The following is a 111,110-nucleotide window of genomic DNA, read 5'->3' on the forward strand; positions in this document are numbered from 1 at the left end:
AGCCGCCGTGGAAGCTCATCCCGCCGGTCCACAGCTGGAACAGCTCCAGCCGCTCGCCCCAGCCGTGGCCGGTAAACAGCTGGCCGTACATGACCGGCTTGTAGAAGAGGGCGTAGCCCAGTCGCCCGCCCAGGATGATGCCCAGCACGATCCACAGCACCAGGTCGTCCAGCTGGTTCGACGTAATCGGCGCCTTGCCCGGCGCCCACAGCCGCTGCGTCCTGGCCAGACGCGCCGCATACCACCAGCCCAGCACGATGCCAGCGACATAGGCCAGGGCGTACCATCGGATCGGCAGCGGTCCCAGATGGATCAGGACCGGATCGAATTCGGGAAAGGGCAAGGGGCGTTCCTCATCAATACGCCCCCGCTTTAGCAAGCTAGGTGTGTGCCGTCGCTGATTTTACCACTGACCATTGAGCGCCTCAGATATGCGTCCGGGATTGACGTTTAGACGCCCAGCAATTTCAGCGGACGAGAGCGTCGATGTCGCCGCGATCAATCTTGCGCGATTTCCAAGTCGCGGCGTCATCTTCACAGACTTTTTTTGAACCCGGCGAGCGGGGCGAGCGCGAAACATCTGGGGAATAACAACATCCTCAATTGCATCCGCTGCGTCTCCTGGGGCGATCGCTCCAGTTCGAAGGTCGTGGGCGAGAAGGGTTAGGATACGGCGGGCTGTAGCAATATCGCTCATGTGAAATCCAAAGTTCGTCGAACAATGTTTCAAATGGGGTGCTCGCTCTAGCTTTCAAGATCGCCTTGATGGCTTCCGCGAAGCAGCAGAAAGAAAGGTTTCGTTCACCATAGTCGGTGAACCTTCGTTAACGCCGTCGAGGTCGGAGGCCGCCATGCAGACCCGCAATCCCATCCTGGACGAGTTCGCCAAACTGACGACCGGCGCCATGGGGCTGGCCCAGGCGGCGGGCGAAGAGGCCAAGACCGCCTGGCGCGCCCAGGCTGACCGGATCGCCGCCGAAATGGACCTGGTCCGGCGCGACGAGTTCGATGTGCTGAAGGACGAGATCGCCGCCCTGCGCGCCGAGATCGCGGCGCTGAAAGCCGTCGGCAAGCCTGTCGAGGGAACGTCCACAGATGGAACTCAACCCGGGGACGCAGCCGGTTGAGCCGAATCTGCGAACAGGCTTACCGTTCTGTTAACGCCCGCGACTCGCGCGGACGCAGCTCGAATCGAGACTATTGATGGATATCGCCCGGCCAGAGGAAATGGACGTGCCGTTCGACCCGCTTGAGGTCGTCGAGCATGTCCTGACGGCCGAGAACCTGCCTTTCGACCGCACCGACGACGGCGACCTGGCCTTCGCCCTGGCCGGCGACTGGAAGGATTACGAGTTGTGGTTCGCCTGGCGGCCCGAGGGCGACTGCCTTCAACTGTGCTGCGCCCTGGACCTGAAGGTGGCCAAGAGCCGCAAGACGGCGGCCTATGAACTGGTCGGCCTGATCAACCAGCGCACCTGGATGGGCCATTTCGAGGTCTGGGCCGAGGACGGCGAGATCGTCTTCCGCCATTCGCTGGCCCTGCCGATGGGCGAACGCCCGACGCTGGCCCAGGCGGCCTCGATGATCGACGCGGCCATCGAGGCGTCCGATCGCTACTATCCGGCGTTCGACTTCATGGTGCGCGGCAACAAGAAGCCGCAGGAGGCCATCGACGCCTGCCTGTTCGAGACCGTCGGCACCGCCTGATGCGCGTTCCGGGGCCTGTCGTTCTGGTCGGGTGCGGTCGGCTGGGGTCCGCCATTCTGGAAGGCTGGCTGCTGACCGATACGGTCGCGGCGCAAGACCTGATCGTGCTGAGCCCGTCGGAGAAACCGGCCGCCGAGGCGGCGCGGGCCAGGGGCGCGCGGATCAATCCGCCGCTGGAAGCCCTGATGCAGGCGGCGGTGATCGTGCTGGCGGTCAAGCCGGCGAAGTGGCGCGAGGTCATGGCCCCGCTGGCCCCCTTCCTGAACGATCAGGCGGTGATCCTGTCGGTGATGGCGGGCGTCACGGCGCCCAGTCTGGCCGAGGAGATCGGCGGATGGCCCATCGTGCGGGTCATGCCGACGACCGGCGTGTCGCGCGGACGCGGCGTGGCCTCGGTCTGGTCGGCCGATCCGAAGGCGGAGGCGCTGGGACGCGATCTGTTCGCCGCGATGGCCGAGACGGTCGTCCTGAAGGACGAGGCCCTGATGGACGCGGCGACCGCGGTGGCCGGATCGGGCGCGGCCTATTTCTACGCCTTCACCGAGGCGCTGGCGCGGGCGGGAGAGGCGGCCGGGCTGGACGCGGCGACCGCCGACGTCCTGGCGCGCGCCACCCTGCGTTCCGCGGCGGATTCGATGGGCGAGGACGCGCTGGACGCCCTGATCGGCCGCATCGCCTCGCCCGGCGGTTCGACCCGCGCAGGTCTGGACGCCCTGGATCTGGACGGTCGGCTGCAGACGATGCTGGACGACACGGTCTCGGCGGCGGTGCGCCGCAACCGTGAAATGGGCGCCTAGGCCAGAGACCTCAAAAGCGGCCGCGCTCGATCTGGTCGCCGAACCGTTCGAAGGCGCGGTCGGCGTCGCGCCAGACGCTGTAGCCCCAGACGTCGCGCAGATCGGGCGTGAAATAGGAATAGTCAACCGGCCGGGTCTGACCGTCCGCCAGCACGATCTCGCCCTTGATCGCGGCGCCGCCGATGGAGACGCTGCGGATCGGATCGAGGCCGGGGCTGCGGCGAACCTGTTCGATGGTCGGGCGGTTGGGCTTCAGATCGACCAGCACCAAGTTGGCAGTCGCGCCGGGATAGCGCTGGGCCAGGGCCTTGCCGACCTGGGACTGCAGACCGGCGATCTGTTCGTTGACGTCGCGGTCGCCCAGCTTGTCGACTTCGCGCCGAAGCTCGGGGCCGACCGTGACGTTGACGGTCGGGGCGGGGACTTGCGCCTGGGCGATGGTGGCGACGGCGAGGGTGGCCGCCAGCGGCGCGAAGAAGGCGAGTTTACGCATCACTTATGATCTCCTTGCCCTGTCGCGCCTAAGATGATCCCGAACGCGCGGTTTCGCTAGGGGCGGGCGCAGCAAATCCGCGCGGCTCAGACGCTTTCGACGATGGAGACGGCGCCGGGCACGCGCACGATGGCCTTCAGCCCCCCCAGTTCGCTGCGGTCCAGGGTGACGTCGCCGCCGTGAGCGCGGGCCACGTCGCGGGCGATAGCCAGCCCCAGACCGACGCCCTTGCGGTTCTGATTGCGGGATTCGTCCAGTCGCGAGAAGGGCCGGAAGGCCTCGTCGTACAAGGCCTCGGGGATGCCGGGCCCATCGTCCTCGACTACGACCTCCAGCCCGCCCGAGGCCAGGGCGCGCGCCGACAGCCGCACATGCTCGCCATGCGAGGCGGCGTTGCCGGCCAGGTTCACCACGGCGCGCTTGAACGCCAGGGGGCGCAGGGAGGCGGTCATGCCCTCGGGCGCCGCCACATCGACCACGGCCCCGGCGCGCCGGGCGTCCTCGGCCGCCGCCTTCAAGAGGTCGGAGATGGAGACGGGCTTGGGCGGCTCGCCCGCCTCGCCGCGCGCGAAGTCGAGATATTCGTCGATCATATGCTCCATCTCGTCCAGATCGCCGCGCATGGCGGCCTGACGCTTGAACGGGGGGGCCAGGGCCAGTTCGAGACGCAGACGGGTCAGGGGGGTCCTCAGATCGTGGCTGACGGAGGCGAGCAGGGCGGTGCGCTGGTCGATGTGGCGCTGGATGCGGTCGCGCATGGCCATGAAGGCGACGGCGGCGGCGCGGACCTCGCGCGCGCCGTGCGGCTTGAACCGGGGCACGGTTTCACCGCGCCCGAAGGCCTCGGCGGCGTCGGCCAGCCGCTCGATGGCGCGGACCTGATTGCGGATGAACAGGATGGCCACGCCCATCAGCAGCACCGTCGCGATGGTCAGCCAAAGCACGAAGATGTGGGCCTGGGTCGCCACCGCCCGCTCGCGCGGGGCGATGATGCGAAGCACGCCCTGCGGCTCCTGCACCTGAATGTCGACATAGGCGGGGTAGCGGGTGGTGTCGAACCAGTAAGGGCGGTCCAGACGCGCATCCAGCGCCCGGTCCAGCACCCGGTCCACCACGCCGATGGCCCCCCGCCGCGTCTCGGTCGGCAGTGTGCGGCCTTCCTGAAGCACGATGGACAGGGACATCGACCTTTCGGCCCGGTCGGCCAGCTTCTCCAGATTGGCCTGGGACGGATCGTCCTCGTAGCTCTGCACCGCCCAGGCGATGTCGCCCGCCAGGCCCTCGGACAGGCGCGCGGTCACGGTCTGCCAGTGAGCGTCGAAGAAGACCCACGTCACCGCCATCTGCATGACCAGCACCGGCAGGACGATGATCAGCAGCGAACGGCCCCAAAGCGAGGTCGGCAGGCGCCGCTTCAGGAAGCGCGGCCACAGAGAGGCAGGCAGAAGCCGCATGGCGTCGGTCGGGCCTCAGTCGGGGGCCAGCATATAGCCGACGCCGCGCACGGTCTGCAGATAGCGCGGGTTCTTGGGATCGACCTCCAGCTTGCGGCGCAGGCGCGTGACCTGCACGTCCACGGCGCGGCCGGTGATGTCGGCGGTGTCGGGCGAAAGGCTCATCCGCTCGACCGGGGCGTGGGCGTGAAGCGCCAGCGTCTTGAGCAACTGCGCCTCGGCCTCGGTCAGGCGCTGGGGCGCGCCGTCGCGCGTCAGCTCCAGCCGTTCCATGTCGAAGACGGCGGCGCCCAGCTTGATCTCCCTGGGGCCGATGGGCTTGCCGCCCGTGCGGCGCAGGATGGCGTCGATCCGCAGCACCAGTTCGCGCGGTTCGAACGGCTTGGACATATAGTCGTCGGCGCCGCGCGACAGGCCCTCGATCCGATCCTCGGCGTCGCCACGGGCCGTCAGCAGCAGCACCGGCGTCTTGGACAGTTCGGCCTTGTTGCGGACCCAACTGGTCAGGTCCAGGCCGCTCTCGCCCGGCATCATGACATCCAGCACGACCAGATCGAACTCGATCAGCTCCATCATCCGCTTGGCGGCGGCGGCGTGGGCGGCCCCGGTCACGCGATAGCCTTCGCGCGCCAGGAATTCCTTCAACAGCTCACGGATGCGGTCGTCGTCATCGACGATCAGCAGGTGACGGCCCACGCCGGGACCGGCGATGGGGCCCGAGCGGCCGTGCGGACGCGATTCCGTCATGCTCATGCGACGTTTCCCCCGCTCCGGGCGTTGACCTGAACGATTCGTGAGGCTCTAAGACCGTCAGTTTCGCGGGAGACGTATTTCAATGGCCTTCGTTCCTTTCGACGATCGTGACGGCTGGATTTGGGTGAATGGCGATTTCGTTCCTTGGAGGGAAGCGAAAACGCACGTTCTGACCCACGCTCTGCACTATGGCTCGTCGGTATTCGAGGGAGAGCGTATGTATGGCGGCGAAATCTTCAAGCTCACCCAGCATTCGGAGCGCCTGAAGCGGTCCGCCAACCTGCTCGATTTCGAGATACCCTACACCGTCGCCGAAATCGACGCCCTGTGTAACGAAACCTGCGCCAAGAACGGCCTGACCGACTGCTACGTGCGTCCCGTCGCCTATCTGGGGCCGGAGCAGACCAGCGTTTCGGCCCTGAACAACAAGGTCCACCTGGCCATCGCCGTGTGGGACTGGCCCAGCTATTTCGACCCCGAGGTCAAGGCGCGCGGCCTGAAGCTGGAGTGGTCCAAGTGGCGTCGCCCCGATCCGGCGACGGCGCCGACGACGGCCAAGGCGGCGGGTCTGTACATGATCTGCACCATGTCCAAGAACTCGGCCGAGCGACGCGGTTTCGCCGACGCCCTGATGCTGGACTGGCGCGGCTATGTCGCCGAGGCGACCGGCGCCAACGTCTTCTTCGTCAAGGACGGCGTCATCCACACGCCCAAGGTCGACCACATCCTGGACGGCATCACCCGCCAGACCGTGATCGAGATCGCCCAGTCCAAGGGGATCGAGGTCGTGGTGCGCGACATCCTTCCGGAAGAACTGTCGGGCTTCTCGGAATGCTTCCTGACCGGCACGGCCGTCGAGGTGACGCCGGTCGCCGAGGTGGGCGACTATCGCTTCACCCCCGGCGCCCTGTCGCTGGACCTGATGGATCACTACGGCAAGCTGGTGCGCGGCCAGCTGTAAGATCAGGCGCCGATCAAGGACTTTCGACCTTGATCGGCGCAAGCGCTTCGGCGGCCTTCGCCAGACGGCGGTCGAACGTGAGAAAGACCTCGCACCCCGTCGTCTTGGACAGGTGCAGGGCGTCGGCGAAATCCATGCCCGCCTCGTGCCAGTCCAAGGCCCGCGCCAGAACCATCGGCTCCTCCACCGTCACGCCGGCCAGGCCGGCCAGGGCGCGCATGGCCGCGCCGATCCGTGACGCCTCGAAGCCATAGCCGCTACGCAACACCCATTCGGTCTCCAGCAGGACCGTGGTGGCGATGAAGATGTCGCCCGCCGCGATGACCGCCCGCGAGGCCTGCGCCTGGACCGGATCGTCGCCGGTCAGGAAGCGGACGACCACATTGGTGTCAATCGCGCGCACGGCGCTTCGCCTCGGCGGCAAGGGCCGCGTCCATGTCCTCGATCGTCAAGGCGGGTCCGTCATGCGCCAGAATGCCGAAAACCGCGCCCATCGTCGTGGCGGGGAAGGTCGGGGCGGGCTTTAACAACACCCCCTCGGCGGTGTCCTCGACCGTCAGCCGCGTTCCGGCGGCCCACCGAAGATGGTCCCGCAACGGCTTGGGCAGGATGACCTGGCCCTTGGTGGAGACGATGGTGGTCAGAATTTCCCTAGCGGCCGCCATGACGATCCTCGTCGTAAGAACGATGTAAGATAGGCTTTGGGGGCGACAAAGCAAGGCGACCCCTTGCGGGATGCGACATATTGGCTTTCAAGCGAGGTCAATTCCGCGCGCCGGATACGGGGACCGTCTTTCATGTTCAGCCTTCTGAACCTCCAGAGCCTGTTGGGTCTGGTCGTCATCGTCGCGGTCTGCTGGGCGATCTCGGAGAACCGGCGCGCGTTTCCGTGGCGACTGACCATCGGGGCCATCGCGGTTCAGGCCGGGCTGGTGCTGGCGCTGTTCGCCATTCCCGGTTCGCAGGGCGTGCTGGCGGCGGTGACGGGGGCGGTGGACGGTCTGGCGGTCGCGACGACCGAGGGCACCAAGTTCGTGTTCGGCTATCTGGCCGGCGGGGACCAGCCCTACGCCGTGCAGAACAAGGGCGCCCTGTTCACCTTCGCCTTTCAGGTCCTGCCGCTGATCCTGGTCATCTCGGCCCTGTCGGCCCTGCTGTGGCACTGGAAGATCCTGAAATGGATCACCCTGGGCTTCGGCTTCCTGTTCCAGAAGACGATGGGCCTGGGCGGGGCGTCTGCCCTGGCGGTCGCGGCCAACATCTTCCTGGGCATGATCGAAAGCCCGATCGTCATCCGCGCCTATCTGGACAAGCTGACCCGGTCGGAAATCTTCCTGATGATGGTGGTCGGCCTGGCCACCGTCGCCGGTTCGACCATGGTGGCCTATGCGACCATACTGGCGCCGGTGCTGCCCAATGCGGCGGGCCACGTTCTGGTCGCGTCAATCGTATCGGCGCCGGCCGGGGTGCTGCTGGCCCGGATCATCATTCCCGAGAAGGAAGGCATGGGCGGCGCGGTCGCCGACTATGACTCGGCGCTGAAATACGACAGCGCCATCGACGCCATCGTCAAGGGCACGTCGGACGGCTTGATGGTCGTGCTGAACATCTCGGCGGTGCTGATCGTGTTCGTGGCCTTCGTGGCCCTGGTCAACGTCATGCTGGGCGGTTTCGTGGTGTTCGACGCCCCGCTGACGGTCGAGCGGATGCTGGGCTGGATCTTCGCCCCCGTCGCCTGGCTGATCGGGGTGGAGTGGAAGGACGCCGACGTCGCCGGCTGGCTGCTGGGGGTCAAGCTGACCCTGACCGAGTTCGTCGCCTTCATCGACCTGGGCAAGGTTCCGGCCGGCGAGATGACCGAGCGGACGCGGATGCTGATGACCTATGCCCTGTGCGGCTTCGCCAACATCGGCTCGGTCGGCATTACGGTCACGGGCCTGTCGGTCCTGATGCCCGAGCGGCGCGAGGAGGTTCTGGGCATGATCTGGAAGGGGCTGTTCGCCGGCTTCCTGGCCACGCTGATGACCGCCGCCATCGTGGGCGCCTTGCCTGCGGCGGTGTTCGGGCTCTGAGCCGGGCGGGCCGAGACCGATGCGCGCCCTGGCCCCGCTGGATCGCGGCATGGCCCTGCTGCTGACGGGCCTGGCGGGCTATGTCGACAGTCTGGGCTTCCTGCATCTGGGCGGAGTGTTCGTCTCCTTCATGAGCGGCAATTCCACGCGCCTGGCCGCCAGTCTGGCGTCGGGCCATTGGCCGGCGGCGGGGCGGCTGATGGCCATTCTGGCGGTCTTCGTCCTGGGCTCCTTCCTGGGGGCGCTGATCGCGGGCGGGGAGGGGGCGCGGTCGCGCAGCCGGGTTCTGCTGTTCGAAGGACTGCTGCTGGCCTGCGCGGCCCTGGCGGCGGGGTTCGGCCTGACGCCCCTGGCCGTCCTGCTGATGGTCACGGCCATGGGCGCCGAGAACTCCGTCTTCCTGAGAAACGGCGAGGTGGGCGTCAGCCTGACCTATATGACCGGCACCCTGGTCAAGCTGGGTCAGGCGCTGGCGGCCCGCGCGACGGGGCGCGACCGCACGGCCTATCGCCCCTATCTGGCCTTGTGGGCCGGTTTGACGGCCGGCGCCGTGCTGGGCGCCTTGACCTATGGGGTGCTGGGGCTTGCGGCGTTGTGGCCCGCCGCCGTTCTGGCCCTGAGCCTGTCGCTGGTCGCGCGGTTCAGCCGCGCGGCGTGAACTTTCGGATGACGCCCGAGAAGGTCATCAGCAGCCGCTCGCCGGTGTTGATCTGGCCCCGCACGAAGATCAGGCTCTTGCCCGCCTTCGTCACCTGGCCCGTGGCCTCGATCAGTTCGCCGACATAGCCGCCGTCGATGAAGGTCGAGTCCAGTTGCACGGTGACGCCCGAGGCGCCCTCCATCTCCTGATAGGCGATTTGGAACATGGCGATGTCGGCGAAGGTCATCAGACAGCCGCCGTGCATCCGGCCGCCGGCGTTCATATGCTTTTGCTCGGCGCGGAAGGCGCAGCGCATATGACCGTCCGGGTCGGGCCGACCGTAAAAAGGGCCGACGACGGTGTCGAAGGTGTCGTGCAGATCATAGGTCTGCCACCCGGCGAACTCGCCTTCGGTGATGGTGATTTTCTTCGGCATGCAGACTTGGCCTTACTTCTGGGCGTACGGTGCAGCATATAGGCGCAATGAGCGATCCGATCGAAACCGCAATCCTGAATAAAATCGCCTCCCTGGAGCCGGGCAAGAGCATCGAGCCCGCCGAAGTGGCCAAGGCGCTACAGCCCGAACAGTGGCAGCGGATGCTGCCCAAGGTGCGGGCCGCCGCCCTTGGCCTGATGCGTCAGGGCAAGCTGACCATCACCAAGAAGGGCAAGGCCGTCGATCCCGACGATTTCAAGGGCGTCACGCGCCTGCGTCAGGCCACGCCGGAAGAGGCCGCCCTGGCGCTGAGCCGCCGTCCGCCGGTCGTCGACCAGGACGATGACGACTGATCTCGACGAGATCCTGAACGACATCCGCGCCTGTCGCGCCTGCGCCGGCGTGTTGCCGCATACGCCGCGTCCGGTGGTGCGGGTGTTTCCCCAGACGCGGCTGCTGATCTGCGGCCAGGCGCCGGGCCGGCGTGTGCATGAGAGCGGCCTGCCGTTCACCGATCCGTCCGGCGACCGGCTGCGCGACTGGATGGGCGTGGATTACGAGACCTTCTACGCCGATCACCGCATCGGGGTGGCGGCCCAGGCCTTCTGCTATCCCGGAACGGCGCCGAAGGGCGGCGACTATCCGCCGCCGCCGCGATGCGCGGATCTGTGGCGGCCGCAGTTGATGCAGGCCCTGCCGCGCATGGAACTGACCCTGCTGGTCGGAGGCTATGCCCAGGCCTGGGCGCTGGGCGACCGCGCCAAACGCAACATGACCGAGACGGTGCGGGCGTGGCGCGACTATGCGCCCGACTTGCTGGCCCTGCCTCATCCGTCATGGCGCAATACGGCCTGGCTGAGGAAGAACCCGTGGTTCGAGGCCGAGGTCGTGCCCTATCTGCGGGAACGGGTGCGCGGGATTCTGACTTTCGTTGATCCCGCCGAGCGCGGCGATCAGGGTCTTTCGTGAGGCGAGGCGTGGGTCGAATGGCGTCGAGGGTTTCTAGGTTGATCCTGCTGGCGGCCGCCCCAGTCCTGGCTCTGGCCCTGTCCGCCTGCGCCACGCCCTATGTCCAGCCGACGCTGACGCCGCCGCCGGGGTTCGTTGGGCCGCACGTCGAGGACAAGGCCCTGGTCATGTCCGACGGCGCCAGTCTGCCGCTGCTGCAATGGGGACCGAAGGATCGGGCGCCGTGGGCGGTGATCGTCGCCCTGCACGGCATGAACGATCACGGCTCCAGCTTCCGCCTGGCAGGGCCGTGGTGGGCCGAGCAGGGGATCGAGACCTGGGCCTACGACCAGCGCGGCTTCGGCGGCGCGCCGGGGCGGGGCGTCTGGGCGGGCCAGCAGCGGATGACCGACGACGTGCGCGAGGCCGTGGCCATGGCGCGCGCCCGCTATCCCGGCGCCGTCGTCGCCGTGGTCGGCGAAAGCATGGGCGGTTCGGTCGCCGCCGCCGCCTTCGCCTCGAACGATCCGCCCGCCGCTGATCGGGTCGTGCTGCTGTCGCCCGGCGTCTGGGGCTGGTCGTCACAGGGGCCGTTCAACAGCGTTGCGATCAATCTGGCCGCGCGGACGCTGGGCGGCGTGGCGCTGGAACCGCCGTCCTTCATCACCCGGGGCATCCACGCCTCGTCCAATACGCTGGAGCTGGTGCGAAACGGACGCGACCCCCGCAGCATCCTGGCGACGCGGTTCGACACCATCTACGGCCTGGTCGATCTGATGGAGACCACTGTGAAAGGGCTGGGCCGCATCCGCGCCGACGCCATCCTGATGTATGGGGCCAACGACGAGGTGGTGAAGCGCGATCAGATGCGCACGGCCCTGCGGCGCGCTCAGGCCGAGGGCGGCGCGCTTCAAACCGCCTGGTATCCGCACAGCTGGCATCTGCTGGACCGCGATCTGGATGCGGAGATCGTCTATCGTGACATCGCTGCCTGGCTGCGCGATCCCAAGGCGCCGCTGCCGTCCGGCGCGCCGGCGGTCCTGCCTCAGCTGGAGGCGCAGCCCGACCGCGCCCACCCCCACCCCCACTCTTAACGCGACGTTTACCATCCAGGCGGCATTTTCTGCCTAGCGGGGCGTAGGCATCTCCCGCGAGTATGGGGCGGGATCGCGTGGGCGGCTTTACGGCGGCGTTGCAGAAGTTCGGGATCGGCCGTCTGGCGGCGGTCCTCGGCGTCGCCGCCGGTGTGGCCGCCGTGTTGGTCGCCGTCATGCTGCGCATGGGCCAGGCGCCCGACGCCCTGCTCTATTCCAACCTGGATCTGCGCGAGGCCGGCGAGATCACGGCCGCCCTGGATCAGGCCAATATCAAATATTCGTCCAAGGGCGACGGCTCGACCATCATGGTCAACCGCGACGAGGTGGGCACGGCCCGGATGCTGGTCGCCGGCAAGGGATTGGTGACGTCGGGTTCGGTCGGTTACGAGTTGTTCGACAACCAGTCGGTCCTGGGTCAGACCGAATTCCAGCAGCAGCTGAACGAACAGCGCGCCCTGCAGGGCGAACTGTCGCGCACCATCATGTCGATGCGCGGCATCACCGCCGCCCGCGTCCACATCACCATGCCGCGCCGCGAGATGTTCACCTCGGCCGCCGGAGAGCCGACCGCCGCCGTTCTGGTCGGCGTTGGCGGACGTGATCTGAGCGGCGACCAGGTGCGGGCGATCCGCAATCTGGTGGCCTCGTCCGTGCCGAACCTGAAGCCCGACCGCGTCACCGTGGCGGACCAGAACAACCGCACCCTGGCGGCGGGCGGCGAGGACGGCTTTACCTCCGCCTCGGCCGAGGAGGCCAAGGGCAACACCGAGGCCCAGCTTCAGTCGCGCATCAAGGACATCGTCGAGGGCGTGGTCGGCGTGGGCGCCGCTCGCGTCCAGGTGACGGCCGACATCGACCACAGCCGCTCCACCACCCAGGAGCAGAAGTTCGATCCCGACGGCCAGGTGGTGCGTTCGACCACCACCCACGGCTCGCAGTCCAGCGACACGACGGCCCAGCCTGACGGCGGGGTGACGGCGACCAACAACATCCCCGGCGGCGCAGCGCCCGCTGCGACCCCGGCCGGTTCGACCAACGCCCAGAACGCCGAAACCACCAACTACGAAATCTCCAACACCACCACGACCACGACCAAGGAACCGGGCGAGGTCAGGAAGCTGGCCGTCGCCGTCGCCGTGGACGGCAAGTGGACGCCCGCCAAGGACGGCAAGGGCGAGGCGACCTATGCACCGCGTTCGGCCGAGGAGATCAACCAGATCAAGTCCCTGGTCGCCGCCGCCGCCGGCATCGACCCGAGCCGGGGCGACAAGATCGAGGTGATCAACGTCCGCTTCAACCACGACACCGGCATCGCCGGCGGCCTGGACGGCGCCTCTTCGATGTTCGACTTCTCCAAGAACGACATCATGCGCGGCGTCGAGCTGCTGGTGCTGCTGATCACCGGCGTCCTGCTGATCTTCTTCGTCCTGCGCCCGCTGCTGAAGACGGCGGCGGGCGGAACGAACCTGCCGGCCATGACGGCCCAGGCCGGCGTGCCGGTGACGGCGGTGACGACCACGATCATCGGCCCGGACGGTCAGCCGCAGATCGCCCAGCTGCCCTCGCCCAGCGAGATGGAGCAGAAGATCGACATCGCCCGCATCGAGGGCCAGGTGAAGGCGTCTTCGGTCAAGAAGGTCGCCGACTTCGTCCAGACGCATCCCGATGACGCCGCCGGCATCCTGCGAACCTGGGTGGCCGAAGGCTGATGGCCAAGCTGATCAACAAGAAGGCGTCGATCGAGGACCCCAACAAACTGTCGGGGCCTGAAAAGGCGGCCGTCATCCTGCTGGCGCTGGGCGAGGAGCATACCGCCCTGTGGGAGCGGCTGGATGACGACGAGATCAAGGAAATCTCCCAAGCCATGGCGACCCTGGGCAATGTCACGGCCGAGGCGGTCGAGGCCCTGCTGATCGAATTCGTGTCCGGCCTGTCCGGCTCCGGCTCGGTCATGGGCAGCTACGAACAGACGCAGCGCCTGCTCAGCGCCTTCCTGCCCAAGGAGCGTGTCGATGGGCTGATGGAGGAAATCCGGGGTCCGGCCGGTCGCACCATGTGGGACAAGCTGGGCAATGTGAACGAGGCGGTCCTCGCCAACTATCTGAAGAACGAATACCCCCAGACCGTGGCGGTGATCCTGTCCAAGGTCCGCACCGACCACGCCGCCCGCGTCCTGACCAGCCTGCCCGAGGATTTCGCCCTGGAATGCGTGCAGCGGATGCTGCGCATGGAGCCGGTGCAGCGCGAGATCCTGGACAAGATCGAGGCTACGCTGCGCACCGAATTCATGTCGAACCTGGCCCGCACCTCCAAGCGCGACAGCCACGAGATGATGGCCGACATCTTCAACAGCTTCGATCGCCAGACCGAGGCGCGCTTCATCGGCGCGCTGGAAGAACGCAATCGCGAGTCGGCCGAACGCATCCGCGCCCTGATGTTTGTGTTCGAGGATCTGTCGAAACTGGACCCCGGCGGTGTGCAGACCCTGCTGCGCGGCGTGGACAAGGATTCGCTGGGCCTGGCGCTGAAGGGCGCCTCGGAAGGCCTGCGCGAGATGTTCTTCTCCAACATGTCCGAGCGCGCCTCCAAGATCATGCGCGAGGACATGGAATCCATGGGGCCGGTGCGTCTGAAGGACGTGGACGCCGCCCAGATGGCCATGGTCCAGGTCGCCAAGGACCTGGCCGCCAAGGGCGACATCATGCTGGCCGGTCAGGGCACCGACGACGAGTTGATCTACTGACATGACCGCGCCCGCCCAGGATCGTCGCCCCTTCGTCTTCGACACCGAGTTCGCCGCTGACGGCGCCGTCGTGCGTCCCAGCGCCTGGACGCCGCCTAAGCGCGCCTATCTGCCCGCCGAGGTGGACGCCCTGGTGGCGCAGGGGCGGCTGGAGGCGCGTCAGCAGGCCCTGGCCGAGATCGAGAACATCCGCGCCCTGGCCCTGACCAATATCGCCCAGGCGGTCGCGGCGGCCATGCCGACCCTGCGGGCGGCGGCTCAGGCGCATCGCGAGCAATCGGCCGACCTGGCCCTGGCCGCCGCCCGCGCCATCGCCGGCGCCGCCCTGGATCGGTTTGCCCAGGCCCCGCTGAAGGCCGCGCTGGAGATGCTGGCGCAGGAGATCGACGCCTCGCCCCGCCTGGTGGTCCGCGCCTCGGGTCTGGATGACGCCGCGCGCGGCCTGATCGAACAGGCCTGCGCCGACAGCGGCTTCACCGGCGCGGTCGCCTTCCGCGACGAACCGGGCCTGCACCCCGCCGCCTTCCAGCTGGAATGGGCGGACGGCCGCGCCGACCACGACCCGCAAACGTCGGCCCAGCGCGTGGCCGAGGCCCTGACGGCGGCCCTGGCGGCCGAGGCCGGGCACGCCGAAACCCTTCCCGTCGACAGGAGCATGTTCTGATGGCGTCCGACGACCTGGCCCTGGAGGAGTTCTCCGCCCAATCCGACCTGCCGCCGGTGGACGACACGGGCGACAAGACCGCCGCCGATCTGGCCACCGTCTTCGACGTGCCGGTCAATATCTCGGCCGTGCTGGGCAAGTCGCACATGTCGGTGGCTCAGCTGCTGAAACTGAACAAGGGGTCGGTGCTGGAGCTGGACCGCAAGGTCGGCGAGGCCATCGACATCTTCGTCAACAACCGCCTGATCGCGCGCGGCGAGGTCGTCGTCGTCGACGACCGGCTGGGCGTGACCATGACGGAAATCATCAAGACCGAGGACAGCGGCGCCTGAAGCCATGCCGCGCAGGCATTGCGCAGCAGGAATGACGGCGACCGGCTTTAGAGATTAGAGGAGAAGAACGATGCGTCTTCTGGTGGTAGGCAGGCTGAGCGGCCAACTGGCGTCGGCGGTCAAGATGGCGATGGCGCACGGCGCCAAGGTCAATCACGTCGAGCGCGCCGATCAGGCGACCGAACAGCTGCGGCGGGGGCAGGGCGCGGACCTGCTGATGGTCGACTATCAGCTGGACATCGCCGCCCTGATCGCCGCCAACGAGGCCGAGCGGATCACCATTCCGGTGGTGGCCTTCGGCGTGGATGCGGATGCGCGCGAGGCCGCCGCCGCGATCAAGGCCGGCGCGAAGGAGTTCATCCCGCTTCCGCCCGACGCCGAACTGATCGCCGCCGTCCTGTCGGCCGTCGCCGACGACGAAAAGCCGATGATCTCGGCCGATCCGTCGATGAAGGCGGTGCTGCAGCTGGCCGACCAGGTCGCGCGTTCGGAAGCCTCCATCCTGATCACCGGCGAAAGCGGCGTCGGCAAGGAGGTGATGGCCCGCTATCTGCACGAGCATTCGCGCCGGTCGGAAAAGCCGTTCATCAGCGTCAACTGCGCCGCCATTCCCGACAACCTGCTGGAATCCGAACTGTTCGGTCACGAGAAGGGCGCCTTCACCGGAGCGGTCGCGCGCCGCATCGGCAAGTTCGAGGAGGCCGACGGCGGCACCCTGCTGCTGGACGAAATCTCGGAGATGGACGCCCGGCTTCAGGCCAAGCTGCTGCGCGCCATCCAGGAACGGGTCATCGACCGCGTGGGCGGCTCCAAGCCCGTCTCGGTCAATATCCGCATCATCGCCACCTCGAACCGCGATCTGGCCCGCGCCGTGTCGGAAGGCACGTTCCGCGAGGACCTGCTGTACCGGCTGAACGTGGTGAACCTGCGCCTGCCGTCCTTGCGCGAACGGCCCGGCGACATCGGGGTTCTGGCCGATCACTTCATCAAGAAATACGCCGCCGCCAACGGCGTGCCGGTGCGCCCCATGTCGGCCGCCGCGCGCCAGGCGATTGTCGCTCACCGCTGGCCCGGCAACGTGCGCGAGTTGGAGAACGCCATGCACCGCGCGGTGTTGCTGGCGGTCGGGCCCGAGATCGACGTGGACGCTATCCGCCTGCCCGACGGTCAGCCGCTGGGCGGCATGGGCGCCGCGATGATGTCTGGCCAGACCTATGAGGCGCCGCAAGCCGGCGTCGCCGCCCGCGCGGCCCAGGCCGCCGACGCCGTGACCCGCAGCTTCGTCGGGCAAACGGTGGCGGCGATGGAGAAGACCCTGATCCTGGACACCCTGACCCACTGTCTGGGCAACCGCACCCATGCGGCCAACATCCTGGGCATCTCCATCCGCACCCTGCGGAACAAGCTGAACGAATACGCCGACGAGGGCGCGGCCATTCCGGCGCCCCAGAGCGGGGTGTCCGCCTCGGGCTATGCGGCCTGACGCATGGGGTCGGGCTTTGATCGCAGGACGGTGATCGGCGGCGCGGGCGCGCTGGCGCTCGCCGGCTGCTATCCGAAGCGCGAAGAGGCCAAGACCGAGGACGACCAGCCCGAGTTTCTGCTGACCGATCTGGAAGCGCGCCACGGCGGGCGACTGGGCGTGGCGGCGTTCGACGTCGGCAGCCATCACCGGGTGTCCTGGCGGGGGCAGGAACGGTTCGCCTTCTGCTCGACCTTCAAGGCCTTTCTCGCCGTCGCCGTTGTGGAGCGGGTGCAGCGGGACGAGGAACGGCTGGACCGCGCCGTGCCGGTGGTTCGGGCCGACATGATCCCCCATGCGCCGGTGACGGAAAAGGCCATCGGCCGCACCCTGACCATCCGCGAACTGATGCAGGCCGCCGTGGAGGTCAGCGACAATCCGGCCGCCAACATCCTGATCCGCGAAATGGGCGGAATCGCCGTATGGCGTGAATGGTGGCCGACCTTCGGGGACACCACCACCGTGATCTCGCGCCTGGAGCCGGACCTGAACACCGCCCTGCCCAACGACCCGCGCGACACCTGTCTGCCGGATCAGACCCTGGCCAATATCCGCGAGCTGGCCTTCGGCGACCGGCTGACGCCGCCGCACGACCAGATGCTCCAGGGCTGGCTGATGGCCTCGCCGACCGGCCCCGGCCGCATCAAGGCGGGCGCGCCGCAGGGCTGGACCGTGGCCCACAAGACCGGCACGGGCGCGAACGGGACCGCCAACGACATCGGCGTGGCCTTTCCAACCTCGGGATCGCCCGTCGTTCTGGCGACCTATTTCACCGGCGCGACCCAGGCCAGCGACGACCAGCGCGACGCCGTGATCGCCGAGGCGACCCGTCGCGTGTTCAAGGCGCTGGGTCGTGACTGATACGCCCGTCATGATGAAGGATGGCATGGCGCGCCCCACCGGGCGCGACGTCCTGGGCTGGGTCAACCGCGGCGAAGTGCTGATGGCGGTCGGCGTGATCGGCGTGATCATGCTGCTGATTCTGCCGGTCCCCAAGATGCTGCTGGACCTGCTGCTGGCGATCTCGCTGGTGTCGTCCGTGCTGATCCTGATGACGGCCGTGATGATGAAGCGGCCGCTGGACTTCGCCATCTTCCCGACGGTGTTGCTGGTCTCGACCCTGTTCCGGCTGGGCCTGAACCTGGCCTCCACGCGCCTGATCCTGACCCACGGGCAGGAGGGGCACGACGCGGCGGGTCAGGTGATCAACGCCTTCGGCCAGCTGATGATGGGGGGCAATTTCATCATCGGGGTGATCATCTTCGCCATCATCCTGGTGGTGAACTTCGTGGTCATCACCAAGGGTTCGACCCGGATCGCGGAAGTGTCCGCTCGCTTCACCCTGGACTCCATGCCCGGCAAGCAGATGGCCATCGACGCCGATCTGTCGTCGGGCCTGATCACCGAGGACCAGGCCAAGCTCCGCCGCAAGGAACTGGAGCAGGAATCGACCTTCTTCGGCGCCATGGACGGCGCGTCCAAATTCGTGCGCGGCGACGCCGTGGCGGGCCTGATCATCACCTTCATCAATGTGATCGGCGGCATCCTGATCGGGACGCTGCAGCACAAGATGGCCCTGCCGGACGCGGCCAACACCTATGTCCAGCTGACCATCGGAGACGGTCTGGTGACGCAGGTGCCGGCCATCATCATCTCCATCGCGGCCGGCTTCCTGGTGTCCAAGGCGGGCGTCGAGGGCACGGCGGACAAGGCCCTGGTCACGCAACTGGCCACCAATCCGGTGTCGCTGGGCGTGGTGTCCGGCGCGGCGGGCCTGATCGGCCTGATCCCCGGAATGCCGCTGATCCCCTTCGCCGCCCTGGCCATCGGTTCGGGCTTCATGGCCTGGCGGCTGGGTCGCAACCGGCTGAAGCCCCAACCGACCGAGGCCGAGCGCGCCGCCGCTGAGGCCGCCGCCAAGCCCAAGGAGGATGTGGAGGAGCCGATCGCCAACGTCCTGACCATCGACGAGGTCAAGATCGAGCTGGGCTATTCGCTGCTCAGCCTGATCAACGATCTGGAGGGGCGCCGGCTGACCGACCAGATCCGCGCCCTGCGCCGCTCGCTGGCCCAGGAATACGGCTTCGTCATCCCTCAGGTCCGCATTCTGGACAATATGCGCCTGCCGACCCAGGGCTACGCCATCCGCATCAAGGAGATGGAGAGCGGGGCGGGCGAGGTGCGGCTGGGCCATCTGATGGCGATGGACCCGTCGGGGCGTCAGGTCGAACTGCCGGGCGAACATATGCGCGAACCCGCTTTCGGCCTGCCCGCCACCTGGATCGAGGAAGGGCTGCGCGAAGAGGCGACCTTCCGGGGCTATACGCTGGTCGATCCGTCCACCGTCCTGACCACCCACCTGACCGAAATCCTGAAGGAGAATATGGCGGACCTGCTGTCCTATGCGGAGGTGCAGAAGCTGCTGAAGGACCTGGGCGCCGAAGAGAAGAAGCTGGTCGAGGAACTGGTCCCCAGCGTCGTCACCGTCACCACCCTGCAACGGGTGCTTCAGGCCCTGTTGCGCGAGAAGGTGTCGATCCGCGACCTGCCCGCCATTCTGGAAGGCCTGGCCGAGGCCGCGCCGCACAGCTCGTCCGTCACCACCCTGGTCGAACACGTCCGCGCGCGCCTGGGCCGCCAGCTGTGCTGGCAGAACAAGGACGGGGAGGGGGCGCTGCCCATCGTCACCCTGTCGCCCGAATGGGAGGCCGCCTTCGCCGAAAGCCTGATCGGAAACGGCGAGGACAAGCAACTGGCCATGGCCCCGTCGCGGCTGCAGGACTTCATCCGCGCCGTGCGCGACACCTTCGAACGCATCGCCATGACGGGCGAGAACCCGGTCCTGCTGACCGGCCCGATGACCCGTCCCTATGTCCGCTCCATCATCGAACGGTTCCGGGGGCAGACCGTGGTGATGAGCCAGAACGAAATCCATCCGAAAGCCCGCCTGCGGACCTTGGGCCAGGTGTGACGGCGGACGCATCCGCCGCCCGGCCAGAATGAAATTTGACCCCGTGGCCTGCGGGGCTAAAGCTGGGCCATGATCCCGACTTCGCGCCGCAGCCTGTTACGATTCAGAGATTTCGCGCGCACGCCGTCACTGGCGCGCTCGATCCTGGCCATGATGTTCCTGGCCTTCGCCCTGTTGATCGTCGTCAATGTGACGACCTTCGTAATGATCCAGCGCACGGCGGCGGTGAACGACACCATCGAACATGCGCAGAAGATGCGTCGGGCCTCGCGCACCACGCTGATCGCCATGCTGAACGCGGAAACGGCTCAGCGAGGCTTTCTGCTGACCGGCCGAAGCGACTTTCTGGAACCCTATCGCCGGGCGCAGTCCGAGATCGCGCCCGCCGTCGCCTTTCTGGACGAAGGCGCCGCCCGTGATCCGACCCTGAAGGCCCCGGTCGATCGCATCCATCGTCTCGCCGATCAGAAATGGGCCGAAATGGAGCACACCCTGACGCTGGCGCAGCAGGGACGCATCGGCCAGTCGATCCAGTCGGTCCGTTCCGGCGAGGGCAAACGCTACATGGACGACCTGCGGGCGGCGGTGGACGATTTCGATGCCCTGAAATCGCGCCGCATCGCCGAACGCACCCTGAAGTCCGAGCGGTTCGGCACCCTGACGGTGGTGATGAACGCGATCACGGGGCTGCTGGTGGTGATCCTGGCCCTTCTGTCGGCCTGGATGGTGCGGCGCTACGTCGCCGAAATGCAGAACGCCCGCGCCGCTCTGGACGAGATCAACGCCGGTCTGGAGGACAAGATCAAGGAGCGCACCGGCGACCTGATGCGGGCCAACGAGGAAATCCAGCGCTTCGCCTATATCGTCAGCCACGACCTGCGCGCGCCCCTGGTCAACGTCATGGGCTACACGTCCGAACTGGAGCAGGCGGGCAAGGTCGTGGACCGCGCCATCGCCGACGCCGAGAAGACGCGAAGCGTCGACGCCGAAGTCGTCATGGCCGTCCGCGAGGACATGCCGGAGGCCATCGGCTTCATCCGCGCCTCGACCGAAAAGATGGACCGTCTGATCAACGCCATCCTGAAGCTGTCTCGCGAAGGGCGCCGCAACCTGCTGCCCGAGACGCTGGACATGACGACGATGGCCGAGAACATCGCCAAGAGCGTCCACCACCAGACCGAGGCCTCGGGCGCGCGGATCGAGGTCCAGCCCTTGCCCGAGATCGAGAGCGACCGGATTTCGATGGAGCAGATCGTCGGCAATCTGATCGACAATGCGGTCAAATATCTGGATCAGGGGCGGCCGGGCGAGATCGTGGTTTCGGGCGAGGACACGCCGGGCGGCTGGGTCGTCTATCGCATCGCCGACAACGGCCGGGGGATCGCACCGCGCGACCATGAGCGAATCTTCGAACTGTTCCGGCGATCCGGCAAACAGGACCGTTCGGGAGAGGGGCTGGGCCTGGCCTTCGTCCGCAACAGCGTTCGGCGGCTGGGCGGAACCATCGACGTGGAATCCGAACTGGGCAAAGGCTCGACTTTCCTGCTGAAATTCCCCAAACGACTGATCCTAGCCGAACCCGGAGCCGCGTTGTGACGAATCCCGTCAAAATCATCATGGTCGAAGACGACCACGGTCACGCCAAGCTGATCGAAAAGAATATCCGTCGCGCGAACATCAATAACGAGATCAAGCATTTCGATGAGGGCGGGGCGGCGCTGGACTATCTGTTCAGCGAAGAAATCCTGGAAAACGGCCCGCTGCTGATTTTGCTGGACCTCAACCTGCCGGATATGTCGGGAACCGACATTCTGGAAAAGGTGAAGGGCAATGAGCGGCTGCGTCGCGCGCCCGTCGTGGTTCTGACCACGACCGACGACAAGGTCGAAATCCAGCGCTGCTACGACCTGGGTTGCAACGTCTATATCACCAAGCCGGTGGACTATGAATCCTTCGCCGGCGCGATCCGCCAGCTGGGTCTGTTCCTGTCGGTGATTCAGGCCCCGGAGATCGAGTGATCGAGGCCGACCAGCCCATTCGCCTGCTTTACATCGACGACGACCGGGGCCTGTCCCGGTTGGTCGAGAAGGAGCTGGCGCGTCACGGCTACGCCGTTACCTGCGCGCCCGACGGCGACGCCGGGCTGGCCCTGTTGCAGCAGCACGAATACGACGTCTGCGCCCTGGATCACTATATGCCGTCGCGCGACGGACTGGACGTCCTGCCCGACATCCTGGCGCTGAACGCGCCGCCGCCGGTCGTCTATGTCACCGGCGCGCAAGAAGGGCGGATCGCGGTGGCCGCGCTTCGCGCCGGCGCGGCCGACTATGTCATCAAGGACGTGTCGGAAGACTTCACCTCCCTGTTGCGCGCGGCCCTGGACGACGCCCTGCTGCGGCGGCGCCTGCAACGCGAGAACGATCTGGCGCAGGAAGAAATCCGTCTCGCCCGCGACCGGGCCGAGGCCATGCTGCGCGAGGTGAACCACCGCGTCGGCAATTCGCTGCAACTGGTGTCCAGTTTCATGTCGCTGCAGATGCGCCATATCGCCGACCAGGGCGCCAAGGACGCGCTGAGGGAATCGCAGGCGCGGATCGAGGCCGTGGCCCACGTCCATCGCCGCCTCTACACCTCCGGCGACATGAGCCGGGTGGCCATGCACGAGTATCTGGAAGGGTTGATGGACGAACTGTCCAAGTCCATCGGGCCGGACGAGGGCTCGCCGCGCCTGCGGCTGGAGGCCATGCCCCTGTCCGTGACCACCGACCAGGCCGTGTCCATCGGCGTGATCGTGACAGAACTCGTCACCAATGCGGTCAAATACGCCTATACGCCGGGCCAGGCCGGAGAAATCCGCATCCATCTGGAGCGTGAGGGCGACCACCGCGTCGTCCTGACGGTCGAGGACGACGGGCCGGGCATGGGCGACGGCGCGCCCAAGGGCACGGGCCTGGGCGCCAAGATCATCTCGGCCATGGCGTCGGGCCTGCGGTCGGCGGTGGAGTTCGACGGCGCGCACAAGGGCGTGCGCGCCCGGCTGGCCTTCGACCTCTAAGGGTTCGGCGTTCTCTCATGCTTCAGTTCGGCGTTCGCAGACCCGCCACCGATTATCGTCACCGCCCCGTCGCCTTCGGCGTGGTCGAACGTGACGGCCTGATCGCCTGCGTGCGGGTGGAGCGGGCCGCCGGCCCCTATTTCGACCTGCCGGGCGGCGGGCTGGACCTTGAGGAAACCGAGGTCGAGGCCCTGCGGCGCGAGTTCGTCGAGGAGACGGGCCTGACCATCGCGCCCCTGAACCGCATCGCCGAGGCCAGCCAGTATTTCATCCGCTCGACAAACGAGCCGGTGAACAATGTCGGCGGCTTCTGGACGGCCCGCGTCGTGGCGGAAGAGGCGTCCGCCAAATGCGAGGACGATCATACCCTCGTCTGGCTGGACCCGACCTTCGCCCTGTCCAGGCTGCGGCACGATTCCCACGCCTGGGCCGTGGCGGTGTGGCTGCGTCGCCCAAGCTGAGCCTTACGGAACGCCGCCTTCGCGTCCCCGTTTTCCGATCGACGCGCGACGCCGCATCGGCGACGCCGGATAAGGAGACAGACCATGGCCGATCACGACCGTATCGAAGGCGCCGCCAAGAACATGGGCGGCAAGATCAAGGAAGCCGCCGGCAAGGTGACGGGCGACACCAAGCTTCAGACCGAGGGCAAGGCCGATCAGGTCGAGGGCAAGGTCCAGAACGCCGTCGGCGGCGTCAAGGACAGTCTGCGCGACAAGGGCTGAACCTCACCCTTGTTACTGAATGCGTGAACGCCGTCCGCGAAAGCGGGCGGCGTTTTCCTTGGGGTCAGTTGTTCCTGTCGCCCCAGAGCGTCATCGACAGCCCCTTCTTGTCCGCTCCATCGACCGGACGACATTCCGAGCTGAAACCACCCTGCGTCGGGCGCGGGCGACAGTCCATCTCGCGCAGGCCGGACGGGGCCTCGGTCGTCCGCGACTGCGGCCCGCACTGAACCGCATAGGAAGAACCGGCGGCGGCCCCCTGCATCATCTGACAGTCGCCGGCCATGCCGCTGGGACGCAAGGCGTCCGGCAGGTCGGGGCCCATGGCCAGGGCCAGTTGCGCGCGGACCTCGGCCTGGCAGGTCTGCATCGGCGTATCGCCGCGAACCAGGGGACTGCACCGCGCCCGCTCGAACCCGAACGGATCGGCCAGACCCCAGGTGGGCACGGAATGCGGCGCGGCGGGGGTGGGCGGCGCGGGCGCCGGCGCGGTCGCGGGCGCGTCCCACACCACCATTGATGGCGCTTGTTGAAGAAGCAGGACGGCGAAGGCGGCGGCGATCATCGGTCGAACCCCTTGCGCAGCGCCCGGGCCGTTCGCTCCGGGCGGGCGCGTCACCTTGTCAGGGCGCGCATCGCCTTGTCCAGCCCGTCCAGCGTCAGCGGATACATCCGCTGGTCCATCACCTCGCGCAGCAGGCCGACCGAGGCGGTGTAGCCCCAGTATCGCTCCTGAACCGGGTTCAGCCAGACCGACCGTTCCCACTGGTCCCGCGCCCGCTTCATCCAGACGGCGCCCGCCTCCTCGTTCCAGTGCTCGACCGAGCCGCCGGGCATGGTGATCTCATAAGGGGACATGGTCGCGTCCCCGACGAAGATGGCGCGCCAGTCGCCGGGGTATTTGTTCAGCACCTCCCACGTCGGGGTGCGTTCGGCGTGGCGGCGGCGGTTGTCCTTCCAGACGCCTTCATAGAGGCAGTTGTGGAAGTAGAAGAACTCCAGGTTCTTGAACTCTGTCCGGGCCGCCGAGAACAGCTCCTCGACCAGTTTGATATGGCCGTCCATCGAGCCGCCGACGTCCAGGAACAGCAGCACCTTGATCGTGTTGCGCCGCTCGGGCCGCATCTGGATGTCCAGCCAGCCCTGGCGCGCCGTGCCGTCGATGGTGCCGTCGATGTCCAGTTCGTCCGCCGCCCCCTGACGCGCGAAACGGCGCAGGCGGCGCAGCGCCACCTTGATGTTGCGGGTGCCCAGTTCGACCGTGTCGTCCAGGTTCCTGAACTCGCGCTTCTCCCAGACCTTGACTGCCCGGCCGTGCTTGCCCGGCCCGCCGATCCGCACGCCCTCGGGATTGTAGCCGCCGTGCCCGAAGGGGCTGGTCCCGCCCGTGCCGATCCATTTGGAGCCGCCCGAGTGGCGTTCCTTCTGCTCCTCAAGACGCTGTTTCAGCGTCTCCATCAGCTTGTCGAACCCGCCCAGCGCCTCGATCTGGGCCTTCTCCTCGTCGGACAGATATTTCTCGTTCAGCAGCCGCAGCCAGTCCTCGGGGATGTCGGTGGTCAGGTCCTTGCCCGTGTCCACCGTCTCGATCCCCTTGAACACCGTGCCGAACACCTGATCGAACCGGTCGTAGTGTTTCTCGTCCTTGACCAGAACGGCGCGCGACAGGTGGTAGAAGGCCTCGACCTGACGCCCGGCGACATCACGGTCCATGGCCTCCATCAGATGGAGCCATTCCTTCATCGACACCGGAACCTTGGCGTCGCGCAGGGCGGTGAAGAAGGGCAGGAGCATTCTGAAGGTTTGAACCCGGATCAACCCCGCCGCAAGATGAACTCGCGGTCGCGCCAGGCGCCGACGGGATAGTCGTATTCGCCGACCTTGGCGAAGCCGTGGGCGGCGTAGAGGCGCTGGGCCTTTTCGTTGCCGCTCCAGACGCCGATCCACAGCGGGCCGTCGGATTCCGCCTGCATCCAGTCCAGCGACAGGGTCAGCAGCGCCGTGCCCAGCCCCAGCCCTTGCGCCGCCTTGGCGACGTAGAGGCGGCGCAGCTCCAGATCGCCCGGCCGGGCGTCGGGGTGGGGCAGGCCGTTGGGACCGGCGTTGGCCAGGGCCAGCAGGTCGCCGTCGCGCTCGGCCACCCACCAGGCGCAGCCCGGTTCCGCCAGTTTCCTCTGCGTCGGCGCCAGGTCGAAACTGGCGTCGAGAAAGGCGTTCAGATCGGCGGGCGGATAGGGGATGCCGAAGCCGGTGACGAAGGTGTCGACGAAGGTCTGGCGGCCCAGGACGCCCAGGGCGGCGGCGTCTTCCAGGCGGGCGGGGCGGATCACGGGCGCGGTCATGGCCGTGGTTAGACGGCAAGGGGCGGGGGCCGTCCAGAGCGATCGCGCGGCGCGGCTGTTCGGTCGAGGTTGTGTCGGCGCGCGAGGGGGGCTACCACCTTGAAGATCAGGGCCGTTCTTCGGTCGCATGCGTCGCCACGCTTGGGGAGGACTGAGGACGTCTAAAGCCTTGATGCCAAAGGCCTGTCCGCTCGTCATGTCTGTCCCCGCCCTGTCCCTCGATTCGACCGAACCGTCCGTGGTCCCGCCTGCCGCCGCGCCGTCCGTCGGCGCTCTGGTCGCGACCCGTCCCGGCGCCATCATCCTGACCCGCCACGGCGAGCCGGCCCTGTCGCGCAAATGCCTGATCACGGCGCGCCAGTACGGCGACTGGTGGGCCAGGTACGAAATCGGCGGCCTGCTGGCCGGCCAGACGCCCCCCGCCGAACTGGTCGCCACGGCTCAGGGCGCGGGCGCCATCTACGCCTCCACCCGCCAACGCGCCCAGGAGACCGCCGCCGCCGTCGCGGCGGGGCGCGAGGTCATGTCGGACGTCATGTTCATCGAGGCGCCGCTGCCGCCGCCGCCGGTGCCGGAATGGATCAAGCTGTCGCCCAAATGGTGGGGCGTGGTGTCGCGCTTCTGGTGGCACGCCTTCGACCATCACGACGGCCAGGAAACCCGCGTCCAGGCCGAGGCGCGGGCCGAACAGGCGGCGCAGAAGCTGATCGCGCGCGCCGAAAGCGGTCAGGACGTGCTGGTCTTCGCCCACGGTTATTTCAATCACATGGTCGGTCGCGCGCTGAAGGGCGACGGCTGGAAACTGGTGCAGAACCAGGGCTTCAAATACTGGTCCCAGCGTCGCTACGAGAAGCGATAGCCGCTTCTGGCGTTGAAGCGCGCGGCGACGCCCTCTAGGGTCCGCGCCATGACCGACGCCGCCCCCGCCATCCCCGCCGATCTCAGTTTCGAAGACGCCCTGCAGCGGCTGGAGACCATCGTGTCCCGCCTGGAATCCGGTCAGGCCCCGCTGGAGGAATCCATCGCCCTGTACGAAGAGGGCGCGCGGCTGAAGGCGCATTGCGAGGCGCGGCTGAAGGCCGCCCAACTGCGCGTCGAAAAGATCGTCGTCGGCCCCGACGGCCAGGCCAAGGGCGTCGAGGCGGCGTCGTTCGAATGATCCTTCATCGTCTTGCGGTGGCGAAGGGCGGTCGGTCGTCTTGACCCGCGTCATCGCCGCCAATTCCCCTGAACAGGCGGTGATCGACCGCGTGGGCGAGGTCGCGGACCTGGTCACGGTCGCGCTGGACGAACTATTGCCGCGCGCCGAGGGGCCGGAATCACGTCTGACCGAGGCGATGCGTTATGCGGCGCTGGGTCCAGGCAAACGCCTGCGGCCGTTTTTCGCGCTGGAGGCGGCGCGGCTTTTCGACATCGACGAGCGGTCGGTGCTGCGGGCCGCCTGCGCCCTGGAATGCGTCCACGCCTACAGTCTGGTCCATGACGACCTGCCGTGCATGGACGACGACGACATGCGGCGAGGCCGCCCGACCGTCCACCGCGCCTATGACGAGGCGACGGCGGTGCTGGCCGGCGATGCGCTGCAGACCGCCGCCTTCGACATCATCCTGCACGAGGACACGCACGAGGATGCGGCTGTGCGTTGCGAACTGGCGGCGCGGCTGTCGCTGGCGTCGGGCGCGCGGGGCATGGCGGGCGGCCAGATGATCGACCTTCTGGGCGTGCGCGACGACCTGGGCGGGGTGGCGCGGATGCAGCGGCTGAAGACCGGCGCCCTGTTCGCCTACGCCTTCGAGATTCCGCTGATCGTCGCCGACGCCTCGGCCCTGCATCGCCACGCCCTGATCAGCTTCGCCCACGACGTCGGGCTGGCCTATCAGATCGTCGACGACCTTCTGGACGCCGAAGGTTCGGCCGAGGAAATGGGCAAGGCGGCGGGGGGCAAGGACGCCGCCCTGGGCAAGACCAATTTCGTCACCCTGCTGGGACTGGAGGCGGCGCGGCACCGGGTCGCGCATCTGGCTCATCAGGCCCGCTCGCATCTGGAGCCGTTCGGCGAGGAGGCCGAAATCCTCAGAGCCAGCGTGGACTTTGTGCTAAAGCGCCGGTCCTGATAGGAAACCTGACCTGTTTCGACGGGTTGAGACAAGAAGACCTTCAAGGTTCCGCCCGATGCCCGACACCCCCCTGCTCGACACCGTCAAGATTCCCGCCGACATGCGGGGCTTCGACATCGCCCAGCTGAAACAGCTGGCCGAAGAGGTGCGGGCCGAGACCATCGACGCGGTGTCCGTCACCGGCGGACATCTGGGCGCGGGACTGGGCGTGGTCGAACTGACTACGGCGCTGCACCATGTGTTCGAGACGCCGAAGGACATCCTGATCTGGGACGTCGGGCATCAGTGCTATCCGCACAAGATCCTGACCGGGCGGCGCGACCGCATCCGCACCCTGCGCCAGGGCGGCGGCCTGTCCGGCTTCACCAAGCGCAGCGAGAGCGAGTACGATCCATTCGGTGCGGCCCACGCCTCGACCTCGATCAGCGCCGCCCTGGGCTTCGCCGCCGCGCGCGATCAGAAGGGCGGCAAGAACCGCGTCGTAGCCGTGATCGGCGACGGCTCCATGTCGGCGGGCATGGCCTATGAGGCGATGAACAACGCCGCCGAGGCCACCAACGGCCAGCTGATGGTCATTCTGAACGACAACGACATGTCCATCGCCCCGCCGGTCGGGGGGATGAGCGCCTATCTGGCTGGGCTGGTGTCCGGCGGCGCCTATCAGAATGTGCGGCGGTTGGGGAAATCGGTGGCCCAGCATCTGCCGCGTCCGTTCCGCAAGGCGGCCAAGAAGGCCGAGGAATATGCGCGCGGCATGGTGACGGGCGGCACCTTCTTCGAGGAGCTGGGCTTCTATTACGTCGGCCCCATCGACGGGCACGACATGGACAATCTGGTGCCGATCCTGAAGAAGGCGGCGGCCATCGAGGACCGGCCTGTCCTTGTTCACGTGGTGACGCAGAAGGGCAAGGGCTACGCCCCCGCCGAATCCAGCGCGGACAAGCTCCATGCGGTGGTCAAGTTCGACGTGGTCTCGGGCAAACAGGCCAAGGCCGTGTCGAACGCCCCCAGCTACACCAAGGTGTTCGGGACCGAACTGATCAAACACGCCAAGATCGATCCGACCGTGGTGGCCATCACCGCCGCCATGCCGTCCGGCACGGGTCTGGACCTGTTCGGCCAGGCCTTTCCCGAGCGGACCTTCGACGTCGGCATCGCCGAACAGCACGCCGTGACCTTTGCCGCCGGTCTGGCGGCGGACGGAATGAAGCCGGTCTGCGCCATCTATTCCACCTTCCTGCAACGCGGTTACGACCAGGTGGTCCATGACGTGGCCATCCAGTCGCTGCCGGTGCGGTTCGCGATGGACCGGGCCGGGCTGGTCGGGGCCGACGGCTCGACCCATGCCGGATCGTTCGACATCGGCTTCATGGGCGCGCTGCCCGGCATGGTGCTGATGGCCGCCTCGGACGAGGCGGAGCTGGCGGCGATGATCTCGACGTCCATGGCCATCGACGACCGACCCAGCGCCTTCCGCTATCCGCGCGGCGACGGTGTGGGCGTGGACATCCCCGATCTGGCCGCACCGCTGGAGATCGGCAAGGGCCGGATCGTGCGCGAGGGAACCTCGGTCGCCATCCTCTCGCTGGGCACACGCTTGCAGGAATCGCTGAAGGCGGCGGATATGCTGGCCGCCAAGGGCGTGTCGGCCACGGTCGCCGACGCCCGTTTCGCCAAACCGCTGGACGCCGATCTGATCCTGCGCCTGGCGCGCGAGCATGAGGCCCTGATCACGGTGGAGGAGGGCGCCATGGGCGGCTTCGGCGCCTTTGTGCTGCAGCTTCTGGCCGAGAAGGGCGCGCTGGATCGCGGTCTGAAAGTCCGCACCCTGAACCTGCCGGACATCTTCCAGGATCAGGATACGCCCGCCGCCATGTACGCCAAGGCCGGACTGAACGCCGAACACATCGCCGCCGCGTCCCTGACCGCCCTGGGCGTCGAGGCGACGCGGGCCGCACGCGCCTAAAAACGGAACCTCGTCAGGCCCGGTCGCGAATCCGCATTCCGCCCGGACCCTTGCTGTCGACCTCGAACCGGCCCGTGGCGCGGATCAGGTCGGACAGTTTGGCGTAGCCATAGGTGCGCTGGTCGAAGTCGGGATAGGCGTTGCGCAGCCGATTGCCGATGGCCCCGGCCAGAACCCAGCCGTCGCCGTCCTCGTCCATGTCGGCGATGACGGAGGCGATCAGGCGCGTCGCCTCGGTCGGCTTGCGCTTGGCGGGCGCGGGTTCGGCGGCGGCCTTCTTTCCAGCGTCGCCGTCCGGCTCGGCCTGGGTGGTCAGGTTCTCGGTGTAGATGAAACGGGTGCAGGCCTGGCGGAAGCTTTCCGGCGTCTTCTGTTCGCCGAAGCCATAGACGTCCACGCCCTCCTCGCGGATGCGTGCGGCCAGACGAGTGAAGTCGGAATCTGACGACACCAGGCAGAAACCGTCGAACCGGCCGGAATGCAACAGGTCCATGGCGTCGATCACCAGGGCGATGTCGCCTGAATTCTTGCCCTTGGTGTTGGCGAAATTCTGCTGGGGCTGGATGGCCCAGCGCGCCAGCACCTTGGTCCAGCCGGCGATCTGCGGGCTGGAGAAATCGCCATAGACCCGCCGCGCCGAGGCCTCGCCCAGGGTCGCGATCTCGGTGAACAGGGCCTCGGCGATGCGGGGCGAGGCGTTTTCCGCATCGATCAGGATGGCGAGGCGCGCGGGCTTTCCATTGGCCATGACGAGAGGCTTTCGTTCGTGGGACGACGCCAGCCTATAGCTGACCCATCGTATTGTCGTGGTCCACGGCCTGTTTCTTCAACCAGCCGACGAAGGCGGTGGTGCTGGGCGATGGCGGACGGTCGCGGGGCTGGACGACGTAGTAGGCGAAGCCGACGGCTTCCGAGCCATCGGGGAAGGGGGCGACCAGACGCCCCGAGGCCAAGTCGGCCTGGGCCAGGGTGCGTTTGGCCAGGGCCACGCCGCGACCGGCGATGGCCGCTTCGATCAGCAGGCTGGACTGGTTGAAGCGCGAACCGCGACGCGGATCGGGATGCCGCACGCCCCGCGCCTTCAGCCACATGGCCCAGTCGGGGCGGCTGGGATCGCCGTCGTTGGACATGTCGTGCAGCAGGGTGTGGCGTGTCAGGTCGGCGGGTTTGCGGATCGGATGTTCGCCGTCCATCAGCGCGGGCGCGCAGACGGGCAGGACCGTCTCGGTCATTAGTCGGTCCACGGTCAGGCCGGGATAGTCGCCGCGCCCGTAGCGGATGGCCAGATCGACCTTGCCCTCGGTCAGGTCGGCGGGCTCCATGTCGGCGGAAATCCACAGCTCGATCTCGGGATGGGCGGTGTGGAAATCGTCCATGCGCGGCATCAGCCATTTGGAGGCGAAGCCGGGCGCGACGCTGATCGACACCTGTTTGCGGCGCGGCGGTTCGCGCAACAGGGCCGAGGCGTCCATCAGCCGCTCGAACCCCTCGCGCAGCAGCGGAACCGACGAACGGCCCAGGTCCGTCAGCTGAAGGCCGCGCGCCTCGCGCACGAACAGAGGGCCGCCGACGATGTCCTCAAGCAGACGAATCTGCTGGCTGACGGCGCCCGGCGTCACCGACAGTTCGTCGGCGGCGCGCGAGAAGTTCAGGTGCCGGGCGGCGGCCTCGAAGGCGCGCAAGGCGTTGAGCGGGAGCAGGGGACGGGCCATCGCCGTTAGAAATCCTATCAGCGAGACAAAGGCAATCTGGTTTGCGGCCTCGGGCGATGAAGTCGAAGGTTCGTGGCCTGCCGTCGCCACTTTTTTCGTCCTGACGGCCTTGAGAAGCAAGATGCGTGTCTTTCTCGCCTCCATTCCGCTGGAGGCCGCAAAAATCGTGATTGTCGGCGCAGGCGAGCCCGCGCTGGCCAAGCTGCGACTGTTCCTGAACACGCCGGCCGAGGTGGCGTGGTTCGCACCCGACGGCGCGCCCGACAGGATCGAGACGCCCCTGACCGCGCCGACGCCCCTGTTGCGAGCGCCCGAGGCAGAGGATTTGGCGGGCGCGCGGCTGGTGTTCATCGCGCTGGGCGATCTGGATCAGGCGCGGCGGATCGGCGTTCTGGCGCGGGCGGCGGGGGCGCAGGTCAATGTGGTGGACCAGCCCGCGCTCAGCGATTTCCAGACCCCGGCCCTGATCGACCGCGACGAGGTGGTGGTGGGCGTGGCGACCGGCGGATCGGCGCCGATCCTGGCGCGCGACATCCGCACGGCCATCGAGGGCGTGCTGCCGGCCGGTCTGGCCCATGTGGCGCGACTGGCGCGCGAACTGCGTGACACGGTCAAGGCCAGCACGCCCGACTTCATGGCGCGGCGCCGCTTCTGGGAGAAGGCGTTCCGCGGACCCGCCGCGACCCTGGCGGCCGAGGGGCGGACGGCCGAGGCGCGGCGCGAGATGCTGCGCCTGCTGAACCTCGCCGCGCCGGAGCAGGGCGTGGTCCACATCGTGGGCGCCGGGCCGGGCGATCCCGAACTGCTGACGCTGAAGGCGCTGCGCGTGTTGCAGGACGCCGATGTCATCATCCACGACCGTCTGGTGCCCGAGGCGGTGCTGGAGCGGGCGCGGCGCGACGCCAAACGTCTGTATGTCGGCAAGGCGCGCGGCGACCATTCCGTGCCGCAGGACCAGATCGAGGCCCTGATGATCGCCGAGGCCCGCGCGGGGCATCGGGTCGTGCGGTTGAAGGGCGGCGATCCCTTCGTCTTCGGACGCGGCGGCGAGGAGCTGGAGGCCATGCGGGCGGCGGGCGTGCCGGTCTTCGTGGTGCCGGGGGTGACGGCGGCCCTGGCCTGCGCGGCGTCGGCGGGCATTCCGCTGACCCACCGGGACCATGCGCAGGCCGTGACCTTCGTGACGGCGCAGGCCAAGCCCGGCGGGGTCGAGGCCGACTGGTCGCGTCTGGCGGGACCGAACCATACCCTGGCCATCTATATGGGCACGGATCGGGCGGAAGAGACGGCGGCCAGGCTGATGGCGGCGGGTCGGTCGGGGGCGACCCCGGCGGCGGTGGTCGAGAATGGCGGACGCCCGGACGAGCGGGTGTTGACCGGGCGGCTGAACGAACTGGGCGCTATGGTGCGCGGGGCGAACCTGACGGGACCGGCCCTACTGTTCGTCGGAGAGACGGCCGCCTTTTCCGCGACGCAGGCGCACCTGTCGGAGGCGGCGGCATGAGGATCGTCACCGCCAACCGCCTGTCGGACGGCCGCGTCATCTATGCGGGCGTGGACAATCAGCCGGTCGACAGCATCGAACAGGCGTCGGTGCTGGATGAGGCGGCGGCCGAGATCGCCCTGGCCCAGGTCGCGGGGCGGCCCGACGTCTTCGTGAACCCCTATCTGTTCGAAGTGACCGATCGCACGCCCTCGGGCCGCGACCGGCTGAAGGAGCGCATCCGCTCGGGTGGGCCGACGGTGGGCCACAGCGTGGCGGGAGGCGTGGGCTGATGTATCGTTATGACGAGTTCGACCATGCGCTGGTGCGCGAACGGGTCGACGAATTCTCCGATCAGGTGGCGCGGCGCGCATCCGGCGCCCTGACCGAGGACGAGTTCAAGCCGCTGCGGCTGATGAACGGCGTCTATCTGCAGCTTCACGCCTATATGCTGCGGGTCGCGGTTCCCTATGGCGTCATGAGTGGCCGTCAGCTGCGGCGGCTGGGCCAGATCGCGCGGACCTATGACAAGGGCTACGGCCATTTCACCACCCGCTGCAACATCCAGTACAACTGGCCCGCCCTGACGGACCTGCCGACCATCCTGCGCGATCTGGCCGAGGTCGAGATGCACGCCATCCAGACCAGCGGAAACTGCATCCGAAACACCACCACGGACGTCTTCGCGGGCGCCGCCGAGGACGAGATCGAGGACCCGCGCCCCTGGTGCGAGATCATCCGTCAGTGGTCCACCATCCACCCCGAGTTCAGCTTCCTGCCGCGCAAGTTCAAGATCGCGGTGATCGGCGCCGACAAGGACCGCGCCGCGATCCGCACCCATGACGTGGGCTTGCAGATCGTAAAGGGCGAGGATGGCGGCGTGGCCTTCCGCGTCTTCGTCGGCGGCGGGCAGGGGCGCCTGCCCCATATCGGTCAGGAAATCGCGGCGGCGGTTCCGGCGGCGGACCTGCTGGCCTATCTGACCGCCATCCTGCGGGCCTGGAACCTGCTGGGGCGGCGCGACAACATCCATAAGGCGCGGATCAAGATTCTGGTCGCCTCTCTGGGGATCGAGGCGTTCCGCGAGGAGGTGGACAAGCACTACGCCACCCTGCGCCGCGAAGACCTGCGCATCCCCGACGACGAACTGGCTCGCATCCAGGCCTATTTCGCCCCGCCGCCGTTCGAGGACCTGCCGAAAGCCAGCGCCCCGTTCGACCGCGCCCTGCTGGCGGACCCGGATTTCGCCCGGTTCGCGCGCAACAATGTGCGGCGGCATCGGCAGGCGGGCTATGCCTCGGTGGTGATCTCGCTGAAGCCGGTGGGCGGCGTGCCGGGCGACATCACGGCGGACCAGATGGACGTCGCCGCCGATCTGGCCGAACGCTATGGGTTCGACGAAATCCGCGCCGCCTATGAGCAGAATCTGGTCCTGCCGCACGTGAAGCTGGATGATGTTCCGGCGGTGTGGCGGGCGCTGCGGCAGGCGGGGCTGGCGACGGCCAACGCCGATCTGGCGACCGATGTGATCGCCTGTCCGGGACTGGACTATTGCAGCCTGGCCAACGCCCGTTCGATCCCGGTGGCCCAGGCCCTGTCCAGACGTCTGGCCGATCTGGACTATCAGGAGAGGCTGGGGCCGGTCCGCATCAACATGAGCGGCTGCATCAACGCCTGCGGCCATCACCACGTCGGCCATATCGGCGTGCTGGGCGTCGATCGGAAGGGCGAGGAATATTATCAGATCACCGTCGGCGGCTCGCCCGACGAACAGGCGGCGCTGGGCGACATCGTGGGCAAGAGCCTGCCGTCGGACGCCGTGGCGCCCGCCATTCAGCGGACACTGGACCGCTATCTGCAAATCCGCGCTGAGGGCGAGCGGTTCATCGACACGGTGCGCCGCGTCGGCCCCGATCCCTTCCGCGACGCCATATACGAGACGCTCGATGCTGCAGACGCTTGAAGGGATACAGAACGGGCTGCGCCTGTCGGTGACGACGCCGCTGGACGATGTCGAGACGGCGGCGGCGTCCGAAGACGTGCTGGTGCTGGAATTCGAGGCGTTCCGCGACGGACGCGGCTTCACGCTGGCGTCCGTGTTGCGCGAGCGCGGCTATGGCGGGCGGCTGATCGCGGCGGGCAAGCTGTTGCCGGATCAGGCGCGGCACCTGCGCCGGTCGGGGTTCGATGCGGTGGAGCTGGCGCCGGGCGCGGACGCCGCCGCATGGGCGCGGATGGATCAAGCCTTCAGCGCCGCCTATCAGCCCGCGACGGACGCCGCGCCGACGATCTGGCGGCGTCGTCAGGCCTCCAACGACCGCGACCTGGCGGCGCTGGCCGAACGGCTGAACCACGAGGTCAAGGGCCAGTCGGCGTCCGAAATCATCAGGGCGGCGCTGGACCCGGCGCTGGGCCTGCGGGTCGGGGCAATCTCGTCGTTCGGCGCGGAATCGGCGGCCCTGCTGCACATCATCGCCGAGGAACGGCCCGAGACGCCGGTGGTGTTTCTGGAGACGGGCCAGCATTTCCTGCAGACCCTGTCCTATCGCACCCAACTGACCAAGGCGCTGGGTCTGAGCGACGTGCGGCTGGTTACGCCGGATGCGGGCGAGAAGGCCGCGCTGGATGCGCGCGACGACCTGTGGCGCATCGACGCCGACGCCTGCTGCGACCTGAGGAAGGTGCGGCCCCTGGCGCGGGCGACGGCCGGGTTCAACGCCCTGATCACCGGGCGCAAACGCTATCAGGCGGCGACGCGGGCGCGGCTGAAACCGTTCGAGGTGCTGGACGGGGTGCTGCGGATCAATCCGCTGGCGAACTGGGACGCGGACGATGTCGAAGCCTGGCTGGACGACCACGACCTGCCGCGCCATCCCCTGGTGGAGCAGGGCTACGCCTCCATCGGCTGCTGGCCCTGCACGCGGGCGGTCCAGACCGGCGAGGACGCGCGCGCCGGCCGCTGGTCGGGTATGGACAAGGTCGAGTGCGGCATCCACCTAGGCAAACGTCAGGCCGCCGCCTGATCCGCCTCCTCTCCGACCTCGCCTGAAAGTTTCAACGTGTCCGTCACGCCTACCGTCATCGACCTGATCGGCAATACGCCGCTGGTCCGTCTGAACCGCCTGTCCGACCAGACGGGGTGCGAAATCCTGGGCAAGGCCGAGTTCCTGAATCCCGGCGGCTCGATCAAGGACCGGGCCGCCCTGTCCATCGTGCAGGCGGCGCAGGCGTCGGGCGCGCTGCGTCCCGGCGGAACCCTGGTGGAGGGCACGGCGGGCAACACCGGCATCGGCCTGGCCCTGGTCGGGGCGGCTCTGGGCCATCCGGTCGTCATCGTCATTCCGCGCACCCAGTCCGAGGAAAAGAAGGCGGCGATCCGCTCGCTGGGCGCGCGTCTGGTCGAGGTGGACGCGGCGCCCTTCTCCAGCCCGAACCATTTCGTCCACTATTCCGGGCGTCTGGCGGCCGAGCTGAACGACAGCGAAGAGGCCGGGGCCATCTGGGCCAATCAGTTCGACAACACGGCCAACCGCGACGCCCACTATCGGACCACCGGCCCGGAAATCTGGGCCCAGACGGGGGGCAAGATCGACGCCTTCGTCTCGGCGGTCGGCTCGGGCGGCACCATCGCCGGGGTTTCGGCCTATCTGCGTGAGCAGAAGCCCGACGTGACCATCGCCCTAGCTGATCCGGCCGGCGCCGCCATGTTCAACTGGTTCAACAAGGGCGAGATGACGGGCGAGGGGTCGTCGATCACCGAGGGCATCGGCGTGGCCCGGATCACCGGCAATCTGGAAGGCTTCCGCCCCGACCACGCCTATCGGATTGAGGACGCCGAGTTCCTGCCCCTGCTGTTCGATCTGGTGAAGCACGAAGGCTTGTCGCTGGGCGGATCGGCGGGGGTCAACATCGCCGGGGCCGTGCGGCTGGCGCGCGAGATCGGGCCGGGCAAGACCATCGTCACCTGCCTGTGCGACCCCGGATCGCGCTATGCGTCCAAACTGTTCAACCCGGAATTCCTGAAGTCGAAGGGATTGCCCATCCCGGAGTGGGCATAAACCATCGTCTCCTCCCCACTTGTGGGGAGGGGGACCGCGTAGCGGTGGAGGGGCTTTTGAAGTCCCACGGTCGCCGGCGATGCGGTGCAGAGCCCCTCCGTCACGGCGCTGAAAAAGCGCCGCGCCACCTCCCCGCAAAGCGGGGAGGAGACAGGTTCCGCTACTTCGCCTTTTGCTCCGCGATCCACGCATCCATGCGCTGGTCCAGCAGCGCCAGCGGCAGCGGGCCTTCGGTCAGAAGGGCGTCGTGGAAGGTGCGGACGTTGAACTTCGGCCCCAGTTCGCGCTCGGCCCGCGCGCGGATTTCGCGCAGGCGGATTTCGCCGATCTTGTAGGCCGTGGCCTGGCCCGGCCAGCCGATATAGCGTTGAAGCTCGGTCTCGATATTGTGCGGCGCCAGGGCGGAGTTGTCGCGGAAACAGGCGCGGGCCTGTTCCTCGGTCCAGCCCATCCAGTGCAGGCCGGTGTCGGCGACCAGACGGCACGCGCGCCACATCTCGTAGGACAGGCGGCCGAACCGTTCGTAGGGCGTGCGGTAAAAGCCCATCTCCTCGCCCAGATATTCGGCGTAGAGGCCCCAGCCCTCGGTGAAGGCGGTGACATTGGCCTGACGCCGGAAATAGGGCTGGCCGGCGGCCTCCTGTTGCAGGGCGATCTGGATGTGGTGGCCCGGCACGGCCTCGTGCAGGGTCAGGGCGGGTAGTTCGTAGAGCGGCCGCTGGTCCAGCTTGGACGTGTTGACGATGTAATGGGCCGCCACGCCGTTCTGCATCGACCCGCCGTTGTAGCGGCCGGTGGTGTAGTTCTCCTCGATCTGCGGCGGGACCGGCTGCACGTCATAGGGCAGGCGGGGCAGGGTGGCGAACAGGGCCGGCAGGCCGCCGTCCGCGCGCTTGGCCATTTCCGACGCCTTTTCCAACAGTTGCTCGCGGCTGGTCGCATAGAACTGCGGATCGGTGCGGAGGAAGTTCAGGAAGCCCGCGAAGTCGCCGGTCCAGCCGGCCGCCTTCATCTCCACCTCCATCCGGGCGCGGATGCGAGCCACCTCGTCCAGACCGATCTGGTGGATCTGATCCGGCGTCAGGTCGGTGGTGGTGTGGCCGCGCACCAGATAGGCGTAGAGCGCCTTGCCGCCGGGGCGGGCGCCGACGCCCGGTTCGACCGGCGCCTTGGGCAGATAGTCGGTCTGGAGGAAGGTCAGCCAGGCCTGACGCGCCGGAACGATGACGGAGGCCACGACGGCGGCGCCTTCGGCCCTCAGTCGATCCTTTTGCGCCTGCGGCACGGTCGCGGGCAGGGTGTCGAAGGGCTTCAGAAGCGGCTCGGCGTCGGGCGCGATGGCTACGTCGTTGCGCGCCAGGGCCAGGGCGCTTTCGGTGACGGAGCGGGCCTGCATCATGCCAGTGTCCAGACCGCGCCGCGCATTGTCGGTCGTCTGGGCGTAGATGTCGTCGAAACCCCGCAGACGGCGGATATAGGCCTCGGCCTCCGCCACCGAGTTCAGCCTCGTGCCGCCGCCGATATAGAGCGCCCACGTTCCCGGCCCGCCCTCGCTGTCGAAGGCCAGACGTCCGGCGTCGTAATCCAGCCCCTCAATACTGCGTTTCAGGCTGTAGAGCAGAAAGCCGTGGTTGATCGCGGCGGCATGGGAAAGACTTGCCGGGTCGATGGCGTCCAGCCGGCGCACGAACCTTTCCAGCGGCGCGCGCTGGGCCAGTTCGAAGGCGCGGGTCAGGTCGGGAACCCGGCTCATGGCCTCCACGTCGCCCTCGCCGCTGGCCGAGAAGGGATCGACCGACTTCAGATAGGTTTCGTAATCGGCGATCAGGGCGTTCAGCGCCGCATCCGCCGGAGCAGCGACGGCGGCGACGGCGGCCGGCCGCGTCTGGGCCACGACCATCGCCGGCGACGCCGCCGCGATCAGGGCCGCCAAGGCCAGTTGAGTCATCTTCATCTTCGCGCCCCTCCAGTGCAGGGCGCAGTGCAAGCCGAGCCGCGTCGCGGCGTCAACCGCAGACGGCGAAGAACTGTTCGACCCCGGCCTTGGCCGCCGGATGGGCGACATAGAACTGGCGCTCGTCGTCCGCCCAGGCGGCGATCCAGCCCAGGCGGCGGAAACGCAGGAAGACCGGATCGCTGGCCTTGGCGCGGGCGGTCAGCAGTTCGCCCTCGTGGACGACCGCCGGCTCCGACGTCGCGGCGTAGCGTTCGGTGTCGCCGCCGGATTCCAGATGAATCTGACGCGCGGGCTTTTCACTGGCGGCAGTGATCTCCAGCGCGCCGGAACCTGCCCGGCACAGCAGGCTCAGCTTCATCTCGTCGCTGTTGGCCACGCCATAGGCCAGGCTGGCCTCCTGACCGTCGCGATTCATGAACCAGTCCAGACCGGCCGCAGCGGCCGGGGCGCCGGCGGCGGTCGTCATTTCCGCCGAGGGAGCGGGCGAATGGGTGGCGCAGGCGGCCAGGGCCGACAGGGCCATCAGGGACGGGATCAGGCGGGACAGACGCATGGGCGACCTCTCTTATCCGGCGCAACGGTCGGCGAAGCGGCGCAGCTTTGCAAGATGGGGGCGTTCGACGCTCAGGGTTCGCACGTCCGGCCCCACGGCGATGGTCATGCGGCCGTCGGCGACGAAGGCGGTGAAGGCCGGGTGTTCGACCGGAATGCCCGTCTCCAGCTTGCCGCCGCGCCCGACCCGCGCCTCGCTGGCGGCGGTGTTTCCGCCCGCCGTGATGCGGGCAAACCCTGCCGTCGCCGGTTCGCCGTAGATGGAGATGGTCACGGCGCCCGATCCGGCCTGGCATTGCAGGGTGGAGCGCAGGGCGGCGGTGTCGGGAATGTCGTTGGCCAGCACCAGCGGGCCTTCGCCTTCGTACAGGCTCCAGGTCCAGCCGCTTGCCGGCGCGGCCTGAAGCGCCAGGGCCATCAGGGCCGAAGCGATAAGGGTCATGCGTCAGCCCCCGCCGACGACGCGCATCGTCGCGTCCCGCCCAATGTCGCCACGCGCGCCGATAACCGCAAGAGATCAGACAGTCGAAATCCTCCCGACAGGCGTTCAGCCGAACGGAACGCGGTTATCCGCAGGCGGTTCAACTGTGTGTGGGATCAGAAGGGGCTGAAGCGTTCGGCCAGGGCCTGACCCACCGGCGGGGCCTGGACGCGGCTGACGTCCCCGCGCCCGCCGTAGGAGATGCGCGCCTCGGCGATCTGGGTGTGGTTGATGGCGTTGGCGGACGAGATGTCCTCGGGCCGCACGATGCCGGCGACGGTCAGTTCGCGAATCTCGCGGTTGGTGCGCACTTCCTGCCGACCCTGGATCACCAGATTGCCGTTGGCCAGGACGTCGGTGACGACGGCGGCGATGGTCAGGGACACCTTCTCCGCCCGGTTGACCGTGCCGGTCCCGGCGGACTTGGAGGCGCCCTCCATCCCGACCATGTTCGACGGATCGAACCCGCCGGGAAAGGCGCGGCCCAGGCTGCTTTCCAGGCCGAACAGGTGCGAGACGCCGCCGGAGATGTTGTTGGAGCGCGAACGCTGGGTCGAGTTCTGCGTCTGGGCGCGGTCGTCGATGTCGATCTTGACCGTCAGGATGTCGCCGACGTGGCGGGCGCGCTGATCGCCGAAGAAGGTGCGGGCGCCGGCGCGCCACAGGCTGTTCGAACTGGCGGCGGCGTCGGGCGCCGGCAGATAGGTCTGCTGCACCGGCACAAGCGCGGCGGGATAGCCGATGGGCGCCAGTTCGGGACCGCGCACCGTCTCCGCGACGGTGGAGCAGGCGGCTAAGGGGGCGACGGCGGCGAGGGTCAGAAGAATCTTGCGCATGACGAGGTTTCCCTAGCGGGCGGCGAACTGTTGGGGGGCGGCGCGTGCGGCTTCGGCGGCCGGGCCGGCGACGGCCTGGCCGGGACCGGAGGCCACGGCGTCGATGACGCGGTTGGACGAGGTGTTCATTATGGCGACGGGTTCGCCCAGGCCGGCGCTGCGCATGGCCTTGCCCATGACGGCCAGATTGACGCCGCCGACCTGATAGGTGACGCGCACCATGTCGTTGCGGGCGATGACCTGCTGGCTGGCGGCGGGGCGATAGGCGGCGCGGGCCATCGGCTGGACGGCGGCGGGATCTGCTGCGGTCTCGGCCACGCCCTGGATCGGCGCCTCGGCCCGGCGCACGGCGACGCGGCGCAGGCCGTTGGGATTGGCCCAGTCCAGACCGGCCTGACGCGCCTGGGCCTGAAGCTGGCCGGCCTCAAGCACGACCGAGGGGCCGACGCGCTGGGCCACCACGACGTTCGCCGCCGCTCCGGCGCCCTCGAACAGGTCGCCCAGGGTGACACGGCCGTCGTCGTCGACCGGATTGGCGCGCAGCACGACCGGGCCGGCCCAGGCGGCGCTTGAGACGGCGCAGGCGGCGACTGCGAGGATCAGGGTGCGGGTCAGGCGCATGGCTCAGCTCTTCACTTGCGAGGCGACCGACAGCATCTGGTCGGCGGTGCTGATGACCTTGGAGTTCATCTCATAGGCGCGCTGGGCCACGATTAGGGCGCTGATCTCCGACACCGCATCCACGTTCGACGCCTCGGTGTAGTTCTGCAGCACCTGGCCGAAGCCCGTCGAGCCGGGCGTGCCGACGATGGCCGGGCCGGACGCGGCGGTTTCCAGCAGCAGGTTGTCGCCGATGGCCTCCAAACCCGCCTCGTTGAAGAAGTTGGCCAGTTCGATCTGGCCCACCGTCGTCGGGGCGGGCTGGCCGGCCTGCGTCACCTGAACCAGGCCGCTCTTGGAGATGGTCAGTTTGGTCGTGTCCGCCGGGATGGTGACGGCCGGTTCCAGCAGATAGCCGTCGTCGGTGACGATCTGGCCTTCCGGGTTGACCTGCAGATTGCCGGCGCGGGTGTAGGCCTTCTCGCCCGAGGGCAGGCTGATCTGGAAATAGCCCTTGCCGTCGATGGCCATGTCGTAGGGGTTGCCGGTGGCCTGGGGCGTGCCCTGTTCCGTGACGCGATAGACCGCGCCCGCCTTGACGCCGGCGCCGATCTGGATGCCGGTCGGAACCACGGTGCCGGCGCTGGAGGACTGGGCCCCCATCCGTTCGACGTTTTGATACAGCAGGTCCTGGAACTCGGCGCGCTGCTTCTTGAAGCCCACCGTGTTCATGTTGGCGATGTTGTTGGAGATGACCTCGACGTTCAGCTGCTGAGCAGCCATGCCCGAGGCGGCGGTGCGGAGTGCGCGCATCTGTGGGGCTCCCTTTACGCGGCCTTGCCGAGGCGCTCGACGGCGCGACGGCTAAGGTCGTTGGTGTTTTCGATCATGCGCGACACGCTTTCGTAGGTGCGGCTGATCTCGACCAGATTGGTGATCTCCACCAATGGATTGACGTTGGAGGCCTCCAGCGCGCCCTGGTGGATTTGGGCGTCCGTCGCCTCGATCGGCTGGGTGTTGGAGCGGTTGCGATAGAGGCTGTCGCCGCCCTTTTCGAGGACGCCGAGGGTGTCGAACCGCACGACCGACAGACGCCCCGTGACCTGGCCCTGCTGGGTGATGGTGCCGTCCTCGCCGACGCTGGGGGCGCCCAGGCTGGGGTCCAGCACGATCTCGGCGCCGCCGCCCAGAACCGCCTGGCCCTGTTTGGTGGTCAGCTTGCCCTCGGGATCGAGGGTGAAGGCCCCGTCACGGGTGAAGGCCTGGCCGTTCGCCCCGTCGCGCACCGTGAAGAAGGCGCCTTCGCCCGAGATGGCGAAGTCCAGGTCGCGACCGGTCTGCTGCATCGCCCCCTGGCCGAAGTCGCGGCCGACGCCGTTGTCCAGAACGAAGCTGGCCGACGGTTTGATCGAGTCGTTGCGGGCGCGCTTGCCCACCTCGGCGCTGACCATCAGCTGCTCGACCTTGAAGCCGGTGGTGTTGGCGTTGGCGACGTTGTTGGCCACGATGTCCAGTTCGCGACGCAGCGTCATCTGCCGTGACAGTCCGATATAGGCGGCGTTTTCCACGAGAGGCGTGCTCCTTCGCGGCTCCGTCTCGCAACGGCCGTGCCAACAGGGTTAATTCAGGCGGAATGCGGGTTTCAGCGGCACGGAGGGCAGGGCGACCCGGCAAATCCTGCCCATTGTAAACGCGGCGTTAACCAAACCCGGACGATCTTCCCCACGAGATCACGCTCAGGGGCGCGCGCATGTTCAAGTTCGGCAAGAAGAAGGGCGATGCGAGCGCCGACGCCGCCCTGCCTGCCGTCCAGGAGGGCGAAGCCGCCGCCGACGGCGAGGGCGCGGCGCCCAAGAAAAAGAAACTGCCGCTGCTGTTCATCATCGCGCCTGTGGCGCTGTTGGTGTTGGGCGGGGGCGGCGCGGCCGCCTTCTTCATGCTGAAGCCCAAGCCGGCGACGGACGCGCACGGCGCCGCGGCCGAGGCTGAGGGCGAGCATGGCGGCGAAAAGGCCGAAAAGAAGGAAGACAAGGGCGGCGGCCACGGCGAAGGCGGCAAGGGCGGCGAGGCCGATCCCTCTCTGGGCGTCATCTCGTCCGGCCCGGACGGCGTGACCTTCTTCACCCTGCCTGACATGGTCATGAACATTCAGTCGGACGGCCCGCGTCCGGCCAATATGAAGTTGAAGCTGACGCTGGAGATGAAGGACGCCGCCGTGGCGACCCATCTGCAGGAAGAAATGCCGCGCCTGCAGGACATGTTCACCAGCTTCATGCGCGAACTGCGGCCCGAGGACCTGAGCGGTTCGGCCGGCACCTATCAGCTGCGGGCGGAAATCCTGCGTCGGGTCAACATGATCGCCGCGCCGGGCAAGGTCGACGCCGTGCTGATCGAAGAAATGCTGGTGCAATAGGGCATGAGCGACACGGCGCAACTGGACCCGTTCGGCGGCCTGGGCGATCCCGGCGACGCCCTGTCCGAACGGGTGCTGAACCAAGACGAGATCGACAGCCTTCTGGGTTTCGACCTGGGCGACGACGACGGCGCCGAACGCTCGGGCATCCGCGCCATCATCAACTCGGCGCTGGTGTCCTACGAACGCCTGCCGATGCTGGAGATCGTGTTCGACCGCCTGGTGCGGTTGATGACGACCTCGCTTCGCAACTTCACCTCCGACAACGTCGAGGTGTCGCTGGACAACATCTCCTCGATCCGGTTCGGCGACTATCTGAACTCCATTCCCTTGCCGGCGATCCTGGCGGTGTTCCGGGCCGAGGAGCTGGACAACTACGGCCTTCTGACGGTCGATTCCAACCTGATCTATTCGATTGTGGACGTGCTGCTGGGCGGGCGTCGGGGCACGGCGGCGCTGCGGATCGAAGGGCGGCCCTACACCACGATCGAGCGCGTGCTGGTGCAGCGAATGGTCGAGGTGGTGCTGAACGACGCCCGCCAGGCGTTCGAGCCGCTGACCCCCGTGCATTTCAACCTGGATCGGCTGGAAACCAACCCCCGCTTCGCCGCCATCGCGCGCCCGGCCAATGCGGCCATCCTGATCAAGCTGCGGATCGACATGGAGGATCGCGGCGGCCGGATCGAGCTGCTCTTGCCCTATGCGACGCTGGAGCCGATCCGCAAGATGCTGCTGCAGCAGTTCATGGGCGAGAAGTTCGGCCGCGACAACATCTGGGAAGGCCATCTGGCCACCGAGATGTGGACCACCGAAACCGAGGTGCGCGCCGTCCTGGACGAACAACAGATGCCGTTGGCCAGCGTGCTGAACCTGAAGGTCGGCGACACCCTGATGTTGAACGCCACGCCGGATTCGGAGGTGTCGATCCGCGCCGGCTCCATCCCCCTGACCACCGGCCGGATGGGGCGAAAGGGTCAGCATATCGCCGTGCGTGTCGAAGGGCCGGTCAATCCCGAAACCGCCGCCCGTTTGGGAGTGACGCTCTGATGGTTGGAATGATCATGGACGCGGTGCTGATGCTGCTGCTGGTCGCGGCGGTCGGCTATGGCGTCAAGCTGGAACGCAAACTGTCGGCCCTGCGCGCCGGCCAGCTGGCCTTCGCCCAAGCGGTGACGGACCTGAACGCCGCCGCCGGACGGGCCGAGAACGCGCTGGCGACCCTGCGCGCCTCGGGTCAGGAGACGGACCTGCTGCACGACCGCATCATCAAGGCGCGCGAGGTCAAGGCCCAGCTGGAGACCCTGATCGCCCGCGCCCCGGCCTCGGCCGCCGCCCCGATCCGCATCGCCGAGGAAGAACTGACGCTGCGGGCCGAGCCGGCCCGTCGCGCCCCGGTCTCGACCCCGGCCCCGGCCCCGATCCAGACGTCGGCCCCCGTCGCCCCCTCGACCGACGACGAGGCGCGCGCCGAGCGGATGGCGGCCCTGGCCGAGCGCATCCAGGGTCTTACCGGCCCGGCGACCACCCGCCGCGCCGCCGCCGGCGCCCCGACCGGCCGCGACAATGTCGCCGCCATCGTCCAGGCCCTGACCGCCGGCCGCTCCGCTAACCATTCCGCCAAACAAAGCCTCAACGCCGCGCGTCGTAATCTCGACGACGACCTGTTCGCCGCCTGAGTTCGGAACCCGATTAAATGGCCCGCATACCCCGCCTTCTGCCCTTGATCGCCATCGCCATCGGCGGGGTGGTCGCCGTGCGCGCCGTCGGCGTCGCGCCGGGCCTGTTCGACGGGGCCAAGGCCTGGGCCGAAGAGGCCGCGCCTGCCGTGACCGGCGCCGCCAAGCCCGCCCTGCCGGGAACCTGCGCCGCCCTGTCGCCCGAACAACTGGCCCAGCAGGCCGGAATCTCGCCCGCCGAGTTGAAGATCATCCAGTCCCTGTCGCAGCGCCGCGCCGCCCTGGACGCCCGCGATCAGGACTTCGCCACCACCCTGCCGCTGATGGTCGCCGCCGAGCAGAAGCTGGACGCCAAGATCCAGGCCATGACCGCCCTGAAGGCCGAGATGAAGCAGATGCTGGGTCAGGTGGACGAGCGGGAGAAGGCCGAGATCGACCGTCTGGTCCAGGTCTATTCCGCCATGCGGCCCAAGGAGGCCGCCCCCGTCATGGCCACGCTGGAAGATCGCGTGCGCCTGCCCGTCGCCGCCGCCATGCGCCCGCGCACCCTGGCCGCCATCATGGCCCAGATGACGCCCGCCCAGGCCCGCGAACTGACCGAGAAACTGGCCGCCCGCTTCCAGGCGCAGCAGATGGCCGCCCGCGCCGCCGCCGCAGAGGCCGCGACGCCGCCCGCCGCCACCGGCCCGCAGGCCTATCAGCCCTCGAACGCCGCCAACGCCCAGCCGCGTCAGACGGTGCAGTAGGCCGGGCGCCGACCACGCTTTCGGTTGGCATCCGCGCCGGGCGCCGCTATCACCGCGCCTTTCCGAGACCCCGGCTTTCTAAGACCCAAGGCCCGCACCATGACCGACACGCCCCCCGACCGTCTCTCGGTCGATCCGTCCAGCCCCCACCACGACGCCGAGGTGCTTCAGCGCGGCGTGGGCATCCGCTTCAAGGGCGAGGAAAAGACCAACGTCGAGGAATATTGCGTGTCCGAGGGCTGGGTGCGTCTGGCGCTGGGCAATCGCGTGGACCGCAAGGGCAAGGCCCTGACCGTCAAATTGCAGGGGCCGGTCGAACCCTATTTCCAGAACGGCTGACACTGAATAGGGTCCGGGCCTTCGCGTCCAGGAGCCCGTTCCCATGTCCCGTCGTCTGATGACCGCCAGCGCCCTCGCGCTGGGCCTCGCCGCCTTCGCGCCCCTGGCGCACGCCCAGGACGCCGCGACCGTCCAGCAGGCGATCGTGGTGCGCGATGCGGCGATGCGATCCAATATCGCGCTGGACTATGTCACCCAGCTGACCACCCGTTTCGGCGCGCGCCCGGCGGGGTCGAAGTCCGAACAGAACGCCGCCGCCTGGGCCGCCGACTATCTGCGGGCCAACGGTTTCCAGAACGTGCGGATCGAGGAATTCCCGCTGGTGGGATGGGAGCGGGGCGAAAGCTCGGCCGCCATCGTCGGCGACAACGCCCAGCCTCTGGTCGCCGCAGCGCTGGGCCATTCGCCGGCCACCCCGCGCGGCGGCGTCGAGGCCGAGATCGTGCGCTTCGCCTCGATGGAGGAGCTGCAGGCCGCCCCCGACGCGGCCGTGCGCGGCAAGATCGTCTATATCGACCTGGGCCAGATGCATCCGATGCAGGACGGATCGGGCTATGGCCCCCAGACCCGCGTGCGCGGCGCAGGCCCCGGCGTGGCGGCGGCCAAGGGGGCGGCGGCCTTCGTCATGCGTTCGGTCGGCTCGGACGAGAACCGAATCCCCCACACCGGCACCACCCGCTATGTGGACGGCAAGCCGACCATTCCCGCCTTCGCCCTGGCCGCGCCCGACGCCGACCAGGTCAGCCGTCTGGCCGCACTGGGCCAGCCGGTGCGGATGCGCCTGACCTCGACCGCCCGCACCTATGAGACCCACAGCCAGAACGTGATCGGCGACCTGCCCGGCGCGACGCGGCCCGACGAGATCATCGTCCTGGGTTCGCACATGGACAGCTGGGACCTGGGGACCGGGGCCATCGACGACGCGGCCGGCGGCGCCATCACCGTCGCCGCCGCCAAGGCCATCGCCGACAGCGGCCGCCGCCCGGCGCGCACCCTGCGCGTGATCTTCTACGGCTCCGAGGAAGTGGCGCAGCCCACGGCCCAGACCGGCAACGGCGGCGGCGTTTACGCCAAGGCCCAGGGCGCCGCTCTCGACAAGCACGTCATCGCCGGAGAGAGCGACTTCGGCGCCGACCGCGTCTATGCCCTGCGCCTGCCGGCCGGCGCTCAGGGTTCGGACTTCCAGAAGGCGGCGACCCGCGTCCTTTATCCGATCGGCGTCCTGGCCTCGGATCGGGTCGAGACCGAAGGCGGCGTCGATGTCGGCCCCATGGGACCGCTGGGCGTGCCCTTCTTCGGCCTGGCCCAGGACGGAACCCGCTATTTCGACCTGCACCACACCGCCAACGACACTCTGGATAAGATCGACCCGGCCCAATTGAGCCAGAACGTCGCCGCCTGGGCCGGCCTGCTGTGGCTGATCGCCGATTCCGACGTCGATTTCCGCGCCATGAAGCCGGCGTCGTCCTCAACCCCCGCGCACTAGATCGCTTGGAGACCCGGTCCGGTTCTGTCTATACGAACCGGACCAGCACGCGGGCGTGGCGAAACTGGTAGACGCAGCAGACTTAAAATCTGCCGGACGCAAGTCCTTGCCGGTTCGACCCCGGCCGCCCGCACCATGCTTGCCGCCTCTTCTTCTTGAGGCGCTGGAGTTCGCGTTCGGCGCCCTTGCTATCTGGGCGGCGCGGTCGCCAGACAAATAAGCTCTAGGCGGTCGCAGGTAGGTCGAGCCGAGAGGCAGGGCGGATCGGGCTGAGCGGCGCTTCGGCAAGCCGTCTGCTGGATAGATGTCAGGCTTTGTTCCTGATTTGCGCGTCGGGCTTCAGCAGAAAATAGGGCAGCAGGCCCGCGGTCACTTCCCGGCTGGCGTCTTCGTCCTGATCCAACATGTCGCGCAGGGGAGGGCCGATCAGGGCCTCGCCGAAGGCGGCCAGAGCGATGAACAGCACGGCGGACGAAAGCTTTTTTTGCGATGGGTTGAGCGGATCGCCGAGCTTGTCCTGAATGGCGTGAACGAGACCGTTCACGGCGGCCCTGACCGGCTCCAGATGCGTGAGGTCGCCCTTCAGCACGATCCAGGCGGCCAGCTTGCCGGCGCCGCCCTCCGCAAAGGCGTCGAAGACGGCGTTGATGAGTTCGAGCGGCGCACCGTCGTCAGTCCTCAACCGCGCGATCGCCGTGTCGAGCGCATCCGACAGGTCCGCGACCATCGACCCCATCAGCGCGGACTGAAGTCCCTCCGCCGATCCGAAATGGTGGATCAGATTGGCGTGCGTCATGCCCAGGTCGTCGGCTACGGCCTTCAGCGTGACGGAATCCGGCCCTCCGGCCAGCAGTCGCGCGCGCGCACACGCCAAGGCTTCCTGACGCGCTTCCTCGGGGGTGCGACGGCGACGACGAACACGCTCTATTGACATCTATGTTAGTTACATCCATGTAGATAGCAGATTGGTTAAGCCCCTGCTTGGGAGAGAGCAAGTGACCGCGGAATTATTGATGGACGATGCGCCGCTTTCGACGCCGGTTCGAACGTCGAGCCGTCTCCAACCCAGGCGCGTACAGCCCCTTCGTGCGCTACGCGCGCTGCGTCGTCTGATCGCCAATAAGGAAGACACGACCCAGGTGTTCGAGATCATGAACGCCCTGGCCGGCAGTTCGGTGCGGCGCGGCTATCACAAGATGCTGGAACAGACCGAAGGCGCCCATCAGGCCTATCGGATGGTCGAACTGGCGGATCGGCTGCATGACCGGCCGTGGCTCGAATCGTTGCCGCCGGGCTCGGTGGGCCGCGCCTATCTGGACTTCATCGACGAGCGTAATCTGTCGGCCTATGGGCTAGCCGGCGAGAGCCAGAAGGTCGCCGACACCGAGATCGAGGCGGCCCATCCCTATGCCTGGTATGCGCGCCGTCTGCGCGATGTCCATGATCTGTGGCACATCCTGACCGGCTATCGCACCGATGCGCTGGGCGAGGCCTGCGTGGTCGCCTTTTCCCTGCCGCAGACCCGCAGCGCAGGCTTCGGCCTGATCGCGGCGGGCGTGGCGGTCGAGGCCGCGCGGGCAAGGACAGGCTACCCCTGCGCGCGCGCCATCCTGCAGGCGTGGCGTCGCGGACGCCGGGCCGCCTGGCTGCCGGCCCTGGATTACGAGGCGCTGATGGCTGAACCGCTGGACCAGGCGCGCGCCAGACTGGGGCTGGCCGGTCGGACCCTGTACGACGAAATCCCGGCGGATTTCCGCAACGGATTCCTGGCTGCGGCCTGACGGCGCGCCAGGTGAGGCGGCGGTCTTTCGACCGGCCGCCGCATCCTGGCTCCCTCTCCACGACAAGCCCTCTCTTGAGCCGCCGGCTTAACCGCCCGGCGGCCGATCGAAGCGCGTTCGGACGCTGACCGCCACGGAAGGTAGCGCCCCGGCCGTGGCTCGAACCCACAATCGACAAGACTGTCAGTAGGTATTGACATAACGGTGAGTAGTGCGAAGCTGATGTCAACCGTCGGCGGCCCCGCCCCGTCGAGCGGACACATCAGGCGGGAGGAAACGCACATTGCGCCGCCCGCTTGCCGGCGCTTCAGGGAGAGGACTTCATGGTTTCATCGGCCCGTATTCGCGCGCGTCTCGCGCTCTCGGTATCGGCGACGGCGCTGATGATGTCGGGCGCTCCGGCGCTGGCGCAGACGGCGACGCCTCAGACCCAGCCGGCTCCGGCTGTCGTGGACGACATCGTGGTCACGGCCCAGAAACGCGAACAGTCGGTTCAGGACGTGCCCATCGCCGTGACCGCCCTGTCATCCGAGGCCCTGGAGTCGCGCCAGATCGAGGGCGGTTCGGAACTGCTGCGGGCGGTGCCGAACGTCACCTTCTCCAAGGCGAACTTCAGCATGTACAACTTCTCGATCCGCGGGATCGGGACCAAGGCCGTCTCGGCCTCCAGCGACCCGGCCGTGGCCGTCAGCTTCAACAACACCCCCCTGATCCGCAACCGCCTGTTCGAGCAGGAATATCTGGACGTCGATCGCGTGGAGGTTCTGCGCGGACCTCAGGGTACGCTCTATGGCCGCAACGCCACCGGCGGCGTGGTCAACATGTTCCCGAAACTGCCGGTGTTCCGGTCGGAAGGCTTTGCGACGGGCGAGTTGGGCAACTACGACAGCCGGCGCGGCCAGGCCATGCTCAACGTGCCGTTCGGCGACACCTTCGCCGTGCGCGGCGCCCTGGGGTTCACCCAGCGCGACGGCTTCGACTACAACAGCTTCAACGACACCCATGTGAACGACCGCGATCTGTTCACCACGCGCCTGTCCGCCCGCTGGGAGCCGAACGCGCGGTTCCGCGCCAATGCGATCTGGGAGCATTTCAAGGAAGACGACCAACGCTCGCGCACCGGCAAGCAGCTCTGCACCAACGATCCGGGGCCCACGCAGGTGGGATCGGCGACTATCACCACGCCCTATACTCAGGATCAGTTGAGCCAGGGCTGTCTGCCTGGATCCCTGTATAGCGACGCCGCCTATGGCGCGCCGAACGGTGGGTCGTTTGGGCCGGTTCGATTTCTTGGGGCGGGCACGACCATCGGCTTTGATGAGAATTTCAATCCCGTCAACATCATCCCCCTCGGCTTCGATCCCTACGAGGGCGTCGTACAGTCCAAGAACTTGCGAGAGATCGCTACAAGCTATGATCCTGTCTTCCGCGCCCAGAATGACGTATTTCAGGTTAACCTAGAGTTTGACTTGAGCGATAATATAACGCTGTACTCTCAGACGGCCTATGCCAAGGATGATTACTACGCATCTCAGGATTATGCGCGATATGTTTCAAATCCTGCATTCGCTGATAGTAACAAAGTATACGATATATTTGGCGAACTAACGCCTTCGCCTATGACGCCTGGTGGGATCTACACCGACCCCCAACTCGGGCCCTCTGATCGAATTCTGTCGGCGGACATCAGCCGGTCAGATAACAGACAATGGTATCAAGAGTTTCGCCTTCAATCAACCAATGATGGACGTTTCAACTTCAGCATTGGAGCGAATTATTTAGACTACAAATCGCAAGACGACTATTTTGTCTTCAACAACCTCTTTTCTCTGATCGCAGAGTATGGGTACAATTTTACGTTCTTGCCGAACGGCGGAACCGGCACTCAGCCCTGCGACGATTCTGTGCCTGACGAATGCGTTTATGTCGATCCCAACCCTCTTAGCCAGATCAACGAAGAGGGTCATAACTACTTCCGTAGCAAGAACGTCATCCATACACGATCATGGGCGGTCTTCGGCGAAGGCTATTGGGACCTTAGCCCCACCCTGCGCCTGACGACGGGATTGCGCTACACAGAGGATCGCAAGGATACGACGCCCTATCCCAGCCAGTTGTTGCTGGGGGCCAATCTCACGGGCAGTCCCGCAACAGCCACCGGCGGATATGCCCGTCGCGGATACTACGCCTTGCCGGACATCAAACAAAAATGGGAGGCTGTCACCGGCCGGCTTGTCCTGGATTGGACGCCCGACCTGTCTTTCACCGACGACACCCTGATCTATGCATCCCTGTCGCGTGGCTATAAAGGCGGCGGCACCAACCCGCCGCGCCTCGACCTGAATCCTGTGGTCGTGCAGTATCAGCCCTTGGCCAGCATTTTCGAACCGGAATACGTCAACGCCTTCGAAGTCGGCACCAAGAACACGCTGCTGGACGGCAAGCTCAGGCTGAACGCGACCGCCTTCTACTACGACTATAAAGACTACCAGGTCTCGCAGATCGTCGACCGTATCTCTCTGAATGAAAACTTCGACGCCAAGATTTGGGGGCTTGAGTTCGAAACGGTTTATAAGCCCACGCCTAACTTCCAGATTGACGCCAATTTCGGATATCTGAAGACCCGGATCGCCGATGGCGAGGGTTCGATCGATGTGATGAACCGGACCCAGGGTAATGAGGACTGGATTACCTTGCGTCCGTGGATCCAGGTGCCGTCCAACTGCATCGCACCGAAAAATCTGGCTGAGCAAATTCTCAACAGCCCGTTTGGCCCTGAACTCGCGGTCTTCTCTCTCAGCGCCCTTTGCGCAGGGTCTTCGCGGTTCGGCACCTTCAATCCGGCGCTCAGTTCCAGCCTGCCCTTCTGGCAGTTCTATGGTTTCACATATGATCCGTTGACGCAGGCGCCAAACGGGGGGCGGGGCTTCAACGCCGACCTGAGCGGCAACGAACTGCCCAACTCGCCTAACTGGACCGCCAATATCGGGGCTCAGTACACCTGGTTCCTGGGCGACTGGGACCTCACGGTTCGCGGCGACTACTATCGCCAGGCCGAGAGCTATTTCCGAGTCTACAACACGGAATACGATCGCCTGAGGGGATGGGATAACCTCAACCTTTCGGTGAAGCTGGAAGACGCCAGCCGTGGCCTCACCCTTCAAGCCTATGTGAAGAACGTCTTCGACGACGCGCCGATCGTAGACGCCTTCACCAACTCCGACGACACGGGCCTGACCACCAATGTCTTCACCTTGGACCCGCGGCTGTTCGCCGTGCGTCTGACGAAGTCGTTCTAGGCGCTCCCAGTCGCTGGGCGCAGTAATAGAGGCAACTCCCGGCCGCGAAAACGGCCGGGTTTTGTCGCGTCAAATCGCATTTACCATGTTGAATAAAAACGACTTTCTTGCTTGACTCGTATTGCTTACGGCGCTGTAAATAGGTGTCCGCGATTTTTTGGACGGTCCAAATTTAACAGCGGGCCATGAAGGCCCGCACAAGGGAGGACTATCATGATCAAGACGCTTTCCATCGCCGCCGCGGCCTTCGCGTCGGTCGCCATCGCCTCGCCAACCTTCGCTCAGTCGTTCTCGCCCAGTTCCGGCAGCGTATCGGGTTCGGGCTCGGTCACGCTGTCGCAAACGCTCACCGTAACCTGCAACGTCTCCGTCACCGCCAGTCCGCTGAGCGCGACCAGTGCGCCCATCCCGACGCGCAGCATTACTGCCGGCAGCGCGCTTTGCGCCGCTGTCGCACCCAGCGGGGCCTGGAGCGCTGCGGTCGTACCGGGCTCGACGACCTCGATCGCCCTGACCATCGGCGCGAACACCGTGGCCAACGATCCCTGCTACGGCACCGTCGTGGTGGCCTGGAACAATGCGACCAGCACCGCGACCTTCAGCAACAATGTGCTGCCGCCGGTCAACGCCGGCGGTCGCAACTGCACCATCCGCAGCGGCTCCATCCGCATTCCCGGCCTGCAAATCCTCTAGACCGGGCGTTCCCCTGGACCCCCAACCTGAAAAGCCTTGCCGGGCGTCATCGACGTCCGGCCTTTTCCTTTTCGCGCTTGGCGGACATCTATGGGCGTGGGGCGCGGAGTAGGTCGAGATGCTGTTCTTCATCGCAGCCCAGGCCGAGGCGCAGGCTTCCAACCCGCCCCCGGTCCAACTGGAACAGGTGGAGGTCATCGGGCGACGCGGGGCGGCCAGGATCGCGCCGGAGCAGGAGCTGGGCCCCGAAGACATCGACAACCTCGGCGCCTATGATATCGGCGAGGTGATCGGCCGCCTCGGCGAGCGCCTGGCTCTGCGACAACCGCCCGTGGTGATCGTCAACGGCCGCCAGGTGGTGAACGCCGGGGCCTTCACGGGTTTTCCGCCCGACGCCCTGGCGCGTATCGAAGCCTTGCCGCCGCAAGCCGGGGCGATCTACGGCGGCGATCCATCGCGTCGCGTCTTCAACATCGTGCTTCAGCCCGCGTTCAAGAGCCGTGACGCCCAGGCCCGTGCGTCGCGACCGACCGCGGGCGGAACATCCACCGTGTCCTTCGACGCCCAACAGTCGCAGATCAAGGACAACGACACGTTTCTGCTCGGCGCCCAGACTTCGCGAACGACCGCGCTCCGCTCGGACGAACGGTCGGGCGGCGCGCAAGGCCTGTCAGAAGGCGGCGCCTACAGCCTGCGCCCTGAAACCCAGTCCGTCTCGGCCGATCTCGCAACGACCGGCGCGCTGGGCGACTGGGCGACCTCGTTCACCGCCAACGCCCGGATGCAGCGCGACGCCTTCACGTCGCGGATGTCAGACCAGGTCGTCCAGACAAGCCAACGCAGCGACAGTCTGACCGCCACGGTCGGGCTCAGCGGTCGCGCCCTGGGCTGGTCCGTGCGCGCCGGGCTGGACGGCCTGCTGTCCCAAACCCGCCTGTCGGGACTGAACACCCTGGCGTCGCGCACTCAGGTCCTGTCCGCCAATCTTTCCGTCGATCGGTCCCTGATGGATCTGCCGGCCGGCCCCCTCCTGGTCACGGCGGATGCGCGCTATTTCGGATCGCGGCTGCGGATCGAGAATGCGCCGACCGATCCCGCTCGGACGACCCAGGCTCTGGACCTGCGAACCAATCTGACCTTGCCGATCTCGTCGCAGACGCCGGAAAAGCGCGGCGGATGGGGCGAGCTTTCCGTCAATGTCGGCGCGCGACTGGGCGCCCTGGGCGACACCGGCGCCAACGGCGGACTGAACGCCGGCCTGGCCTGGACGCCGCTGGATCGACTGAGACTGACGGGCCAGTGGTCGCGCGCGACCGATAGCCCGACGCGCGAACAAAGGTTCGAGCCGCCGCGCTATGGACCGCCGCGCCCCGTCTATGACTTCCAGAGCGGACAGGCCGAGGACATCGCGCCCCTGCTCGGGGGCGCCCCGGATCTGAAGGCCCAGAGAACGGAAACGACCTCGCTTTCCGCATCCGCCGGACCGTTCGGTCGCTGGGGCGTGCAGGGCAATCTGGATTTCCAGAGCGTCAGAGCGTTCGACGCCATCGGCGCCTTGCCGGCCCTGACCCCGACCGTCGAAGCCGCCTTTCCTGACCGTTTCCTGCGGGATGCGGAGGGTCGATTGATCGGCATCGACCAGCGACCGATCAATCTGGCGGAAATCGCGTCCGACACCCTGTCCTCGGGACTTTCGGCCAGTATTCCGCTCGGCGGCCGTGCCGACATGGGGTTGCGTCGCGGGTCGGTGCAGGTGTCGATCACCCACACGTGGCGGCTCGACGACAGCATTACGATCCGGGAGGGCATCCCCAGGTTGGATCAACTGGCGGGCGACGGGGGCGCGGTTTCCCGGCATCAGCTGAGCTTGCGGCTGGACGGTCGCTATGCGCGGTGGGGCGTCAATGTTGCGGCGAACTGGCGAGGGCCTTCGCGCCTTCGCCGCGACCTCGGCCGCGATGGATCGGACGACCTTCGCTTTTCCGCCCTTACGACGCTCGGCGTCAGGATAAGCACGATGATCGGGTCATCCGGCACGGCGAACGACCCCGCGAGCCGTCGCCGCGACGATGGGCCTCGCCTGGAGTTGGAAGTCCAGAACCTGTTAGATGCCCGCCCGGAAGCGACACTTGGCGACGGCCGTCCCGCGCCCGGCTACGGCAGAAATGATCAGGACCCCTTGGGGCGAACCGTTCGGATAAGTCTCAGCCGCCGCTTTTGAGCGGCTCTTCCCTGATCGATGTCCTCCACCCGCCCTTGTAAAAGGGTGTGTGTCGTAGAGCGGCAATGGCGAACCTTTGCCTTCGCACCGACCGAGCCGCAAAGAGCTACTTCACAGCGGACGAGAGCGACCGCGCGTGGTGATCGCTCCCGGCGCGGGCGTAGTTGAAAGCCGAAGCGATGAAGAGAACGGCAGGCGCGACAAGACCGAGGCCGATGATCACTCCGGTCGTTCTTCCGTCAGCGGCGCCGGCCCGATAGTCGAAGACCTGCAGCAGGGCATAGACGACGCCGATCGCGACGGCGTAGCCGACCTTGTTGGTCATCGCCAGGAGGGCGAGATGCAGGCTGACGCGGTCGCGCCCGCTTCGGATGCGGTCCTGATCGGCCAGATCGACCATCGCCGCGCTGAGGTTGAACTGGTAGCCGCCGGTGAAAAAGCCGATGGCTGCATAGGCCGCCATGGCCAGAACCGCCGAACCCGGCGGCACGGCCGCGAAAACCAGGCTGGCCAGCGCCGCGCCGATCATCGACAGGCCGAAACCGAACCTTTCGCCGCGTCGCTGACTGACCCGCATCAGCACCGGAATGCCCGCCAACATGCCCAGCATGAAGCACAGCATGATCATCGGATATTGCGCACCCAGCCGCAGATGATCCGAAACGATAAAGAAGGCGGTCGCGCTGTTGGCGGCGTATGCGGCGCCGGACAGAAGATCCGCCGTCAGCAGGCGACGCAGCGGTCCAGGGGCGGAGAGCAGCACCCATAGATCGATCGGCGAGGGTTTGTGCGCCGGCTGATATGCGCGGCGCGGCAGAAAGACCAACGCGGGTAGGAGCGTCAGTGGCAGGAGAACCATCACAACTACGCCCAAGATCCGGGCCTGGTCCGTCAGAGACGACGTCTTGCCGATCAGGGCGGGGGCCGAGAGTATGGCGATCATGCCGATCACCCCGGCCCATTCCCGCCATCCGATCAGCCGCACCCGCTCGGCCGGATCGCGGGTCAGTTCGGCGGGCCAGGCGGCGTGGCTGATCTGGACGATGGTCCAGCCCAGATAGAACAGGAACAGCAGCCCCCCGAGGCCCGCCACGCCGAGACCCGGCGCGGGGTCGAACAAGGGCCATACGGTCAGCAGCATCAGGGGCGCCGCGACCAGAATCCAGAACTTGCGACGGCCCAGCGGCGGATTGGATCGGTCCATGACATAACCGACCGCCGGGTCGATCAGGATGTCCCAGAACCGCGCCGCCATGAACAGCAGACCGACCGCCGCCAGCGACAGGCTCGGCTGCTGGGCATAGAGGGGCGGCAAGAACGAGATCAGAGGCAGCACTAGGGCCTTGGTCGCGGCGCCGGGCAGGGCATAGGCCGCCCGAACCCCGATGGCGGAAGGCGGGCGGCTCATTTCGGGGCTTTCATTTCCGAAGGATAGACAGCCGCGCGCGACGCGCCCTCGCGCATGCGATGCACCATCTCGGGCCAGCTCTCGGCGTCGACGCCGGGGAAGGCCTGGGTCAGATGATCGGGATCGACCGGCGTGGTGAAGGAGATCACGTCGCCGCCCCGCCAATGATGCAGCCGCAGAAGCGGCGGCTCCAGAGAGAGACGCGGGGGCGTCATTGGGTCGAACGCCAGAACGAACTGGTGCGCCGTGCTCGGCGCCACGGCCACGCGCGCGCCGCCGAACATCCCATCCATGGCCCGATGGATGTGCCCGCAGACGATCAGCTTGACGTTGGCGTGACGGGCGATCACCGCCTCGAAAGCGGGCGGAAGCGCCGGTTGCATCGCGTCCATGAACCCCAGTCCCGTGGGCATCGGGGGATGATGCATCAGCATCATGACGGGATGGCCGGCGGTTTCCGCCAAGGCACCGTCCAGCCATTCGAGATCGACCTGGGTGATCCGGGCGTGTTCCTGTCCCGGTGTCACGGCGTCGAATGCGACCAGTCGCAACTCGCCCAAGGGCAAGACGAAATGCGCCTTTGCCCCATCGCGCGGCAGATAGTCGTGTTCGGAGAATGTGCGCGCGAGAAGGGCGCGATCATCGTGATTGCCCGGCAGGACCACCAGCGGAATGTCGATGGCGGCCAGCAGATCGCGAAGGCAGCCATAGGCTTCGGCGGTCGGCTCATCGACCAGATCGCCGGTGACGACGACCAGATCCGGTCGCGGGTCGAGGGTGTTCAGCCGGCGGACGGCCCGCGCCAGAAAGGCGCGGGTGTCCACCATGCCGTAGCAGAGCGTCGGCGGCGCAACGACGTGCAGGTCCGTCAAATGGGCGATCAGCAAGGCGTCGGCCATCAGTAACGCAGGCTCAACGACAGGCCATAGGTGGCGGGCGCGCCGACGATACGCTGCTGACCCGTCACGACGCCGGCCGATGTCGCGGCCGGGATGACGCCCACGAAATAGGTCTCGTCGGTGACGTTGCGACCGAAGGCCGCCAGGGTCCAGCGCCGATCCGGCGAGGTCAGGGCCAGACGCAGGTTCACCAGGGTATAGCTGGCGACCGGGACGAAGTTGTCGATCTCCTTGAAGTGCTTGCCCATGAAGTTGACGTTGACCTGGGGCTCCAGGTCCCAGCCGTCCGCCAGATGGAAGACGTAGGCGGCGTCGATATTGAACGACATCTCGGGCGTGTCGGGCAGGGCGTTGCCGTTGCGGCGGGCGACCTCGGCCGGGCTGGACGACACGAAGTCATCGACCTGGGAGTCCAGATAGGCGGCGTTGAAACCGACGCGCGCGTCCGCCGTGGGCCGCACCGTCAGATCGATCTCGGCCCCCTTGATCGTGGCCTTGGCCACATTGGTGCGGATCGCCGTCGTCACCGGCCCGATCGTGCGGATCGAGTTGGCCTGAAGGTCGCTGAAATCGTAGTAGAAGGCCGCCGTGGTCAGGGTGAACGGCCGACCCCGTCCGAACATCTTGGCCCCCACCTCATAGGCGTTGACCTGCTCGGAACGGAACGGCAGCGCCTCGGGCGCCGAGAAGATGGTCGAGCCGTCGAATCCGCCGCTCTTGAAGCCGCGACTGAACGATCCGTACAGCAGGGCGCCGTCGTCGGGGCGATAGGACAACACCACCCGCCCCGACACATTGTCGTCGGCGAAGTCATTGTCGAACCGCACGGGAACGCCCGTGAAGACGAAGCCCGCCACGCTGGCGCCGTAAGGGTTCAGGTCCAGCGTCGCGCCGCGGAAGTTCGCCGTCTCGTCGTTATACCGCAGGCCGGTCGTCAGGGTCAGGCGGGGGGCCAGTTTCCAGTCCGCCTCGCCGAACAGGGACCAGCTTTCGCGCGTCTGGCGATAGTCGGTCTGGAAGACCGTCCTCACCAGGTCGGAGGCGTCCAGCAGGCTCCCCAACTGGACCGTATCGCGGAAGTAGAAGGCGCCGGCCGTCCAGTCGACGCGCCGGCCGGTGTCGCCGCGCAGCCGGACCTCGACCGTGTCCTGCTTGATATGGTCCTGGTAATCCAGGTCGAAGCTGCGGCGCGGATCGCCGGGATCGAAGGTGTAGCGGCGATCCAGATCGATATGGGCGCCGATGGCCGTCAGATGAAGCCCGCCGCCCAGGGCCTGATCCAGCCGGACCTGCGCGCCGGACTGGTCGGAGTGAATCCGGGGAACGAAGGTGCCGTAATAGGTGTGGGGGTCCGTATCCGGTTCGCGGAAACCTGTGGCGGAAACCCCCAGCACGTCCGACTGGCTGTTGTCGCCGCGATCACGCGCCTGGTTCACCTGGGCGGTGATCGTGGTCGCGTCGCTGGGCCGGAACACCAGCGTTCCTCGCAAGGCCAGGAAGTCGGCGTCGCCGACGTGATCGCTTTCCGGCACGAGCGGCAGGGCCGGGACCTTGGGCGAGGGGCTGGTTCCCGCATAGGCTTGCGTGCCCTTGTTGGTCAGGAAGCCGCCGCCGCTTTCATAGGTCGCCGCCAGACGAAAACCGAGCTGATCGGTGATCGGCCCGCCGATGCCGGCCTCGCCCTTGAAATGACGATAGGAGCCGTATTCGCCCCGCACATCGGCCGCCAGCTGATCGGACGGCCCCCGGGTGATGACGTTCACGGCGCCGGCCGTGGTGTTGCGTCCGTAGAGGGTGCCTTGCGGTCCTTTGAGGATTTCGACCCGGTCGATGTCGAACAGCGCGCCGCCGATCAGGGCGTTCGAGCCATAATAGACCTGATCGACAGTGACCGCGACGGCCGGATTGCCGTTGGAGCGGAAGTCGTCATAGCCCACGCCGCGAATGACGATGCTGGGCGAGGCGCGTCCCGCTACGTCCTCGCGCAGCACCACGCCCGCCGACAGGGCCGAGAGGTCCAGCAGGCTGGCGACGCCCCGGTCCTGCAACTGCTGGCCCGTGAAGGCGGAAATGGCGATCGGAACGTCGCTGAGGCGCTCCTTCTTCTTGCGCGCCGTCACGATGATGTCGGAAACGGTGTCCGGTTCGACCGGCGTTGCGCCTGGTCCGTCGGTCAGGCCTTCGCGCGCCTGGGCGACGGGCGCGAAGGCTGCGGCGGCGAGCAGCAGGGATACCGAAATGGCGTTCTTGTTCATAGTCTCCTCGCTCAACATGCATTCGTGTATGTATTGGCCGGGAGTGAGGGTTTCGCGACGCCGTCCACCGAGTTTCATGACAGTCTCGACCGTCTTGGATGACAGTCGCTCGGCGGCGCTCGCGAAATGGTGGATTTCGGGGTTGTCGATCCGGCGAAGGTCAGGAAAGGAGCAGTATGAAGTCCGCCACATCACCTGACGCAGGCGCGCGCCGCGCGTCCGACACGCCGCAGAAGCTGCTCGACGCCGTTGTGCGGGTGGTGTTCCAGCAGGGGTATGCCGGCGCCACCATGACCCTGATCGCCAAGGAGGCGGGAGTCACGCGCGGCGCGATCCAGCACTATTTCGGCGACAAGCGCGTGGACCTGATGGCGGCGGTCTGCGCCCATCTGCTGGAGCGTCGTCAGAAGCAGTATCGCGACGGCATGCAGGAGCTGGTCCGCGCCGATTTCCCCGACGCGCGTGCCCAGTTGAAGGTCGCCTATCGTGACCCGGAAACCTGGTTCCTGGTCGAGCTGTGGATCGCGTCACGCAGCGACGCCGCCCTGCGCGACAAGGTCGATCTCTATCTGAAAGAAAGTCACGATCTGGACGACCGGGCCCTATCGGACCTGCTCGCTAGCGAACAGCACGGCGCGGTCGATTTTCGCATCTACAAATATTTCATGCGCGCCCTGACGCGCGGTCTGGCGCTAGAGCATTCCCGCCGCCCGGACGCCGCCTTCTTCGATGCGGTCGCCGATTTCGCCTACGACGCGGTCGAGGCGTCTCTGGCCAGGCGTCATGGCGACGGCTGACAGGGGGGCGGAACGCCGAGGGCCTCGACATCTCGGAACTCTGCGGCAGCGCTTCATTCCACATTTGGGTCGGCGCGAACCTGTGACCGTCGAACAACCGAAGTCTGGCGGCCTGAGACACTGACACCTGAGACTTCGTCGGACATTGGTGATAAAGATCTCTCGCGATGCTCAAACCTTTGCGGGAAATCGTCGGTCGGTTTGGCTTCGTCGGCACCCTGTTGCTGGCGTTGGCGTTCACCGTGCCGGCTTTCGAAAGCCATGCCTGTGTGGCGGAGGCTTCGTCGCGCGTAGAGGTCGTGGATGCGACGTCCGGCGGGGCGGACGTTCAGTGCCCGGATTGCGGCCCGGCGTGCGCGAACGGCTGCTGTCATGCGCCGCATTCGGCTATGTCCAACGATATGTCAGCGCCGCGTTTCGTGGCGGTTTTCGGCCATCCGTCGGTCTGGAGCGACACCGTCGCCTCTCCCCTCGGGCGGCCTGACGGTCCCGAGCGGCCTCCAAGAGCCTGATCCTCGGCTGGACCCGGCGTCCGGCCTATCCGAGCGTTACGCGCGGCCGAGACGTCGCGCGTCCTGAACTCTGGGCCCGACCGCGTGTCGGGCGAGGACAAATCATGACCTTCAAGAAACACTGGCTGATGACCGGCGCGGCCGTCGTCATCGCCTTGGGCGCCGGCTTCGCGGCCGCCCGTATTCTGGACCGACCGCCGACCGAGGCCGCCCATGCCGAGGCGGGCCATGCCGAAGAGGCGGGCGAAGAGGCTTTCGTCAAACTGACGCCGCAGGAGGCGACGCGGGCCGGGGTGTCCGTCGTCACCGTTCAGCAGGGCGGCGGCGCCGAGCTGAAGCTGCCGGGCCGCGTCGCCTTCGCGCCCGGCGCAGAGGCCGCCGTGGATGCGCCCCTGGGCGGCGCGGTGGCGCGGGTTCACGTCGGTCTGGGCGACCGCGTCGCCGCCGGTTCGCCCCTGATCACGGTGCGCAGCCCGGACGGCGCCGCCTCCCGCGCGGACGCCGACGCCGCCGGGGCGACGGTCGAGGCCGCCCGCGCCGCCGAACGCCGCGACCGCGCCCTGTTCGAAAAGGGCTGGGTGTCGCAGGCGCGACTGGACGTGACCGCCGCCGAGACGCGCCGGGCGGAGGCGCAGCATCGCGCCGCCCGCGCCCGCGTCGGGGCTTTCGGCGCCCCCGGATCGGACGGACTGACGGTGGTGCGCAGTCCCATCGCCGGCGTCGTCACCCGGATCAGCGCCGCGCCGGGGCAGGTGCTGCACGAAGAGGCGTTGCAGGTCGCCGCCGTCGCCGATCCCGGCCGCGTCGAACTGCTGTTCGAGGCCCCGCCGGCGGCGGCCGCCATTTTGAAGGTCGGGGACGTGCTGGAAAGCACGGTCGCCGGATCGCGTGTCGTGTCGGGGGTGGTCATCGCCATCGCGCCGGCCAATGCCGCCGGGGTCGTCATCGTGCGCGCCCGCCCGTCCAGCAGCGCGCCGCCTGCGGGCTCGGTCGTCTCGGCCCGGATTTCGGCGGGCGTCAGAAAGGGAACCCCGGTCGTGCCGCTGGATGCGGTGCAGACCGTGAACGGCGTGCCTTCCGTCTTCGTGCAGGAGCGTGGCGGCTTTCGCGCCCGGCCGGTCGTGACCGGGCGAACCGCCGACGGCGGCGTCGAAATCCTGTCCGGTCTGAACGGCGCCGAGCAAATCGCCGGCGTCGGCGCCTTCCTGCTCAAGGCCGAATTGGCCAAGGGCGAAGCCGAGCACGGACATTGATCATGCTGAACCGCATCATCGACGCCTCGGTGCGTTTCCGCTGGCTGGTCGTCGGCCTGGCTGTCGTCTTGGCCCTTCTGGGCGGGCGTGAACTGCTGCAACTGCCCATCGACGCCGTGCCCGACATCACCAACCGCCAGGTCCAGATCACGACCGTCGCGCCCGCCCTGGGGCCGGAAGAGGTCGAGCGCCAGGTCACGTTTCCGCTGGAGACGGCCTTGGCGGGCCTGCCGGGTCTGACCGAAACCCGTTCCCTGTCCCGGCACGGCTTTTCGCAGATCACCGCCGTCTTCACCGACGCGACTGACACCTACTTCGCCCGCAACCTCGTCAACGAGCGGCTTCAGGCGGCGCGCGAGACCCTGCCTGCGGGTTTGTCGCCGTCGATGGGGCCGGTCGTGACGGGCCTGGGCGAGGTCTATATCTGGACCCTGGAGCTGACCGGACCCGCGGCGCGTCCCGGCGCAATCTATGTCACGCCCGAGGGCGAGCGGCTGGTCACGGATCAGGAGAAGGCCACCTATCTGCGCACCGTTCAGGACTGGATCGTCGCGCCCCAGCTGAAGACCGTGCCCGGCGTCGCCAGCGTGGACGTGCTGGGCGGCTATGTGAAGGAATATGCGGTCCATCCCGACCCCAGCCGCCTGGCCGCCTATGGCGTCGGTCTGGTTCAACTGGTCGAGGCGCTGGAACACGCCAACCGCATCGCGGGCGCCGGCTACGTCAACCGCGCGGGCGAGGCCTATATCGTGCGCGCCGATGCGCGGCTGAAGAGCCTGGACGATCTGGCCCAGACGCCGATCCTGAACCGGGGCGGCCAGGTCATTCGCGTCTCCGATGTGGCGACGGTCGAGATCGGCCGCGCGCCCCGCCTGGGCTCGGCCAGCGCCGACGGTCGCGAGACCGTGGTGGGCACCGCCCTGATGTTGCAGGGCGAGAACGCACGCGAGGTCGCGCACCGGGTCGGCGAGCGGCTGAAGGCCATCGCGCCCAGCCTGCCGCCGGGCGTCAAGCTGCGCCCCGAGATGGACCGCACAAAACTGGTCGAGGCGACCATCCGCACGGTGGAGCATAATCTGCTGCTGGGCGCGCTTCTGGTCGTGGCCGTGCTGTTCTTCGCCCTGGGCAATGTGCGGGCGGCGATCATCACCGCCCTGGTCATTCCGCTGAGCTTCCTGTTCGCCGCCTCGGCGATGAACAGGTTCGGCATCAGCGCCAATCTACTGAGCCTCGGCGCGCTGGACTTCGGCCTGATCGTCGACGGCGCGGTGGTGGTGATCGAGAACACCCTGCGTCGGCTGGGATTGCAGCGCGCCGAAACGGGCCGTCCCCTGACCGTCGCAGAACGGATGTCGGTCGCCGCCGCCTCGGCGCGGGAGATGGCGCGCCCGGCCGCCTTCGGTCAGGCGATCATTCTCCTGGTCTATGCGCCCCTGCTGATGTTCGAGGGGGTGGAAGGCAAGATGTTCGGGCCGATGGCCGCCACCGTCATGCTGGCGCTCGCCGCCGCCTTCGTCCTCAGCTTCACCTTCGTTCCCGCCATGGCCGCCCTGCTGGTTCGGGAGCCCAAGGCGGATCATGAGGAGACGCGGCTGACGCGCGCGGCCAAGGCCCGCTACCGCCCCCTGCTGGAAGGCGCCATCGCGCGACCCCGGCTGGTCCTGACCGGGGCGGGGATCGCCCTGTTGGCGGGCGTGATCGCCTTCCTGACGCTGGGTCGCGAGTTCGTGCCTCAGCTGGACGAGGGCGATGTTCTGGTCCAGGCCCTGCGCGTGCCGTCGACATCCCTGGAGCAGAGCCAGGCGATGCAGTTCCAGGTCGAGCGGACGCTGAAGGCCATGCCCCAGGTCGAGCGCGTCTTCACCCGAACCGGCACGGCCGAGGTGGCCTCGGACCCCATGCCGCCGTCGATCTCGGACACCTTCGTCATCCTGAAGAACCGTCGCGACTGGCCCGAACCCGGAATGGCCAAGGCCGATCTGGTCGCGGACATGGAAACGCGGTTGTCGCCGCTGCTGGGCAATAATTACGAATTCACCCAGCCCATAGAGATGCGGTTCAACGAACTGATCGCCGGGGTGAGGTCCGACGTGGCGGTCATGATCTATGGCGATGATTTCAAGACCATGGACAAGACGGCCCAGCAGGTGGCCGCCGTCCTGAAGGGCATAGAGGGCGCGGCCGACGTTCGGGTCGAGCAGGTGTCCGGCCAGCCGACCCTGACCGCCGGCGTCGATCGCACCGTGGCGGCGGCGCAGGGCGTCCATGCGTCCGACGCGGCCGACGCCCTGGCCATCGCCTTCGCCGGCCGCACCGCCGGTCAGGTCAACGAGGGCGATCGACGTTTCGACGTCGTCGTTCGGCTGGACGAGGCCCTGCGCGCCGATCCGACGATCATGGAGCAACTGCCCGTCATGCCCGAGAACGCCCCGACGGGCGCCCCGACCGTGCCCCTGTCCTCGGTCGCCCGGTTCGACGTGACCGAGGGGCCGAACCAGATCAGCCGCGCCGACGGCAAGCGCCGGATGATCGTTCAGGCCAATGTCCGGGGCCGCGACCTGGGCGGCTTCGTCGCCGAGGCGCAGGCCAAGGTCGGCCGACAGGTTCCGCCGCCGCCGTCCGGCTGGATCGACTGGGGCGGCCAGTTCGAGAACCTGCAGCGCGCCTCGGCCCGTCTGGCGCTGATCGTGCCGATCGTCTTCCTGACCATCGGCGGGCTGCTGTGGATGGCGTTGCGGTCGTGGAAGGACGCGGTCCTGGTTTTCGCGGGCGTGCCGCTGGCCCTGGTCGGCGGCGCCCTGGCGCTGGCGTTGCGCGGCATGCCGCTGTCGATCAGCGCAGCGGTCGGCTTCATCGCCGTGTCCGGGGTGGCGACGCTGAACGGCCTGGTGCTGATGCAGGCCATCCGGCAACGCCTGGACGAGGGCGCCGCGCCCGAAGAGGCCGCGCTTCACGGCGCGATCAGCCGGCTTCGCGCGGTGGTGACGACGGCCCTGGTCGCCGTGCTGGGCTTCGTTCCCATGGCCTTCGCATCGGGCGCGGGGGCCGAGGTGCAGAAGCCGTTGGCCACGGTCGTCATCGGCGGGCTGACGACCGCGACGATGCTGACCTTGATCGTCCTGCCGGTCCTGGCGTCACGATGGAGCGGCGCTTCGGATCGATGATCCTGTCGGAGGGGGCGCCGGCGACGCGCCCTCCGACGACCGGGGGTCAGTCGCGGTAGTTCAGGGCTGGAGCGCGGTCGCCCAGAAGGGCGCGGTAGTGGAAGTCGGGGCCCCGGCGGCGTTCGAACTCGGTCTTGGCGGCGGCGACGGTTTCGGGGCTCTGGAACAGTTCGGCGGTGGTCAGGGCCAGGGTCTTGGCCGCCAGGTGCGCGCCCTTCAGGCCGATGGAGGAACCGGCCGCCACCACGTTCTGCCAGCTGTGACCCGCCGATCCGGGCACGAAGGTCGCCGTGGACAGCCCGACAGTCGGCGTGACCCAGGAGACGTCCGACACGTCGGTCGAGCCGCCGAAATCGCCGCCGATCACCGCCGGCTCGATCTCTCCGACGCTGGACAGCGGCGGTCTGGAGGCCAGGGTCTTCTGGATTTCCGTGGCCAGGGCGACCTCTTCCGGCGTCCAGCTGATGCCGCCGACGGCGTGCAGATTGCGGTCCATGACCGTCATCAGGGCTTCGTTCGGCAGCATGGAATAGACGCCGCCGATGGCCTCGAACTCGACCCGCGTGCCGGTGCCCAGCGCGGCGCCGTCGGCCGCCTTCTTCACCCGCTCCAGCACGTCGCGAACGATCTGCGGATCGGTGTGGCGGACGTAGTAGTAGCTTTCGGCATAGGCCGGGACGACGTTCGGCGCGCGGCCCCCGTCGGTGATGACATAGTGGATGCGGGTGCGGTCGGGCACGTGTTCGCGCATCAGATTGACCATGGCGTTCATGGCCTCGACCGCGTCCAGGGCCGAGCGGCCCTTGTCCGGCGCGGCGGCGGCGTGGGCGGCCGTGCCGTAGAAGCGGAACTTGCCCGAGACATTGGCCATGGTGTCGCCCTGGCGGGCGCTGTTGACGTCGCCGGGGTGCCAGTGGACGGCGACGTCCACATCGTCGAACAGGCCGTCGCGGACCATATAGACCTTGCCCGATCCGCCCTCTTCGGCGGGCGTGCCATAGACGCGCAGTTCGCCCTTGATGTTGTTGGCGGCCATCCAGTCCTTGACCGCGATGGCGGCCTGGACCGAGGCGGCGCCGAACAGGTTGTGGCCGCAGCCGTGCCCGGCCGGGGCGCCGGCCGACTGCTGCACCGGGCTGAGGGTCTGGGACAGGCCGGGCAGGGCGTCGTATTCGGCCAGCACCGCGATGACCGGGCCGTCGCCGGTCTTGTAGCGGGCCAGGAAGGCGGTCGGCTCTCCGGCGATCCCCGGCGTGACGGTGAAGCCCGCATCGCGCAACTGCCCCTGAAGCAGGGCGGTGCTTTGCGTCTCCTGATAGCCCAGTTCGGCGAACTTCCAGATTTCCAGCGCCGCATGATCCAGGGCCGGTTCGTTGCGCTCGACGGTGGACAGGATCTGGGCGCGGGCCTGGGGCGACAGTTCCGCGGCGGCGGCCGGCAGGCCGAAACCGGCCAGGGCCGCAGCCAGGGCCAGGGCGCGCATCGAGACGGGCTTCATGGGGAACTCCGATAAGCGACTGAAGAAGAGACGGGCGGAGGGGCGACCCTCCGCCCGTCGGGCAGATTAGAAGGTTTTGCGGAAGTTGACGTACCAGTAGCGGCCATAGGGCTGATACACGGTGCCGAGGTAGCCCGCCGCCGACAGGGGCGGCTGTTCGTCGCTGAGATTGCGCACGCCCAGCCGAACCGAGGTGTCGGACAGCACGCCCTGATCGAACTGATATTCGGCATACAGGTTGGCCGTCAGCGTCGAGTCGATCGTCCAGTAGTCGCCGGTGGAATTGACCAGGCTGCTGTCATACATCGACGAGATATACTGGCTGAAGGCGCCCACCGTCAGGTTTTGATAGCGCCAGCTTCCCGACAGCGACCACTTCCATTCCGGCCGGCCCTGGTCGTCGATCAGGTCGCCCATCCGGCCGCCGAAGGTGATGGAGGCGGGGATGGAACCGGCGTCGCGCGCGGCCTGCAGGTCCTGCATGCCCGGCGACATTTCCAGATAGTATTTGATCAGGTGCGAGACGTTCAGGTTCAGGCTGAAATCCCCGACCCGCGTGCCGCGCAGGTTCCACATCACGCCCAGGTCCAGCCCCTCGACCGTCTGGGGCTGCTGGTTGCTGTAGGCGTCGGTGATGTACTGCACCTCGCCCACCGGGGTCAGGCCGGTGCCGGCGAAGATGGCCTGGTCCGCCGCCGTCGGATCGGCGCGTATGACATTGGGGTTGGAACCGCCGCTCTTGCGCAGCAGATAGTCCAGGATCAGGGCGTTCTGGCCCCGGAACAGGCCGACCATGCCGGTTTGTTCGACCTTCCACAGGTCCGCCGTGACGGTGAAGTTCCCCAGTTGCTCGGGCAGGAAGCGCGGCTGGATCACCACGCCGACCGAGGTGGTTTCGGACTCCTCGGGCTGCAGGTTCGGATTGCCCGACCGCCGCTCGGCCGTCAGCTTGCGGACGTGGGTCTGGGTGGCGTTGGCCTTGTCGGCGAAGGTGTTGGGAATCTGCGACACGGTGCTGGCGCCGCACTGGTTCATATTGGTGATGGCGCCGCGACGCAGCAGGGCCTCACAGTAGATGTAGTCGTTGGAGCTGTTGGACCGCGTGATCACGGTGGCGTTGATCTGCTCCAGATTCGGCGCGCGGAAGCCCTGGGCCCAGGAGGCGCGGATGCGGAAGCCGTCCACGATGTCCCAGGCGCCGGCGATCTTGGGCTTGGCCACGTCGCCGAAGTCCGAATAGTTCTCGAACCGGCCCGCCAGCTGGACCTCCAGATTATGCACCAGCGGAATGTTCATCTCGGGCGAGACGAGCGGGGCGGCGACCTCCAGATAGGCCGAGAACACGTCGCGTTCGCCGTAGGTGTCGGGGTTCTCGGACGAGTTGATCAGGTCGCTGTAGGTCGCGCCCGACTTGTCGGTGTAGCGGATCGTGCCGTCGATGCGGCTGTCGCGGTCGTCCAGCTGGCTCTCGGTGCGGAACTCGATGCCTGCGGCCATGCCGACAGGGCCGGCCGGAAGCTGGAAGACATCGGGACGCGAGACCTTGAAGTCCCACAGGCCCAGCTCCGTCTTGGTCTTTCGCACCATGTCCACGCGGATGGCGTCCAGCGCCGCCTGGTTGGACGGGGTGGAATCGCCGAAGCGCGGACTGGTCGGGTCGCCGCCGTTGAAGAAGTTGTAGGCGTCGGGCGTCGATTTGGCGGCCCATTCCGCCAGTCGCGTGGTCGAGATATTGTCCGACACGTCCTTGGCCGAGGCCTCGGACCAGACCAGCGCCGATTCCCAGCGCCAGCCGCGCCAGTCGCCGCGCAGACCGCCCAGGAGGCGGTACTGCTCGTTGGTGACGTCGACGTTGATCGGTCCCATGTCGTTGAACCGATAGCCGGTCAGGCGGACATCGCGCTGGAACGGGTTGTAGGCGTTGGTCCCCGGGATCGTCATGGCGATGGACGACAGGGTGTTGATCGGGGCCTGGCGCGCGTGGGACTGGGCGCGATAGCCGCCCAGTTCGCCGAAGAACTCCACCGCATCGTTGATCTTGTAACGGGCGGTCAGGAACAGGTTGTAGCGGTCGATCTCGGGGATGACGGTCAGGTCTTCCCGCGCCGTATCGGCCAACAGCGAGGAATCGACGTTGGTCGTCTTCTTCAGGCACAGGCCGTTGGCCAGGGCGGCGGCGCAGCCGCTGAGCGTCGACGGCTGGATGGTGAAGGTGGTGAAGCCCGTCACCGCGCCATAGCTGGCCGAGCCGCTGGCCACCGTGAACTGGCCCCACGGCGTCAGGGACGACAGGCCGTTCAGGCCCGAGTTGTTCTCGAAGCCGGTTCCGGCGAATAGCGGGCGCTTGTCGTCCGAGGCCGTATAGGGCTGCTCCAGCGTGGTCAGTTCGCTGCGGTGGTCGTAGTTGAAGAAGGCCGAAACATTGCCGCGTCCCTCGGCGATGTCCTGACCGCCGTAGAGCGAGAAGTTGAACTCGCGCAGGCCCGTGCCCTCGGCGCCGCCGTACTGGCTGGAGACGGTCCAGTCGGTCATGTCGTCGCGCAGCACGGTGTTGACCACGCCCGCCACCGCGTCCGCGCCATAGATGGCGGCGGCGCCGTCGCGCAGCACCTCAAGACGTTTCAGGCCCGACACCGGAATGGCGTTGGTGTTGTAGGTCAGGACCGGCACCAGATGCTCGTTGGCCTGGGACGTCGGGTGGCCCACGACGCGACGGCCGTTCAGCAGGACCAGGGTGTTGCCGATGCCCAGGTTCCTGAGGTTGACCGAGCCGGTGTCGCCGCGCGCCGAGTTGGACGAGGCCGGCAGATAGGCGGAGTTGAAGGTCACGTCGCCCATCTGGGGGATGGAGCGCAGCAGTTCGTCGCCGGACGATGCGGCCGTGGCCAGAATCTGCTCCTCCCCGACGACGGTGACGGGCAGGGCGGCCGTGACCTTGGCGCCGCGAATCTGGGAGCCGACGACGACGACCTCGTCCACCTCGGTCGGCTGCGGATCGGCCTGTTGGGCCGCGGCGGCGGTGGCGACGCCGAACAGCGCCGTGGTGGCCAACATGGCGGTCTTCAGGCTTTGGCGAGCGAAGGCTGCACGCATGGTTTTGTCATCCCCTTTACTGGTCATCGAACACGGCATCCCCCGATGCTCTCACCGGCCGCACCGTCGAACAGACGCATTTCAAAGCGCCGTTCACCGACGGAAAGCCGTGCGTCGGACTAGAAACCGCCACAAAAGGAACGTCAACCGGCGCGGGTTAAATCTTCTTCATGTTGATTATTCTGAGCAAGATAATCACCACAACCTGCTCTCGAATCCTGACTTTCCGCAATCGTATCGCATTGTTCGGGTTGTCTTTTGAAAAGAGGCAGGTCAGGCTTGCGACGAAATCGGGGCCGTGCAGGGGGTGAACGTGCGTTTTCAGACCAGAATCTTGGCGGTGGCGACGGCCGCCTTTCTGGCCGCATGGCCGGTCCTGGCGCAGGAGGCGCCGGTCGCTGTTCGGCCGGCCGCAGGCAGCGGCGGCGACATCGTCAGCTATGGCCAGATTCACAGCCCGGTCTCTGGTCGCGGCGGCATGGTGGTCAGCCAGAGCGATCCCGCGACGCGCGTCGGGGTAGACATCCTGCGGCGCGGCGGCAATGCGGTGGACGCCGCCATCGCCGTGGCCTTCGCCGAGGCCGTGACCCTTCCGCGCGCCGGCAATCTGGGCGGCTCGGGCTATATGGTCGCGCACATGGCGGCGACGGCGGATCGACCGGCCCAGGACATCGCCATCAACTACTATGGCGTGGCGCCCGCCGCGACGACGCCCGAGCTTCTGCTCGGCGCCGACGGCAGGTTCGACCGCTCCAAGCCCTCGGGTTTCATCAACGTCGCCGTGCCCGGCACCGTCATGGGCATGTGGGAGGCGCACCGGCGTTTCGGCTCCATGCCCTGGGCCGATCTGATGGCCCCGGCGATTGCCCTGGCCCAGGACGGCTATGTCCTTTCGGAAGGCGAGGCCGACGCCACGGCCGGTCGGGCGCGGGTGCTGGCGACCGACCCCGGCGCGCGCGAAGCCTATCTGAAGCCGGACGGCGCCCCCTATCAGGCGGGCGAGGTCTTCCGTCAGCCCCTGCTGGCCGAAAGCCTGCGCAAGGTGGCGCGCGGCGGGGCCGACGAATTCTACCGGGGCGAGCTGGCGCGTCAGATCGTCGCGGGCGTTCAGGCGCGGGGCGGGGTCATCACCCTGGCCGACATGGCGGCCTATCGCGCCGACGTGTCCGAGCCGATCTGGGGCAGCTATCGTGGCAACCGCATCGCCTATATGCCGCCGACCGCCTCGGGCGTCAGCGTCGCCGAGGCGCTGAACCTGCTGGAGCATTTCGATCTGAAGGCCATGGGCTGGGGCAGCGTCGACGGTCTGCACCTGATTTCGGAGGCGATGAAGATCACCTCGTCCGACCGCAGGCTGATCGGCGGGGCGCCGCAATGGAACGCCCCGGCCCACGGCCTGGCCAGCAAGGGTTACGCCGCCGAACGGGTGAAGCTGATCTCGCTGGACCGCTCGCTGGGCGCCGACGACATCCCCGAGGGCAATCCCTATCCGTTCGAGAGCAAGGACACGACCCACTTCTCCGTGGCGGACGACCGGGGCAATGCGGTCTCGAACACCTACACCCTGTCCAACTCCTACGGCGCGCACGTCGCCCCGGTCGGGACCGGAATCCTGCTGAACAACAATCTGGACAACTTCGCCTGGGGCACGCGCGGCCAGCCCAACTCGCCCGCGCCGGGCAAGCGGCTGGGTTCGACCATCACGCCGATGATCGTGTTCAAGGACGACAAGCCCTGGCTGGTCACGGGCACCCCGGGCGGCGGCTATATCATCGCCACCATGGTCCAGCTGATCTCCAACGTCATCGACCACGACCTGAACATCGCCGAGGCCGCCATGCGGCCGCGCCTGAACCAGGGCGGCGGCGACAGCCCGCTGGAGCTGGAAGGCGGTTTCTCGCCGGATGTGGAGCGGCTGTTGCGGGCGCGCGGGCATACGGTTCGGCCGTCCATGACCATGGGCAGCACCCAGTCGATCATGATCGAGGGCGACCGCTTCCTGGGCGCCGCCGACACGCGCCGGCCCGACGCCTTGGCGCTGGGCGTGCGTTAAGAAGCGACGAGCGGGGAGGCGAGGATGCGCAAGGTTCTGATGGCGGGCGTCGCCGGACTGGTGCTGGCCTCGGCCGTTCCGGCGGCGGCCCAGACGACTGCACGGACGGCCGCCGCCCCGGCGCCCGCCGCCTGGCATGAGGGGCTGTTCGCGGTTCGCGCCGATCCGCAGAAGAGCAAGGTCAGCGTCCGCCTGCCCGCGCCGGGCGCCGACGGCGTTCTGGCCCGCTATCTGTATCAGCCGGGTCTGTCGGCCGGTCTGGGCATGGACGGGGCGGGTCTGGACCGTTCGGGGCTGGGCCAGGCGCAGATCGTGGCCTTCCGCAAGGTCGGCAACCGCGTCTTCGCCGCCTTCGAGAACGAGGATTTCCGCGCCCAGAACGCCGACGCCGATCAGGTGAACGCCGTCGCCGCCTCCTTCACCGCGCCCGTGGTCTGGTCCGGCGAGGTGATCGAGACGGGGGCCGACGGCGCGGTGACGGTCGATCTGTCAGGCTTTCTGGAGCGGGACGCGGTCAATGCCGTGGGCCGCCTGAAACGCGCCAGACTGGGGACGTTCAAGCCCGCCCCGACCCTCAGCTTCATCGACACGGCCCGAACGCTGGTCTTCCCCGAGAACGTCGAGTTCGACACGGTTCAGACCTTCACCAGCGACGAACCGGCCGCCGAATTGTCGCGCGTCTCGCCCGAGGCGCGCGCCGTCACCCTGACGGTCCATCACTCCTTCATCCGCCTGCCTGATGCAGGGTTCCAGCCCGTGCCGCACGACCCGCGCTCGGGCACCTCGGCGCAGGTGCTGGTGACGGACTTCGCCGCCGATCTGGATCATCCGGTGGTCAGCCGTCTGGCCCGTCGTTTCCGGCTGGAGAAGGCCGACCCGACCGCCGCCCGGTCGCCGGTGAAAAAGCCCATCGTCTTCTATGTCGACCGCGCCGCGCCGCCCGCCATCCGCCAGGCCCTGATCGAGGGCGGCAACTGGTGGGCCCAGGCGTTCGACCAGGCGGGCTATGTTGACGCCTTCCGGGTCGAACTGCTGCCCGAGGGCGCCGATCCGATGGATGCGCGCTACAACATCGTCTCCTGGGTCCACCGCGAGACGCGCGGCTGGTCGACCGGAACCAGCGTCAACGACCCGCGCACCGGCGAGATCGTGCGCGGCGTGGTCCAGCTGGGCTCGCTGCGCGACCGTCAGGACAAGATGATCTTCGAGGGGCTGGTCGGCGCCGACCGCAGCGGGACGGGAGCCGAGGACGATCCCGACCGACTGGCCTATCAACGCCTGCGCCAGCTGTCGGCGCACGAGATCGGTCACGCCCTGGGCATCGCCCACAACTTCGCCGCCTCGACGTTCGAGGGGCGGGCCTCGGTGATGGATTATCCGGCGCCGTGGGTGATCGCGGACGGCGACCGTCTGGACTTCAGCCGCGCCTACACCACCGGCGTCGGCGCCTGGGACCGATATGTCGTGAACTGGCTGTACGGCGATGCGCCGGGCCAGGCGCCGCAGGCGCGCCGCGCGGCCCTGGCGGCCGAGGCCCAGGCCAGGGGCTATCGCTTCGTCAACGACACCGACACCCGGCCGTTGGGCAGCCTGCAGCCCTATGGCGCGATGTGGGACAACGGCTCGGACGTGGTGGCCGAGTTCGCCAACACCCTGGCGGTGCGGCGCATCGCCCTGTCGCGGTTCGGGCTGAACAACCTGCCGGCGGGTGCGCCGGCGGCGGATTTGCGGCGCGTGGTCGTGCCCATCTATCTGTATCACCGCTATCAGACGACGGCGGTGGGGCGTCAGATCGGCGGCGTGGACTATGCCTACGCCGTCAGCGGCGACGGGCGCGAGCGGGCCGATCCCGTGCCCGCCGACCGCCAGCGCGCGGCGCTGAACGCCCTGATTCTGGCCCTGTCGCCCGAGACGCTGGACCTGCCGGATCGGGTGCTGGACCTGTTGTCGTCGGCCCAGTCGGGCGTGCCGGATCGCCAGACCGACATCGAACTGTTCGACAGCCGCACGGACGCGGTGTTCGATCCGTCCTCGGCGGCGGCCGCGGCGGTGGAGACGGTGTACGAGACCCTGCTGGCGCCCGAGCGCCTGAACCGGCTGGTCGAACAGCAGCGTCGCGATCCGGCGCAACTCGGTCTGATCGAAACCCTGGATCGCATCGCCGCGACGGTGGGCGCCAGGCCGCCGCTGAACGCCCGCCAGGCCGAGCTGCGCCGCGTGGCGCGGGCCCGCTACGTCGCCTATCTGGCCGCGCTGATCCAGGGCAAGGACCTGTCCTCGACCGCCCAGGGCGCCGTCCGCGACGTCGCCCGCCGGTTCGGCGACGCGCTGAAAACGTGCCGGGGCGACGCGCTCGAAACCGCTCAGTGCGCCTATCTGGCCCGGGTGCTGACCGGCCCCGAAGAGGGCCTCAAGACCTTCAACGAAAGCCAGCCCGCCAAGCAGCCCGTCCCGCCCGGCGCCCCGATCGGCAGCGACGACGGGCGTTAGACGCGGCCCCGCCGAGGCTCACAGATTGGTGCGGGCCAGTTCCAGCACCTCGTCGCCGCGACCGTTCATGATGGCCTTCAGCATGAACAGGCTGAAGCCCTTGGCCTGTTCCTTCTTGATCTTCGGCGGGATGACGAGTTCCTGGCCGGCGGTGACGACATCGACCAGGGCGGGGCCGGGGTGGGCCAGGGCCTGGGCCACCGCATCCTCGACCTGATCCGAGGCCTCGACGCGGAAGCTCTTGATCCCCATCGCCTGGGCCATGGCGGCGAAGTCGGGGTTCTTCAGGTCGGTGCCGACATCGAGGAAGCCTGCCGCTTTCATCTCCATCGCTACGAAGCCCAGCGAGCCGTTGTTATAGACCACGACCTTCAGCGGCAGGCCCAGCTGCGACAGGCTGATGAAGTCGCCCATCATCATGGTGAAGCCGCCGTCGCCGGACAGGGAGATCACCTGACGGCCCGGCGCCGAGGCCTGGGCGCCGATGCCCTGAAGCATCGCATTGGCCATGGAGCCGTGGTTGAACGACCCCAGCAACCGTCGCCGGCCGTTCATGGTCAGATAGCGGGCGGCCCAGACGGTCGGGGTGCCGACGTCGGCGGTGAAGACGGCGTCCGGGGCGGCCAGTCGGTCGATTACGGCGGTCAGATATTGCGGATGGATGGGCCGGTCGGCGGGGGCGGGGCGGGCCAGTTCGTCCAGACCCTTTCGCGCCTCGGCATAGTGTTTGCGGGCGGCGTCGAGGAAGCGCGACGAGCGATCCGCCTTCAGGTGCGGGATCAGGGCGGGCACGGTCTCGGCCACGTCGCCGACGATCCCCTGCGCCAGATGGGCGCGTTTGCCCAGGGCCGACGGATCGCGGTCGATCTGGATGATCCTGGCGTCCGCCGGATAGAAGTTGCGATAGGGGAAGTCGGTCCCCAGCATGACCAGGGCGTCGCAGTTCATCAGGGCGTGATAGCCGGATGAGAAGCCGATCAGGCCGGTCATGCCCACGTCATAGGGATTGTCCCATTCGACATGCTCCTTGCCGCGCAGGGCGTGGACGACGGGGGCCTGAAGCGCCTCGGCCAGGGCCAGGACCTGGTCGTGGGCGCCGGCGCAGCCGCTGCCGGCCAGGATGGCGACCTTTTCGGCCCCGTTCAGCAGCTGGGCGGCGCGCGTCACGTCGGCGACGGCGGGGGCGATGCGGGGACGGGCGGGCGCGGTCCAGTCGGGCGAGGCGCCGTCGGGCGCGCGGGCCAGGGCCACGTCGCCGGGCAGGACGATCACCGCCACCCCGCCCTTGCCGACCGCCGTGTTCAGGGCGCGGGCCAGGACGCCGGGGAACTGGGCCGGGTTGGACACCAGCTCGCAGAAGTCGCTGCACTCGCGGAACAGCTCCTGCGGATGAGTCTCCTGGAAATAGCCCAGGCCGATCTCGGACGACGGGATGTGGGCGGCGATGGCCAGGACCGGAACCCGGTTGCGATGGCAGTCGTAAAGGCCGTTGATCAGATGCAGATTGCCCGGCCCGCAGCTGCCGGCGCAGACGGCCAGATCGCCCGTCACGGCCGCCTCGGCCCCGGCGGCGAAGGCGGCGGTCTCCTCGTGGCGGACGTGCATCCATTCGATCTGGTCGAAGCGGCGCAGGCTGTCGTTCAGGCCGTTCAGGCTGTCGCCCGTGACGCCCCAGATACGCTTCACCCCGGCCGCAGCCAGCGTCTTGGCCACAAGGTCCGCGACGGTCATCGCCATAATGATATTCCCGGTAGGTCTGCTGTTTTCGACGACCGGAGCGAGGCGTCCGGCCCAGCTTAACAATGCGTGGGACGCCATTCGGCTGCCTGCGTCTGTCGCGCCGCAGCGAAGCCGCTATGGTGCGGCGATGACTCGGGCTGCGGCATGATCAAATACATCGGCTCCAAGCGCGCCCTGCTGGGCCATGTGACGGGGGCGATCGCCGGCGTCCTGCCCGACGGCGGGCGGGTGTGCGACCTGTTCTCGGGCACGGCGCGGGTCGGCCATGCGCTGAAGAAACAGGGGTTTCAGGTCTGGTCGAACGACGTGAACGCCTATGCTCACGTCCTGGCGACCACCTATGTCCAGGCGGATCGGGAGCGGTGGATCGACCGGGCCGAGGCCGTGCTGGCCGAACTGAGGGCCGTCTCGCCCCGGGCGGGCTGGTTCACCCAGGCCTTCTGCCGCGACGCCCGCTACTTCCACCCCGACAACGGCGCGCGCATCGACGCGGTGCGCGACCGGATCGAGGCGATGGGGCTGGAGCCGGAACTGAAGGCTATCGCCCTGGTCAGCCTGATGGAGGCGGCGGATCGGGTCGACTCCACCGCCGGGGTTCAGATGGCCTATATGAAGCAGTGGGCGCCGCGCGCGCTGAAGCCGCTGGTGCTGAGGACGCCCGATCTGGTCCCGGCCGCAACGGGCGGCGCCTGCCGGGCGACGCAGGGGGATGCGGTCGAGATCGCCGATCAGGTGGAGGCGGACCTGGTCTATCTGGACCCGCCCTACAACCAGCATTCCTATCTGGCCAACTACCATTGCTGGGAGAGTCTGGTGCTGTGGGACCGGCCCGAGACCTATGGGGTGGCCAACAAGCGGGTGGACGTGAAGACGCGCAAGAGCCCCTTCAACAGCCGCCCCGGCATCGGCCCGGCCCTGCGGTCGGTGATCGAGCGGGTCAGGGCGCCGAACCTGATCGTCAGCTTCAACGACGAGGGCTATCTGAGCCGGGCCGAGCTGGTCGAGATGCTGTCGGCGCGCGGCCATGTGCAGGTGATCGAGGTGGCCCATCCCCGCTATGTCGGGGCGCGCATCGGCATCCATAATCCCAGGGGCGAGAAGGTCGGACAGGTCGGGCGGCTGAGGAACGTGGAGCAGCTGTTCGTGGTCACGGATCGGCCGGTGGCCCTGCCGGTCGCCGCATAAGCCCAGCAAAAACAACGACGGCTCTGCTGGAACGCGAATCGCGATGCGCCGTTCGGCAGATATGGAACCCCGCGCCGACATCGCCCGCATCAAGCCCAAGGCGGACGCCGACATGCTCGGCGGGGGCGGTCGGATCGCACCGGCCGAGGCCCGCTCGTGGGCGCCCAGGGCGGATGCCCCGCGCGTCGTCGGGGCGGACTGGGGCTGGGCCGCGCCGCCGATCGACGGCCGCCCGACCTTCACCCACAACGCCGCCCGCTACAGCCGTCCGGCCGAGGCGCCGACGGCGGTGGAGCCCATGGACCTGGAGCTGGAACTGGCGCCGCCGCCGCGCTGGATGATGATGGTGGCGGGGGCGGCCGTGGCGGCCCTGCTGGGCGCGCTGCTGGGCGGCTTCATGCACATCTGAGGCGGCGTCAGGCCTCCTGCAACAGGGCGCGGATCGGCGACCAGCTGCGGCGATGCGCCGGGCAGGGACCGAGCGTTTTCAAGGCGTTCTGGTGGATGGGGGCGTTATAACCCTTGTGGCGGGCGAAGCCGTAGCCGGGGTATTGGGCGTCCAGTTCGATCATCAGCCGATCCCGCGCCGTCTTGGCCAGGACGGAGGCCGCCGCGATGGACAGGGACAGGCCGTCGCCGCCCACCACCGTCTGGATCTCGCACGGCAGCTTGAACCGATAGTTGCCGTCGACCAGGGCCGCCACCGGCTGGACCTGCAGCGCCTCGATGGCGCGGCACATGGCCAGCCCGGTGGCGTGCAGGATGTTCAGGTCCTCGATCTCTTCCACCGAGGCGAAGCCGACGCCCCAGGCGACGGCGCGGGCCTTGATCTCCGGCTCAAGCGCGGCGCGGCGCTTTTCGGTCAGGGCCTTGGAGTCGTCGATGCCGGGCGGCAGGTCGTCGGGGTTCAGGATCACCGCCGCCGCCGACACCGGCCCCGCCCACGGCCCGCGCCCGGCCTCGTCCACGCCGCAGACAGGACCGTTGACGCGCTGGATCAGCAGGGTTTCCAGCGCCAGGGTCGGGAAGGCTTTCGGATTTGCGGGGGCTTTAGCCATGGCCCGCCATCGCACGAACCTGGGCGTGACGGAAGCAGGTGTTCTGATGGTCGTTGACCATGCCGACGGCCTGCATGAAGGCATAGACGATCACCGGGCCGCAGAAGTTGAAGCCGCGCTTCTTCAGGGCCTTGGCCATGGCCTCGGACTGTTCGGTCTTGACCGGGGCGTCGCGGTAATCGGCCCAGTCGGTCTGGATCGGTTCGCCGCCGACGAAGGACCACAGCCATTCGGAGAAGTCCTCGCCGTTGTCGCGCATCTCCAGCCAGATCTGGGCGCCCCGGATGGCGGCGTTGATCTTGGCGCGCGAGCGGATGATGCGAGGATCGTTCAGCAGGCGCTGGATGTCGTCCTCGCCATAGCGGGCGACGATCTCGGGGTCGAAACCGTCGAAGGCGTCGCGGATGCCCTCGCGCTTTTTCAGAATGGTGATCCAGGCCAGACCGGCCTGAAACCCGTCCAGGATCAGCTTCTCCCACAGGGCGCGGGGATCGCGTTCCGGCACGCCCCATTCGGCGTCGTGATAGGCGATGTAGAGCGGGTCCGTGGTCCCGCACCAGCCGCAGCGGCCGTCGGCGTGTGAATCGGTCATGGGCTTATGTTGCCCGTCTGTTCCGGTCGAGGGAAGGGCGGGGTTCGGGATGGGGCGGCGAAAAAAACACCGTCTGAATCGTCTGAACTGTCTGAAATCGGGGGCGGGGCGAAATTGCACTGCACCGTTGAAAAAGGTGCAAAGTGCAATTCGGGCTGGGTGTTCGTTCGACGTGACGGGGCCTCCGCGGTGAAACTCGCATTGTAGGCGCGTTAGGAGGTGCGGTGGGTCGATTGACGCTGGTTGTCGTTAAGGCGTTGAGATCAGAACGAAAACTAGTCCGAAAAAGGATGTTTGGCGGCCTTCGTTCCCTCTTTCGTCATCCTCCGGCAAGCCGCCTGCGGCTCAGGCCGGGGGACCCAGCGGCGCGCGTGAGCGCGAACCTGTCGCGGAACGGGTCTTTCAACATCGTGGGGCGGATGGATTTCGCCTTCGGCGCCGCTGGGTCCCCCGGTCTCGCTCCGCTCGCCGGAGGATGACGATTAAGAAGGAGGCCTCAGTCCCGAACCAGTCCGCCGTCCACGACCAGATTCTGGCCGGTCACGGCGCGGCTCCACGGGCTGGCGAAGAACAGGACGGCGTCGGCGAACTCTTCGGGGGTGGTGACGGAACGGAGCGGCGTCATGCCGGCGATCAGGTCGAACACGGCCTCGGGCGTGGCGGCGCTGGCGTCGGTGGTGCGAAGCAGGCCGCCCGAGACCATGTTGACGGTGATCCCGTCGGGGCCGAGGTCGCCGGCGGCGGTGCGGGTCAGGGACAGAAGCGCGGCCTTGGCGGCGGTATAGTCGTGATAGGGCACGACCGGATTCTGGAACAGGTTGGTGCCGATGTTGACGATGCGGCCGAACCGGCCCGCCGCCATGCCGGGCGCCGTCGCCTGGATCAGGTTCAGGGCGCCGCGCACGACGGTCGAGAACTGACGGTCCATCTCGTCCCAGCCGATGGCGGTCATCTGGGACCGGGCGTCGCCGTTGAAGCTGTAGTCCAGGGCGTTGTTGACGACGGTGGAGACGGAGGCGCCGAAATGGCCCTGCGCGGCGGCGACCATGGCGTCCACGGCGGCGCGGTCGGTCACGTCGGCCTGAAGGGCGAGGGCGCGGTCGCCGATCTCGGCCGCCAGGGCGTTCGCCGCCTCGCCGCTGTTGCGCCAATTGATGACGACACGGGCGCCCTCGCGGGCGAAGGCGCGGACTGAGGCGGCGCCGACGCCGCGCGCGCCGCCGGTGACGAGGACGATCTGATCGGCGAGGTTCATGGGGCGGGTCTCATGCGTCGGAGGAAGGGAGAACGTCCTCGCCCATCCAGGCGGGTTTACGCAAGCGCACCGGGCGGCCGTCCACGGTCAGGTCGCCGTCGAGCCGGTCGATCCGCAGCAGGGCCATGACCGAACCGTCGCGACCCGACAGCACCTCGCCCGCGCGCAGGTCGCCCTTCAGCACCTCGGCGCCGAAGGCGGGGGGCGGGCCGTCGAAGTCCAGCGGCAGCATCCGGTTCTTGATCGCGCCCCGTCGCTTCATGCGCGAGGTCGTCTCCTGGCCGACGAAACAGCCCTTGTGGAAGTCGATGCCGTTCAGCAGGTCGAAATCCGCCTCGATCGGATAGGTCTTGTCCTGCGGCGCGTCGGCCGTGGGATCGGGCAGGCCGACGGACAGGCGGTGGGCGTCATAGTCGGCCTGAACCGCGTCGGCCGTCGCCTCGCCATACAGACGGCCGCCCATTAGGGGCGTGCGCGGATCGGGGATGAAGCCGGCCGGCGTCTCGGGCCAGGCGGCGAAGACGGGCCGGTCGTCGGCGGCGACCTCGACCCTCGCGCGCAGTCTGTATATCGACAGCCGCTGGACCAGGGCGTCGCGGCGGTCGGCGGCGACGTCCAGCAGCACCCCGTCGCCCTGACCCAGGATGAACAGGTCGAACAGCAGCCGGCCGGGCGGGGACAGAAGGGCGCCGAATCGCAGCTCGCCGTCGGTCAGCGTCTCGACGTCCTGGGTCAGCAGGTTGTGCAGGAAGGGTCTGGCGTCATCGCCGGTGATCGAGATCAGGGCGCGGCTGGAGAGGCGGGCGATGGGCATGGCGGGTAGATAGGGGGGTGAGAGCGTTTCTCAAACCACCGCGTAACGCGCTGTGACGCCGTCGGGCTGGAAGTCGTGTTCGGCCAGGGTGTCGAGCGAGCGGATCACGCGGGTCACGAAATCCTGCGGGTCGCCGTCCTCGATCGCGGGACGCAGCCAGTCGGTGACGACGGCGCGGGCCGGATAGGTTCCGACCGGGCCGGGAATGCTGAGCGCGACCTCGATCCCCTCGGCGATCCAGCCGGCGACGGTGACGAACAGATCGACTGAGGCCAGGAAATCCGAGCGGCGCAGGACATAGAGGGTGATGATCCCGTCCTCGATCCCGTCCGGGCGCACGATGACGCCGCTGCGATCCGGCCGCCACGCCTCGTCCAGTTCGATCACCCGCCACAGGCAGAACCAGATGCGGCAGGTGTCGGGACGAACCGCGTGAACCGAACAGCCCGCCCCGTCGACGCAATAGGCGCACAGTTCGCCGGTCGGCTTGGCCAGTTCGGGCAGGTCCAGCGGAATGACCCGGCAGCATTCGACGCAGCCGCCGCAGGTCCGGTCGGGGAGAAGGGGAAGGCTCACACCAGGGTTCGTTCAAGCTGGGCGATGCGGCGGTCCATGTCGGCGACCATCTGTTCCAGCCGGGCCTTTTCGGAGGCCATGTCGACCGGCGTGCCGTCCTCGTAGGAAATCACGGCCCCCTTGGCGATCAGGTCCAGCCGATAGATCGCCGTGACGCGCTGGGCCTTGAAGCGTTCGAGGGCGGCGACGGCTGCGGGATCGGGCGTGGAGGGCGGCTGGTTCATCCGCGTCGCTGTAACGCAGGACGTCCGCCTGTGGAAACAGTCGTTTGGCGCTGAACCTGCGATAGAATCCCTGTATTCCACACGTCATGATCGGGCGGTTTCCCATCCTGTACATCGCCGAGGCGGACGCCGAGGACGCGATCCTGTCGTCCGGCGTGCTGGCGCATCTGGTCGACAGCCTGCCGCAGGCGGTGTTCACCATCGTCGGATCGGCCGCCTCCGCGCCCCTGTTCGCCGACACGCCGCGCCTGGCCAAGACCATCGTTCTGGAGCGCGAGGGCCATTTCGAATGGATCGCCCTGTGGAACCAGGTGCGCGGGACCAAATGGGGCCTGATCGTGGACATGCGCGGCTCGGACCTGTCGGGCAAGCTGCGGCGCGAACGGCGGGCGGTGCGCGGCAGGACGCCGGAGGGCCTGCACGCGGTCGAGGCGGCGGCGGCGGTGCTGAAGCTGGAGCCGGAGGAGACGCCGGCCCCGCGCCTGTTCTTCTCCGACCAGACGCTGGACGAGGCGAAGGCGCTGTTCCCGACCACGGGCGGGGACGGGCCGATCCTGGCGGTCGGGCCGGGCGTGGAATGGATGGGCAAACGCTGGCCGGCCGAACGCTACGCCAAGGTGGCGACCAAGCTGCTGGCCGACGACGGGCCGCTGGCGGGCGGGCGGCTGATGATCGTGGGCGAGGAGGTGGACCGCGAGGCGGCCCACACCATCCGCTATGCCGTGCCGCGCGCGCGGGTTATCGAGCTGCAGGGCAGGCTGACGCGGCTGCAGACGGCGGCGGCGATCTCCCAGTCCGTGCTTTATCTCGGGGCGGATTCGATCTGGACGCATTTGGCCGTGGCGGCGGGCGTGCCCACCATCGCCGTCTTCGGCCCCTCGGACGAGACGACGCGCGGGCCGTGGAAGGGCCAGGCCGTGCGCGGGCCGCGCAGCTATCAGGAATTCAAGACCCTGGACCCGCGGCTGAACCAGGCGATCCAGCACATGATGGACCTGCCGTGGGAACGGGTGCTGAAGACGGCGATGAAGGTGCTGGCCGCGCGGGACTAGGGTTGATCGACATTCAGCCCCTGACCGTCATTCCGGGGCGTCCGAAGGACGAACCCGGAACCCAGGAGGCGAGCAGCAGGCGTTGGATGCGTTCAACAGCGCGACCGTGGCCCTGGGTTGGCTGCTACGCGCCGCCCTTCGGGTCCGGGTTCTTCGCTGCGCTCAGCCCCGGAAGGACGAGCCGAGACACCTGTCTTCACGTATGTTGATCGACCCTAGACCCGGCCGGAACCCTGTTTCACCAGGTCGATCAGCGCGCCGGGGGGCATCGGGCGGCCCAGGAAATAACCCTGACCGGAATGGACCCCGAGGCGATGCAGCGCGTCCAGCTCCTCCGCCGTCTCGATCCCCTCGGCGATGACCCGGCTGCCGATCTCCTCGGCGAAAGAGATCAGCGCCCGCGCCAGGGCGTGTTTCAGCGGGTCGGTGTTGATGCTCTGCGTCAGGCTGATGTCCAGCTTGATGATGTCGGGCCTGAGATTCAGGATGTGGCGCAGGCTGGCGTAGCCGGCGCCGGCGTCATCCACTGCGACGCGGACGCCCCGTTCCCGTAGCGGCTCCAGCGCCTGCAACAGCGCCGGATAGTCCTCGACGTGTTCGTGTTCGGTGATTTCCAGCACCAGCCGCGTCGCCGGCGCCGCCGCCAGCACCGAGGCGACATCGTCGTCCATCATGGTCTGGGGCGAGACATTGACCTTGAGGCAGGCGGCGGTTTCGGAGAACAGCCTCTCGAATCCTGTGATCGCATTGGCGACGGCCTGAAGCTCAAGCTGCGTCCTGAGGCCGTTCTCGGCCGCCTCGGCGAACCATTGGTCGGGCGACCGCACCGGCTCGATCTGAAAGCGCGCCAGCGCCTCGGCCCCGTCGACGGATCGATCCGACAGGCGAAAGACCGGCTGATACACCATGGTCGGCTGACCGGCGGCCAGGGCCGAGGTCAGGCGTTCGACCTTGGCCTTGCGCGCCTGCATCCGGTCGACGTCGCCGTCGATCTGAATGGAGATCAGCTCGGCGAAGGCCCGCATCATCTTCAGGTCGCGCTCGTTCAGCGACACGTCGGCGTTGAAGCTGAAACAGCAGAAGGTGCCGTAAACGCGCCCGTCCGACAGGCGCAGAGGCACGCTGATGTGCGCGCCGATCGGCACAGCGTGGGTTTCGGGAATCGCCATGGCGGCCGGGACCGCCGCGGTGTCGGGGATCAGTTGCGGCAACGCCCCATCGATGATCTTCTTGCAATAGCCGGTCGTCAGCGGAGCCGTGTCGCCCCTGGCGATGGGCGACCGGCCGTTCCGGGAGGCGACATGGCGGAACACCCTGTCTTCACCGACGAATTCGGAGACGAAGGCGACGTCCATGTCGAGATGGCCGCGAACCGCGCTGACCATCTTCTCCACGCCGTCCGTCAGGGCCAGGCGGAGCGGGTCGCCGACCGTGTCGACGCCTGCGGGGTCCGGTGCGTCTTGAGGTTTCGGAATCACAGCGCGCCGTCCTCCGAAAGCAGGCCCGTGGAGTGCAGAAGACCAGAGCGTGGCGACGATTATTTAAAATACGGTGACGGTTGCCCCGGCCATCCGCCGGCGGGGACCGTGCGTCCATTTGAACCGAGACGGCCGGTCTTCGCTTTCGCGGGGCGGAGCGGGGATATAGTAAGGTGGCGTCTTCATTCCGCAGGAACGCCGCCGCATGACCCAGACCTATGACCTGATCGTCCGGGGCGGCGAGGTGGCCAATCACGCCGGGCGCGGCAGGGCCGACGTCGGCGTGATCGACGGCAAGATCGCCTTCATCGGCGACCTGTCTCAGGCCTCGGCGGGCGAGACGTTCGACGCGACGGGCCTGACGGTGCTGCCCGGCGTCATCGACACCCAGGTTCATTTCCGCGAGCCGGGGCTGGAGTGGAAGGAGGATCTGGAGACGGGCAGCCGCGCGGCGGCCCTGGGCGGCGTCGTCGCCGTGTTCGAAATGCCGAACACCAATCCCAACACCACCGATCCCGACACCATGGCCGACAAGCTGGCGCGGGCGAAGGACCGGATGTGGACGGATCACGCCTTCTATATCGGCGGCACGCATGAGAATGCGGACTATCTGGGCGATCTGGAGCGGTTGCCCGGCTGTTGCGGGGTCAAGGTCTTCATGGGCGCCTCGACCGGCGACCTGCTGATCGCCGACGACGAGGGGGTGAGGAAGGTCCTGTCCAACGTGCGCCGCCGGGCCACCTTCCACTCCGAGGACGAATACCGGCTGGTCGAGCGGCGGGGCCTGGCCCGCACCGGCGACTGGACCAGCCACCCGGAGGTGCGCGACGCCGAAAGCGCCATCCGCTCGACCCGGCGCCTGGTCGGACTGGCCAAGGAGACAGGCGCGCGCATCCACGTGCTGCACGTCACGACCAAGGACGAGATGGAGTATCTGCGCTTCCACAAGGATGTCGCCACCGTCGAGATCACGCCCCAGCACCTGACCTTGGTCGGACCGGAAGCCTATCAGCGGCTGGGCAGCTACGCCCAGATGAACCCGCCGATCCGGTCGCAGGAGCATGTGGACGCCCTGTGGCTGTGGGGGATGCAGCAGGGGGTGGCGGACGTGCTGGGGTCCGATCACGCGCCGCATACGAAGGAAGAAAAGGCCAAACCCTATCCGGCCTCTCCGTCCGGCATGCCGGGGGTGCAGACTCTGGTGCCGCTGATGCTGACGCACGTGGCCAATGGGCGGCTGTCGCTGGAGCGGTTCATCGATCTGACCTCGGCGGGGGCGCAGCGGGTGTTCGGCACGGCGAACAAGGGGCGGATGGCCGTCAGCTACGACGCCGACCTGACCATCGTGGACCTGAAGGCGAAACGGACGATCACCCACGACCAGCAGGCGACACGCTGCGGCTGGACCCCGTTCGACGGGGTGGAGGCGACCGGCTGGCCGATGGCGACCATCGTGCGCGGGCGGGTGGTGATGCAGGACGGCGAACTGATCGGATCGGCGCACGGACGGCCGGTGCGGTTCATGGAGACGCTGTGAGCAACCAAATAAAACCCGTCACCCTCGGGCTTGTCCCGAGGGGCCACCGTTCCGCGCATACGGTGACGGAGGGTGATGCGCTGTCGCCTCCGCGTCGCGGTTCGTGGGGCGTCCGCCGTGGGCCCTCGGGACGAGCCCGAGGGTGACGAAAGGTCGGGAGCAACTCGGCCTGATCGGCTACGGCGCCTTCGGGCGGCTGACGGCGCGGCATTTGTCGCCGGGGTTCGACATCCTGGCCCATGATCCGGCGGCGACGGACGGGGAGGGGGCGGCGACCCTGACCGATCTGGCGACCGCCGCCGCCTGTCCGACGGTGGTGCTGGCCGTGCCGGTCGAGGCGCTGGAGGCGACGTTGACCGCCATCCGCCCGCATCTGAGGCCCGACGCCCTGGTCATCGACGTGGGATCGGTGAAGGTGAAGCCCGCCCGTCTGATGGACCGGATTCTGCCGCCCCGCGTGCGGATCGTCGGCGCCCACCCCCTGTTCGGCCCCCAGAGCGGCAAGGACGGCATCGCGGGCCTGCGGATCGCCGTCTGCCCGGTGCGACAGGGCGCGGACGCCCGCCGCGTCGCCGCCTTCTGCCGCCGCGCCCTGAGGCTGAAGGTGTTTCTGGTCAGCCCCGAGGATCACGACCGGGAGGCGGCCGTCGTTCAGGGCCTGACCCATCTGATCGCCCGCGTCCTGATCGCCATGGAGCCTTTGCCCACCCGCATGACCACCGCCAGCTTCGACCGCCTGATGCAGGCCGTCGACATGGTCCGCCACGACAGCCCCGCCGTCTTCCGCGCCATCGAACGCGACAACCCCTTCGCCGCCGAGGTGCGCGAACGGTTCTTCGCCCTGGCGGACGAGGCGCGGGGGATGCTGGACTGATCTCTTCGCGCGGGACGCGGACGGATCAGTGCGAGCGGATGAACGCCCCCACATCCTCCGCCACGCCCGGCGTCAGCGGCAGGGCCGGGTCGGCGTAGGTGGTCAGGTTGGCGGCGCGGTCGGCGGGAGCGGTCTTCAGGACGTGGTTGACGTCGGGCCAGAGTTTCAGCGTCGCCTTGGGGTCTGCGGCGGCTAAGGCCTGGGCGTCCGCGACGCGGATCTGGAGGTCGGTGGTCCCCTGGCCGATGAAGACCGGGCCGTCATAGGCGGCGAGCAGGGCGGCGGGGTCCAGCGGCAGCCACGAGATCAGATAGGGCTGGACCGACGGGCGGAACAGGGTCGCCAGCGCGGGCGGCGTGTCGGCGACGGTGCGGCCGGCCTCAAGCTCGGTCAGCACGGCGAGGGCCTGGGTCTTTATCGGCTCGGGCAGGTTGGCTTCCAGCTGTTCGCGCAGCACCGCGCTCGCCGGGCGGCCGGCGCCGGACAGCAGGATCAGGCCGCAAATCTTGTCGCCTCCGCCCGCGACCGCCTTCAGGGCGACCAGGGCGCCTTCGCTATGGCCGATCAGCCAGGCGCAGGGCTTGCCGGCGCGCGCGGCGGCCTCGGCGGCCCAGGCGCGGGCGTCGGCGGCATAGGCGTCGAACCGCAGATCGGCCTCGGTCGGCCCGGCGGCGGCGCTGGCGGCGATGCCGCGCTTGTCGATCCGCAGCGTGGCGACGCCTTGATCCGCCAGCCCCTCGGCCAGCAACCGATAGGTTCCGGCCTTGACGCCCATCGGACTGTTCCCATCGCGATCCGTGGGGCCTGAGCCGGGCAGGATGACCGCCACGGCCGAGGCGTCAGGCGGCGTCAACAGGGTTCCATGCAAAGCCGCCGGTTGGGCCGGCAGGGCGATCTCGGTGGAGACCGGGGCGGCCAGAAGGGCCGCCGTCAGGGCGATATTCAGCATGGGAACCCCGCAAGGCGATCAGGCGACAAGCTTCTCTCGCCATCTAGTGCAGAGTTCGTCCCCGGACGCCAGATGGCGCCAAGATCAGATCGAGAAGCTGACGCCGCAGCCGCAGCTGGAGGCGGCGTTGGGGTTCCTGACCACGAACTGGGCGCCGGCCAGTTCGTCGACGTAGGCGATCTCGGCGTTCTTCAGAAAGGGGACCGAGACGGGGTCGATCAGGGCGGTCTGGCCGTCGCAGGCGATGCGGAGGTCGTCGTCCTGGGCCGTTTCGACCAGTTCGAACCGATACTGGAAGCCCGAACAGCCGCCGCCGTCCACCGCGACGCGCAGCATCAGCGTCCGGCCCTCGGCCGCGCCCAGCTTGGCCAGGCGTCTGGCGGCGCTGGGGGCCAGGACGATGCCCTCCGGCGCGCGCGCGGCGACGGCGAAGACGGGTGTGGACGGTTCTGTGGATTGGACGGTGCTCACGGCTGTCTATATGAGGCGCGGGCGGGCGTTCGCAAAGGGCCGCCCGCATCAAAGCCGCTTCAAAGTTGACGACGTGAGCCAGATCGAACTCGCCACCTACGCCGAACGGGCCAGCCAGACGCAGGGGCGCCGCTTCTTCGAGCCGCCCAGCCGCACCCGCACCGCCTTCGCGCGCGACCGCGACCGCATCATCCATGCGACGGCGTTCCGGCGACTGAAGGAGAAGACCCAGGTATTCGTGGCGCACGAGGGCGACCATTACCGCACCCGCCTGACCCATTCGCTGGAGGTGGCCCAGATCGCGCGGTCGCTGGCCCATGCGCTGCGGCTGGACGACGATCTGGCCGAGACCATCGCCCTGGCCCACGACCTGGGCCATCCGCCGTTCGCCCATGCGGGCGAGGACGAGCTGGTGGTGCAGATGGCCGGCTATGGCGGCTTCGACCACAACGTCCAGAGCTTCCGCGTCGTGACCGAGCTGGAGAACCGCTATCCGCAGTTCGACGGGCTGAACCTGAGTTGGGAGACGGTCGAGGGCGTCGTCAAGCACAACGGCCCGGTGTCGCACCGGCTGGAGGAGCCGGCCTGGTCGGTGGTGCGGCCCTATGCAGTTGGCGGCGAGGCGGGCTGGGACCTTCGGCTGGACACCTTCGCCTCGCTGGAGGCCCAGTGCGCGGCCATCGCCGACGACATCGCCTATAACAACCACGACGTGGACGACGGGGTGCAGGCGGGGCTGTTCACCCTGGCGGACCTGTACGACGTGCCGCTGATCGGGCCGATGCTGGCCGAGGCGCGGCGCGACTGGCCCCTGATCGACGAGCGGATGCTGCGGATCGAGGCCGTGCGCCGGATGATCGGCGTGATGGTCGAGGACGTGCTGGCCGAAACGCAATCGCGGCTGGAACAGGATCGGATCGTCACGACCGAGGACGTGCGCGTCGCCAGACGGACCATGGTCGACTTTTCGGCCGCCATGCACGCCGATCTGGCGATCCTGAGGAAGTTCCTGTTCGAGCGGATGTATCGCCATTACCGCGTCAACCGCACCCGCAGCCAGGCGCGACGGGTGCTGTCGCAACTGTTCGAACTGTTCATGGCCGAGCCGGAGGTGATGCCGCCGGAATGGGGCACGCCCGCCCTGACCCAGGACCGCACCCGGCGGGCGCGCGCCGTCTGCGACTACATCGCCGGCATGACCGACCGCTATGCGATAGAAGTCCACCAGAAATTGTTCAGCCTCGACCTCGCGCTCGATCTGTGATTCGAAAGACGGACGCGGGGGCGTAGAGTGGACGTTCGGCGCTTGATTCGCGCCGGACAGACGGCGGAGCGCGACCATGTCATTCGACGACGACAACAAGCCGGGCCGGGGCGCCTACACCCCCCCCACCGACGACGACCTGCCGTTCCGTCGCAACAGCTATGATCCGCGCGGCGGCCGCAATGTCGGTTCCGGCGGGGGCAAGGCGCCGCCGGTGACGCTGATCGTCAGCGCGGTGATCCTGCTGCTGCTGATCGTGGCGGTGATCTTCTTCTATCGTTCGGGCATGCGCGCCTCGACCGACGCCCCGCCGGCGGTGGGCCAGCCCGTGGGCGAGATGAAGACCGCCCCGCCCATCGACGCCCAGCCGATCGATCCGGCCGCCGGGGTGCGCGTCTATCGCGACGAGACCGAGACCACGGACGCGCCCGTGACCTTCACCCCGCCGCCCGAGACGCCCCAGCCGCGTCCGACCGCGCCGGCGCCCGTCGCGCCGACCGGACAGGGGTTGGCGCCCGCCAAGCCCGTGACGGCGGCCCCCGCGACGCCGCGTCCCACGACGCCGACGCCCGCACCCGTCGCCGCGCCGACGACCAAGGCCCCGGCCGCGACGAGCGGCTCGGCCTCGGTCCAGATCGGCGCCTTCTCCTCGACCCAGATCGCCGACCGCGAATACGCCGCCGTCGCCAGCCGCTTCGGCCAATATGCGTCGGGCGCCGAGAAGCGCGTGACCGAGGTGACGACCTCGGGCGGATCGACGCTTTACCGCACCGCCTTCTCGGGCCTGTCGCGCGAGCGGGCTACGGCCTTCTGCAACGCGCTGAAGGCGGCGGGTCGGGACTGCATCGTTCGGTGACGTCCGCCGCCCTCTACGGCTGCGCCGGCCATCGGCTGACGGAGGACGAACGCGCCTTCTTCGCCAGGGCGCGGCCGTGGGGCTTCATCCTGTTCCGGCGCAACATCGACACGCCGGATCAGCTGCGGGCGCTGACCGACGAACTGCGCGCCGCCGTCGGCGACGCCGACGCGCCGATCCTGATTGATCAGGAGGGCGGGCGGGTCCAGCGGATGGGGCCGCCGCACTGGCCCAAATATCCGCCGGGCGACGCCTATCTGAAGGCCGCCGAAGACCTGCACGGCGCGCGCGACCTGGCGCGGCTGGCCGCGCGGCTGATGGCCCACGACCTGCGCGAGGTCGGAATCACCGTCGATCTGCTGCCCGTGCTGGACGTGCCGGTTCCGGGCGCACACGACATCGTCGGCGACCGGGCCTACGGCCGCGATCCGCAAACCGTGGCCCTGCTGGGGCGGGCGGCGGCCGAGGGCCTGCTGGCGGGCGGGGTGCTGCCCTGCATCAAACATATGCCGGGCCACGGCCGGGCCTTCGCCGACAGCCACAGGGATCTGCCGACGGTCCATGCCGATTTCGAGACGCTGGACGGCTGGGACTTCGCGCCGTTCAAGGCGATGTCGGACATGCCGATGGCGATGACGGCGCACATCGTCTTCACCGCCCTGGACCCCAAACGACCGGCGACGCAGTCGAAAAAGGCGGTGCGAACGATGCGAGAGCATCTGGGCTTTTCCGGCCTGATCCTGACCGACGACCTGTCGATGCAGGCGCTGAGCGGATCGCTGGGCGAACGGGCGCATCGGTCGCTGAAGGCCGGGTGCGACGTGGTCCTGCACTGCAATGGCGATCTGATCGAGATGCAGGCGGTGGCCGAGGCGACCGGAAAGCTGAAGGGCCGGGCCAGGGCGCGGGCGGAGGCGGCGCTGGCGCGGATCGTGTGCGCGCCCGAACCATTGGACGCCGCGGCCGATCATCGGCGGTTCTTCGAGGCGATGGGCGGGCGGATGGATGTCGCCAGGGGCCCGGACGTGGGGGAGGCGCAGGCCTAGCCGCCGCATGACCGACGCCTTCCAGCCCAATCTGGACTTCACCGCCGTCGCCGAGGTCGAGGACCGCGAGGCCTTCGTCGTCGATCTGGACGGTTACGAGGGGCCGCTGCACGTCCTTCTGGCCCTGGCGCGGAACCAGAAGGTCGACCTGCTGAAACTGTCGATCACCCAGCTGGCGGAACAGTATCTGGCCTTCGTGCATGAGGCGCGGCGGCGCAACTTCGCCCTGGCGGCCGACTATCTGGTGATGGCGTCGTGGCTGGCCTATCTGAAGTCGCGCCTGCTGCTGCCGCGCACCGACAAGGGCAAGGCCGAGGAGCCGCCCGCCGAGGAGATGGCCGCCGCCCTGGCCTTCCGCCTGCAGAAGCTGGAGGCGATGCGAAAGGCGGTCGAACAGCTGATGGCCCGGCCGCAGCTGAAGCGCGACGTCTTCACGCGCGGCGACCCGGAGGCGACGGTGATCGTGCCGTCCGACCGGATCGACGCCAGCCTGTACGAGCTGATGAGCGCCTATGTGGTGCAGCGCCGCCGCGAAGAGGCGCGGCGTTATGCGCCGGGCCAGCGGGTCGAGGCCTTCCAGCTGGAGGCCGCCCGCGACTGGCTGAGGGAGATCATGCCCAAACTGGCCGACTGGACCCCGCTGGATCAGGTCGCGCCGCAGCGGGAGGATGAGGACGGCCCCAGCCAGGCCAGCTATACGGCCTCGACCCTGTCGGCCAGTCTGGAGCTGGTGAAGGAGGGGGCGATGGATATTCGACAGGCTCAGGCGTTCGCCGACCTGTATCTGAAACGGCGCGGGTCGGGGCAGCCGCTGGAACTGACGCCGTGAGCGACCCACAGTCCGTCATCCTAGGGCTTGTCCCTAGTATCCATACGCCCGCTGCCTGGCATGGATGCACAGTTGGAAAGACCGGGAGTATGGATCCTCGCCACAAGGGCGAGGATGACGAGGTGTCGGGCGACGATGACGGGACTGGGGGCATGGAGGATGGGATGAGCGGGTGGTTCTATGTCTGACCTGTCCTTTCAGCCCGACGAGGCCGAGATCGAGCGGCGGGTGGAGGCCCTGCTGTTCGCCGCCGCCGGGCCGCTGACCGCCGCCGAGATCGCCGCCCGCCTGCCCGAGAACTGCAATGTCGCGCGCGCCATCGCGGGGCTTCGCGCCCGTTACGAGGGGCGGGGGGTGGAGCTGGAGTGCGTCGCCGACCGCTGGCGCTTCCGCACCGCGCCGGACCTGGCCTTCATGATGACCCAGGAGCGCGAGGAGCCGCGCCGCCTGTCCAAGGCCGCGCTGGAGACCCTGGCCATCATCGCCTATCACCAGCCCGTCACCCGCGCCGAGATCGAGAGCGTGCGCGGGGTGTCGATCTCCAAGGGCACGCTGGATCTGTTGCTGGAGATGGGGTTCGTGCGGCTGCGTGGGCGCAGGCGCACGCCGGGGCGACCCGTGACCTATGCGACCACGGATCGGTTCCTGGAGCATTTCGGCCTGGCGACCCTGTACGACCTGCCGGGGGTTCAGGAGATGAAGGCGGCGGGTCTGCTGGACCTGTCGCTGCCGGTCGGCTTCGAGGTGCCGGACCCGACCCGCGCGTCCGAGGCGGACGACGAGGACGGAACCCTGCCGTTGGACGACGACGCGCCCGAGTTCGCCCAGGATTTCGTCAACGACGACCGCTGATCCGCGCCGCGCGGGGCCAGGCGTTCATCTTGTCTTATCGGGCGGATGCTAGCGCTTGATCATGTCCAGTGGCGTTGCTTCGAAATCCGGCTCCCAGGCCTGGGTCGCGTTCCGAATCGCGGCGGTCCTGCTGATCGGGTCCATGGCGGGAATGATCGGCGTCCTGGCGGTGGTCAGCCAGGCGATCGACGCCCATCAGGCCGCCAAGGAACACGAGCTGGTCGAACGTCGCGTCGCGCGCGCCCTGCAGTCCATCGGCGAGGATCTGACCACGGCCTCGGTCTGGGACGACGCGGTCGACCATATGACCGGCGGCGGCGACATGGCCTGGTGGGACCGGCATCTGGGCGGATATTACGAGGCGCAAAGCAAGCTGCCCGTCACCCTTGGCTATGACGACGCGGGCAAGCTGTTCCGCGTCTCGAAGAACGGCGAGGCCGCCGGCGCCGACGCCGCCGATCCCTTCGCCCGCTCCGCCCGCCCCATCGTTGACGCCCTGAGGGCGACGGCCGCCGGACGAGACCGTTCGACCGTGGCGCTGGACGCCGTGACGCTGAAACCCGCCGTCGTGAAGGTGGAGGGGACCGTCTATCTGATGGGAACCTCGACCGTCGTGCGCCACACCCTGAAAGGATCGGTTCCCGCCTCGGACCCAGCGGTGGCGTCGTTCAAGCGGTTCGACACCATCATTCCGCAGATTCACGACCGTCTCGGCTTGGTCGACCCGACCTTTTCCGTGGGCGATGCGCCGCCGCCGAAGGGACGCGCGGCGGTGGACATCCGCGATCCGAACGGCGTCCTGCTGGGGCGGATCGTCTGGACGCCGGAGCGACCGGGCGCGGACATCCTGCGTCAGGCCGGGCCGTTCCTGCTGGCGCTGCTGATCCTGATGCTGGCGTGCGGCGGGGCCCTGCTCTGGCGGGTGGCGCAGGACATCCGTCGGCTTCGGGCCTCCGAGGCGGCCCTGTCGGCGGCGCTGGACAAGGCGGAGGCGGCCAATCAGGCCAAGACCCGGTTCCTGTCCAACGTCAGCCACGAACTTCGCACCCCCCTGAACGGCGTCCTGGGCATGGCCGAGGTGATCGGCGCAGACGCCATCACGCCGCAGCAACGTGAGCGGCTGGAAATCCTGAAGGCCTCGGGCCGCCAGCAGTTGCGTCTGGTCGAGGAACTGCTGGACGTGGTGCGATTGCGCGACGGGGCGGTGATGCTGGAGACGCGGCCCTTCCGCATCGACAACCTGTTGCAGCGGGTCGCCCACGATTTCGAGGGCGCGGCGGCGACCAGAGGGCTGGTCCTTGAGGTCGAGGCGGTCGAGGGCGAATGGCTGGGCGACCCCGTTCACATCGAAAAGATGCTGGCGGCCCTGACCGACAACGCCGTGCGCTTCACCCGAACGGGCCGGGTGACGCTGCGCGCCCTGGCCGGCGACGATCTGGTGCTGGAGGTCGAGGACACCGGGCCGGGCATGACGCCCGACGCGGTGACGCGCCTGTTCGACGCCTTCACCCAGGGCGACGAGAGCAGCACCCGCGCCGCCGAGGGGCTGGGGCTGGGGCTGACCGCCGCCCACGGTCTGGCGGTGCTGATGGGCGGCCGGATCGAGGTGGTGTCCACGCCGGGCGTCGGCAGCCTTTTCCGCGCGCCCCTGCCGCTGGCGCGGGCCTGACGCCTGGAGGTCAGGAGCGCGGGTGGGCGCTTCTGAACAGCGCCCATTCCTCGATCACGCGACCGTCGGGCAGGTGGCACATGCCCGACTGGCCACCGTCCGCGCCCGTGACGATTTCGAGCCGTCCGCCGCTGTCGACGCAGTATTTCGAGGCCGGATTGGGCATGCCGATGGGCTTCGGCGTCGGCTGGGCGGGCTGGGCGCAGGCGGCCAGAGCGGCGAGGGGCAGGGCGACCGACAGGGCGAGTTTGATCATGGCGTTCATCCGATCAGAGAAGTGCCCAGCCTATCACGCAACGGCGCCGTCCGACATCCGGCCGTTCAGGCGGTCAGCAGGCGCGGCAGTTTGAAGGTCACGGTCTCGCGCGCGCCGGCGTCCTCCGTCACCGTGGCGTCGAACCGGGCGCGGATGGCGTCGACCAGGGCCGCGATCAGAGGTTCGGGGGCCGAGGCGCCGGCGGTGACGCCGACTGCATCCACCCCGTCGAACCAGGCCCAGTCGACCTGGGAGGCGTCGTCGACCAGATAGGCGGCGCGGGCGCCCGCGCGCATCGCCACCTCGACCAGCCGGGCCGAGTTGGACGAGTTTTTGGACCCGACCACCAGCACCAGTTCGCAGCCCTCGCCCAGCGCCTTGACCGCGTCCTGACGATTGGTGGTGGCGTAGCAGATGTCTTCCTTGTGCGGATCGGGCAGTTCGGGAAAGCGGCGCTTCAGCACCTTCAATATGCCGGCGGTGTCGTCCACCGACAAGGTGGTCTGGGTGGCGTAGGCGAGAGGCGCGTCGCCGGGCCGTTCGAATCGCTCCGCATCCTCCTCGGTCTCGATCAGGGTGATGGCGCCGGAAGGCAACTGTCCCATCGTGCCGATCACCTCCGGGTGGCCCGCATGGCCGATCAGGACGATGTGGCGGCCAGCGGCGTGATGACGCTCGGCCTCGACATGGACCTTGGAGACCAGGGGGCAGGTGGCGTCCAGGAACAGCAGTTCGCGCGCGCGGGCGCTGGCGGGCACCGACTTGGGCACGCCGTGGGCCGAAAAGACGACCGGCCGGTCGTCCGGGCATTCGTCCAGCTCCTTGACGAAGACGGCGCCCATGGCCTTCAACCGCTCGACCACATGGCGGTTGTGGACGATCTCGTGGCGCACATAGACCGGGGCGCCGTATTTCTCGATGGCCCGCTCGACGATCTGGATCGCCCGGTCCACCCCGGCGCAGAAGCCGCGCGGCGTCGCCAGACGAACCGAGATCGGACGAAGCGGAGCGGCGGGCGGCGGGACGTGGGCGTTCATGGCGCGGAACCTAGTCGTTTCCACCCCGCATCGCCATGTCGCGGCGGCGCGGATGAGGCGGGATTCTGGCGGTCGCGACAGCGGCGCATCGTCACGGCTGGCTCCCGGTCGAAGAAAAGCGAGCGTCAGCAAAGACTTAGGCGTCGATCACGACGCCTTGACCTGTCGCCCGCTCACGATTAGTTTCCGCGCCGAATTCAGACCCGTTCGAACGTCGTGCGGGGCCGAGCAGTTCAGGCATGTCCCCAATGACGGAATCGCGCGAAGAGGCGATCAAACGCCTCAACGAAAGCGCATCCTCCCTTGAGGCGCGCAATGCTCAGCAAGAGTCCGCTCACCTCGCCGCCCAAAAGGTGACGGGTGAGGCCTACAAGATCATCGCCGACCTGATCGGCGGGGTTCTGGTGGGCTTGGCGCTGGGCTTTCTCGCGGACCGATTCCTCGGAATCACCCCGTGGGGCATCATCGGCGGGGTCCTTCTGGGCTTCGCCCTGTCGATTTACATGGCGCGTCGCACAGCCAACCGGCTGATGGCGCAGGCGAAGGCGGCGGGGGTCGTGGCGAAGTCCGTTCCCTTCGACGACGCCGACGAAGACGAGGACCGATAAGGCCCATGGCCGATCCGATTCATCAGTTCAAGGTCACGCCCCTGCACGGGCTTGATTTCGGCACGGTCAACCTGCCGATCGTCGGCGAGACCAGCCTGGCCTTCACCAATTCGCACCTGGCGATGACCATCGTCTTCGTGGTGGTCGTGGCCCTGCTGACGCTGGTCACGTCCAACGCCAAGATCGTGCCCGGCCGCGTCCAGGCCGCCGGCGAGCAGATGTTCGACCTGATCGACGGCGTGACCGGCTCGATCATCGGGCACGAAGGCCGCAAATATTTCCCGTTCGTCCTGACCATCTTCCTGCTGGTCCTGGGCATGAACCTGCTGGGTCTGTTCCTGACCTTCACCGCCACCTCGCAGCTGGCCGTCACCGGCGCCTTCGCCCTGATCACCATCCTGCTGGTCATCGGCATCGGCTTCATCAAGCACGGCCTGGGCTTCTTCCTGCTGTTCTGGCCGACCAGCGCGCCGCTGGCGATCCGTCCGGTCGTGGGCCTGATCGAGTTCCTGTCCTTCCTGCTGCGTCCCGTCACCCTGGCGCTGCGTCTGTTCGGCAACATGCTGGGCGGCCACATCGCGCTGAAGATCTTCGCCGGCTTCGTGGTGTCGATGGGCGGCCTGGCCGCCGCCGGGGGACTGGGCCTGCTGGGTCTGCCGGTCGCGGGCCTGTCGCTGGGCATGGTCGTGGGACTGACCGCGTTGGAGTTCCTGGTCGCCTTCCTCCAGGCCTTCGTTTTCGCCGTTCTGGCCAGCATCTATCTCAACGATGTGGTCAACCTGGGACATGGCCACTAAGGCCGGGTTCCAGTTCGAATAACCAACCAACCAAGACTGAATAGGACTTCATCATGGACGCCGCCTCCTTCAAGTATTTCGGCATCGGCCTGGCCACCCTGGGCATGCTCGGCTCGGCCATCGGCGTGGGCAACATCTTCGGCAACTTCCTGGCGGGCGCCCTGCGCAACCCGTCGGCCGCCGCCAGCCAGGTCGGCAACCTGTTCGTCGGCGCCGCCCTGGTCGAAGCCCTGGGCATCCTGGCCTTCGTTCTGGGCATCCTGGCCTGGCTGGGCTGATCGCCTGAACCTGCTACCGGCGGCGGCGCGGGCTGAAGGTCCGCGCCGCCGCGACTGTTTTCACGACGGATGAACATGGCCGCTCACTCTTCAGCCCCGCCGCCGGTCCTTTCGGTGGAAGACGCCGCCTCTGTCGCGGTCCAGACCGGACACGTGCCCGAGAACACGGCTCACGCCGCCGCCGAGCATCAGACGGGCGGCCTGCCGCAATTCGAAACCCAGCACTGGGTCGGACAGATCGTCTATCTGCTGATCCTGTTCTTCGTCCTGTATCTGCTGGTCGCCAAGATCTTCGCCCCGCGCATGCGCAAGGTGATGGACGAGCGCGCCGACACCATTTCCAACGCCGTGGCCACCGCGCGTCAGGTCCAGGCCGAGGCCGCCGGCCAGGCCGCCGAAGCCCAGGCCGAGGTCGCCAAGGCCCGCGCCGACGCCCGCGCCACCGCCGCCGCCGCCAAGGCCCGCGTGACCGAAGAGGCCAACACCCGTCAGGCCGCTGAAGAGGCCGTGGTCAACGCCCGCATCGCCGAGGCCGAGACCGCCATCGCCCGGACGCGCGACGCCGCCATGGCCAATGTCACCATCATCGCCTCGGACGCCGCGACCGCCATGGTCGAACGCCTGACCGGCAAGGCCCCGACCGCCGCCGAAACCGCCGCCGCGGTCAAGGGAGCCGCCTAATATGCCCGCCTTCCTCGAATTCGAACATTTCTACAGCCTGTCGAACCCGGAACTGTGGGTCGGCGTCGGCCTGCTGATCTTCCTGGCCATCCTGGTCGTCGCCGGCGTGCCCAAGATGGCCGCCGCCGCCCTGGACGCCAAGGCCGCCAAGATTCAGGCCGATCTGGACGAGGCCGCCCGCCTGCGCGCCGAGGCCGAGGCCCTGCTGGCCCAGATCCGCAAGGAGAAGGCCGAGGCCGAGGCCCAGGCCGCCGACATGCTGGCCCAGGCCGAGGCCGACGCCCGCCGTCTGGAGGCCGAAACCAAGGCCAAGCTGGAAGAAACCCTGGCCCGTCGTCAGACCATGGCCGAGAACCGCATCGCCCAGGCCGAGGCCCAGGCCTCCGCCGAGGTCAAGGCCGCCGCCGCCGATCTGGCCGCCAAATCCGCCGAACAGATCCTGGCCGCGCGCCTGGCCTCGGGCGTCAAGGACCCGCTGCTGGACGGCGCCATCGCCCAGATCGGCGACCGCCTGAACTGAGGCGGCCCGGTCGGCCCCAGACACATCAAGGCCCCCGACGTCGCCGTCGGGGGCCTTTTTGCTGCTCGGTTCAGAGGCGGCTCAGTGGGCGGGGGCGCCGCCCATGACGGTCGCGCCCATCCGCTTCTCGCGGCTGACCAGTCGGGCATAGACATTGCCCAGCACGATGCCGAACACCGCATGGGTGATCAGCAGCCAGGCGAAGGTGCCGAAGCCTGCGCCTGCGGTGAAGGTGCGATAGTTTCCGAACATCACGATGGCGGCCATCATGATGATCCAGGCGCCGACGGCGAAGACGATGCCCTTGGTTTCCGGCGTGTCGGTCGGCAGGCGGGGACACAGGATCGCGAACAGCGGTCCCAGGATGAAGACCCCGCTGATCACATGGATCACCCAGCCCACCGCCAGATTGCCGGGCATGCCGATCATCGAGGCGATGACGCCCTGGAACGGGTCGAACCAGTTCAGGAACATATTGGGGATTTCGAGCAACGAGGCGGCCGCCGTCGCCGCAACCCCGGCGACCAGACCCTTTTGTACGCGTGACATCATGACCTTAGCGCCTCCCAACGCCTGAGTGGTTCTCTGATAACGCAGGGTCAGGATAAGCCTGTCACGGGGCGGCCGGGTTCACGATGCCGTGGTTAGCGGTTGCAGCAACGCAACCGCGAGATAGGCGTCAACTAGCGGAACAGCTTGCGGAAATAGCGACGCAGCTGTTTGCGGCCGCGCGACAGGCGACGACCCGAGCGTTTGACCACCACCTTTTCCGCCCGAAGCGCCTGCTGCCAGAAGACGGGCGCGAACTCAGGCTTCTTTCGCATCAGGCGGCGGAACGGATAGACCCATTTCGGCCGGGCGTACTGGGCGCGGATGAACTGACGCTTGGCCCAGAACGAGCTTTTCAGGATCAGCATCAGGCCGACGGCGATGACCGGAACCCCGCCCGGGCCCGGCAGGGGGGCGATCAACAGGCCCAGCAGCACGACCAGCAGCCCGCCGATCATCAACGCCCAGCGCCGAACCGTCCGCAGCGTGCGGCTGCGGGGCCTGGCGAACGGGGGGAGGGCGACGGGCAGGGAGGTCACGAACACGCCAGATGGGAAGCAGCAGTCGGTGTGACAACGGTCGCCCCGGTCGCGCGATCCCTCGTCGGGAAAGGAAAGGGCGACCGTGACGACCGCGCCACAGCTTAATCAGGCGCCGCGTCGATGGCCACGGGATGGCCGGTGGATGAAGCTTTCGTCATACTCGGCGACGACACCGACGCCATTGCCGCTACGGCACAGAAAATCCCTGCGCACGCCGATGTGCGTGGTGAACGTCAACCGTCCTTATTCGGCAAGTCTGATTCCAATGTCAGCAGAACAGCAGGCTGCACCTCCAGTGCGTCCGCGATCTTGACCAGGAACTTCAGCGAAGGGTTTTCCTCCGCCCGCTCGACGCCTGCGACATAGCGCATAGCCACGCTTGAATCATGCGCCAGCTGTTCTTGCGTCAGGCCCTTGGCTTTACGCAATCGGCGAATGTTACGTCCGACGATTTCCTCCCAAGTCATCCGTACATGAGGCGGACGGAGGCAAAATAGCGCCAGGAGCCATTCTGCCTATTTCATCAATCTCGAACAGGCAATATAGATCCTATCATCGCACTGCTCCTAGTTGAGGTGAAATGATGAAGGCGCGTTTCCTGTGGAGAGCGTATCGGGCGAAGACTCGGGATCAAGCGACAGAGCTAGCGCTGATTAAAGCGCGGCTTTCCAGCAATGATTTAGTGTGTGACATTGGAGCCAATAAAGGCAGCTATCTTTATTGGATGTCCCGGTGGGCAGGTCAGGCAATCGCTTTCGAGCCTCAACCGGACTTAGCCGAGTATATTCGAACAGCGGTTCAAGTTTTGCGTCTAGACAATGTTACTGTCGAAACAGCGGCTGTCTCGAATCGATCTGGGCATTGCGATCTCTATGTGCCTTCGCCCGGCTCCCCCGAAGCCAGTCTTGAACCCATAGACGGAGCCGAAACGCTGCGTGTTCGGATGGTTTCATTGGATGATTATTTTCACGCCGACGACCATGTGGCCCTGCTGAAAGTGGATGTGGAAGGTGCTGAACTGGAAGTGTTCCGAGGCGCAGACCGCATCTTGCGCCAAAGCCGACCTGTGCTTCTGTTCGAATGCGAACAGCGCCATTTGAGAACCGGCACCGTGTACGATTGTTTTTCCTATCTAGAAGCACGGGGCTACAAAGGGGCCTTTATTCAAGGACGTATATTGAAGCCGGTGTCTGAGTTTGATCTGGATTTACATCAAGGTCAGGACGGCGAACGCTTTTGGCGCAATCCTGATTATTGCAATAACTTCCTGTTCGAACCGGCCTAGCCCTCATCGTCTGATGTCGCTTAGCGACCTCAGTTGAAGGTCACGCCCGTCATCTGCTCCGACAGCGACCACAGACGCCGGGCCGTTTCGGCGTCGCGGGCCTGGGGCCGGATTTCGGCGGGGCCGGGCGGGCCTTTCATCTCCAGAAAGCCGGTGGGGCCATGGTAGCCGCCGGGCGTCGCTTCGGCCTGGGTCGCAGCCATCAGGATCGGCAGGGCGCCCTGGGCGGCCGAATGGCTGGCCAGGGGCGCAAGGGCGTTGGTGAGCCGGGCGAACAGGGTGGTCGGGCCGCCCGCGTGGCCGTTGGCGATCAGGTCGGTGCGGGCGAAACCCGGATGGGCGGCCACGCTGGTCAGGCCCCAGCCGTGGGCGTCGCTGCGCCGCTGAAGCTCCATGGCGAACATCAGCATGGCCAGTTTCGACTGCTGATAGACCGGCCATGGGCGGTATCCGGTCTGATAGTTCAGGTCGTCCAGTCGGATGCGGCCGCCCCGGTGCGCGATGCTGGCCAGTTGCACCACCCGCGCGCGCCCGGCGCTCAACAGCGGCAGCAGCCGCCCCGTCAGGGCGAAGTGCGACAGATAGTTGGTCCCGAACTGCCGCTCGAATCCGTCGGCCGTGGTCTGGCGTCGCGGCACCGCCATGACGCCGGCGTTGTTGATCAGGATGTCGATGGGCCGTCCGTCCGCCAGCCGGCGCTCGGCGAAGGCGGCGACGGAGGACAGGCTGGCCAAATCCAGCGCCTCGAACCGCACCTGGGCGTTAGGAGACCGTGCGCGGATCAGCCGTTCGGCCTCGGCCCCCTTCTGCGGATTGCGGGCCGCCAGTATGACCTCCGCGCCCTTGTCCGCCAGCACCAGAGCGGTTTCCAGCCCCAGGCCGCCGGTCGCGCCCGTAACGATGACCCGCTTACCGGTCTGATCGAGAATATCGTCTGTGGTCCAGGTCGTCATGGCGCTATCCTGTGCGTGAAAAGAGTCGTCGTGAAGGGCTCCGGCTTGCATATGTGCATCCGGTGCAAATATGCAATAAGTGCAAGATAAGATTTTCGACACGGACCTGGGCCTGCGCGACCGCAAGCGCGCCAACACCCACGCCCGCATCCAGGCCGAGGGGCTGCGCCTGTTTTTGGAGCGCGGCTTCGAGGCGACCACGCTGGACGAGGTGGCCGAGGCCGCCGAGGTGTCGCGCCGCACCCTGCTGAACTATTTCGGCTCGAAGGAAGAGATCGTCCTGTCGACCAAGGCCGGCTTTCCGCAACAGGTGGCCGACGCCGTCGCCGCGCGGCCGGCGGACGAACCCCTGCTGGACATGGTGGAGAATGCGCTGCTCGATCTGGCGCGGCAGCCTCTATCCGACGAGATGAAGGCCGTCGCCGTCCTGATCCACGCCACGCCCTCGCTAAGAGCCGGGGATCAGGCGAAATACGCCCAGGTCGAGCGGTTGCTGGCCGAGTCCCTGGCCGCGCGCAAGGGGGTGGCGCCGGACGACATCGCCTGTCGCGTCGTGGCGGGCGCAGCGGTCAGCATTCTGAAACTGTCGGTCGACGCCTGGCTGGCCCAACCCGAGGCGCAGCCCGAGACGTTCGGTCGCGCCGCCTTCGCCGCGCTGAGACAGTCGGCGGGATAGGTCCCGGGGACGCGCCCCGGGACCGTATCGTCGGCGGTCAGGCCGCCTGGTTGGAGCCTTCCGGCGCGGTCCAGCGCAGCACCGGCGAGCGGGCGGCGCGGGTTTCGTCCAGACGACGCATCGGGGCGTGGAAGGGCGCGCCCTTGAAGCGATCCACGTCGCCCGCCTTCGCGGCCTGGGCCAACAGACGCATGGCGTCGATGAAGCGGTCCAGTTCGGCCTTGGACTCGGTTTCCGTCGGCTCGATCAACATGGCGCCGTGGACGACCAGCGGGAAATACATGGTCATCGGGTGAAAGCCCTCGTCGATCATCGCCTTGGCGAAGTCGAGCGTGGTGATGTCCGTGCCCTTCAGCCATTCGTCGTCGAACAGGGCTTCGTGCATGCAGGGGCCGTCGGGGAAGGCCGCCGACATCAGGTCGCCCAGCCGAGCCTTGATGTAGTTGGCGTTCAGCACCGCGTCCTCGGCGACCTGACGCAGGCCGTCCGAACCGTGCGACATCATGTAGGACAGGGCACGAGTGTACATGCCCATCTGGCCCTGGAAGGCGCACAGACGGCCGAAGGCTTGCTCGGCCTCGTCTTCCTCGCGCTCGATCAGGCGATAGCCGCCGTCGTCATGCACGACCCACGGGGCGGGGGCGAAGGGCGCCAGGGCCTCGGACAGCACCACCGGACCCGCGCCCGGACCGCCGCCGCCATGGGGCGTGGAGAAGGTCTTGTGCAGGTTGATGTGCATGGCGTCGACGCCCAGATCGCCCGGGCGAACCCGGCCGACGATGGCGTTGAAATTGGCGCCGTCGCAGTAGAAATAGGCGCCCGCCGCGTGCGTCAGGCGGCTGATCTCCAGAATGTCGCGCTCGAACAGGCCGCAGGTATTGGGGTTCGTGACCATGATGGCGGCCACGTCGTCACCCAGCTTGGCGGCAAGATCGGCGACGTCCACGCGGCCGTCCTCGGTCTGGGCCACTTCCACCACCGAATAGCCGACGAAGGCGGCGGTGGCCGGGTTGGTGCCGTGGGCGGAGGTGGGCACCAGAACCTTGCGGCGCTTCTCATGCTGGCCCGAGGCCTCGTGGGCGGCGCGAATGGCCATCAGGCCGCACAGCTCGCCATGCGCGCCGGCTTTCGGCGACAGGGCCACCGCGGGCATTCCGGTCAGGGTCTTCAGCCAGTGGGCCAGCGTATCCATCAGCTCCAGCGCGCCCTGCACCGTCGAGATCGGCTGCAGCGGGTGGATGTCTGAGAAGCCGGGCAGGCGCGCCATCTTCTCGTTCAGGCGCGGGTTGTGCTTCATCGTGCAGGAGCCCAGCGGATAGATGGCCAGGTCGATGGCGTGGTTCTTCTGGCTCAGGCGCACATAGTGGCGCATGGCCTCGGGCTCGGACAGGCCGGGCAGGCCGATCGGGTCCTTGCGGACCAGGTCGCCCAGATCGGCGCCGTTGGTCTTGGGTTCCGGCAGATCGACGCCGGTCTTGCCCCAGCCTTCGCCCTCGAAGATCAGGGCCTCGTTCTGCAACAGGCCGCGTCCGCCGGTCAGGGTGGCGGGCTTGGCGGTCACGGCGTTCGGGGCGGTCGGGCGGCCGACGGTGTTCATGGTGCTCATGATCGGTTTCCCTTAGGCGGCCAGGACTTTGGAGAGGGACTTGGCGAGGATCTGGATGTCGGCATCCAGCGTCGTCTCGGTCGCGGCGACCAGCAGGACGTCGTCCATGCCGGCGTCGGGCACCAGGCGGCTGTAGGGCACGCCCGCCAGAATGTGATGGGCGGCCAGCGCATCGACCACCTCGGCCGCCGGTTTCGGCAGGCGGACGGCGAACTCGTTGAAGAAGCGCGGGGTCAAGACCTCCACGCCCGGAATGGCGGCCAGGGCGTCGCGCGTGGCGACCGCCTTTTCGTGGTTCAGCAGGGCCAGTTTACGCAGGCCCGTCTCGCCCAGCAGGCTCATATGGATGGTGAAGGCCAGGGTGCAGAGGCCCGAGTTGGTGCAGATGTTCGACGTCGCCTTGTCGCGGCGGATGTGTTGTTCGCGCGTCGACAGGGTCAGGACGAAGCCGCGCTCGCCGTCGGCGTCCACCGTCTCGCCGGTCAGGCGGCCGGGCATCTGGCGGATCAGCTTCTCGCGCGTGGCGAACAGACCGACATAGGGGCCGCCGAAGTTCAGGGCGTTGCCGATCGACTGGCCCTCGGCCGCGACGATGTCGGCGCCCATTTCGCCGGGCGATTTCAGCAGGCCCATCGACACCGCCTCCGTCACCACGACGATCAGCAGGGCGCCCGCGGCGTGGGCGGCTTCGGCGATCTTGGTCACGTCGGTCGCCGTGCCGAAGACGTTGGGGGTCTGGACGACGACGCAGGCGGTGTCGGGGCCGATCTGGTCGATGACGGCGGCCTCGGCGTCGAAGGCCGGGGCCAGCACCTGCGTCTCCACGCCGACGGCGTGAACCACGGTCTCGGTCGCCTTGACGTAGTGGGGGTGGACGCCGCCCGAGATCACCGCCTTGTTGCGGCGGGTGACGCGCGTGGCCATCAGCACGCCCTCGGCCATGGCGGTCGAGCCGTCATAGAGGCTGGCGTTGGCGATCGGCATTCCGGTCAGGTTCGCGACCTGGGTCTGGAACTCGTACAGATACTGCAGGGTCCCTTGCGCGATTTCCGGCTGATAGGGGGTGTAGCTGGTCAGGAACTCGGACCGCTGGATCACGTGATCCACCGTCGCCGGGACGTGGTGTTTGTAGGCCCCCGCGCCGCAGAAGAAGGGCACGGCGCCGGCGGTGGCGTTCTTGGCCGCCATGGCGGACAGGGCGCGCTCGACCTCCAGCTCGCCCGCGACGCGCGGCAGATCGACGGGACCGGCCAGACGCGCGCTTTCCGGCACGTCCACGAACAGATCGTCGATGGATTTCGCGCCGATGGCGGCGAGCATCGCCGTGCGGTCGTCGGGCGTCAGGGGGAGGTAGCGCATATTCTGTTCCGCTCATCCCGGCGAAAGCCGGGACCCAGTGTTTTGGGCGATCGGTCGCGTCGATCAAAGAGAGCCGCTCATCCCACGCACCCTGCCTCGCGAAAGGACTGGGTCCCGGCTTTCGCCGGGATGAGCGGATGAAATTACAGCGTGGCCAGGAAGGCGTCGTAGGCGGCCTGATCCATCAGGGCGTCCAGTTCGGCGGCGTCCGAGACCTTGATCTTGGCGAACCAGCCGTCGGCTTCGGCGGCCGAGTTGACGGTTTCCGGGGCGGTGGACAGGGCGTCATTGGCCTCGATCACCTCGCCCGAAACGGGGGCATAGACGTCCGAGGCGGCCTTGACGCTCTCGACCACGGCGAAGCTGTCGCCCTTGGAGACGGTCTTGCCGACCTCAGGCACTTCGACGAACACCACGTCGCCCAGGGCGTCGGCGGCGTGTTTGGAGATGCCGACGGTGGCGATGTCGCCGTCCAGGCTGACCCACTCGTGATCCTTGGTGAATTTCATCTGTCTTCTCTCCTGTCCCGTCATCCTCGGGCTTGACCCGAGGATCGGATGTTGTGCGGTCTGTGCGTCGATGTCTTCGCACGAGCGGTTGATCGCCCGGCCCTGGGGTCGAGCCCGAGGGTGACGGGGTGACTGTTACGACTTGGGCTTACGGTAATAGCGTTGCGGCACGAAGGGCATGGCGACGACCTCGGCGGCGGCCGACTTGCCGCGCACGATGACCTTCAGTTCCGTGCCCAGCGCCGCGTATGCGGGGGGCACGAAGCCCATGGCGATGTTCTTGCCCAGGGTGGGCGAGGGACCGCCCGACGTGACCTTGCCGATGACGGCGCCGTCCATGTCGGCGATCTCGGCGCCTTCGCGGGCCGGGGCGCCTTCCTTGACGATCAGGCCGACGCGGACGCGCGACGGACCCTCGGCCAGTTCCTTCAGGATGCGTTCGGCGCCGTTGAAGTCGGCGCGTTCCTTCCGCGACTTGGACAGGGCGAAGGTCAGGGCGCCTTCGACCGGGCTGGTCGTCGGGTCGATGTCGTGGCCGTGCAGCGGCAGGCCGGCTTCGAGGCGCAGGCTGTCGCGGGCGCCAAGGCCGATCGGCTTGACGCGGGCGTCTTCCAACAGAGTGTTCCAGATGCGCTCGGCCTGGTCCGCCGGGACCGAAATCTCATAGCCGTCCTCGCCGGTGTAGCCCGAGCGCGACACATAGCAGTCGACGCCGAACAGCATCAGCCGGGCGGTCTCCATGAAGCCCATCTCGGCCAGAACCGGCTCGTGCGCGGCCATGACCTCGGCGGCCTCGGGGCCCTGGATGGCGATCAGGGCGCGGTCCAGCACCGTCAGCTTGGCGTCGCCCTGCAGATTGGCGGTCCAGAAGGCGAAATCCTCGTCCTTGTTGCCCGCATTGACGACGACGAACAGGCCGTCATGGTCGGGACGACCGGCCATCAGGTCGTCGATGATCCCGCCGTCCGTGTTCAGCAGCAGGCTGTATTTCTGCTTGCCCGCCTTCAGGATCTCATAGTCGCCGGGCACGAAGCGCTCGAACTGGGCCGTGGCGTCCGCGCCGGTGATCTTGCACTGGCCCATGTGGGACACGTCGAACAGGCCGGCGTGTTCGCGGGTCCAGCGGTGTTCGGCCAGCACGCCTTCATATTGGACCGGCATGTCATAGCCGCCGAAGCCGACCATGCGGGCGCCCAGCGCACGGTGGGCGGCGTTCAGGGGCGTGGTTTTCAGAACTTGGTCGGTCATGGTCCAGGCTTTCGCGGTCGCGTGTTGTGGCGGAGCTTCGCCGCCGTCCTCGCGCCCCCGCTGTCCTGAAGCCTGAGAGATTCCGGCGTTTCCGCCTTGCTCCGTCGGCGCGCCCTGAAAGAGCGGCTTTCCAGCGTCCGTATGCTGTCGCGGTCCGTTTGCCTGAGCGTTTCCGGGGCGGTTGCGCCTTCGGCGTCGAAGCCGGTCGCCCGTCCCCGAACTCTCCCGCGAGAGCGATCGACCTAAGCCATCGAGTCAGGGGACAAGTCAAGCGTCGCCGCCAATGCGGTCAAGCTTGTTTGCGCCGCCAGACCTTGCCCCGCGTCCCCGCTGCGGCCATGAGTGCGCGACGCCCAACAACCCACGGGAACACGCCATGTCCGCCGACCGCCTTCGTCTTGACGATCACATCGCCGCGCTGGACGCGCCCGAGGGGCTGAAGGCGGTGTTGAGCGTGGTCGCGGCGACCTGCGCCCAGATCAGCGACGTGGTGGCGGGCGGCGCCCTGGCCGGGGCGCTGGGCGCATCCGGCCAGATCAACGTCCAGGACGAGGAACAGAAGAAGCTGGACGTCATGACCGACGACATGCTGACCCAGGCGCTGCTGGCCTGTCCCGCCATCGCCGGCGTCGCCTCGGAAGAGAAGGACGAGGCCGAGATCGGGACCAATGCGGCGGGCGAATATCTGGCCCTGTTCGATCCGCTGGACGGATCGTCCAACATCGACATCAACGCCCCGGTAGGCACCATCGTCTCGGTGCTGAAATCGCCGTCCGCCACGCCGACGCAGGGCGACTTCCTGCAACCGGGCCGCCAACAGGTCGCCGCCCTCTATGCCGTCTATGGGCCGCAGACCATGCTGGTCCTGACGACCGGCGACGGCGTCAGGGGCTTCACCCTGTCCAATGACGGCCAGTGGTTCCTGACCCACGACGCCATCGCCATTTCGCCGGACACAAAGGAGTTCGCGATCAACGTCTCGAACCAGCGCCACTGGGCCGAGCCCGTTCAGCGCTACGTGCAGGCTCTGCTGCAGGGCGAGGAAGGCCCCCGGGCCAAGAACTTCAATATGCGCTGGGTCGCGGCCATGGTCGCCGATGTCCACCGCATCCTGATGCGCGGCGGCGTCTTCTTCTATCCGTGGGACCGGCGCGAGCCGAACAAGCCGGGCAAGCTGCGCCTGATGTATGAGGGCAATCCGATGGCCTTCCTGATCGAACAGGCGGGCGGCAAGGCCACCACCGACGGCGTGCAGGCCATCCTCGACGTTCCGCCGACCCAGTTGCACCAGCGCATTCCCGTCGCCCTGGGTTCGGCCAACGAGATCGACGCCTTCGCGGGCGCCTGAGCGATGATACTCGGTCCCGCCGACGCGCTTCTGGTCATCGACCCGCAGAACGACTTCTGCGAGGGCGGGGCGCTGGCGGTTCAGGGCGGGGCGGGGATCATGCCCCTGATCAACCGGCTGGCCGAACGGTTCGGCCGGGTGATCGTGACCCAGGACTGGCACACGCCGGACCAGATCTCCTTCGCCTCCAACCACCCCGGCGCGGCCCCCTTCACCGAGATCGAGGTCGCCTATGGCCGCCAGATGCTGTGGCCTGATCACTGTCTTCAGGGCTCGGTCGGCGCCGATTTCCAGCCGGAGGTGAAGCCGACCATCGACCGCGCCGTCGCCGTGATCCGCAAGGGCCATAACCCGGCGGTGGATTCCTATTCCGGCTTCTTCGAGAACGACCACCGGACGCCGACGGGGCTGGCGGGTCTGCTGCGCGATCTGGGCGTGAAACGGGTGTTTCTGGCGGGATTGGCGCTGGATTACTGCCTCCGCTTCACCGCCGAGGATGCGGTGCGCCAAGGGTTCCAGGCGGTCGTCATCGCCGACGCCAGCCGCGCCATCGCCCCGGAGACCGAGGCCGCCGCGCGGGACAGCTTCCGCGTGCTGGGTGTGACGGAGATCGTGGCGGCTCGACTCTTCTCCTGACATTGTCTTCGTCATCCTCGGCCTTGTGCCGAGGATCCAGACGCCCGGTTTTTGCAGTTTTGCGCAACTGTCGGACGACGGTGTTTATGGATCCTCGGCACAAGGCCGAGGATGACGGAAAGAGGCGGTAGGCGACACGCCGCTCACTCCCAGAAATCTTCCTCGTCGGGGATGCGGGTGAAGGCGATCTTGGCGCCGATATAGTCGGGCAGGCCCGCCTTTGGGCCGATGCTGACCGTATCCTTGCCGAAGCGACGGTTCAGCGCATCCAGCGCCTGCGACAGGCGCAGCGACGGCGCCTGGCCGTCCTGATCCGGGCCGGTCGTGAACAGGTCGGCGGCGAAGGCGTCG

The 111,110-nt window shown here is 67.7% G+C and carries 112 protein-coding genes, 1 tRNA gene and 1 riboswitch (2 of these 114 running past the window's edge); of the genes, 67 read left to right on the top strand and 46 right to left on the bottom strand.

What is annotated here, in order from left to right:
• Nucleotides 1–343 carry the 5' end (the start) of a prolipoprotein diacylglyceryl transferase gene (lgt, locus tag SH203_RS04720; protein WP_087119717.1) on the bottom strand. Its footprint begins 533 nt before the window's first position, so only the first 343 of its 876 coding nucleotides appear in the window; it begins with the start codon at nt 341–343; its stop codon lies off the left edge, out of view.
• A 508-nt stretch (nt 344–851) separates the two neighbouring features.
• Between lgt and SH203_RS04725 the strand changes: the two genes are divergently transcribed.
• The 3 genes from SH203_RS04725 (at nt 852) to SH203_RS04735 (ending at nt 2,504) form a co-directional block, all read left to right on the top strand.
• Nucleotides 852–1,127, top strand: a complete 276-nt coding sequence (locus SH203_RS04725) for an accessory factor UbiK family protein (protein ID WP_087119718.1) — start codon at nt 852–854, stop codon at nt 1,125–1,127.
• 76 nt (nt 1,128–1,203) lie between these two features.
• Nucleotides 1,204–1,707: a YbjN domain-containing protein gene (locus tag SH203_RS04730; protein WP_087119719.1), complete on the top strand. Its 504-nt coding sequence runs from the start codon at nt 1,204–1,206 to the stop codon at nt 1,705–1,707.
• A complete protein-coding gene (locus SH203_RS04735) occupies nt 1,707–2,504 on the top strand; it encodes a pyrroline-5-carboxylate reductase (RefSeq protein WP_087119720.1) in 798 nt (265 codons plus the stop codon). Before SH203_RS04730 ends, SH203_RS04735 begins: the two co-directional genes overlap by 1 nt.
• A gap of 10 nt (nt 2,505–2,514) precedes the next feature.
• Here the strand turns inward: SH203_RS04735 and SH203_RS04740 are convergent, their stop codons facing one another.
• From SH203_RS04740 to SH203_RS04750, 3 genes are all read right to left on the bottom strand, one after another.
• On the bottom strand, nt 2,515–2,997 hold the full coding sequence (locus tag SH203_RS04740) for a hypothetical protein (RefSeq protein ID WP_087119721.1): 483 nt from the start codon (nt 2,995–2,997) through the stop codon (nt 2,515–2,517).
• An 86-nt stretch (nt 2,998–3,083) separates the two neighbouring features.
• Nucleotides 3,084–4,451: an ATP-binding protein gene (locus tag SH203_RS04745; RefSeq protein WP_087119722.1), complete on the bottom strand. Its 1,368-nt coding sequence runs from the start codon at nt 4,449–4,451 to the stop codon at nt 3,084–3,086.
• Nucleotides 4,452–4,466: 15 nt separating this feature from the next.
• Nucleotides 4,467–5,198 (bottom strand): response regulator, encoded by a 732-nt coding sequence (locus tag SH203_RS04750; protein WP_200808833.1) that lies wholly within the window; start codon nt 5,196–5,198, stop codon nt 4,467–4,469.
• Between the two features lie 88 nt (nt 5,199–5,286).
• On the opposite strand from SH203_RS04750, the gene SH203_RS04755 reads away from it, so the two are divergent.
• The gene (locus SH203_RS04755) at nt 5,287–6,165 is read left to right on the top strand and encodes a branched-chain amino acid aminotransferase (protein WP_087119724.1); all 879 of its coding nucleotides are present in this window, start codon (nt 5,287–5,289) and stop codon (nt 6,163–6,165) included.
• Nucleotides 6,166–6,178: 13 nt separating this feature from the next.
• On the opposite strand, the gene SH203_RS04760 is transcribed toward SH203_RS04755, so the two are convergent.
• The gene (locus tag SH203_RS04760) at nt 6,179–6,568 is read right to left on the bottom strand and encodes a type II toxin-antitoxin system VapC family toxin (protein WP_087119725.1); all 390 of its coding nucleotides are present in this window, start codon (nt 6,566–6,568) and stop codon (nt 6,179–6,181) included.
• On the bottom strand, nt 6,555–6,830 hold the full coding sequence (locus tag SH203_RS04765; RefSeq protein ID WP_087119726.1) for an AbrB/MazE/SpoVT family DNA-binding domain-containing protein: 276 nt from the start codon (nt 6,828–6,830) through the stop codon (nt 6,555–6,557). The genes SH203_RS04760 and SH203_RS04765 overlap by 14 nt, the downstream gene beginning before the upstream one ends.
• A gap of 132 nt (nt 6,831–6,962) precedes the next feature.
• On the opposite strand from SH203_RS04765, the gene SH203_RS04770 reads away from it, so the two are divergent.
• Nucleotides 6,963–8,237 carry a NupC/NupG family nucleoside CNT transporter gene (locus SH203_RS04770; RefSeq protein ID WP_087119727.1) on the top strand — a complete coding sequence of 425 codons (1,275 nt, stop codon included), beginning with the start codon at nt 6,963–6,965 and terminating at the stop codon, nt 8,235–8,237.
• A 19-nt stretch (nt 8,238–8,256) separates the two neighbouring features.
• Nucleotides 8,257–8,895, top strand: a complete 639-nt coding sequence (locus SH203_RS04775; protein WP_087119728.1) for a YoaK family protein — start codon at nt 8,257–8,259, stop codon at nt 8,893–8,895.
• Here SH203_RS04775 and SH203_RS04780 read toward each other — a convergent pair.
• A complete protein-coding gene (locus SH203_RS04780; protein ID WP_087119729.1) occupies nt 8,879–9,313 on the bottom strand; it encodes a PaaI family thioesterase in 435 nt (144 codons plus the stop codon). The genes SH203_RS04775 and SH203_RS04780 overlap by 17 nt on opposite strands.
• A 47-nt stretch (nt 9,314–9,360) precedes the next feature.
• On the opposite strand from SH203_RS04780, the gene SH203_RS04785 reads away from it, so the two are divergent.
• From SH203_RS04785 to SH203_RS04855, 15 genes are all read left to right on the top strand, one after another.
• Nucleotides 9,361–9,666: a DUF3253 domain-containing protein gene (locus SH203_RS04785; RefSeq protein ID WP_087119730.1), complete on the top strand. Its 306-nt coding sequence runs from the start codon at nt 9,361–9,363 to the stop codon at nt 9,664–9,666.
• The gene (locus SH203_RS04790) at nt 9,656–10,282 is read left to right on the top strand and encodes a uracil-DNA glycosylase family protein (RefSeq protein WP_087119731.1); all 627 of its coding nucleotides are present in this window, start codon (nt 9,656–9,658) and stop codon (nt 10,280–10,282) included. The genes SH203_RS04785 and SH203_RS04790 overlap by 11 nt, the downstream gene beginning before the upstream one ends.
• Nucleotides 10,283–10,320: 38 nt before the next feature.
• Entirely contained in the window at nt 10,321–11,355 is a 1,035-nt protein-coding gene (locus SH203_RS04795; RefSeq protein ID WP_234989385.1) for an alpha/beta fold hydrolase, read from the top strand.
• A gap of 62 nt (nt 11,356–11,417) precedes the next feature.
• A complete protein-coding gene (fliF, locus tag SH203_RS04800; RefSeq protein WP_234989386.1) occupies nt 11,418–13,067 on the top strand; it encodes a flagellar basal-body MS-ring/collar protein FliF in 1,650 nt (549 codons plus the stop codon).
• On the top strand, nt 13,067–14,101 hold the full coding sequence (fliG, locus tag SH203_RS04805; protein WP_087119733.1) for a flagellar motor switch protein FliG: 1,035 nt from the start codon (nt 13,067–13,069) through the stop codon (nt 14,099–14,101). The genes fliF and fliG overlap by 1 nt, the downstream gene beginning before the upstream one ends.
• A gap of 1 nt (nt 14,102) precedes the next feature.
• Nucleotides 14,103–14,765 (top strand): flagellar assembly protein FlbE, encoded by a 663-nt coding sequence (locus SH203_RS04810; RefSeq protein ID WP_087119734.1) that lies wholly within the window; start codon nt 14,103–14,105, stop codon nt 14,763–14,765.
• Nucleotides 14,765–15,097, top strand: coding sequence for a flagellar motor switch protein FliN (fliN, locus tag SH203_RS04815; protein WP_087119735.1), 333 nt, complete (start codon nt 14,765–14,767; stop codon nt 15,095–15,097). The genes SH203_RS04810 and fliN overlap by 1 nt, the downstream gene beginning before the upstream one ends.
• A gap of 70 nt (nt 15,098–15,167) precedes the next feature.
• Nucleotides 15,168–16,580, top strand: coding sequence for a sigma-54-dependent Fis family transcriptional regulator (locus tag SH203_RS04820; RefSeq protein ID WP_087119736.1), 1,413 nt, complete (start codon nt 15,168–15,170; stop codon nt 16,578–16,580).
• A gap of 3 nt (nt 16,581–16,583) precedes the next feature.
• Complete coding sequence (bla, locus tag SH203_RS04825) at nt 16,584–17,480, top strand: class A beta-lactamase (protein ID WP_087119737.1); 897 nt, start codon at nt 16,584–16,586, stop codon at nt 17,478–17,480.
• Nucleotides 17,481–17,490: 10 nt separating this feature from the next.
• Nucleotides 17,491–19,590 carry a flagellar biosynthesis protein FlhA gene (gene flhA / locus SH203_RS04830; RefSeq protein ID WP_087119738.1) on the top strand — a complete coding sequence of 700 codons (2,100 nt, stop codon included), beginning with the start codon at nt 17,491–17,493 and terminating at the stop codon, nt 19,588–19,590.
• 69 nt (nt 19,591–19,659) lie between these two features.
• A complete protein-coding gene (locus SH203_RS04835) occupies nt 19,660–21,186 on the top strand; it encodes a CHASE3 domain-containing protein (RefSeq protein ID WP_200808812.1) in 1,527 nt (508 codons plus the stop codon).
• A gap of 20 nt (nt 21,187–21,206) precedes the next feature.
• Nucleotides 21,207–21,608: a response regulator gene (locus SH203_RS04840; protein WP_087120163.1), complete on the top strand. Its 402-nt coding sequence runs from the start codon at nt 21,207–21,209 to the stop codon at nt 21,606–21,608.
• On the top strand, nt 21,605–22,645 hold the full coding sequence (locus SH203_RS04845; RefSeq protein ID WP_087119739.1) for a sensor histidine kinase: 1,041 nt from the start codon (nt 21,605–21,607) through the stop codon (nt 22,643–22,645). The genes SH203_RS04840 and SH203_RS04845 overlap by 4 nt, the downstream gene beginning before the upstream one ends.
• Nucleotides 22,646–22,662: 17 nt before the next feature.
• Complete coding sequence (locus SH203_RS04850; RefSeq protein ID WP_087119740.1) at nt 22,663–23,106, top strand: NUDIX domain-containing protein; 444 nt, start codon at nt 22,663–22,665, stop codon at nt 23,104–23,106.
• Nucleotides 23,107–23,190: 84 nt separating this feature from the next.
• Nucleotides 23,191–23,370, top strand: coding sequence for a CsbD family protein (locus SH203_RS04855; RefSeq protein WP_087119741.1), 180 nt, complete (start codon nt 23,191–23,193; stop codon nt 23,368–23,370).
• 64 nt (nt 23,371–23,434) lie between these two features.
• Here SH203_RS04855 and SH203_RS04860 read toward each other — a convergent pair whose 3' ends face one another.
• From SH203_RS04860 to SH203_RS04870, 3 genes are read right to left on the bottom strand one after another with little or no spacing between them, the layout of a single operon-like run.
• Nucleotides 23,435–23,935 (bottom strand): hypothetical protein, encoded by a 501-nt coding sequence (locus SH203_RS04860; RefSeq protein WP_087119742.1) that lies wholly within the window; start codon nt 23,933–23,935, stop codon nt 23,435–23,437.
• 50 nt (nt 23,936–23,985) lie between these two features.
• Nucleotides 23,986–25,164, bottom strand: coding sequence for a VWA domain-containing protein (locus SH203_RS04865; RefSeq protein WP_087119743.1), 1,179 nt, complete (start codon nt 25,162–25,164; stop codon nt 23,986–23,988).
• 20 nt (nt 25,165–25,184) lie between these two features.
• Complete coding sequence (locus SH203_RS04870) at nt 25,185–25,712, bottom strand: GNAT family N-acetyltransferase (RefSeq protein ID WP_087119744.1); 528 nt, start codon at nt 25,710–25,712, stop codon at nt 25,185–25,187.
• A gap of 196 nt (nt 25,713–25,908) precedes the next feature.
• On the opposite strand from SH203_RS04870, the gene SH203_RS04875 reads away from it, so the two are divergent.
• The 4 genes from SH203_RS04875 (at nt 25,909) to dxs (ending at nt 29,795) form a co-directional block, all read left to right on the top strand.
• Nucleotides 25,909–26,571 (top strand): histidine phosphatase family protein, encoded by a 663-nt coding sequence (locus tag SH203_RS04875; RefSeq protein WP_087119745.1) that lies wholly within the window; start codon nt 25,909–25,911, stop codon nt 26,569–26,571.
• 48 nt (nt 26,572–26,619) lie between these two features.
• Complete coding sequence (locus tag SH203_RS04880; RefSeq protein WP_054766482.1) at nt 26,620–26,871, top strand: exodeoxyribonuclease VII small subunit; 252 nt, start codon at nt 26,620–26,622, stop codon at nt 26,869–26,871.
• Between the two features lie 79 nt (nt 26,872–26,950).
• On the top strand, nt 26,951–27,826 hold the full coding sequence (locus SH203_RS04885; protein ID WP_087120164.1) for a polyprenyl synthetase family protein: 876 nt from the start codon (nt 26,951–26,953) through the stop codon (nt 27,824–27,826).
• Nucleotides 27,827–27,884: 58 nt separating this feature from the next.
• Entirely contained in the window at nt 27,885–29,795 is a 1,911-nt protein-coding gene (dxs, locus tag SH203_RS04890) for a 1-deoxy-D-xylulose-5-phosphate synthase (protein ID WP_087119746.1), read from the top strand.
• Between the two features lie 13 nt (nt 29,796–29,808).
• Here dxs and SH203_RS04895 read toward each other — a convergent pair whose 3' ends face one another.
• Nucleotides 29,809–30,543, bottom strand: coding sequence for an NYN domain-containing protein (locus SH203_RS04895; protein ID WP_087119747.1), 735 nt, complete (start codon nt 30,541–30,543; stop codon nt 29,809–29,811).
• A gap of 34 nt (nt 30,544–30,577) precedes the next feature.
• Nucleotides 30,578–31,507 carry a transcriptional regulator GcvA gene (gene gcvA / locus SH203_RS04900; RefSeq protein WP_087119748.1) on the bottom strand — a complete coding sequence of 310 codons (930 nt, stop codon included), beginning with the start codon at nt 31,505–31,507 and terminating at the stop codon, nt 30,578–30,580.
• A 121-nt stretch (nt 31,508–31,628) separates the two neighbouring features.
• Between gcvA and cysG the strand changes: the two genes are divergently transcribed.
• Genes cysG through SH203_RS04925 form a run of 5 tightly spaced genes read left to right on the top strand, consistent with a single transcriptional unit; the run spans nt 31,629 to nt 37,048 of the window.
• Nucleotides 31,629–33,011: a siroheme synthase CysG gene (gene cysG, locus SH203_RS04905; RefSeq protein WP_087119749.1), complete on the top strand. Its 1,383-nt coding sequence runs from the start codon at nt 31,629–31,631 to the stop codon at nt 33,009–33,011.
• On the top strand, nt 33,008–33,283 hold the full coding sequence (locus SH203_RS04910; RefSeq protein ID WP_087119750.1) for a DUF2849 domain-containing protein: 276 nt from the start codon (nt 33,008–33,010) through the stop codon (nt 33,281–33,283). The genes cysG and SH203_RS04910 overlap by 4 nt, the downstream gene beginning before the upstream one ends.
• The gene (locus SH203_RS04915) at nt 33,283–34,953 is read left to right on the top strand and encodes a nitrite/sulfite reductase (protein ID WP_087119751.1); all 1,671 of its coding nucleotides are present in this window, start codon (nt 33,283–33,285) and stop codon (nt 34,951–34,953) included. The genes SH203_RS04910 and SH203_RS04915 overlap by 1 nt, the downstream gene beginning before the upstream one ends.
• Nucleotides 34,937–36,013 carry a phosphoadenylyl-sulfate reductase gene (locus tag SH203_RS04920; RefSeq protein WP_087119752.1) on the top strand — a complete coding sequence of 359 codons (1,077 nt, stop codon included), beginning with the start codon at nt 34,937–34,939 and terminating at the stop codon, nt 36,011–36,013. The genes SH203_RS04915 and SH203_RS04920 overlap by 17 nt, the downstream gene beginning before the upstream one ends.
• Before the next feature lie 36 nt (nt 36,014–36,049).
• Nucleotides 36,050–37,048, top strand: a complete 999-nt coding sequence (locus tag SH203_RS04925; protein ID WP_087119753.1) for a cysteine synthase A — start codon at nt 36,050–36,052, stop codon at nt 37,046–37,048.
• A 160-nt stretch (nt 37,049–37,208) separates the two neighbouring features.
• Here the strand turns inward: SH203_RS04925 and SH203_RS04930 are convergent, their stop codons facing one another.
• The 7 genes from SH203_RS04930 to flgF all read right to left on the bottom strand — a co-directional run bounded on the left by SH203_RS04930 (nt 37,209) and on the right by flgF (nt 43,042).
• Nucleotides 37,209–39,002, bottom strand: a complete 1,794-nt coding sequence (locus tag SH203_RS04930; protein WP_087119754.1) for a DUF885 family protein — start codon at nt 39,000–39,002, stop codon at nt 37,209–37,211.
• Nucleotides 39,003–39,054: 52 nt separating this feature from the next.
• Entirely contained in the window at nt 39,055–39,558 is a 504-nt protein-coding gene (locus tag SH203_RS04935) for a hypothetical protein (protein WP_200808813.1), read from the bottom strand.
• Nucleotides 39,559–39,570: 12 nt separating this feature from the next.
• On the bottom strand, nt 39,571–39,999 hold the full coding sequence (locus SH203_RS04940; protein WP_087119755.1) for a hypothetical protein: 429 nt from the start codon (nt 39,997–39,999) through the stop codon (nt 39,571–39,573).
• Nucleotides 40,000–40,154: 155 nt separating this feature from the next.
• On the bottom strand, nt 40,155–40,874 hold the full coding sequence (gene flgH / locus SH203_RS04945) for a flagellar basal body L-ring protein FlgH (RefSeq protein WP_087119756.1): 720 nt from the start codon (nt 40,872–40,874) through the stop codon (nt 40,155–40,157).
• Nucleotides 40,875–40,886: 12 nt separating this feature from the next.
• The gene (locus tag SH203_RS04950) at nt 40,887–41,495 is read right to left on the bottom strand and encodes a flagella basal body P-ring formation protein FlgA (RefSeq protein WP_087119757.1); all 609 of its coding nucleotides are present in this window, start codon (nt 41,493–41,495) and stop codon (nt 40,887–40,889) included.
• A gap of 3 nt (nt 41,496–41,498) precedes the next feature.
• Nucleotides 41,499–42,287, bottom strand: coding sequence for a flagellar basal-body rod protein FlgG (gene flgG, locus SH203_RS04955; protein ID WP_087119758.1), 789 nt, complete (start codon nt 42,285–42,287; stop codon nt 41,499–41,501).
• 14 nt (nt 42,288–42,301) lie between these two features.
• Nucleotides 42,302–43,042 carry a flagellar basal-body rod protein FlgF gene (gene flgF / locus SH203_RS04960; RefSeq protein ID WP_087119759.1) on the bottom strand — a complete coding sequence of 247 codons (741 nt, stop codon included), beginning with the start codon at nt 43,040–43,042 and terminating at the stop codon, nt 42,302–42,304.
• Nucleotides 43,043–43,224: 182 nt separating this feature from the next.
• On the opposite strand from flgF, the gene SH203_RS04965 reads away from it, so the two are divergent.
• The 7 genes from SH203_RS04965 to SH203_RS04995 all read left to right on the top strand — a co-directional run bounded on the left by SH203_RS04965 (nt 43,225) and on the right by SH203_RS04995 (nt 48,270).
• On the top strand, nt 43,225–43,887 hold the full coding sequence (locus SH203_RS04965; RefSeq protein ID WP_087119760.1) for a flagellar basal body-associated FliL family protein: 663 nt from the start codon (nt 43,225–43,227) through the stop codon (nt 43,885–43,887).
• Nucleotides 43,888–43,890: 3 nt separating this feature from the next.
• Nucleotides 43,891–44,934, top strand: coding sequence for a flagellar motor switch protein FliM (gene fliM / locus SH203_RS04970; protein WP_087119761.1), 1,044 nt, complete (start codon nt 43,891–43,893; stop codon nt 44,932–44,934).
• The gene (locus SH203_RS04975) at nt 44,934–45,563 is read left to right on the top strand and encodes a DUF6468 domain-containing protein (protein ID WP_087119762.1); all 630 of its coding nucleotides are present in this window, start codon (nt 44,934–44,936) and stop codon (nt 45,561–45,563) included. The genes fliM and SH203_RS04975 overlap by 1 nt, the downstream gene beginning before the upstream one ends.
• 17 nt (nt 45,564–45,580) lie before the next feature.
• Nucleotides 45,581–46,309: a MotE family protein gene (locus tag SH203_RS04980; protein ID WP_087119763.1), complete on the top strand. Its 729-nt coding sequence runs from the start codon at nt 45,581–45,583 to the stop codon at nt 46,307–46,309.
• Nucleotides 46,310–46,408: 99 nt separating this feature from the next.
• Nucleotides 46,409–46,648, top strand: coding sequence for a DUF3297 family protein (locus tag SH203_RS04985; RefSeq protein WP_087119764.1), 240 nt, complete (start codon nt 46,409–46,411; stop codon nt 46,646–46,648).
• A gap of 43 nt (nt 46,649–46,691) precedes the next feature.
• Nucleotides 46,692–48,134 (top strand): M20/M25/M40 family metallo-hydrolase, encoded by a 1,443-nt coding sequence (locus tag SH203_RS04990; protein WP_087119765.1) that lies wholly within the window; start codon nt 46,692–46,694, stop codon nt 48,132–48,134.
• Nucleotides 48,135–48,183: 49 nt separating this feature from the next.
• Nucleotides 48,184–48,270: transfer RNA gene (locus tag SH203_RS04995), tRNA-Leu, on the top strand.
• A 171-nt stretch (nt 48,271–48,441) separates the two neighbouring features.
• Here SH203_RS04995 and SH203_RS05000 read toward each other — a convergent pair.
• Nucleotides 48,442–49,068, bottom strand: a complete 627-nt coding sequence (locus tag SH203_RS05000) for a TetR family transcriptional regulator (protein WP_087119766.1) — start codon at nt 49,066–49,068, stop codon at nt 48,442–48,444.
• A 61-nt stretch (nt 49,069–49,129) separates the two neighbouring features.
• Here SH203_RS05000 and SH203_RS05005 point away from each other — a divergent pair, with 61 nt between their 5' ends.
• The 4 genes from SH203_RS05005 (at nt 49,130) to SH203_RS05020 (ending at nt 56,128) form a co-directional block, all read left to right on the top strand.
• Nucleotides 49,130–49,915: a Coq4 family protein gene (locus tag SH203_RS05005; RefSeq protein WP_234989388.1), complete on the top strand. Its 786-nt coding sequence runs from the start codon at nt 49,130–49,132 to the stop codon at nt 49,913–49,915.
• A 323-nt stretch (nt 49,916–50,238) separates the two neighbouring features.
• Nucleotides 50,239–53,214 carry a TonB-dependent receptor gene (locus SH203_RS05010; RefSeq protein ID WP_200808814.1) on the top strand — a complete coding sequence of 992 codons (2,976 nt, stop codon included), beginning with the start codon at nt 50,239–50,241 and terminating at the stop codon, nt 53,212–53,214.
• 213 nt (nt 53,215–53,427) lie between these two features.
• Nucleotides 53,428–53,907, top strand: coding sequence for a hypothetical protein (locus SH203_RS15255; RefSeq protein WP_143275685.1), 480 nt, complete (start codon nt 53,428–53,430; stop codon nt 53,905–53,907).
• Nucleotides 53,908–54,025: 118 nt separating this feature from the next.
• The gene (locus SH203_RS05020) at nt 54,026–56,128 is read left to right on the top strand and encodes a TonB-dependent receptor (protein ID WP_087119769.1); all 2,103 of its coding nucleotides are present in this window, start codon (nt 54,026–54,028) and stop codon (nt 56,126–56,128) included.
• 106 nt (nt 56,129–56,234) lie between these two features.
• Here the strand turns inward: SH203_RS05020 and SH203_RS05025 are convergent, their stop codons facing one another.
• Genes SH203_RS05025 through SH203_RS05035 form a run of 3 tightly spaced genes read right to left on the bottom strand, consistent with a single transcriptional unit; the run spans nt 56,235 to nt 60,690 of the window.
• Nucleotides 56,235–57,536: an MFS transporter gene (locus tag SH203_RS05025; RefSeq protein WP_087119770.1), complete on the bottom strand. Its 1,302-nt coding sequence runs from the start codon at nt 57,534–57,536 to the stop codon at nt 56,235–56,237.
• Nucleotides 57,533–58,435 (bottom strand): phosphodiesterase, encoded by a 903-nt coding sequence (locus tag SH203_RS05030; protein ID WP_087119771.1) that lies wholly within the window; start codon nt 58,433–58,435, stop codon nt 57,533–57,535. The genes SH203_RS05025 and SH203_RS05030 overlap by 4 nt, the downstream gene beginning before the upstream one ends.
• Nucleotides 58,435–60,690, bottom strand: coding sequence for a TonB-dependent receptor (locus tag SH203_RS05035; RefSeq protein WP_159457537.1), 2,256 nt, complete (start codon nt 60,688–60,690; stop codon nt 58,435–58,437). Before SH203_RS05035 ends, SH203_RS05030 begins: the two co-directional genes overlap by 1 nt.
• Nucleotides 60,691–60,866: 176 nt before the next feature.
• Here SH203_RS05035 and SH203_RS05040 point away from each other — a divergent pair, with 176 nt between their 5' ends.
• The 4 genes from SH203_RS05040 (at nt 60,867) to SH203_RS05050 (ending at nt 66,416) form a co-directional block, all read left to right on the top strand.
• Complete coding sequence (locus SH203_RS05040; protein WP_159457538.1) at nt 60,867–61,487, top strand: TetR/AcrR family transcriptional regulator; 621 nt, start codon at nt 60,867–60,869, stop codon at nt 61,485–61,487.
• A gap of 167 nt (nt 61,488–61,654) precedes the next feature.
• The gene (locus SH203_RS15260) at nt 61,655–61,999 is read left to right on the top strand and encodes a hypothetical protein (RefSeq protein WP_143275686.1); all 345 of its coding nucleotides are present in this window, start codon (nt 61,655–61,657) and stop codon (nt 61,997–61,999) included.
• A 104-nt stretch (nt 62,000–62,103) separates the two neighbouring features.
• Nucleotides 62,104–63,252: an efflux RND transporter periplasmic adaptor subunit gene (locus tag SH203_RS05045; RefSeq protein WP_087119773.1), complete on the top strand. Its 1,149-nt coding sequence runs from the start codon at nt 62,104–62,106 to the stop codon at nt 63,250–63,252.
• Between the two features lie 2 nt (nt 63,253–63,254).
• Nucleotides 63,255–66,416 (top strand): efflux RND transporter permease subunit, encoded by a 3,162-nt coding sequence (locus tag SH203_RS05050; protein ID WP_087119774.1) that lies wholly within the window; start codon nt 63,255–63,257, stop codon nt 66,414–66,416.
• Between the two features lie 46 nt (nt 66,417–66,462).
• Here SH203_RS05050 and SH203_RS05055 read toward each other — a convergent pair whose 3' ends face one another.
• Nucleotides 66,463–67,914, bottom strand: a complete 1,452-nt coding sequence (locus SH203_RS05055) for an amidohydrolase (protein ID WP_087119775.1) — start codon at nt 67,912–67,914, stop codon at nt 66,463–66,465.
• A 66-nt stretch (nt 67,915–67,980) separates the two neighbouring features.
• Nucleotides 67,981–71,007, bottom strand: a complete 3,027-nt coding sequence (locus SH203_RS05060; protein WP_087119776.1) for a TonB-dependent receptor domain-containing protein — start codon at nt 71,005–71,007, stop codon at nt 67,981–67,983.
• Nucleotides 71,008–71,320: 313 nt separating this feature from the next.
• On the opposite strand from SH203_RS05060, the gene ggt reads away from it, so the two are divergent.
• Both ggt and SH203_RS05070 read left to right on the top strand, forming a co-directional pair.
• On the top strand, nt 71,321–73,060 hold the full coding sequence (gene ggt / locus SH203_RS05065; RefSeq protein ID WP_234989389.1) for a gamma-glutamyltransferase: 1,740 nt from the start codon (nt 71,321–71,323) through the stop codon (nt 73,058–73,060).
• A 24-nt stretch (nt 73,061–73,084) separates the two neighbouring features.
• Nucleotides 73,085–75,550, top strand: a complete 2,466-nt coding sequence (locus tag SH203_RS05070; RefSeq protein ID WP_087119777.1) for a zinc-dependent metalloprotease — start codon at nt 73,085–73,087, stop codon at nt 75,548–75,550.
• Nucleotides 75,551–75,568: 18 nt separating this feature from the next.
• On the opposite strand, the gene poxB is transcribed toward SH203_RS05070, so the two are convergent.
• Nucleotides 75,569–77,287 (bottom strand): ubiquinone-dependent pyruvate dehydrogenase, encoded by a 1,719-nt coding sequence (gene poxB / locus SH203_RS05075; RefSeq protein WP_087119778.1) that lies wholly within the window; start codon nt 77,285–77,287, stop codon nt 75,569–75,571.
• A 147-nt stretch (nt 77,288–77,434) separates the two neighbouring features.
• On the opposite strand from poxB, the gene SH203_RS05080 reads away from it, so the two are divergent.
• Entirely contained in the window at nt 77,435–78,475 is a 1,041-nt protein-coding gene (locus tag SH203_RS05080) for a DNA adenine methylase (RefSeq protein WP_087119779.1), read from the top strand.
• A gap of 43 nt (nt 78,476–78,518) precedes the next feature.
• Nucleotides 78,519–78,884 (top strand): hypothetical protein, encoded by a 366-nt coding sequence (locus SH203_RS05085; RefSeq protein WP_087119780.1) that lies wholly within the window; start codon nt 78,519–78,521, stop codon nt 78,882–78,884.
• 7 nt (nt 78,885–78,891) lie between these two features.
• Here the strand turns inward: SH203_RS05085 and SH203_RS05090 are convergent, their stop codons facing one another.
• From SH203_RS05090 to SH203_RS05115, 6 genes are all read right to left on the bottom strand, one after another.
• The gene (locus SH203_RS05090; RefSeq protein ID WP_087120169.1) at nt 78,892–79,533 is read right to left on the bottom strand and encodes a ribonuclease HII; all 642 of its coding nucleotides are present in this window, start codon (nt 79,531–79,533) and stop codon (nt 78,892–78,894) included.
• A complete protein-coding gene (locus SH203_RS05095; RefSeq protein WP_087119781.1) occupies nt 79,526–80,125 on the bottom strand; it encodes a DNA-3-methyladenine glycosylase I in 600 nt (199 codons plus the stop codon). Before SH203_RS05095 ends, SH203_RS05090 begins: the two co-directional genes overlap by 8 nt.
• A 496-nt stretch (nt 80,126–80,621) precedes the next feature.
• Nucleotides 80,622–81,380 carry a 3-oxoacyl-ACP reductase gene (locus tag SH203_RS05100; RefSeq protein WP_087119782.1) on the bottom strand — a complete coding sequence of 253 codons (759 nt, stop codon included), beginning with the start codon at nt 81,378–81,380 and terminating at the stop codon, nt 80,622–80,624.
• A 10-nt stretch (nt 81,381–81,390) separates the two neighbouring features.
• Nucleotides 81,391–82,194: a folate-binding protein YgfZ gene (locus SH203_RS05105; RefSeq protein ID WP_087119783.1), complete on the bottom strand. Its 804-nt coding sequence runs from the start codon at nt 82,192–82,194 to the stop codon at nt 81,391–81,393.
• Between the two features lie 30 nt (nt 82,195–82,224).
• A complete protein-coding gene (locus SH203_RS05110) occupies nt 82,225–82,770 on the bottom strand; it encodes a hypothetical protein (RefSeq protein WP_087119784.1) in 546 nt (181 codons plus the stop codon).
• Nucleotides 82,767–82,994 carry a hypothetical protein gene (locus tag SH203_RS05115; RefSeq protein ID WP_087119785.1) on the bottom strand — a complete coding sequence of 76 codons (228 nt, stop codon included), beginning with the start codon at nt 82,992–82,994 and terminating at the stop codon, nt 82,767–82,769. The genes SH203_RS05110 and SH203_RS05115 overlap by 4 nt, the downstream gene beginning before the upstream one ends.
• Before the next feature lie 86 nt (nt 82,995–83,080).
• Here SH203_RS05115 and SH203_RS05120 point away from each other — a divergent pair, with 86 nt between their 5' ends.
• Nucleotides 83,081–84,046: a glycosyltransferase family 9 protein gene (locus SH203_RS05120; protein WP_087119786.1), complete on the top strand. Its 966-nt coding sequence runs from the start codon at nt 83,081–83,083 to the stop codon at nt 84,044–84,046.
• Nucleotides 84,047–84,261: 215 nt separating this feature from the next.
• On the opposite strand, the gene SH203_RS05125 is transcribed toward SH203_RS05120, so the two are convergent.
• Nucleotides 84,262–85,524 carry an EAL domain-containing protein gene (locus tag SH203_RS05125; RefSeq protein ID WP_087119787.1) on the bottom strand — a complete coding sequence of 421 codons (1,263 nt, stop codon included), beginning with the start codon at nt 85,522–85,524 and terminating at the stop codon, nt 84,262–84,264.
• A gap of 205 nt (nt 85,525–85,729) precedes the next feature.
• Here SH203_RS05125 and SH203_RS05130 point away from each other — a divergent pair, with 205 nt between their 5' ends.
• Together SH203_RS05130 and SH203_RS05135 are read left to right on the top strand one after the other, a co-directional pair.
• Complete coding sequence (locus SH203_RS05130; protein ID WP_087119788.1) at nt 85,730–87,061, top strand: dihydroorotase; 1,332 nt, start codon at nt 85,730–85,732, stop codon at nt 87,059–87,061.
• 142 nt (nt 87,062–87,203) lie between these two features.
• Nucleotides 87,204–87,935 (top strand): prephenate dehydrogenase/arogenate dehydrogenase family protein, encoded by a 732-nt coding sequence (locus SH203_RS05135; RefSeq protein WP_087119789.1) that lies wholly within the window; start codon nt 87,204–87,206, stop codon nt 87,933–87,935.
• A 25-nt stretch (nt 87,936–87,960) separates the two neighbouring features.
• On the opposite strand, the gene SH203_RS05140 is transcribed toward SH203_RS05135, so the two are convergent.
• Nucleotides 87,961–88,884 (bottom strand): alpha/beta hydrolase, encoded by a 924-nt coding sequence (locus tag SH203_RS05140; protein WP_087119790.1) that lies wholly within the window; start codon nt 88,882–88,884, stop codon nt 87,961–87,963.
• A gap of 84 nt (nt 88,885–88,968) precedes the next feature.
• Entirely contained in the window at nt 88,969–89,286 is a 318-nt protein-coding gene (erpA, locus tag SH203_RS05145) for an iron-sulfur cluster insertion protein ErpA (protein WP_200808835.1), read from the bottom strand.
• Between the two features lie 142 nt (nt 89,287–89,428).
• Here erpA and SH203_RS05150 point away from each other — a divergent pair, with 142 nt between their 5' ends.
• The 6 genes from SH203_RS05150 (at nt 89,429) to SH203_RS05175 (ending at nt 95,871) form a co-directional block, all read left to right on the top strand.
• Nucleotides 89,429–90,619, top strand: a complete 1,191-nt coding sequence (locus tag SH203_RS05150) for a deoxyguanosinetriphosphate triphosphohydrolase (RefSeq protein WP_087119792.1) — start codon at nt 89,429–89,431, stop codon at nt 90,617–90,619.
• A 76-nt stretch (nt 90,620–90,695) separates the two neighbouring features.
• Nucleotides 90,696–91,475 (top strand): SPOR domain-containing protein, encoded by a 780-nt coding sequence (locus SH203_RS05155; protein WP_087119793.1) that lies wholly within the window; start codon nt 90,696–90,698, stop codon nt 91,473–91,475.
• Entirely contained in the window at nt 91,472–92,521 is a 1,050-nt protein-coding gene (nagZ, locus tag SH203_RS05160) for a beta-N-acetylhexosaminidase (protein ID WP_087119794.1), read from the top strand. Before SH203_RS05155 ends, nagZ begins: the two co-directional genes overlap by 4 nt.
• A gap of 7 nt (nt 92,522–92,528) precedes the next feature.
• Entirely contained in the window at nt 92,529–93,350 is an 822-nt protein-coding gene (locus SH203_RS05165) for a ScpA family protein (protein ID WP_087119795.1), read from the top strand.
• Between the two features lie 180 nt (nt 93,351–93,530).
• On the top strand, nt 93,531–94,202 hold the full coding sequence (gene scpB / locus SH203_RS05170; RefSeq protein WP_087119796.1) for an SMC-Scp complex subunit ScpB: 672 nt from the start codon (nt 93,531–93,533) through the stop codon (nt 94,200–94,202).
• A gap of 61 nt (nt 94,203–94,263) precedes the next feature.
• The gene (locus SH203_RS05175) at nt 94,264–95,871 is read left to right on the top strand and encodes a HAMP domain-containing sensor histidine kinase (RefSeq protein ID WP_234989414.1); all 1,608 of its coding nucleotides are present in this window, start codon (nt 94,264–94,266) and stop codon (nt 95,869–95,871) included.
• Nucleotides 95,872–95,881: 10 nt separating this feature from the next.
• On the opposite strand, the gene SH203_RS05180 is transcribed toward SH203_RS05175, so the two are convergent.
• Both SH203_RS05180 and ispH read right to left on the bottom strand, forming a co-directional pair.
• Nucleotides 95,882–96,127 carry a DUF333 domain-containing protein gene (locus tag SH203_RS05180; protein WP_234989390.1) on the bottom strand — a complete coding sequence of 82 codons (246 nt, stop codon included), beginning with the start codon at nt 96,125–96,127 and terminating at the stop codon, nt 95,882–95,884.
• 65 nt (nt 96,128–96,192) lie between these two features.
• Nucleotides 96,193–97,164, bottom strand: coding sequence for a 4-hydroxy-3-methylbut-2-enyl diphosphate reductase (ispH, locus tag SH203_RS05185; RefSeq protein WP_087119799.1), 972 nt, complete (start codon nt 97,162–97,164; stop codon nt 96,193–96,195).
• 248 nt (nt 97,165–97,412) lie between these two features.
• Between ispH and SH203_RS05190 the strand changes: the two genes are divergently transcribed.
• The 5 genes from SH203_RS05190 to SH203_RS05210 all read left to right on the top strand — a co-directional run bounded on the left by SH203_RS05190 (nt 97,413) and on the right by SH203_RS05210 (nt 100,048).
• Entirely contained in the window at nt 97,413–97,772 is a 360-nt protein-coding gene (locus tag SH203_RS05190) for an AtpZ/AtpI family protein (RefSeq protein ID WP_087119800.1), read from the top strand.
• Between the two features lie 5 nt (nt 97,773–97,777).
• Entirely contained in the window at nt 97,778–98,569 is a 792-nt protein-coding gene (locus SH203_RS05195; RefSeq protein ID WP_087119801.1) for a F0F1 ATP synthase subunit A, read from the top strand.
• 53 nt (nt 98,570–98,622) lie between these two features.
• Nucleotides 98,623–98,847 carry a F0F1 ATP synthase subunit C gene (locus tag SH203_RS05200; RefSeq protein ID WP_087119802.1) on the top strand — a complete coding sequence of 75 codons (225 nt, stop codon included), beginning with the start codon at nt 98,623–98,625 and terminating at the stop codon, nt 98,845–98,847.
• A 75-nt stretch (nt 98,848–98,922) separates the two neighbouring features.
• The gene (locus tag SH203_RS05205) at nt 98,923–99,528 is read left to right on the top strand and encodes a hypothetical protein (RefSeq protein ID WP_087120170.1); all 606 of its coding nucleotides are present in this window, start codon (nt 98,923–98,925) and stop codon (nt 99,526–99,528) included.
• A gap of 1 nt (nt 99,529) precedes the next feature.
• A complete protein-coding gene (locus SH203_RS05210; protein ID WP_087119803.1) occupies nt 99,530–100,048 on the top strand; it encodes a F0F1 ATP synthase subunit B in 519 nt (172 codons plus the stop codon).
• Nucleotides 100,049–100,129: 81 nt separating this feature from the next.
• On the opposite strand, the gene SH203_RS05215 is transcribed toward SH203_RS05210, so the two are convergent.
• From SH203_RS05215 to SH203_RS05225, 3 genes are all read right to left on the bottom strand, one after another.
• The gene (locus SH203_RS05215) at nt 100,130–100,600 is read right to left on the bottom strand and encodes a DUF6789 family protein (RefSeq protein ID WP_087119804.1); all 471 of its coding nucleotides are present in this window, start codon (nt 100,598–100,600) and stop codon (nt 100,130–100,132) included.
• A gap of 131 nt (nt 100,601–100,731) precedes the next feature.
• The gene (locus tag SH203_RS05220) at nt 100,732–101,136 is read right to left on the bottom strand and encodes a hypothetical protein (protein WP_234989391.1); all 405 of its coding nucleotides are present in this window, start codon (nt 101,134–101,136) and stop codon (nt 100,732–100,734) included.
• Nucleotides 101,137–101,372: 236 nt separating this feature from the next.
• Nucleotides 101,373–101,606 carry a helix-turn-helix domain-containing protein gene (locus tag SH203_RS05225; protein WP_087119805.1) on the bottom strand — a complete coding sequence of 78 codons (234 nt, stop codon included), beginning with the start codon at nt 101,604–101,606 and terminating at the stop codon, nt 101,373–101,375.
• A gap of 113 nt (nt 101,607–101,719) precedes the next feature.
• Between SH203_RS05225 and SH203_RS05230 the strand changes: the two genes are divergently transcribed.
• A complete protein-coding gene (locus tag SH203_RS05230) occupies nt 101,720–102,424 on the top strand; it encodes an FkbM family methyltransferase (protein ID WP_200808818.1) in 705 nt (234 codons plus the stop codon).
• Between the two features lie 29 nt (nt 102,425–102,453).
• Here SH203_RS05230 and SH203_RS05235 read toward each other — a convergent pair whose 3' ends face one another.
• Nucleotides 102,454–103,377 (bottom strand): SDR family oxidoreductase, encoded by a 924-nt coding sequence (locus SH203_RS05235; protein ID WP_087119806.1) that lies wholly within the window; start codon nt 103,375–103,377, stop codon nt 102,454–102,456.
• 79 nt (nt 103,378–103,456) lie between these two features.
• Between SH203_RS05235 and SH203_RS05240 the strand changes: the two genes are divergently transcribed.
• Entirely contained in the window at nt 103,457–104,053 is a 597-nt protein-coding gene (locus SH203_RS05240) for a TetR family transcriptional regulator (RefSeq protein ID WP_200808819.1), read from the top strand.
• Nucleotides 104,054–104,090: 37 nt separating this feature from the next.
• Here the strand turns inward: SH203_RS05240 and gcvPB are convergent, their stop codons facing one another.
• The 4 genes from gcvPB to gcvT all read right to left on the bottom strand — a co-directional run bounded on the left by gcvPB (nt 104,091) and on the right by gcvT (nt 108,775).
• Nucleotides 104,091–105,659, bottom strand: a complete 1,569-nt coding sequence (gcvPB, locus tag SH203_RS05245; RefSeq protein ID WP_200808820.1) for an aminomethyl-transferring glycine dehydrogenase subunit GcvPB — start codon at nt 105,657–105,659, stop codon at nt 104,091–104,093.
• A 12-nt stretch (nt 105,660–105,671) separates the two neighbouring features.
• The gene (gene gcvPA / locus SH203_RS05250; protein WP_087119807.1) at nt 105,672–107,018 is read right to left on the bottom strand and encodes an aminomethyl-transferring glycine dehydrogenase subunit GcvPA; all 1,347 of its coding nucleotides are present in this window, start codon (nt 107,016–107,018) and stop codon (nt 105,672–105,674) included.
• A gap of 143 nt (nt 107,019–107,161) precedes the next feature.
• A complete protein-coding gene (gcvH, locus tag SH203_RS05255) occupies nt 107,162–107,527 on the bottom strand; it encodes a glycine cleavage system protein GcvH (protein ID WP_087119808.1) in 366 nt (121 codons plus the stop codon).
• Nucleotides 107,528–107,662: 135 nt separating this feature from the next.
• Nucleotides 107,663–108,775, bottom strand: a complete 1,113-nt coding sequence (gcvT, locus tag SH203_RS05260; protein ID WP_087119809.1) for a glycine cleavage system aminomethyltransferase GcvT — start codon at nt 108,773–108,775, stop codon at nt 107,663–107,665.
• Between the two features lie 140 nt (nt 108,776–108,915).
• A riboswitch (glycine riboswitch) is annotated at nt 108,916–109,013 on the bottom strand.
• 138 nt (nt 109,014–109,151) lie between these two features.
• Here gcvT and SH203_RS05265 point away from each other — a divergent pair.
• Both SH203_RS05265 and SH203_RS05270 read left to right on the top strand, forming a co-directional pair.
• Entirely contained in the window at nt 109,152–110,123 is a 972-nt protein-coding gene (locus tag SH203_RS05265; protein ID WP_087119810.1) for a class 1 fructose-bisphosphatase, read from the top strand.
• Between the two features lie 3 nt (nt 110,124–110,126).
• Nucleotides 110,127–110,759 (top strand): nicotinamidase, encoded by a 633-nt coding sequence (locus SH203_RS05270; RefSeq protein ID WP_087119811.1) that lies wholly within the window; start codon nt 110,127–110,129, stop codon nt 110,757–110,759.
• 143 nt (nt 110,760–110,902) lie between these two features.
• Here SH203_RS05270 and SH203_RS05275 read toward each other — a convergent pair whose 3' ends face one another.
• Nucleotides 110,903–111,110, bottom strand: the 3' portion of a protein-coding gene (locus tag SH203_RS05275) for a type VI secretion protein ImpB (protein WP_087119812.1). 1,103 nt of this gene lie beyond the right edge of the window; only the last 208 of its 1,311 coding nucleotides appear in the window; its start codon lies beyond the right edge, outside the window; it ends in the stop codon at nt 110,903–110,905.

Source organism: Brevundimonas sp. SH203, from assembly GCF_002157625.1.
Classification (GTDB): domain Bacteria; phylum Pseudomonadota; class Alphaproteobacteria; order Caulobacterales; family Caulobacteraceae; genus Brevundimonas.

Excerpts from the sequence above, each read along its gene's own strand:
- SH203_RS04725 (WP_087119718.1), top strand. The coding sequence starts at position 852 with ATGCAGACCCGCAATCCCATCCTGGACGAGTTCGCCAAACTGACGACC.
- SH203_RS04730 (WP_087119719.1), top strand. The coding sequence starts at position 1,204 with ATGGATATCGCCCGGCCAGAGGAAATGGACGTGCCGTTCGACCCGCTT.
- SH203_RS04735 (WP_087119720.1), top strand. The coding sequence starts at position 1,707 with ATGCGCGTTCCGGGGCCTGTCGTTCTGGTCGGGTGCGGTCGGCTGGGG.
- SH203_RS04740 (WP_087119721.1), bottom strand. The coding sequence starts at position 2,997 with ATGCGTAAACTCGCCTTCTTCGCGCCGCTGGCGGCCACCCTCGCCGTC.
- SH203_RS04745 (WP_087119722.1), bottom strand. The coding sequence starts at position 4,451 with ATGCGGCTTCTGCCTGCCTCTCTGTGGCCGCGCTTCCTGAAGCGGCGC.
- SH203_RS04750 (WP_200808833.1), bottom strand. The coding sequence starts at position 5,198 with ATGACGGAATCGCGTCCGCACGGCCGCTCGGGCCCCATCGCCGGTCCC.
- SH203_RS04755 (WP_087119724.1), top strand. The coding sequence starts at position 5,287 with ATGGCCTTCGTTCCTTTCGACGATCGTGACGGCTGGATTTGGGTGAAT.
- SH203_RS04765 (WP_087119726.1), bottom strand. The coding sequence starts at position 6,830 with ATGGCGGCCGCTAGGGAAATTCTGACCACCATCGTCTCCACCAAGGGC.
- SH203_RS04770 (WP_087119727.1), top strand. The coding sequence starts at position 6,963 with ATGTTCAGCCTTCTGAACCTCCAGAGCCTGTTGGGTCTGGTCGTCATC.
- SH203_RS04775 (WP_087119728.1), top strand. The coding sequence starts at position 8,257 with ATGCGCGCCCTGGCCCCGCTGGATCGCGGCATGGCCCTGCTGCTGACG.
- SH203_RS04780 (WP_087119729.1), bottom strand. The coding sequence starts at position 9,313 with ATGCCGAAGAAAATCACCATCACCGAAGGCGAGTTCGCCGGGTGGCAG.
- SH203_RS04785 (WP_087119730.1), top strand. The coding sequence starts at position 9,361 with ATGAGCGATCCGATCGAAACCGCAATCCTGAATAAAATCGCCTCCCTG.
- SH203_RS04790 (WP_087119731.1), top strand. The coding sequence starts at position 9,656 with ATGACGACTGATCTCGACGAGATCCTGAACGACATCCGCGCCTGTCGC.
- fliF (WP_234989386.1), top strand. The coding sequence starts at position 11,418 with ATGGGGCGGGATCGCGTGGGCGGCTTTACGGCGGCGTTGCAGAAGTTC.
- fliG (WP_087119733.1), top strand. The coding sequence starts at position 13,067 with ATGGCCAAGCTGATCAACAAGAAGGCGTCGATCGAGGACCCCAACAAA.
- SH203_RS04810 (WP_087119734.1), top strand. The coding sequence starts at position 14,103 with ATGACCGCGCCCGCCCAGGATCGTCGCCCCTTCGTCTTCGACACCGAG.
- fliN (WP_087119735.1), top strand. The coding sequence starts at position 14,765 with ATGGCGTCCGACGACCTGGCCCTGGAGGAGTTCTCCGCCCAATCCGAC.
- SH203_RS04820 (WP_087119736.1), top strand. The coding sequence starts at position 15,168 with ATGCGTCTTCTGGTGGTAGGCAGGCTGAGCGGCCAACTGGCGTCGGCG.
- bla (WP_087119737.1), top strand. The coding sequence starts at position 16,584 with ATGGGGTCGGGCTTTGATCGCAGGACGGTGATCGGCGGCGCGGGCGCG.
- flhA (WP_087119738.1), top strand. The coding sequence starts at position 17,491 with ATGATGAAGGATGGCATGGCGCGCCCCACCGGGCGCGACGTCCTGGGC.
- SH203_RS04835 (WP_200808812.1), top strand. The coding sequence starts at position 19,660 with ATGATCCCGACTTCGCGCCGCAGCCTGTTACGATTCAGAGATTTCGCG.
- SH203_RS04840 (WP_087120163.1), top strand. The coding sequence starts at position 21,207 with ATGGTCGAAGACGACCACGGTCACGCCAAGCTGATCGAAAAGAATATC.
- SH203_RS04850 (WP_087119740.1), top strand. The coding sequence starts at position 22,663 with ATGCTTCAGTTCGGCGTTCGCAGACCCGCCACCGATTATCGTCACCGC.
- SH203_RS04855 (WP_087119741.1), top strand. The coding sequence starts at position 23,191 with ATGGCCGATCACGACCGTATCGAAGGCGCCGCCAAGAACATGGGCGGC.
- SH203_RS04860 (WP_087119742.1), bottom strand. The coding sequence starts at position 23,935 with ATGATCGCCGCCGCCTTCGCCGTCCTGCTTCTTCAACAAGCGCCATCA.
- SH203_RS04865 (WP_087119743.1), bottom strand. The coding sequence starts at position 25,164 with ATGCTCCTGCCCTTCTTCACCGCCCTGCGCGACGCCAAGGTTCCGGTG.
- SH203_RS04870 (WP_087119744.1), bottom strand. The coding sequence starts at position 25,712 with ATGACCGCGCCCGTGATCCGCCCCGCCCGCCTGGAAGACGCCGCCGCC.
- SH203_RS04875 (WP_087119745.1), top strand. The coding sequence starts at position 25,909 with ATGTCTGTCCCCGCCCTGTCCCTCGATTCGACCGAACCGTCCGTGGTC.
- SH203_RS04880 (WP_054766482.1), top strand. The coding sequence starts at position 26,620 with ATGACCGACGCCGCCCCCGCCATCCCCGCCGATCTCAGTTTCGAAGAC.
- dxs (WP_087119746.1), top strand. The coding sequence starts at position 27,885 with ATGCCCGACACCCCCCTGCTCGACACCGTCAAGATTCCCGCCGACATG.
- SH203_RS04895 (WP_087119747.1), bottom strand. The coding sequence starts at position 30,543 with ATGGCCAATGGAAAGCCCGCGCGCCTCGCCATCCTGATCGATGCGGAA.
- gcvA (WP_087119748.1), bottom strand. The coding sequence starts at position 31,507 with ATGGCCCGTCCCCTGCTCCCGCTCAACGCCTTGCGCGCCTTCGAGGCC.
- cysG (WP_087119749.1), top strand. The coding sequence starts at position 31,629 with ATGCGTGTCTTTCTCGCCTCCATTCCGCTGGAGGCCGCAAAAATCGTG.
- SH203_RS04910 (WP_087119750.1), top strand. The coding sequence starts at position 33,008 with ATGAGGATCGTCACCGCCAACCGCCTGTCGGACGGCCGCGTCATCTAT.
- SH203_RS04915 (WP_087119751.1), top strand. The coding sequence starts at position 33,283 with ATGTATCGTTATGACGAGTTCGACCATGCGCTGGTGCGCGAACGGGTC.
- SH203_RS04920 (WP_087119752.1), top strand. The coding sequence starts at position 34,937 with ATGCTGCAGACGCTTGAAGGGATACAGAACGGGCTGCGCCTGTCGGTG.
- SH203_RS04930 (WP_087119754.1), bottom strand. The coding sequence starts at position 39,002 with ATGAAGATGACTCAACTGGCCTTGGCGGCCCTGATCGCGGCGGCGTCG.
- SH203_RS04935 (WP_200808813.1), bottom strand. The coding sequence starts at position 39,558 with ATGCGTCTGTCCCGCCTGATCCCGTCCCTGATGGCCCTGTCGGCCCTG.
- SH203_RS04940 (WP_087119755.1), bottom strand. The coding sequence starts at position 39,999 with ATGACCCTTATCGCTTCGGCCCTGATGGCCCTGGCGCTTCAGGCCGCG.
- flgH (WP_087119756.1), bottom strand. The coding sequence starts at position 40,874 with ATGCGCAAGATTCTTCTGACCCTCGCCGCCGTCGCCCCCTTAGCCGCC.
- SH203_RS04950 (WP_087119757.1), bottom strand. The coding sequence starts at position 41,495 with ATGCGCCTGACCCGCACCCTGATCCTCGCAGTCGCCGCCTGCGCCGTC.
- flgG (WP_087119758.1), bottom strand. The coding sequence starts at position 42,287 with ATGCGCGCACTCCGCACCGCCGCCTCGGGCATGGCTGCTCAGCAGCTG.
- SH203_RS04965 (WP_087119760.1), top strand. The coding sequence starts at position 43,225 with ATGTTCAAGTTCGGCAAGAAGAAGGGCGATGCGAGCGCCGACGCCGCC.
- fliM (WP_087119761.1), top strand. The coding sequence starts at position 43,891 with ATGAGCGACACGGCGCAACTGGACCCGTTCGGCGGCCTGGGCGATCCC.
- SH203_RS04975 (WP_087119762.1), top strand. The coding sequence starts at position 44,934 with ATGGTTGGAATGATCATGGACGCGGTGCTGATGCTGCTGCTGGTCGCG.
- SH203_RS04980 (WP_087119763.1), top strand. The coding sequence starts at position 45,581 with ATGGCCCGCATACCCCGCCTTCTGCCCTTGATCGCCATCGCCATCGGC.
- SH203_RS04985 (WP_087119764.1), top strand. The coding sequence starts at position 46,409 with ATGACCGACACGCCCCCCGACCGTCTCTCGGTCGATCCGTCCAGCCCC.
- SH203_RS04990 (WP_087119765.1), top strand. The coding sequence starts at position 46,692 with ATGTCCCGTCGTCTGATGACCGCCAGCGCCCTCGCGCTGGGCCTCGCC.
- SH203_RS05000 (WP_087119766.1), bottom strand. The coding sequence starts at position 49,068 with ATGTCAATAGAGCGTGTTCGTCGTCGCCGTCGCACCCCCGAGGAAGCG.
- SH203_RS05010 (WP_200808814.1), top strand. The coding sequence starts at position 50,239 with ATGGTTTCATCGGCCCGTATTCGCGCGCGTCTCGCGCTCTCGGTATCG.
- SH203_RS15255 (WP_143275685.1), top strand. The coding sequence starts at position 53,428 with ATGATCAAGACGCTTTCCATCGCCGCCGCGGCCTTCGCGTCGGTCGCC.
- SH203_RS05020 (WP_087119769.1), top strand. The coding sequence starts at position 54,026 with ATGCTGTTCTTCATCGCAGCCCAGGCCGAGGCGCAGGCTTCCAACCCG.
- SH203_RS05025 (WP_087119770.1), bottom strand. The coding sequence starts at position 57,536 with ATGAGCCGCCCGCCTTCCGCCATCGGGGTTCGGGCGGCCTATGCCCTG.
- SH203_RS05030 (WP_087119771.1), bottom strand. The coding sequence starts at position 58,435 with ATGGCCGACGCCTTGCTGATCGCCCATTTGACGGACCTGCACGTCGTT.
- SH203_RS05035 (WP_159457537.1), bottom strand. The coding sequence starts at position 60,690 with ATGAACAAGAACGCCATTTCGGTATCCCTGCTGCTCGCCGCCGCAGCC.
- SH203_RS05040 (WP_159457538.1), top strand. The coding sequence starts at position 60,867 with ATGAAGTCCGCCACATCACCTGACGCAGGCGCGCGCCGCGCGTCCGAC.
- SH203_RS15260 (WP_143275686.1), top strand. The coding sequence starts at position 61,655 with ATGCTCAAACCTTTGCGGGAAATCGTCGGTCGGTTTGGCTTCGTCGGC.
- SH203_RS05045 (WP_087119773.1), top strand. The coding sequence starts at position 62,104 with ATGACCTTCAAGAAACACTGGCTGATGACCGGCGCGGCCGTCGTCATC.
- SH203_RS05050 (WP_087119774.1), top strand. The coding sequence starts at position 63,255 with ATGCTGAACCGCATCATCGACGCCTCGGTGCGTTTCCGCTGGCTGGTC.
- SH203_RS05055 (WP_087119775.1), bottom strand. The coding sequence starts at position 67,914 with ATGAAGCCCGTCTCGATGCGCGCCCTGGCCCTGGCTGCGGCCCTGGCC.
- SH203_RS05060 (WP_087119776.1), bottom strand. The coding sequence starts at position 71,007 with ATGCGTGCAGCCTTCGCTCGCCAAAGCCTGAAGACCGCCATGTTGGCC.
- SH203_RS05070 (WP_087119777.1), top strand. The coding sequence starts at position 73,085 with ATGCGCAAGGTTCTGATGGCGGGCGTCGCCGGACTGGTGCTGGCCTCG.
- poxB (WP_087119778.1), bottom strand. The coding sequence starts at position 77,287 with ATGGCGATGACCGTCGCGGACCTTGTGGCCAAGACGCTGGCTGCGGCC.
- SH203_RS05080 (WP_087119779.1), top strand. The coding sequence starts at position 77,435 with ATGATCAAATACATCGGCTCCAAGCGCGCCCTGCTGGGCCATGTGACG.
- SH203_RS05085 (WP_087119780.1), top strand. The coding sequence starts at position 78,519 with ATGCGCCGTTCGGCAGATATGGAACCCCGCGCCGACATCGCCCGCATC.
- SH203_RS05090 (WP_087120169.1), bottom strand. The coding sequence starts at position 79,533 with ATGGCTAAAGCCCCCGCAAATCCGAAAGCCTTCCCGACCCTGGCGCTG.
- SH203_RS05095 (WP_087119781.1), bottom strand. The coding sequence starts at position 80,125 with ATGACCGATTCACACGCCGACGGCCGCTGCGGCTGGTGCGGGACCACG.
- SH203_RS05100 (WP_087119782.1), bottom strand. The coding sequence starts at position 81,380 with ATGAACCTCGCCGATCAGATCGTCCTCGTCACCGGCGGCGCGCGCGGC.
- SH203_RS05105 (WP_087119783.1), bottom strand. The coding sequence starts at position 82,194 with ATGCCCATCGCCCGCCTCTCCAGCCGCGCCCTGATCTCGATCACCGGC.
- SH203_RS05115 (WP_087119785.1), bottom strand. The coding sequence starts at position 82,994 with ATGAACCAGCCGCCCTCCACGCCCGATCCCGCAGCCGTCGCCGCCCTC.
- SH203_RS05120 (WP_087119786.1), top strand. The coding sequence starts at position 83,081 with ATGATCGGGCGGTTTCCCATCCTGTACATCGCCGAGGCGGACGCCGAG.
- SH203_RS05130 (WP_087119788.1), top strand. The coding sequence starts at position 85,730 with ATGACCCAGACCTATGACCTGATCGTCCGGGGCGGCGAGGTGGCCAAT.
- SH203_RS05140 (WP_087119790.1), bottom strand. The coding sequence starts at position 88,884 with ATGCTGAATATCGCCCTGACGGCGGCCCTTCTGGCCGCCCCGGTCTCC.
- SH203_RS05155 (WP_087119793.1), top strand. The coding sequence starts at position 90,696 with ATGTCATTCGACGACGACAACAAGCCGGGCCGGGGCGCCTACACCCCC.
- SH203_RS05165 (WP_087119795.1), top strand. The coding sequence starts at position 92,529 with ATGACCGACGCCTTCCAGCCCAATCTGGACTTCACCGCCGTCGCCGAG.
- scpB (WP_087119796.1), top strand. The coding sequence starts at position 93,531 with ATGTCTGACCTGTCCTTTCAGCCCGACGAGGCCGAGATCGAGCGGCGG.
- SH203_RS05175 (WP_234989414.1), top strand. The coding sequence starts at position 94,264 with ATGTCCAGTGGCGTTGCTTCGAAATCCGGCTCCCAGGCCTGGGTCGCG.
- SH203_RS05180 (WP_234989390.1), bottom strand. The coding sequence starts at position 96,127 with ATGATCAAACTCGCCCTGTCGGTCGCCCTGCCCCTCGCCGCTCTGGCC.
- ispH (WP_087119799.1), bottom strand. The coding sequence starts at position 97,164 with ATGAACGCCCACGTCCCGCCGCCCGCCGCTCCGCTTCGTCCGATCTCG.
- SH203_RS05190 (WP_087119800.1), top strand. The coding sequence starts at position 97,413 with ATGACGGAATCGCGCGAAGAGGCGATCAAACGCCTCAACGAAAGCGCA.
- SH203_RS05195 (WP_087119801.1), top strand. The coding sequence starts at position 97,778 with ATGGCCGATCCGATTCATCAGTTCAAGGTCACGCCCCTGCACGGGCTT.
- SH203_RS05200 (WP_087119802.1), top strand. The coding sequence starts at position 98,623 with ATGGACGCCGCCTCCTTCAAGTATTTCGGCATCGGCCTGGCCACCCTG.
- SH203_RS05205 (WP_087120170.1), top strand. The coding sequence starts at position 98,923 with ATGGCCGCTCACTCTTCAGCCCCGCCGCCGGTCCTTTCGGTGGAAGAC.
- SH203_RS05210 (WP_087119803.1), top strand. The coding sequence starts at position 99,530 with ATGCCCGCCTTCCTCGAATTCGAACATTTCTACAGCCTGTCGAACCCG.
- SH203_RS05215 (WP_087119804.1), bottom strand. The coding sequence starts at position 100,600 with ATGATGTCACGCGTACAAAAGGGTCTGGTCGCCGGGGTTGCGGCGACG.
- SH203_RS05225 (WP_087119805.1), bottom strand. The coding sequence starts at position 101,606 with ATGACTTGGGAGGAAATCGTCGGACGTAACATTCGCCGATTGCGTAAA.
- SH203_RS05230 (WP_200808818.1), top strand. The coding sequence starts at position 101,720 with ATGATGAAGGCGCGTTTCCTGTGGAGAGCGTATCGGGCGAAGACTCGG.
- SH203_RS05235 (WP_087119806.1), bottom strand. The coding sequence starts at position 103,377 with ATGACGACCTGGACCACAGACGATATTCTCGATCAGACCGGTAAGCGG.
- gcvPB (WP_200808820.1), bottom strand. The coding sequence starts at position 105,659 with ATGAGCACCATGAACACCGTCGGCCGCCCGACCGCCCCGAACGCCGTG.
- gcvPA (WP_087119807.1), bottom strand. The coding sequence starts at position 107,018 with ATGCGCTACCTCCCCCTGACGCCCGACGACCGCACGGCGATGCTCGCC.
- gcvH (WP_087119808.1), bottom strand. The coding sequence starts at position 107,527 with ATGAAATTCACCAAGGATCACGAGTGGGTCAGCCTGGACGGCGACATC.
- gcvT (WP_087119809.1), bottom strand. The coding sequence starts at position 108,775 with ATGACCGACCAAGTTCTGAAAACCACGCCCCTGAACGCCGCCCACCGT.
- SH203_RS05265 (WP_087119810.1), top strand. The coding sequence starts at position 109,152 with ATGTCCGCCGACCGCCTTCGTCTTGACGATCACATCGCCGCGCTGGAC.
- SH203_RS05270 (WP_087119811.1), top strand. The coding sequence starts at position 110,127 with ATGATACTCGGTCCCGCCGACGCGCTTCTGGTCATCGACCCGCAGAAC.